Origin of the sequence: Pseudoalteromonas obscura (assembly GCF_030135505.1) — a bacterium.
In the GTDB taxonomy this organism is placed as follows: domain Bacteria; phylum Pseudomonadota; class Gammaproteobacteria; order Enterobacterales; family Alteromonadaceae; genus Pseudoalteromonas; species Pseudoalteromonas obscura.
Genome location: NZ_JASJUT010000006.1, coordinates 1 through 115343, shown reverse-complemented (window position 1 = coordinate 115343; position 115343 = coordinate 1). Strand labels below are relative to the sequence as shown.

Annotated in this window: 89 protein-coding genes and 1 tRNA gene (1 of these 90 running past the window's edge); 43 read left to right on the top strand and 47 right to left on the bottom strand. The window is 42.4% G+C overall.

Annotation, left to right across the window (positions count from 1 at the left end):
* The 8 genes from rodA to leuS form a co-directional block, all read right to left on the bottom strand.
* Nucleotides 1-121, bottom strand: partial view of a rod shape-determining protein RodA gene (rodA, locus tag QNM18_RS15040; protein ID WP_211012376.1) — the start only. 986 nt of this gene lie to the left of the window's left edge; the window shows 121 of its 1107 coding nt (coding positions 1-121); the start codon lies at nt 119-121; the stop codon falls past the left edge of the window.
* On the bottom strand, nt 118-1989 hold the full coding sequence (mrdA, locus tag QNM18_RS15035; RefSeq protein WP_211012377.1) for a penicillin-binding protein 2: 1872 nt from the start codon (nt 1987-1989) through the stop codon (nt 118-120). The genes rodA and mrdA overlap by 4 nt, the downstream gene beginning before the upstream one ends.
* 7 nt (nt 1990-1996) lie before the next feature.
* Nucleotides 1997-2467, bottom strand: coding sequence for a 23S rRNA (pseudouridine(1915)-N(3))-methyltransferase RlmH (rlmH, locus tag QNM18_RS15030; RefSeq protein ID WP_036975605.1), 471 nt, complete (start codon nt 2465-2467; stop codon nt 1997-1999).
* A gap of 1 nt (nt 2468) precedes the next feature.
* A complete protein-coding gene (gene rsfS / locus QNM18_RS15025) occupies nt 2469-2786 on the bottom strand; it encodes a ribosome silencing factor (protein WP_023398560.1) in 318 nt (105 codons plus the stop codon).
* An 87-nt stretch (nt 2787-2873) separates the two neighbouring features.
* The gene (gene nadD / locus QNM18_RS15020) at nt 2874-3503 is read right to left on the bottom strand and encodes a nicotinate-nucleotide adenylyltransferase (RefSeq protein WP_284137693.1); all 630 of its coding nucleotides are present in this window, start codon (nt 3501-3503) and stop codon (nt 2874-2876) included.
* Entirely contained in the window at nt 3503-4561 is a 1059-nt protein-coding gene (gene holA / locus QNM18_RS15015) for a DNA polymerase III subunit delta (RefSeq protein ID WP_284137692.1), read from the bottom strand. Before holA ends, nadD begins: the two co-directional genes overlap by 1 nt.
* A complete protein-coding gene (locus QNM18_RS15010) occupies nt 4561-5067 on the bottom strand; it encodes an LPS-assembly lipoprotein LptE (protein WP_211012508.1) in 507 nt (168 codons plus the stop codon). The genes holA and QNM18_RS15010 overlap by 1 nt, the downstream gene beginning before the upstream one ends.
* Before the next feature lie 56 nt (nt 5068-5123).
* Entirely contained in the window at nt 5124-7712 is a 2589-nt protein-coding gene (leuS, locus tag QNM18_RS15005; RefSeq protein WP_284137691.1) for a leucine--tRNA ligase, read from the bottom strand.
* Nucleotides 7713-8068: 356 nt separating this feature from the next.
* Between leuS and QNM18_RS15000 the strand changes: the two genes are divergently transcribed.
* From QNM18_RS15000 to QNM18_RS14985, 4 genes are all read left to right on the top strand, one after another.
* Complete coding sequence (locus QNM18_RS15000) at nt 8069-8527, top strand: zinc ribbon-containing protein (protein ID WP_211012381.1); 459 nt, start codon at nt 8069-8071, stop codon at nt 8525-8527.
* A gap of 47 nt (nt 8528-8574) precedes the next feature.
* Nucleotides 8575-10986, top strand: a complete 2412-nt coding sequence (locus tag QNM18_RS14995; RefSeq protein ID WP_211012382.1) for a Lon protease family protein — start codon at nt 8575-8577, stop codon at nt 10984-10986.
* A gap of 8 nt (nt 10987-10994) precedes the next feature.
* Nucleotides 10995-11474, top strand: a complete 480-nt coding sequence (locus QNM18_RS14990) for an FKBP-type peptidyl-prolyl cis-trans isomerase (RefSeq protein ID WP_284137690.1) — start codon at nt 10995-10997, stop codon at nt 11472-11474.
* Nucleotides 11475-11580: 106 nt separating this feature from the next.
* Nucleotides 11581-11910: a hypothetical protein gene (locus tag QNM18_RS14985; RefSeq protein ID WP_284137689.1), complete on the top strand. Its 330-nt coding sequence runs from the start codon at nt 11581-11583 to the stop codon at nt 11908-11910.
* A gap of 46 nt (nt 11911-11956) precedes the next feature.
* On the opposite strand, the gene QNM18_RS14980 is transcribed toward QNM18_RS14985, so the two are convergent.
* On the bottom strand, nt 11957-12580 hold the full coding sequence (locus QNM18_RS14980; protein WP_211012385.1) for a TIGR04211 family SH3 domain-containing protein: 624 nt from the start codon (nt 12578-12580) through the stop codon (nt 11957-11959).
* Nucleotides 12581-12920: 340 nt separating this feature from the next.
* Here QNM18_RS14980 and QNM18_RS14975 point away from each other — a divergent pair, with 340 nt between their 5' ends.
* Nucleotides 12921-14438 (top strand): CYTH and CHAD domain-containing protein, encoded by a 1518-nt coding sequence (locus QNM18_RS14975; protein ID WP_284137769.1) that lies wholly within the window; start codon nt 12921-12923, stop codon nt 14436-14438.
* A gap of 326 nt (nt 14439-14764) precedes the next feature.
* Nucleotides 14765-15610 (top strand): HDOD domain-containing protein, encoded by an 846-nt coding sequence (locus QNM18_RS14970; RefSeq protein ID WP_211012386.1) that lies wholly within the window; start codon nt 14765-14767, stop codon nt 15608-15610.
* Nucleotides 15611-15663: 53 nt separating this feature from the next.
* Here QNM18_RS14970 and metK read toward each other — a convergent pair whose 3' ends face one another.
* Nucleotides 15664-16815, bottom strand: a complete 1152-nt coding sequence (gene metK / locus QNM18_RS14965) for a methionine adenosyltransferase (RefSeq protein WP_211012387.1) — start codon at nt 16813-16815, stop codon at nt 15664-15666.
* 262 nt (nt 16816-17077) lie between these two features.
* On the opposite strand from metK, the gene tkt reads away from it, so the two are divergent.
* Nucleotides 17078-19069, top strand: a complete 1992-nt coding sequence (tkt, locus tag QNM18_RS14960; protein WP_211012388.1) for a transketolase — start codon at nt 17078-17080, stop codon at nt 19067-19069.
* A gap of 95 nt (nt 19070-19164) precedes the next feature.
* Here tkt and QNM18_RS14955 read toward each other — a convergent pair whose 3' ends face one another.
* The 7 genes from QNM18_RS14955 to lptD form a co-directional block, all read right to left on the bottom strand.
* Entirely contained in the window at nt 19165-21180 is a 2016-nt protein-coding gene (locus tag QNM18_RS14955; RefSeq protein ID WP_211012389.1) for a methyl-accepting chemotaxis protein, read from the bottom strand.
* 115 nt (nt 21181-21295) lie between these two features.
* Nucleotides 21296-22096, bottom strand: a complete 801-nt coding sequence (locus tag QNM18_RS14950) for a symmetrical bis(5'-nucleosyl)-tetraphosphatase (protein WP_284137688.1) — start codon at nt 22094-22096, stop codon at nt 21296-21298.
* Nucleotides 22097-22101: 5 nt separating this feature from the next.
* Complete coding sequence (apaG, locus tag QNM18_RS14945; RefSeq protein ID WP_211012391.1) at nt 22102-22491, bottom strand: Co2+/Mg2+ efflux protein ApaG; 390 nt, start codon at nt 22489-22491, stop codon at nt 22102-22104.
* Nucleotides 22475-23281 (bottom strand): 16S rRNA (adenine(1518)-N(6)/adenine(1519)-N(6))-dimethyltransferase RsmA, encoded by an 807-nt coding sequence (rsmA, locus tag QNM18_RS14940; protein ID WP_211012392.1) that lies wholly within the window; start codon nt 23279-23281, stop codon nt 22475-22477. The genes apaG and rsmA overlap by 17 nt, the downstream gene beginning before the upstream one ends.
* Nucleotides 23278-24270, bottom strand: coding sequence for a 4-hydroxythreonine-4-phosphate dehydrogenase PdxA (gene pdxA / locus QNM18_RS14935; RefSeq protein WP_211012393.1), 993 nt, complete (start codon nt 24268-24270; stop codon nt 23278-23280). Before pdxA ends, rsmA begins: the two co-directional genes overlap by 4 nt.
* 11 nt (nt 24271-24281) lie before the next feature.
* Nucleotides 24282-25574 (bottom strand): peptidylprolyl isomerase SurA, encoded by a 1293-nt coding sequence (gene surA, locus QNM18_RS14930; protein ID WP_211012394.1) that lies wholly within the window; start codon nt 25572-25574, stop codon nt 24282-24284.
* Between the two features lie 14 nt (nt 25575-25588).
* Entirely contained in the window at nt 25589-27844 is a 2256-nt protein-coding gene (gene lptD / locus QNM18_RS14925; protein WP_284137687.1) for an LPS assembly protein LptD, read from the bottom strand.
* Nucleotides 27845-27940: 96 nt separating this feature from the next.
* Between lptD and QNM18_RS14920 the strand changes: the two genes are divergently transcribed.
* From QNM18_RS14920 to djlA, 3 genes are read left to right on the top strand one after another with little or no spacing between them, the layout of a single operon-like run.
* A complete protein-coding gene (locus QNM18_RS14920; RefSeq protein ID WP_284137686.1) occupies nt 27941-28978 on the top strand; it encodes an aminoglycoside phosphotransferase family protein in 1038 nt (345 codons plus the stop codon).
* Nucleotides 28978-29655: an N-acetylmuramate alpha-1-phosphate uridylyltransferase MurU gene (murU, locus tag QNM18_RS14915; RefSeq protein ID WP_284137685.1), complete on the top strand. Its 678-nt coding sequence runs from the start codon at nt 28978-28980 to the stop codon at nt 29653-29655. Before QNM18_RS14920 ends, murU begins: the two co-directional genes overlap by 1 nt.
* Nucleotides 29645-30523, top strand: a complete 879-nt coding sequence (gene djlA / locus QNM18_RS14910; RefSeq protein WP_211012398.1) for a co-chaperone DjlA — start codon at nt 29645-29647, stop codon at nt 30521-30523. Before murU ends, djlA begins: the two co-directional genes overlap by 11 nt.
* 5 nt (nt 30524-30528) lie before the next feature.
* Here the strand turns inward: djlA and QNM18_RS14905 are convergent, their stop codons facing one another.
* The gene (locus tag QNM18_RS14905) at nt 30529-31401 is read right to left on the bottom strand and encodes a DUF3530 family protein (protein WP_211012399.1); all 873 of its coding nucleotides are present in this window, start codon (nt 31399-31401) and stop codon (nt 30529-30531) included.
* A 119-nt stretch (nt 31402-31520) separates the two neighbouring features.
* On the opposite strand from QNM18_RS14905, the gene QNM18_RS14900 reads away from it, so the two are divergent.
* Both QNM18_RS14900 and nhaD read left to right on the top strand, forming a co-directional pair.
* Nucleotides 31521-32459, top strand: a complete 939-nt coding sequence (locus QNM18_RS14900) for a polyprenyl-phosphate transporter (protein WP_284137684.1) — start codon at nt 31521-31523, stop codon at nt 32457-32459.
* A 265-nt stretch (nt 32460-32724) separates the two neighbouring features.
* Nucleotides 32725-34170 carry a sodium:proton antiporter NhaD gene (nhaD, locus tag QNM18_RS14895; RefSeq protein ID WP_284137683.1) on the top strand — a complete coding sequence of 482 codons (1446 nt, stop codon included), beginning with the start codon at nt 32725-32727 and terminating at the stop codon, nt 34168-34170.
* A 30-nt stretch (nt 34171-34200) separates the two neighbouring features.
* Here the strand turns inward: nhaD and QNM18_RS14890 are convergent, their stop codons facing one another.
* The 5 genes from QNM18_RS14890 to QNM18_RS14870 all read right to left on the bottom strand — a co-directional run bounded on the left by QNM18_RS14890 (nt 34201) and on the right by QNM18_RS14870 (nt 43526).
* Nucleotides 34201-35190, bottom strand: a complete 990-nt coding sequence (locus QNM18_RS14890) for a 6-phosphofructokinase (protein WP_284137682.1) — start codon at nt 35188-35190, stop codon at nt 34201-34203.
* Between the two features lie 70 nt (nt 35191-35260).
* Nucleotides 35261-37087 carry a choice-of-anchor I family protein gene (locus QNM18_RS14885; protein ID WP_284137681.1) on the bottom strand — a complete coding sequence of 609 codons (1827 nt, stop codon included), beginning with the start codon at nt 37085-37087 and terminating at the stop codon, nt 35261-35263.
* Between the two features lie 166 nt (nt 37088-37253).
* A complete protein-coding gene (locus QNM18_RS14880; RefSeq protein WP_211012454.1) occupies nt 37254-37652 on the bottom strand; it encodes an MmcQ/YjbR family DNA-binding protein in 399 nt (132 codons plus the stop codon).
* 760 nt (nt 37653-38412) lie between these two features.
* Complete coding sequence (locus QNM18_RS14875) at nt 38413-40497, bottom strand: bifunctional diguanylate cyclase/phosphodiesterase (protein ID WP_417714819.1); 2085 nt, start codon at nt 40495-40497, stop codon at nt 38413-38415.
* A 338-nt stretch (nt 40498-40835) separates the two neighbouring features.
* Nucleotides 40836-43526, bottom strand: coding sequence for an insulinase family protein (locus tag QNM18_RS14870; RefSeq protein WP_284137680.1), 2691 nt, complete (start codon nt 43524-43526; stop codon nt 40836-40838).
* 144 nt (nt 43527-43670) lie between these two features.
* Here QNM18_RS14870 and sixA point away from each other — a divergent pair, with 144 nt between their 5' ends.
* The 6 genes from sixA (at nt 43671) to yegD (ending at nt 50603) form a co-directional block, all read left to right on the top strand.
* On the top strand, nt 43671-44138 hold the full coding sequence (gene sixA, locus QNM18_RS14865; RefSeq protein ID WP_211012456.1) for a phosphohistidine phosphatase SixA: 468 nt from the start codon (nt 43671-43673) through the stop codon (nt 44136-44138).
* Between the two features lie 670 nt (nt 44139-44808).
* The gene (locus QNM18_RS14860) at nt 44809-47097 is read left to right on the top strand and encodes a TonB-dependent receptor (RefSeq protein ID WP_211012457.1); all 2289 of its coding nucleotides are present in this window, start codon (nt 44809-44811) and stop codon (nt 47095-47097) included.
* A gap of 135 nt (nt 47098-47232) precedes the next feature.
* Complete coding sequence (locus QNM18_RS14855; RefSeq protein WP_211012458.1) at nt 47233-47532, top strand: hypothetical protein; 300 nt, start codon at nt 47233-47235, stop codon at nt 47530-47532.
* A gap of 24 nt (nt 47533-47556) precedes the next feature.
* The gene (locus tag QNM18_RS14850; protein WP_211012459.1) at nt 47557-48210 is read left to right on the top strand and encodes an HAD family hydrolase; all 654 of its coding nucleotides are present in this window, start codon (nt 47557-47559) and stop codon (nt 48208-48210) included.
* A 114-nt stretch (nt 48211-48324) separates the two neighbouring features.
* Nucleotides 48325-49167, top strand: a complete 843-nt coding sequence (locus QNM18_RS14845; protein ID WP_211012460.1) for a DNA ligase — start codon at nt 48325-48327, stop codon at nt 49165-49167.
* 74 nt (nt 49168-49241) lie between these two features.
* Nucleotides 49242-50603, top strand: a complete 1362-nt coding sequence (yegD, locus tag QNM18_RS14840) for a molecular chaperone (protein WP_284137679.1) — start codon at nt 49242-49244, stop codon at nt 50601-50603.
* On the opposite strand, the gene QNM18_RS14835 is transcribed toward yegD, so the two are convergent.
* The 3 genes from QNM18_RS14835 to QNM18_RS14825 form a co-directional block, all read right to left on the bottom strand.
* Entirely contained in the window at nt 50600-51058 is a 459-nt protein-coding gene (locus QNM18_RS14835; RefSeq protein ID WP_284137678.1) for a methylglyoxal synthase, read from the bottom strand. The genes yegD and QNM18_RS14835 overlap by 4 nt on opposite strands.
* An 8-nt stretch (nt 51059-51066) precedes the next feature.
* Nucleotides 51067-51702, bottom strand: coding sequence for a LysE family translocator (locus QNM18_RS14830; RefSeq protein ID WP_284137677.1), 636 nt, complete (start codon nt 51700-51702; stop codon nt 51067-51069).
* Between the two features lie 249 nt (nt 51703-51951).
* Nucleotides 51952-53130, bottom strand: a complete 1179-nt coding sequence (locus QNM18_RS14825; RefSeq protein WP_284137676.1) for a multidrug effflux MFS transporter — start codon at nt 53128-53130, stop codon at nt 51952-51954.
* A gap of 285 nt (nt 53131-53415) precedes the next feature.
* On the opposite strand from QNM18_RS14825, the gene QNM18_RS14820 reads away from it, so the two are divergent.
* On the top strand, nt 53416-53883 hold the full coding sequence (locus QNM18_RS14820; RefSeq protein ID WP_211012465.1) for a hotdog fold domain-containing protein: 468 nt from the start codon (nt 53416-53418) through the stop codon (nt 53881-53883).
* On the opposite strand, the gene QNM18_RS14815 is transcribed toward QNM18_RS14820, so the two are convergent.
* From QNM18_RS14815 to QNM18_RS14755, 13 genes are all read right to left on the bottom strand, one after another.
* Nucleotides 53880-54266: a bactofilin family protein gene (locus QNM18_RS14815; protein WP_284137675.1), complete on the bottom strand. Its 387-nt coding sequence runs from the start codon at nt 54264-54266 to the stop codon at nt 53880-53882. The two genes, QNM18_RS14820 and QNM18_RS14815, sit on opposite strands and share 4 nt — an antisense overlap.
* A complete protein-coding gene (locus tag QNM18_RS14810; protein ID WP_284137674.1) occupies nt 54256-55371 on the bottom strand; it encodes a peptidoglycan DD-metalloendopeptidase family protein in 1116 nt (371 codons plus the stop codon). The genes QNM18_RS14815 and QNM18_RS14810 overlap by 11 nt, the downstream gene beginning before the upstream one ends.
* A 122-nt stretch (nt 55372-55493) precedes the next feature.
* Nucleotides 55494-56807, bottom strand: coding sequence for a fumarylacetoacetase (gene fahA / locus QNM18_RS14805; RefSeq protein WP_211012467.1), 1314 nt, complete (start codon nt 56805-56807; stop codon nt 55494-55496).
* A gap of 133 nt (nt 56808-56940) precedes the next feature.
* Complete coding sequence (gene hppD / locus QNM18_RS14800) at nt 56941-57987, bottom strand: 4-hydroxyphenylpyruvate dioxygenase (protein ID WP_211012468.1); 1047 nt, start codon at nt 57985-57987, stop codon at nt 56941-56943.
* A gap of 430 nt (nt 57988-58417) precedes the next feature.
* Nucleotides 58418-59854, bottom strand: a complete 1437-nt coding sequence (locus QNM18_RS14795; protein WP_023397641.1) for a peptide MFS transporter — start codon at nt 59852-59854, stop codon at nt 58418-58420.
* Nucleotides 59855-60125: 271 nt separating this feature from the next.
* Nucleotides 60126-61334 carry a DUF642 domain-containing protein gene (locus tag QNM18_RS14790; protein WP_284137673.1) on the bottom strand — a complete coding sequence of 403 codons (1209 nt, stop codon included), beginning with the start codon at nt 61332-61334 and terminating at the stop codon, nt 60126-60128.
* A 174-nt stretch (nt 61335-61508) separates the two neighbouring features.
* Complete coding sequence (locus tag QNM18_RS14785) at nt 61509-65609, bottom strand: poly-gamma-glutamate synthase PgsB (protein WP_284137672.1); 4101 nt, start codon at nt 65607-65609, stop codon at nt 61509-61511.
* Entirely contained in the window at nt 65599-69882 is a 4284-nt protein-coding gene (locus QNM18_RS14780; RefSeq protein WP_284137671.1) for a hypothetical protein, read from the bottom strand. Before QNM18_RS14780 ends, QNM18_RS14785 begins: the two co-directional genes overlap by 11 nt.
* Nucleotides 69861-70625, bottom strand: coding sequence for a hypothetical protein (locus tag QNM18_RS14775; RefSeq protein ID WP_211012472.1), 765 nt, complete (start codon nt 70623-70625; stop codon nt 69861-69863). Before QNM18_RS14775 ends, QNM18_RS14780 begins: the two co-directional genes overlap by 22 nt.
* Nucleotides 70612-72903, bottom strand: coding sequence for a hypothetical protein (locus QNM18_RS14770; protein WP_284137670.1), 2292 nt, complete (start codon nt 72901-72903; stop codon nt 70612-70614). The genes QNM18_RS14775 and QNM18_RS14770 overlap by 14 nt, the downstream gene beginning before the upstream one ends.
* On the bottom strand, nt 72890-76006 hold the full coding sequence (locus QNM18_RS14765; protein WP_284137669.1) for a poly-gamma-glutamate biosynthesis protein PgsC/CapC: 3117 nt from the start codon (nt 76004-76006) through the stop codon (nt 72890-72892). Before QNM18_RS14765 ends, QNM18_RS14770 begins: the two co-directional genes overlap by 14 nt.
* Nucleotides 76006-77979, bottom strand: a complete 1974-nt coding sequence (locus tag QNM18_RS14760; protein ID WP_211012475.1) for a hypothetical protein — start codon at nt 77977-77979, stop codon at nt 76006-76008. Before QNM18_RS14760 ends, QNM18_RS14765 begins: the two co-directional genes overlap by 1 nt.
* A 10-nt stretch (nt 77980-77989) precedes the next feature.
* Nucleotides 77990-80197 carry a CapA family protein gene (locus QNM18_RS14755; protein WP_284137668.1) on the bottom strand — a complete coding sequence of 736 codons (2208 nt, stop codon included), beginning with the start codon at nt 80195-80197 and terminating at the stop codon, nt 77990-77992.
* A 240-nt stretch (nt 80198-80437) separates the two neighbouring features.
* On the opposite strand from QNM18_RS14755, the gene tyrR reads away from it, so the two are divergent.
* The gene (gene tyrR / locus QNM18_RS14750; protein WP_023397650.1) at nt 80438-81994 is read left to right on the top strand and encodes a transcriptional regulator TyrR; all 1557 of its coding nucleotides are present in this window, start codon (nt 80438-80440) and stop codon (nt 81992-81994) included.
* 16 nt (nt 81995-82010) lie between these two features.
* Here tyrR and QNM18_RS14745 read toward each other — a convergent pair whose 3' ends face one another.
* The gene (locus QNM18_RS14745) at nt 82011-82505 is read right to left on the bottom strand and encodes a hypothetical protein (RefSeq protein ID WP_211012477.1); all 495 of its coding nucleotides are present in this window, start codon (nt 82503-82505) and stop codon (nt 82011-82013) included.
* 165 nt (nt 82506-82670) lie between these two features.
* Between QNM18_RS14745 and QNM18_RS14740 the strand changes: the two genes are divergently transcribed.
* Nucleotides 82671-83210, top strand: coding sequence for a thioesterase family protein (locus tag QNM18_RS14740; RefSeq protein WP_284137667.1), 540 nt, complete (start codon nt 82671-82673; stop codon nt 83208-83210).
* A gap of 36 nt (nt 83211-83246) precedes the next feature.
* On the opposite strand, the gene QNM18_RS14735 is transcribed toward QNM18_RS14740, so the two are convergent.
* The gene (locus QNM18_RS14735; RefSeq protein ID WP_417714815.1) at nt 83247-83897 is read right to left on the bottom strand and encodes an OmpW/AlkL family protein; all 651 of its coding nucleotides are present in this window, start codon (nt 83895-83897) and stop codon (nt 83247-83249) included.
* A gap of 300 nt (nt 83898-84197) precedes the next feature.
* On the opposite strand from QNM18_RS14735, the gene dapE reads away from it, so the two are divergent.
* Complete coding sequence (dapE, locus tag QNM18_RS14730; RefSeq protein ID WP_211012480.1) at nt 84198-85409, top strand: succinyl-diaminopimelate desuccinylase; 1212 nt, start codon at nt 84198-84200, stop codon at nt 85407-85409.
* Here dapE and QNM18_RS14725 read toward each other — a convergent pair.
* From QNM18_RS14725 to QNM18_RS14715, 3 genes are read right to left on the bottom strand one after another with little or no spacing between them, the layout of a single operon-like run.
* Nucleotides 85383-85940, bottom strand: coding sequence for a hypothetical protein (locus tag QNM18_RS14725; protein ID WP_284137666.1), 558 nt, complete (start codon nt 85938-85940; stop codon nt 85383-85385). The two genes, dapE and QNM18_RS14725, sit on opposite strands and share 27 nt — an antisense overlap.
* Nucleotides 85937-87130, bottom strand: a complete 1194-nt coding sequence (locus tag QNM18_RS14720; RefSeq protein ID WP_284137665.1) for a peptidylprolyl isomerase — start codon at nt 87128-87130, stop codon at nt 85937-85939. Before QNM18_RS14720 ends, QNM18_RS14725 begins: the two co-directional genes overlap by 4 nt.
* Nucleotides 87130-88140: a phospholipase C/P1 nuclease family protein gene (locus tag QNM18_RS14715; RefSeq protein WP_284137664.1), complete on the bottom strand. Its 1011-nt coding sequence runs from the start codon at nt 88138-88140 to the stop codon at nt 87130-87132. Before QNM18_RS14715 ends, QNM18_RS14720 begins: the two co-directional genes overlap by 1 nt.
* Nucleotides 88141-88322: 182 nt before the next feature.
* Between QNM18_RS14715 and QNM18_RS14710 the strand changes: the two genes are divergently transcribed.
* Together QNM18_RS14710 and QNM18_RS14705 are read left to right on the top strand one after the other, a co-directional pair.
* The gene (locus tag QNM18_RS14710; protein WP_247687496.1) at nt 88323-89144 is read left to right on the top strand and encodes a MipA/OmpV family protein; all 822 of its coding nucleotides are present in this window, start codon (nt 88323-88325) and stop codon (nt 89142-89144) included.
* The gene (locus tag QNM18_RS14705) at nt 89134-89526 is read left to right on the top strand and encodes a DUF3019 domain-containing protein (protein WP_211012484.1); all 393 of its coding nucleotides are present in this window, start codon (nt 89134-89136) and stop codon (nt 89524-89526) included. Before QNM18_RS14710 ends, QNM18_RS14705 begins: the two co-directional genes overlap by 11 nt.
* A 47-nt stretch (nt 89527-89573) precedes the next feature.
* Here the strand turns inward: QNM18_RS14705 and QNM18_RS14700 are convergent, their stop codons facing one another.
* The 3 genes from QNM18_RS14700 to QNM18_RS14690 all read right to left on the bottom strand — a co-directional run bounded on the left by QNM18_RS14700 (nt 89574) and on the right by QNM18_RS14690 (nt 91652).
* Complete coding sequence (locus tag QNM18_RS14700) at nt 89574-90080, bottom strand: hypothetical protein (protein ID WP_211012485.1); 507 nt, start codon at nt 90078-90080, stop codon at nt 89574-89576.
* 66 nt (nt 90081-90146) lie between these two features.
* Nucleotides 90147-90620 (bottom strand): globin, encoded by a 474-nt coding sequence (locus tag QNM18_RS14695; RefSeq protein WP_211012486.1) that lies wholly within the window; start codon nt 90618-90620, stop codon nt 90147-90149.
* A 246-nt stretch (nt 90621-90866) separates the two neighbouring features.
* The gene (locus QNM18_RS14690) at nt 90867-91652 is read right to left on the bottom strand and encodes a delta-class carbonic anhydrase (protein ID WP_284137663.1); all 786 of its coding nucleotides are present in this window, start codon (nt 91650-91652) and stop codon (nt 90867-90869) included.
* Between the two features lie 204 nt (nt 91653-91856).
* Here QNM18_RS14690 and QNM18_RS14685 point away from each other — a divergent pair.
* The 19 genes from QNM18_RS14685 (at nt 91857) to QNM18_RS14595 (ending at nt 114715) form a co-directional block, all read left to right on the top strand.
* Nucleotides 91857-91933 (top strand) — tRNA-Met (locus tag QNM18_RS14685).
* A gap of 261 nt (nt 91934-92194) precedes the next feature.
* Entirely contained in the window at nt 92195-92650 is a 456-nt protein-coding gene (rimP, locus tag QNM18_RS14680) for a ribosome maturation factor RimP (protein WP_023397663.1), read from the top strand.
* A 39-nt stretch (nt 92651-92689) separates the two neighbouring features.
* Nucleotides 92690-94189: a transcription termination factor NusA gene (nusA, locus tag QNM18_RS14675; protein ID WP_211012488.1), complete on the top strand. Its 1500-nt coding sequence runs from the start codon at nt 92690-92692 to the stop codon at nt 94187-94189.
* A 26-nt stretch (nt 94190-94215) separates the two neighbouring features.
* Complete coding sequence (infB, locus tag QNM18_RS14670; RefSeq protein ID WP_211012489.1) at nt 94216-96897, top strand: translation initiation factor IF-2; 2682 nt, start codon at nt 94216-94218, stop codon at nt 96895-96897.
* 107 nt (nt 96898-97004) lie between these two features.
* Nucleotides 97005-97409 (top strand): 30S ribosome-binding factor RbfA, encoded by a 405-nt coding sequence (rbfA, locus tag QNM18_RS14665; protein ID WP_211012490.1) that lies wholly within the window; start codon nt 97005-97007, stop codon nt 97407-97409.
* Nucleotides 97409-98344, top strand: coding sequence for a tRNA pseudouridine(55) synthase TruB (gene truB / locus QNM18_RS14660; protein WP_284137662.1), 936 nt, complete (start codon nt 97409-97411; stop codon nt 98342-98344). The genes rbfA and truB overlap by 1 nt, the downstream gene beginning before the upstream one ends.
* A 103-nt stretch (nt 98345-98447) precedes the next feature.
* A complete protein-coding gene (gene rpsO / locus QNM18_RS14655) occupies nt 98448-98717 on the top strand; it encodes a 30S ribosomal protein S15 (protein ID WP_036975065.1) in 270 nt (89 codons plus the stop codon).
* A gap of 244 nt (nt 98718-98961) precedes the next feature.
* Nucleotides 98962-101091 carry a polyribonucleotide nucleotidyltransferase gene (pnp, locus tag QNM18_RS14650; RefSeq protein WP_211012492.1) on the top strand — a complete coding sequence of 710 codons (2130 nt, stop codon included), beginning with the start codon at nt 98962-98964 and terminating at the stop codon, nt 101089-101091.
* A gap of 107 nt (nt 101092-101198) precedes the next feature.
* A complete protein-coding gene (nlpI, locus tag QNM18_RS14645) occupies nt 101199-102092 on the top strand; it encodes a lipoprotein NlpI (protein ID WP_211012493.1) in 894 nt (297 codons plus the stop codon).
* Complete coding sequence (locus QNM18_RS14640; protein ID WP_284137661.1) at nt 102093-103265, top strand: hypothetical protein; 1173 nt, start codon at nt 102093-102095, stop codon at nt 103263-103265.
* Nucleotides 103266-103503: 238 nt separating this feature from the next.
* The gene (locus QNM18_RS14635) at nt 103504-106296 is read left to right on the top strand and encodes a monovalent cation/H+ antiporter subunit A (protein ID WP_211012495.1); all 2793 of its coding nucleotides are present in this window, start codon (nt 103504-103506) and stop codon (nt 106294-106296) included.
* Nucleotides 106296-106667 carry a Na+/H+ antiporter subunit C gene (locus QNM18_RS14630; RefSeq protein ID WP_023397672.1) on the top strand — a complete coding sequence of 124 codons (372 nt, stop codon included), beginning with the start codon at nt 106296-106298 and terminating at the stop codon, nt 106665-106667. Before QNM18_RS14635 ends, QNM18_RS14630 begins: the two co-directional genes overlap by 1 nt.
* Complete coding sequence (locus QNM18_RS14625) at nt 106664-108175, top strand: monovalent cation/H+ antiporter subunit D (protein WP_211012496.1); 1512 nt, start codon at nt 106664-106666, stop codon at nt 108173-108175. The genes QNM18_RS14630 and QNM18_RS14625 overlap by 4 nt, the downstream gene beginning before the upstream one ends.
* On the top strand, nt 108176-108712 hold the full coding sequence (locus QNM18_RS14620; protein WP_211012497.1) for a Na+/H+ antiporter subunit E: 537 nt from the start codon (nt 108176-108178) through the stop codon (nt 108710-108712).
* On the top strand, nt 108706-108975 hold the full coding sequence (locus QNM18_RS14615; protein ID WP_023397675.1) for a K+/H+ antiporter subunit F: 270 nt from the start codon (nt 108706-108708) through the stop codon (nt 108973-108975). Before QNM18_RS14620 ends, QNM18_RS14615 begins: the two co-directional genes overlap by 7 nt.
* A gap of 11 nt (nt 108976-108986) precedes the next feature.
* On the top strand, nt 108987-109313 hold the full coding sequence (locus tag QNM18_RS14610; protein WP_023397676.1) for a Na+/H+ antiporter subunit G: 327 nt from the start codon (nt 108987-108989) through the stop codon (nt 109311-109313).
* A gap of 281 nt (nt 109314-109594) precedes the next feature.
* Nucleotides 109595-111709 carry a methyl-accepting chemotaxis protein gene (locus QNM18_RS14605; RefSeq protein WP_284137660.1) on the top strand — a complete coding sequence of 705 codons (2115 nt, stop codon included), beginning with the start codon at nt 109595-109597 and terminating at the stop codon, nt 111707-111709.
* Nucleotides 111710-111847: 138 nt separating this feature from the next.
* Nucleotides 111848-113782 (top strand): DNA topoisomerase III, encoded by a 1935-nt coding sequence (locus tag QNM18_RS14600; protein WP_284137659.1) that lies wholly within the window; start codon nt 111848-111850, stop codon nt 113780-113782.
* A gap of 75 nt (nt 113783-113857) precedes the next feature.
* Nucleotides 113858-114715: a tetratricopeptide repeat protein gene (locus QNM18_RS14595; protein ID WP_211012500.1), complete on the top strand. Its 858-nt coding sequence runs from the start codon at nt 113858-113860 to the stop codon at nt 114713-114715.
* The last annotated feature ends 628 nt before the right edge of the window (nt 114716-115343 follow it).

Genomic DNA, 115343 nt, shown 5'->3' with positions numbered 1-115343 from the left:
GACCGCTGGCACTGTAAACGACGGCTAAACTACCGATCATCATGACAAGCAGCGCTGCCAGCAGAGGAAAATCAATGTGAATTCGTTGCCAAAATGAACGGCGCTTTCTCAATTGGTTCATTTACCCTCCGTGTCACTTGGATAAGACTCAAAATAATAATCCATAAGCTTGCGTGCGATTGGGGCTGCGATAGTTGAACCGCCCCCTTGGTTTTCGACAATAACTGTGACGACAATCCTGGGGTCATTGAAAGGCGCAAACCCTACATAAATGCCATTATCTCGATGTTTTTCTTTTAAGCTTTCTGCATCATACTTTTCACCTTGCGCAATACTCACTATCTGTGCAGTACCTGTTTTACCAGCAGGATCATAGTTTGCCCCTTTAAATGCTTTGTGTGCTGTACCGGTCGCTTTTTTTACGGTGTTATGCATGGCATCGAGTGCAATTTGCCAATTACGGGGATCTTTTAACACAACAGGCGGCTTTTCCTCTGTATACATTTGCTCCACGTTGTTATTTTGTTTTGCAACTTGCACGAGGTGAGGTGGGCGATGAATGCCTTTATTTACCAAAATAGAGACTGCATTGGTTATCTGCATCGGTGTCGCAGTCCAATATCCCTGACCGATACCGACAGAGATAGTATCTCCGGGCCACCAAGACTCTTTGAAGCGCTGTCTCTTCCATTCAGTAGTCGGCATGATTGCTGGGGTTTCTTCGTGTATATCAATCCCCGATAAATCACCAAATCCAAACTGGCTCATAAAATTGCTGATTTTAGTGATGCCAAGTTTGTAGGCTGTTTCATAGAAATATGTGTCACATGACTGCTCTATGGCTTCGTAGACATCCACATGACCATGCCCCCATCGTAACCAGTCTCGCCAGCGATGTTCAACATTGGGGATCTGGAAAAATCCGGGATCCCAAACTTTGGTATTCTCTTTGACCACTCCTTCCTCTAAAGCCAAAATAGCAAGGTGAGGTTTGACGGTTGAAGCGGGTGCATATCGCCCCTGAGTTGCACGATTGATAAGTGGTCTGTCTGGGTTAAGCAGCGCGCGATAATCTTTGCTACTTATACCATGAACAAATAGATTTGGGTCGTAACTTGGATTTGAGTAGAGTGCGAGGATCCCACCATCTTTAGGATCCATAACGACAATGGCTCCACGCACGCCATCAAGCACTTCTTGGGCAATTTTCTGTAACCCAATGTCTAACGTCAATACCAAGTCTTCACCAGGTTTGGGATGCTCAATGCTTAGTGAACGAATAATTCGGCCACGATTATTGACTTCTACACGCTGAGAGCCTACTTGGCCATGGAGGCGCTGCTCATAAAATTTCTCGATCCCGAGTTTACCAAAGTCATGGGTGGCGCGGTAATTTTTGGCAAGGCCTTGAGATTCTAGTTCGCTGAGCTCTTTTTTGTTGAGTCGAGATACATAGCCTAAAGCGTGGGTCAGTGCGTCGCCATAGGGGTAATGTCGTGCTAATCTCGCTTCAATGCTAAAACCGGGGAAGCGGTGTTGATTGACCGCGAAAATAGCGACCTCTTGTTCGTCTAGACGTGCCTTAAGAATTTGGCTTTTAAAGCGCCGAGAACGTCGGTTACTTTTTATTACTGCTTCTTTTTGTGCATCTGTAATGCTGATAATTTCGCTGAGTTGCTGCAGCGATAATGCCAGATCGTCAACTTGCTCAGGAATAACTTCTAGGTTATAAACAGGCCTATTTTCGGCCAACAATACGCCATTTCTATCGTAAATTAACCCGCGATTGGGGGCGATAGGAATAACTTTAATGCGATTATCATTGGAGCGGGTTTGATAAGTTTCGTGCTTTTCAACTTGCAGTGTATAGATGTTGTTAAGCAGAACTCCAATAAGGATAACGACAAAAACGAAGCCAACAAAAGCGCGTCGCGCAAACAAATTGGCTTCAGCGCTATGGTCGCGGATCGTTGGCCGGTTTTTTATCATGGATGGCTTATTCTCTGTGATACGGGTGGTTGTTATTTAAGCTCCAGCCTCGGTATAGACTTTCAGCAACGACAATTCTTACCAGTGGATGGGGCAATGTTAGATTGGACAGAGACCATTTTTGCTCCGATGCGGCAATACATTCTGGTGCAAGCCCTTCAGGCCCACCTATCAGTAAGCTGACGTCACGACCATCGAGCTGCCATTTTTCCATGTTAGTTGCTAGTTGGTGTGTATCCCAAGGTTTGCCAGTTACTTCTAATGTAACGATGCGGTTTCCTTTCGGAATAGCCGCCAGCGTTTTTTCGCCTTCCTGTTGTAAAATGCGTTTAATATCTGCATTTTTACCGCGCTTACCCGCGCTGATCTCGATCAAGTCTAAAGGCATATCTTTTGGAAAACGACGTTGATACTCTTTAAAACCAGTTTCCACCCATGCCGGCATTTTTGTGCCAACAGCAATTAACTGAATTTTCACGCTAGCCCCAAAGCTTTTCTAGATCATAAAAATCACGAGTTTGGTCTTGCATGACATGTACCACAACATCTCCCAAGTCAACAAGTACCCACTCACCGACATCTTGGCCTTCGTGGCCTAGTGGTGTTTCGCCGGCATGACGCGCTTCTTTTGCTACATGGTCTGCAATTGATTGAACGTGGCGTTTCGAGTTGCCTGAACAAATGACTAAATAATCAGTGATTGAGGACGTTTCTCTGACATCTAACTTCACAATGTCACGGGCTTTCATATCATCGACTTTATCTAAAGCAAAGTCTAAAAGTTGTTTTGAATCCAAATCAGAATCTCTATGCTATGTACACTACTAATAAGGGCGCAATTCTAACATGTTTTCCAGTAGAATTATCAAGTCGATCAGCGGCAGTTACTGTGCGTACAGTTTATTTTTATTAATATAAGTTATGACCGACTCTGGCAGCCAAGGTTCAACGGACTGGCCGGATTTTATTACTGTGCGAATTTCGCTCGATGCTGCGGAAAAAGGCTCGCCAGTCATAAAGTAACATTTCCCTGCTTGAACTTGGTGCAATGTATCTGGATGGGTTACCTTGGCATGTGCTAGGTAATGGGTTAGCTGCAAGCATGGTGCAAATTTATCGCCCGGCCTTGCATATACTACGATATGGCATAGTTGAGTGATTGTTTGCCATTGATACCAACTGCTAAGGCTATTAAAAGAGTCCATACCCATCAAAAAAGCGATGGGAGTATTGGGGTGTTCAGCCCTTAATTCTTGTAAGGTTAATACAGTATACGAGGGCTCAGTGCGTGTAATCTCCCTAGTATCTATGTTAAATCTTGATTCTTCGTTAGTAGCCAATTGTAACATCGCCAAGCGGTGCTCTGTGGCTATACTTGGGCCTTTTTTATGCACAGGTGTTGCATTGGGCATAAATGATAAAGAAGTGAGAGATAATTCCTTTAAACACTGTTTGGCCATATTGATATGCCCTAAGTGGATCGGGTCAAAGGTACCGCCAAAAAGTGCAATCATCAGTGCTGAGCTCCTAGCTGGTTTGAACTGTCAGCAAAAGGCATTGGGAAATTTATTGGCTGACAAAAACTTAAAGCGATATGTGCAAGGCCTTGGAATGGCGCACTAATTCCATTGCTTTTGAAGGCAGAATCAAACTGCGCGAGCAGAGATATAATATGTTCTAGTTGGGCGATTGTGAGCCTATCTAAAGCTTGTTGTGTCGACTGCTGCTGGTTTTTCCAAATATTATGTTGCTTGAACAGTGGCGCAATAGCTAGGCCTTGTACCAGTGCACGCTTCATAGCGAGTAAAGTCTGCGCTTGATTTTGTATTGTCCAAGCAACACTGGTCGGTTCAACATTGTCAGTAGCTAACTTATTGAGTATTTTCACGATATACTTTGCATTGCCTTTCAACAAACCATCATTTAGATCGAAGATGTCGAACTTGGCTTGATTGAGTAGGCCACTCATAAGTTGCTGTTGATCAATCAAAGCATCTTTATATAGTAGTGACAGCTTTTCAAGTTCTTGATACGTGGCAAGTAAGTTACCTTCCGTTGCCAGCAGTAAGCTGCGCTTGGCGTCGCTTTTTAAATTGACTTTTAAACGTTTACATTCGTCATCCAACCACCTTTCTAAGTGATAACCTGTGAGGGCATAACAAGGTACAAATAAGCCTTGTTTGTCGAGAGCTTTAAACCAAGCTGAGCGCTGAATATCTTGGCCCGCTTTTGCACCCTTTATAATTAATATGACATCTGGGTTTATATTGGCAGCCAGCTCTTTTAGGATGTTAACGCCTTGCGTAGGTGGCTTCTGTTGGTTTAAATCAAGTTCGATAATTGTACGTGCACTAAAAAGCGACATGCTGTTGTACTGGGCAATGAGTTCTTGCCAATCGAAGCCGGGCAGCAGGGCAAACTTGATGACTTCATCAAACCCTTGCTTTTTAGCTACTTGACGGATATTTAAAACACAATTTCCCTCTTGGAAAGGCTCTTCACCAAAAACAAGGTAGAAAGGATGCAGGCCTTTACTTAACTGGCCTGCTAGTTGATTTGCATAACAGCGCATTAGAGTTGTGACAGTTCGCGAATAATTCGTTTAGTGGCTAACTTGCGCATCTCAGATAGGATGATTTCCATTTCTTTGGATTTGGCAAGTGAGTTCGTTGGATCGTCTTGATAGTTGCGATAAAGCTCGAAACTTTGTTCAAAAGGCTCTTGATCCGGGCGAGATAGGCGGTAGGAAACTTTATATGCAAGCTCATACTGAGCAACTTGGCCATTTTGAAAAAGGCTCAATGGCTGCCTGCTCAGCGCATCTCTGTACAAGTGAAGCTCTGCTGCATTTTTACTATTTTTACCCGTAATCTCATCGTTAATTTTGACTTGGGAGCGCTGCAACTCGTATTTCAGTTGCTCGTATAAAGCTGACTTTTGGTCTTCTCCTGTTAGATGCAATACTCTTAGATCTTCAGGGATATACGACGCTTGTTTTAGATGAAAGCCACAGCCTGTGACAGTCAAACAGACTAGCAAAACTGCTAGTCCATTCTTTATGCCAGCAAGCGCGCGCATAGCAGCCAAGCCAGTAAGGCTTGCTGCTAAAATGACTCGCTTAACTAAGCCAATCATTAGTTGGCAACCACATTAAGTAGCTTGCCCGGCACATAAATTACTTTACGAATGGTTTTACCATCAGTGAATTTAGTGACGTTTTCTTCTGCGAAGGCTTTTGCTTCAACTTGCTCTTTTGTTGCGTCGGCGGCAACAGTCAATTTTGCACGCAGTTTACCGTTTACTTGAACAACAATCAGTTTTTCATCTTCAACCAAAGCGCTTTGATCTACTGTTGGCCAAGCGGCATCCAATACATCGCCTTGGTGACCAAGTTGTTCCCACAACTCATGACACATATGTGGTGTAATTGGCGCTAGCATAATGATAATTGCATTTAGCGCTTCATTTGCAAGTGCAATGTCTTGGTCGTTTTCTAGTGGTGCTTTTGTCAGTTTATTGGACAATTCCATAACTGCTGCAATCGCTGTGTTGAATGTTTGACGACGTTCAACATCATCAGTGACTTTAGCAATGGCTTTGTGGATTTCACGACGCAGCGTCTTTTGATTACTAGACAGCTTACTTAGATCTAGATCTGCAGTACCTGCATTTTTAACATCAACAGCATATTTCCAAACACGACGTAGGAACCTTTGAGCACCTTCAACACCAGAATCAGACCACTCAAGTGTTTGCTCTGGTGGAGCAGTGAACATCATGAATAAGCGCACTGTGTCGGCACCGTACTGTTTAATAACCGTTTGCGGGTCAATACCATTGTTTTTAGACTTGGACATTTTCCCCATACCCGCTGACATAACTGGCTCACCGTCGTCTTTATGCCAAGCTTTGATGATACGGCCTTTGTCGTCTTTTTCTGTTTCAACATCCAGTGGAGAGATCCAAATATCACCGCCTTTTTCATCTTTACGATAATAAGTATCAGCAAGGACCATACCTTGACAAAGCAAACGCTCAAACGGCTCGTCTGAATTAACTAAACCGAAATCTCTCAATAGCTTGTGGAAGAAGCGAGAGTATAGTAAGTGCAAGATAGCGTGTTCAATACCACCGATATATTGGTTTACAGGCAACCAATAGTTTGCAGCACCGGGCTCTAGTATGCCTTCATCGTAGCGCGGGCTACAGTAACGAGCGTAGTACCAAGATGACTCCATAAAGGTGTCAAAAGTATCTGTTTCGTGGAATGCTGGTTCGCCATTTACGGTGGCTTTGGCCCATTCAGGGTCTGCTTTAATCGGAGATGTTACACCATCCATTACAACGTCTTCAGGTAAACGCACTGGCAACATTTCTTCAGTCGCAGCGAGTTCTGAGCCATCTTCTTTGCTTAGCATTGGAATTGGTGAACCCCAATAACGTTGACGGCTAACACCCCAGTCGCGAAGGCGGAAGTTTACTTTGCGTTTGCCAGCACCCAGACTTTCTAACTTATCAGCAATAGCGTTGAAAGCGGCTTCAAAATCAAGGCCATCGAACTCACCTGAGTTGATAAGCACACCTTTTTCAGTGAAAGCTTCAGCAGCTAGATCAGCTTGTTGCTCAGCATCCGCCGCAGGGCTAATTACTTGCTTGATCTCTAGGCCATAAGCTGTCGCAAACTCATAGTCACGTTGATCATGACCAGGTACCGCCATGACGGCACCAGAACCGTAGTCCATTAAAACAAAGTTAGCGATCCAAATTGGGACTTCTTTACCTGTTAATGGGTGGATTGCGCTCAGGCCTGTTGCAATGCCTTTTTTGTCCATAGTAGCTAAATCAGCCTCTGCTACTTTGGTGTTTTTGCATTCTTCGACAAATGCAGCCACGTCTTCATTGCTTTTCGCCGCTTCTAAGGCAATTGGGTGGCCCGCTGCGACAGCAACATAAGTGACACCCATAAATGTGTCTGGGCGAGTCGTATAGACAGTAAAGCTTTCATTGTTGTCTGCGCGTTTGAAGTCGATCTCTAAACCTTCCGAGCGGCCAATCCAGTTGCGCTGCATGGTTTTAACCTGTTCTGGCCAGTGATCTAACTTGTCTAAGTCATCAAGTAGTTCTTGAGCATAGTCTGTGATTTTGATGAACCACTGTGGAATTTCTTTTTGTTCGACAAGTGCACCTGAACGCCAGCCACGACCGTCGATAACCTGCTCATTAGCAAGTACAGTTTGGTCGACTGGGTCCCAGTTTACGGTTGACATTTTCTTATACACTAAGCCCTTTTCATATAGCTTAGTGAAGAACCATTGTTCCCATTTATAGTATTCTGGGTGACACGTTGCGATTTCGCGATCCCAGTCATAACCAAAGCCCAGTTGCTTCAGCTGACCACGCATGTAGTCAATGTTTTCGTAGGTCCATTTTGCAGGCGCAGTATTATTTTTGATTGCTGCATTTTCAGCTGGTAGACCGAACGCATCCCAGCCCATTGGCTGCATGACATTTTTTCCTTGCAAGCGCTGGAAGCGCGAAACAACGTCACCGATTGTGTAATTACGGACATGTCCCATATGGAGCTTACCACTTGGGTAAGGGAACATAGACAAGCAATAGTATTTTTCTTTGCTTTCGTCTTCGACTACTTTAAATGTGTTATTTTCTTCCCAATAGGATTGAACCTTGGGTTCGATTTCTTGTGGGTTGTATTGCTCTTGCATTGACGTTTCCAGACTTCTTGCAAACTGATTGTAAAATTGGTCAATAGCATACCCGAAAACTTAGCCTGATCACAGCATATGATGGGCAATTTGCATGGAATAATCATATTTATGTCAATTTCAATTGCCCAACAATAAAAGACGTTGAAAATGTCTTTTATTGTTGGGCTCATGGCCCTTTTTGAGGAGTGCTCTATACTCTGAATATGCAATGTGAATGTGTTCAACAGGTGTTGTATCAACTTCGGCAACCATGGGTGACGTTTACGTGTTTGGCTGGGCATGATAAGTCAAATATGTAATGTGTGGCGTTGGGGTTTACCACTGTGACTAGATGTAGATGAACAGGAGGCAACATGGCAGATTATAAACATTGGCTTGATGATTTTTCTAAATGGTTTAAAGATGTGAAAGAGCATGAGCTGAAAAAAATGGTCGATGAATTTATTAAGGAAGAGCAGAGGTGGCGGGAGTTTGGCAAAAACAAGCTCAATGACTACAAGCATTACTTCAAACGTGATCTACAGCATATTTCACAACACCACGATCATTACCAAGGTGTTGCGTGGGAAGAGTTTAAAGAATCAATATTATACGAGTTAGCTTATTTAGAGGACAGGACGCAGCTTGAGTGGCAAGCTTTGATGTCTGATTTTGCACATGATGGCGTTTATAAAGAAGGTGAATGGATAGCTTTGGGGCAATTAGTGTGTAAGAATTGCGGCAATAAAACCGATGTTTATCACACTCTTGAGATAAAGGCTTGTAGTGAATGCGGGCATGATACTTTTTTGCGCAAGGCGCTGACACCCTAAACGACACAATGTTGTATTTCGAAGTGTGAACAATAAAGAAACCAGGAATGACTAAAACAATTAAGCCACTGTGTTCGGATCAGCTGACACCGACTGTTTCATTGCAACATATTCGATCATGTATGCAAAACCCTTATCCCGAGTCTTTACCTTTCATAGGACAACAACGCGCTCAGAGCGCGCTCGATTTTGCCCTTGGTATGGAATTACCTGGATACAACGTATTTGTCATGGGCGAAGCAGCTACAGGCCGCTTTACCATGGTCAAGGACAAATTAGAAGCGCATAGCAAAACGCGACCAACTCCCAAAGAGTGGCTTTATGTCAATAATTATGACGACCACAGAGAGCCTATCACTATGTTCATGCAGCCTGGTGAAAGCCGGCAGCTTGCAGATGACATTGATGCGTTTTTGGACGAAGTTGTGGACACCTTTCCTGCTGCATTTGACAACCCGGGCTATCAGCGCAAGAAAAAGTCAATTGATAGAGACTTTGACAATAAGTACAACGCAGCATTGACAGCGGTTGAGCAGCTGGCGATGAATAAAAGCGTGATCATGCTAGAGGAGAATGGGGCTGTCAGTTTTGTGCCAGTAGTCAATGGTAAACAGCTAGATGAAAATGAGTTTGCTGTACTTGATGAGCAAGTCCAGACTCAGTTTTACGAAGCCATTGACGAGTTGGAAGATGGCTTAATCGAAGCGCTTATCGAGCTACCTCGATGGAAGCGAGAGTCGTCAGAAAAGCTCAGAAAATTGAAAAAAACGACGATTGAGCTTGCAACTAAGCCATTGCTTAAAGCGCTTGAACACAAGTATGCCAGTCATATTGGGGTGATCCGTTACTTAAAAGATCTTCGCGTTGAAATAGTTGAAGCGGTTTTAGATTGGCTGGATGATGACTCTGCAGGTTCTGACGAGCAAAAAGAAGATTTCGATGCTAAAGGCATGTTGACAGACTTTTTTGCGCCAAATATTTTAATCGAATACAAAGAAGGGGCGCCTGCTCCGGTGGTGTATGAACCCAACCCAACGTTTGGAAATATATTTGGTAAGATTGAATACGAAAGCGCACAGGGGTCGCTGATCACTAGCTATCGCTCTATTCAAGCCGGAGCACTACATCGTGCAAACGGCGGGTACTTAATCATGGATGCGGATAAAGTACTCGCGTCTCCGCAAGTGTGGGACGGGCTTAAACTGTCATTAAAAACACATCAGATTAAAAATGATTTGCCATTTCAAGATAGCTCTGTGGGGAGTAGCTTTACCCTAAAGCCTCAGCTGATCCCCATGGATGTTAAAATTATTTTGCTGGGTTCTCGAGATTTGTATTACACCATTAGTGAGTATGATGAAGAGTTTGGAGAACTTTTCAGAGTCCTTGCTGACTTTGATTATTACTTGCCCTCCAGCGATAGGTTGCAGTACCAGTTTGTCACTAAAGTCCAAGAGTATTGCGAGCAAACTTTAAATTGTGGCCTGACGGCAGAAGCGTTAGTTCGACTTTTGAAGTTTAGCTATCGCCAAGCAGAACACCGCAGCAAATTGTCTGCACGTTTTGCTGATGTACTTGAGCTGGTGGCAGAGGCAAGCTATTACGCTAAACAAGATGGTGAAGAGATGATCGACGATCATCATATTACTGAGGCTTTACTTGGCAAACAATACCGCACCGGCCAACTAAGCGAAAATATGTTAAGTGACATAGAGGAAGGGCACACATTAATCGCCACACAAGGCCAAGCGGTGGGCAAAGTAAATGGACTGACTGTACTGCACATAGGCGACACAGCGTTTGGTACACCTGCACGGATCACGGCAACGGTCTATGCTGGTTCAGATGGTGTCATTGATGTTGAGCGAGAAGCCGAGCTTGGTAAGTCAATCCATTCGAAGGGAGTGATGTTGCTTACTGGCTATCTCGGTAACAAGTATGCGCAGCAGTTTAGTTTAACTTTGAGTGCAAATATAGCGATTGAGCAAAGCTACGGATATATAGATGGGGACAGTGCGTCACTGGCTGAATTATGTGGTTTAATCTCTGCCATCACTCAATTACCTATTGAGCAGTCTTTGGCATTGACAGGCTCTATAAATCAGCATGGTGAAGTGCAGGCGGTCGGCGGCGTTAATGAAAAAGTAGAAGGCTTTTTTAAACTCTGTAAGATGCGGGGTCTAACGGGTAGCCAAGGGGTGATCATTCCACATTCCAATTTAATTAACTTAGTGTTAGAAGACGAAGTGGTTGAGGCAATTGCAAGCAACAAGTTTAATTTGTTTGCAGTGAAAAGTGTTGACGAGGCGCTAGAGATTCTAATGAATGTGCCTGCTGGGAAGGTCAACCAAGGTAAGTATCCAAAAGGGACCATCAATCAATTAGCATTAGCTAGACTTGAGCAAATAGCACAAGTAGTTAATGGCGAAGAAAAAGAACCATCTGAAGACACTGAGTAGGAGTAGTTATGTCTGTAACCGGTATTTTGGTCACCATTTTAGTCTTTGGGCTAGCATGGTTTATTTTCAATAATAGTCAAAAACAGATGCAAATTGCGCAAATGAATCGATTGGATGCTGAGGAGTTTCTTGTATCGAATGCAAAAAAAGAAGGTGTGATTACAACAGAGAGCGGTTTGCAATATGAAATAATAGAGAAGGGAGACGGAAATACTTTCCCGACAATCAATGACAGCGTACGAGTTCATTATCATGGAACTTTAATCAATGGTATGGTTTTTGACAGCTCTGTAGATCGAGGGCAAGCCATCACTTTTAGCCCTAAGCAAGTAATCGCAGGCTGGACTGAGGCACTACAGCTGATGGCAGAGGGTGATAAGTTTCGACTCTATATTCATCCGGATTTAGCCTATGGGAATAGAGCGACGGGAAATATTAGTGCGGGTTCGCTATTGATTTTTGAAGTTGAACTAATTGCAATTAACTAGCACGTAAAGGTTTAAGATTTGTGTAAGTTGTATTATTTTTAGCTTGCATTTTATCTATATTGTTATTTAAATGGGAACAGGTATCGTCATGGCAAGGAGGTGGTACTTGGCATATCTGTTTCTAATAGTATGTAGTTTTGCAGGGGCATTGTTTTGTAGAAGGGTGAGTAACAATAAACATATGAGAATAGAAAGTTACGTCTCTTCTACCAACCCTGGATTTTATCAACAATTTTCATCTGATCGATTTGATATCGAAAGACAAGCGGCGTTTGTCAAAAATTTAGCTGCAGTTTCGTCGTTAGGTGAATTGACTAAGTTAGAGGAGGTAACATTAAGAGAGCTTCTATATGATCGGTTTTTAGCTGATATGGGAGTTATTTTCTTCTCTTTGGGTACCGTGATTTTTTCGACTCTAATTGTATTCGTAATTTAACTAAAACCCACTTTGTCGAGCAAAGTGGGTTTTTTTACAGATGAGATTAGCTCCAGCCGTCATATCTTTTTCTACGCGACAAAAATAATGTCAGGAGTACACCCAGTATCAGCCCTGACAGCGCAATAATGCCGCCATAAGATAGTAGGGTATGTTGCTCAGCTTTAATTTGATTTTGACTTTCTTGCGCTTGCTGCGTTAGTTGAGCATTGAGATCTGCAATTGTTTTTTGTAATTCAGTATTTTGGGCTTCCAGTAAATCGTAGTCATTTTGCAGTTGAGGGACCGACTCTTTTAAGGTATTAAGCTGTTGTTCAGCTTGGTTTAAAGAGCTACTCAAATCGCCAACTTGTTGTTTGAGTCCAGCTTCAGCAGTGACAAACTTTGACTCAACCCAACCACTTCTATTTTTATTATCTATTATACGGACAAAGTCGTTCTCTTGTTCGTTGGTAATTTGCACTGCAGTACCGGCTTCTATGGAGCCTAAAATGCGGTAATTTTTGCCAGGGCCTGAGTGTATAAATAAGTAAAGGTTATCAACAATAAAGCCATTTGGCGTGTTCTGCTGTGCCGTTTGTTCTTGGGGTGCTGCATCATCGGCTTCCTGTGCACAAAGCGTAAATGGTGCAAAAACAAACAAAAGTGGCAGTGCGAGGTGTTTTATCATTCGCGAGCCCTTATTTTTTTAAGGTTTATATGAATTTATCAAAATAGTATGGCTTTCAAAAGCGCTTGGCAAGAGCTTAAAGGACAATCACGATTTTTTATTTGTTAGCATTCGTTACTACTGATCTTTCAGCCCCAAATAACGTATTCTCAGAAGTGGGGGTTTGTCTTAATCGAATGGGGTCAAATAATGAACCAATTGACAGCTCGATGAAAAGAAAAGGTTGAAGTATGTGATCAAATCAGCGGAGTTTGCGCTTATTGGAGGTAAAAAGATTGCAAAATTAGGTGTCATTGTATATTTTGAACGTTCTCATTTTATAAAGGTAACCTACCCCCTAATGGACACTGAAATAGAACTGAAGTTTTTGGTTTCAGATAATGAAGTTCCGCTTATTCCAGCATTGATCACACAGTTTGCGAAGCGGGTTAATAATAAGCCGGCAAAAAATCTTGAAAATGCATATTACGATACGCCCAACAGAGAGCTAAGAGCGCTTGATATTGGTTTGCGTACGCGATGTGTCAATGACGAGTGTGAGCAAACAATCAAACTTTCGGGAGAAGTGTTGGGTGGTCTTCATCAGCGTCCAGAATACAACCTTCCGCTCAAAGGTAGAAAGCCAGACATTTTTGCGTTCGACACAGCTATTTGGCCTATGGGAATGCGTTTGGAGCCTATTGCAGAAAACCTCTTTCCTATTTTTACAACCAATTTTATTCGTCGAACGTGGCTAATTGAAACAGATGCTGGCAGCTTGATAGAAGTGGTACTCGACAAGGGCGAAGTATCTGCAAGTGGTAAGTCAGAGCCTATTTCTGAACTTGAAATCGAGTTGGTTGAAGGTGAACGTACAGATCTATTTTTGTTGGCGGAACAGCTTGTTTCACAAATTGGTGTGCGATTAGGCTTTTATTCTAAAGCGGCAAGGGGCTATAGGTTAGCAGATGATATGCCACTGCAACCAAATAGTGAAATTGGGTTTGTCCCTTTATCTGCCGAAATGAATCAAGAACAGGCATTCATCAAGACAGTTAACTATGCCATTGAACTTGTGCAAAAGCATGAGCAATGCTACGTCAATGAGCCGAGTTTAAAAACGCTGAAGCGCATTATTGATGGTGTGCGTTTAGTCAGGCATGCGTTTTGGCTTTTTGAGGAGTTTGTCGCAAGGGAAACCACAGATAATCTCCGTAAGGAATTAAAGTGGCTATTGGGTGAACTTGAGTGGGTTGAGAGTGCTATTTATTTAAAAACATACACCTCAAAGCGTCACGCATACTATAAACGCATCCACAATGCGCCTGAATTGTCACAAATAATTGATGATTTAAAGAGTGTGCAACCAACAAAAACGGATCTAGAAGATTTGTTCCATTGCTCGCGTTACAACAAGTTGTTGCTGTCTCTAACTCGATGGCTGATAGAGAAAAGTTGGCGTCAAAACTGGGATCAAAATGCCATTAAGGCAGCCCAGAGTAGTGTTCGTGGCATGGCCAAAAAAACATTTGACCAAGAGTGGAAGAAGCTTAGGGGCATGTTTCCTGACAAACAAGCGATGGCGGTCGAACAATATGTGCAAACAAGACCGAACATTGAAGAAATGTTGCTAAGTGGCAATTGTTTTGGTGCACTTTTTGAAGAAGGGGAGAGGCACAGCTTTAGAGCTCCTTGGATGGATATTCTTGCGGGTATCTACGAACTAGAAACGCTGCATTATTTAAAGCGTTTGTGTGAGGGCCAAGACGCTCAGTCGTTCTCGGAAATTCTTACTTGGCTTCAGCAAAAATCAGATTTTTTGATAAGCGCAATGGAACAAAGCAGACAAGCCTCAATCAATTGCGAACCATATTGGTAGGCTACTAGCTACATGATAAAGGTAGAGTGTTTACAGGCACTCTACTGTTAAAAATTTTAAATTTACCTGCCAATAAACTCGAAATCGCTTTTGTGTTTTTCTCGTCTGATATGGACTCCTTTCTAAAAAAACACTATTTTTCAAACCAATAGATAGTAATTTTAATTTTATCCCTGTGTATAAATACTGACTCAATGGCTGGCTAATTGACTTACAGCAAAGTGAATAGCGGTTGTTTAATTGAGATTGTTAGAGATTACGAAATAGTCGCGACAGGTCAAATTTCATCTACTACACTAAAATCAATGCCACCACATAGGTGACCTATGATAGATATTGATGACAAAGTCTTAGCTGACTTGCGGTCTGGTTTCAATTTGCCTGCCAAACCGGAAATATTGCAAAGTTTACAAAACGAGCTGAATCAAGATGAACCAGAGTTAAGTCGTGTAGCGGAGATCATTACAGAAGACGTTGCGACTTCTGCTGCTGTATTGAAAGTCATTAATTCTCCAGCGTATGGCATGTCGCGAACAATAACAGATATAAAGCAGGCGGTGATGTTTTTAGGCATGAATTGCATTACACAAGTCGTGACAGGGCATCTACTCAAGAGTGCATTTGAGCAAGATGATTGCTGTATATCTCTGCAACGCTTTTGGGATAGTGCGTCCGACATATCACAAGTGGCCATGCTCATTGGAAAACAGACTAAAACACCAGTTCCGATTGAAGACTTACAGTTGCTAGGACTATTTCACGATGCGGGGATCCCTGCAATGGCCATGCGGTTTCAGGATTACAATGATGTTTTGATGCGCGCAACACAGCGGCCGGAACACTCATTGGTTGAATATGAGTCGCAACAATACCCTACAAATCATACCGTTGTAGGGTATTACTTGGCAAGTTCATGGCACCTTCCCAAAAGAGTGTGTCAAATTATACTGCGTCATCATGATGCGCACTTCTTTCAGGATAACGACTCTGATCTTGAAAAGAAAATCCTTGCAACACTGAAACTTGCAGAAAACTTCTCTTTTGAAATTAAACACTTTAGAAGTTGTGCAGATTGGCATGCCTTTAAAGATGACGTGATGTTGGCATTGGATTTGAGTGACGATGATTACACGGATATGAAAGAGGATGTTGAAGAGTTTTTAATTGGCTGAGATATATAAAAGGCGCTTTGAAAAGCGCCTTTCTGCTAACATAATTTAGACTATTAAAGTCCGGCAGCTGCTTTAAGTGCTTCTGCTTTATCTGTTTTTTCCCAAGGGAACTCTTCACGACCAAAGTGACCATATGCAGCAGTAGGCTGATAAATTGGACGCTCTAGGTCGAGCATAGTGATTAAGCCATATGGACGAAGATCGAAGTGCTCACGAACTAGCTCAATTAGGCGTGTTTCTTCAAGCTTACCAGTACCAAAAGTATCAATGCTGATAGAAGTAGGCTCAGCTACACCAATAGCATAAGAAACTTGGATTTCACACTTGTCAGCAAGACCTGCTGCTACAATGTTCTTAGCAACATAGCGACCAGCATATGCAGCTGAACGGTCTACTTTTGATGGATCTTTACCTGAGAAAGCACCACCACCGTGTCTTGCCATACCACCGTATGTATCTACGATGATTTTACGACCTGTTAGACCACAGTCACCCATTGGACCACCGATAACAAAACGTCCAGTTGGGTTGATGAAGAATTTTGTTGCTTCGGTAATTAGTTCTTTAGGTAGCGTAGGCTTAATGATTGTTTCCATTACAGCTTCAACTAGCTCATCTTGTGATACTGAGTCACAGTGCTGAGTTGAAAGTACAACTGCGTCGATGCCAACTGGCTGACCATTTTCGTATGCAAAAGTTACTTGTGATTTTGCATCTGGACGTAACCATGGCAGAGTGCCATCTTTACGCACTGCAGCTTGACGCTGTACAAGACGGTGAGAATAAGTGATTGGTGCAGGCATTAAAACGTCAGTTTCATTACATGCATATCCAAACATTAAACCTTGGTCACCAGCGCCTTGATCTTCTGGACGAGAGCGATCTACACCTTGGTTGATGTCTGGAGACTGTTTACCAATGGTGTTCAAAATTGCGCAAGAGTCAGCATCAAAGCCCATATCAGAATGGGTGTAACCAATTTCACGAACTGTTTTACGTGTTAATTCTTCAATGTCTACCCAAGCGCTTGTGGTTACTTCACCACCAACCATGACCATACCAGTTTTAACGTAGGTCTCACACGCTACGCGTGCCTTTGGGTCTTGCTCAAGAATTGCATCTAATACTGCATCTGAAATCTGATCCGCAATTTTATCCGGATGGCCTTCAGAAACTGACTCTGAAGTAAATAAGTGTTTCGCCATTATTTATACTCACAAAAAAAGCGCTTCGCGAACATGCGTAAAACAGCGCGAGAAAATTTTAGAAGAGATATTCTAACGAAAACAATTTTATATGCATAGTTTTTTTACGCCTAGACGTCTATTTTTAGATACTTGCAATTTACGCATTAAAAACAAAGTGAATTTATAACTTTTCTTGTGATTTTAATTGCAGTGGTAATTTTATTAGGTAAAAATGGGCCTTTAAAAACACTCGTGCAAACACTTAAAGGTAGGAGAATCCATGCCATCTCGCAAAGAACTTGCAAACGCAATTCGCGTTCTATCCATGGACGCTGTACAAAAGGCTAAATCAGGCCACCCAGGGGCACCAATGGGCATGGCAGACATCGCAGAGGTACTTTGGCGCGATTATTTAAAGCACAACCCAAACAATCCGGAATGGGTAGATAGAGATAGATTTGTATTATCAAATGGTCACGGCTCAATGTTAATTTATTCGTTATTACATTTGAGTGGCTATGACTTGTCTATTGACGATTTAAAGAACTTTCGTCAAATGCACTCTAAGACACCAGGTCACCCAGAGTATGGGTATGCGCCTGGTATTGAAACGACTACTGGTCCATTAGGCCAAGGCATAACTAATGCAGTAGGTATGGCAATTGCAGAGAAGGCATTAGCGGCGCAATTCAACCGCGACGAATATGACATTGTTAATCACTACACTTATGCGTTTTTAGGTGACGGCTGTCTTATGGAAGGCATCTCTCATGAGGCGTGCTCTTTAGCTGGTACATTAGGGCTGGGCAAGCTAATCGCATTTTGGGATGACAACGGCATTTCAATTGACGGTGAAGTGGAAGGCTGGTTTAGCGATGATACACCACAGCGCTTTGAAGCATACGGCTGGCACGTAATTCCAGCGGTCGACGGTCATGATAGTGAAGCAATTAAAGCTGCGATTGAAGCGGCGCGTGCAGAGACGGGTAAACCAACATTAATTTGTTGTAAAACTGTGATTGGCTATGGTTCACCAAATAAATCTGGTAGCCATGATTGTCACGGCGCACCTTTAGGTGATGAAGAGATCAAAGCAGCTCGTGAATTCCTTGGTTGGGAGCATGGCGCTTTTGAGATCCCTGAAGGCGTTTATGCTAAATGGGATGGTTCGGCACACGGCCAGCAAATCCAAAGCGAATGGTTGGTTAAATTTACTGAATATCAAATGCATTACCCTGAATTGGCAGCCGAGTTTGAGCGTCGTACAAAGGGTGAATTGCCAACAAACTGGACTGAGCAAACTGAAGCTTATATTGCTGAATTACAAGCAAACCCAGCAAACCCAGCAACACGTAAAGCGTCACAAAATGCATTAAACGCATTTGGTCCAATTTTACCTGAGTTTATGGGTGGTTCAGCAGACCTTGCAGGTTCAAACTTGACGTTGTGGGAAGGTTCAAAAGGCCTGACAGCAGATGATGCATCAGGTAACTATATCTTCTACGGCGTGCGTGAATTTGGCATGTCAGCGATTATGAATGGTATTGCTTTACACAAAGGCTTTATCCCATACGGCGCGACTTTCCTGATGTTCATGGAGTATGCACGTAACGCAGTACGCATGGCCGCGCTAATGAAGCAGCCTAGTATTTTCGTTTACACTCATGACTCTATTGGTCTAGGTGAAGATGGTCCTACGCACCAACCTGTAGAACAGCTTGCAAATATGCGCATGACACCAAACCTTGTCAGCTGGCGTCCATGTGATCAGGTTGAGTCAGCTGTTTCTTGGCAACAAGCAATTGAGCGTAAAGACGGTCCTACGTCTTTGGTTTTCACTCGTCAAGGTCTAGCACAACAGGCTCGTACAGAAGAGCAAGTAGCGGCGATTAAACGCGGTGGCTACGTGCTTAGCTGTGATTCAAACCCTGATGTGATTTTGATTGCGACAGGCTCAGAAGTGCAGCTTGCGGTGGAAGCGGCAGAACAACTTCGTCAGGACGGTAAGAAGGTCAGAGTGGTGTCTATGCCATCTACTGATGTATTCGATGCACAATCTGCAGAGTACAAAGCATCTGTTCTACCAGCTTCAGTAACACGCCGTGTGGCAATTGAAGCGGGTATTGAAGACTTCTGGTACAAATATGTTGGCTTAAATGGTGCGATTGTAGGTATGAGCACATTTGGTGAGTCAGCACCAGCAGGTGAGCTATTTAAACACTTTGGTTTTACAGTTGATAACGTGGTAGCGAAAGCTAATTCACTATTTTAATTGACTGATAACAGTTATAAAAAATCGCCCATAAGGGCGATTTTTTTTGCCTGAAGATAAAGTGTCAACAGGCAATTATCGTTAAACGTAGAGCATTAAACTCTAAATTGAGACACTGACTGTCTTAGCTCCTCAGCGAGCTTAGCAACTTCAGAGCTTGAAGTTGACGTTTGGTTTGCGCCCTCTGCAGTTTGTTCTGCAATTGCGACAATAGACTCTAGTCGTTCGCTGATCTCTTGAGAAACTTGCTGCTGCTCATTGGCAGCTGTAGCTATTTCTTCACTCACATCATGGGCTCTTGATACTGCATCGGTAATGCAGTTCAATGCTTCATTGGCTATATCACTTTGTGACACACAAGACTCCGCTTGTTGTTGACCTTTGGACATCGCCGTTACCGCTTCTTCTGCACCAGCTTGTAATGATTCGATCATTGATTGGATTTCTTGCGTCGACTCTTGTGTTTTGCTTGCAAGAGACCTTACCTCATCAGCAACAACAGCAAAGCCTCGGCCTTGTTCACCTGCGCGAGCTGCTTCTATGGCCGCGTTGAGTGCAAGCAAGTTAGTTTGTTCCGCAATACCGCGAATAACATCTAGGATACCACCAATGGCAGAGCTGTCTTGGTGAAGCTTGTTGATCACAGTAGACACTTCTTCTACTTCGTGTGCTAGCTGCTCGATGGTGCGTTTGTTGTCATGAGAAATCCCTTTGACGCGCTCAGCTTCTTGATCGGCATTTTTAATTTCTTCAAGAGCCTGATGGGCACTATTGCTCACACCATGTGCCGTGCTACTCATTTCTGTAGTCGCAGTTGCCGCCTGTTCAACTTGAGACTGTTGGCTTTTAATAGCTTGGCTTGACTCAGCAGTGATAGCTGATGTTTGTTCTGAAGCCGCCGCTAATTGAGTCGAGCGAGAAACAATGCCTGTAATAAGTTCTTTCAGGCTAGTTATAAGCGTATTACAACTTTGTGCCAATTCACCAAACTCATCTTTTGCAGACGCATCTAACGAGTGTGTCATGTCGCCTTTTGCAACGATATCTAGTACACGGTTTACTTCGGCCAGAGGCTTGGTGATTCGACTGACAGTAAAATACGCAATACCGATGGCTAATAAGGTCGCTGCAATCATACCAGTCCATGTAGCGATGTTGGCTGATGACACGTCCTCAGTTACTTCATTTTGAATTTCAAAGGCCAATTGCTTGGACTGAGCAACCAGCGCACCGAGTTGATCGAGCGCTTTTTTTGTCGCCTGCTCAGCGTTGTTAAGCTCATTTTGAGTACTAATACGAGCTGTAATTAATTTTTGACGGTTGTTGGCAATACTGTCACTGCCCTGAAGTTGCTCTTTCAGCGCGTTGTAGTAAGAATCCAAGTCATTGAGCAAGTCTTCATCTAATTGGGCCACAGTACTGCGCATTAAATCTAGGTTGCGGTCAATGTCTTCAAATACATAGCTTTGTTCTTTTTTAACAATATCTAATGTACTGGATTCATTAATTGTCAGTATATCTGCACTACTCGTAGCCAGAGAGCTAAACGAGTTTTCCAGTTTATTTGCCGCTTGATATGCGCGCGCATTTAATGACTCAAAGCCTTCTAAATCAAGAATATCGACAACGACTGTCGCGGCATCATCTGCGGCAATCTCAGCTTCTTCAAGTTGAGCAATAAGCTGCTTATTGAGGCTAAGTTCTAGAGATTTATCGGCAAACAAGGCGGTAACCGATTTGGAAAATGACCCAAAGCTTGCAGATACATCTTTGCTACTACCATAGAGAGTAGGCTCGTCTCTGACAACTTGATTGAGCGCAGAGTAGCTTTTTTCAAAAGTACTTTGACGAGTATTAAAAGTTGTCTTTAAGTTGTTTAGGTCACTGCTAGATTGTGTGAAGTAACTCGCCTGAGCGATTTTGCTCATCTGCGTAAACTCGATTTGCAAAGCTGCACTTCGGTCTAACGCTGGCAGTGATAAGTTGTTGACCAATTGAGTAGAACTATCAATATTTGCGATCCTAAGCAGTGAGTTCACTCCAATTAACAATAAAAGCAGGGTAATTATTATAAAGCCACCCCAAATACGTTGGCTAACGGTTAAATTCATACAGACATACCATCAAGTTAAAGCAGTACAACCACTTATCGGATTTATTGCGCATTAGTTAAGTATTTTATAGCAGATGTGAATATAAAATTCAGTAAAAACGGATGGTTTTTGACTATTTGCTGTAAATTTGTTCATTTGTGGACAGATTTATCATAGTCATTGGACCACCCCATACACATCCTGTATCCAAAGCGACTACATTTCTCACAGATGTTTTCCCTTCGAGCGCTGCCCAGTGACCAAAGATGAAACGTGTGCTGCTTGTTTTAAATCTTGAGTGATTAAACCAAGGTTGTAAATGTTCAACATCGTTTTGGCTGCCTTTACTATCGAAATCTAGTTGCCAATCTTTAGTTAAAAATCGCATTCTAGAAAACACATTGACTATAGTGTTGAATTTAGTTTGCGGATTGTCGTGAGTAATTTCTATCGCTGGGCTTTTGCCATACATACCCGACAAAAAGCCCGCCGCATGTGGGCCTTGGTAACAAGATTGTGCCCACTTTGACAGCGCTAGTGCTTGTTCTATATCCCAAAATGGATGTATTCCAGCATGAGAAATAAAACTATCAAATTCAGGTAAATAGGTGCAAAGGGGCTGAGACTGTAAAAAACACAGGTAAGCTGGTAATTCGCTACTTGCTAAAAGAGGCTCTAATTTGTCTTTGGGGTTGGGCGATCTATTGTTTAATACTGTCGACAACAGGTGCAAATCGTGGTTACCAAGCGTTACAGTGACAGAGTTTTGCAAAGAGGTGACGTGTTGCAGACAAGCAAGGGAGTCCGGTCCTCGGGCAACCAGATCACCAACCAAATACAAATGATCTTGACTTGGGTTAAAGTCTACGGCTTCAAGTAGCTGTTTGAAAGGGGTGTAGCACCCCTGTAAATCACCTATAGCGTAACTTGCCATTGTTATCAGTGCAAAATATCAGGTCGGTTGAGTCTAAAGACTTTTATCGGGGCTTTGAACTCTGAACCAAACTCATTACGCATTAAATAGTAGCCTTCCATTGTACCTACAGGAGTATCTAATACAGCACCACTGGTGTATTGATAACTCTCGCCAGGTCGGATCGTTGGCTGTTCGCCCACCACACCTTCGCCTTCGACTTCTGTCTCTTTACCATTGGCGTCGGTGATCAACCAATAGCGACTTTCCAGTTTTGCACTACACAAGCTATGATTCTTTATCGTAATAGTATAAGCAAAAACGTATTTATCTTTTTCTGGTTGAGATTGAGCTTCAACATAAAATGTCTCAACAGATACCTTTATCGGCGATCCTAATTCACTGTTTGTTGTCATAAATCCAGTTGGCAATTTCGATAAATTGAGAAAGAGAGATATTTTCCGCACGAAGAGACGGGTCTATCCCAAGTTGAGTTATTTCTTCTACCGTAAGTAAATTTGATAGGCTGTTACGCAGAGTTTTACGGCGCTGATTGAAAGCCTCTAAACAGACGGTATTAAGTATTTTAGTGCTTTTAGCGCTGCGTTGACTGGCATCCTTCGGGATTAATCTAACAACGGCTGAGTCCACTTTAGGAGCGGGTTTAAAGCAAGTTGGCGGTACTTCAATGACAGGCATCGCGTGGCAGTAGTATTGTGTCATCACACTTAGTCTGCCATATGCTTTAGAGCCAGGTCCTGCGACCATACGGTTAACTACCTCTTTTTGAAGCATAAAGTGCATGTGCTCAACTTGATCTGCAAACTCAAATAAATGAAAGAGTAGTGGAGTAGAGACATTATATGGCAGGTTACCAAATATTTTTAGCTTGGCGGTTTCACTGACGAGGCTAGCAAAGTCAAATTTCATTGCATCGCCCTGATGAACGGTTAACTTGCTGCCCATCGTAGGATGCGCAATTAAGCGCTCGGCAAGGTCTCTGTCCAACTCTACAACTGTGAGTTTGCCACTTAGCTCAACTACGGGTTCTGTAATTGCACCTAAACCTGGTCCAATTTCCACTAAGTTGTCATTTGGAGTTGGGTCAATCGCTGTGACAATTTTATCGATGATACTATCGTCATTTAAAAAGTTTTGACCAAATCTTTTGCGGGCGCGGTGGCCCAAATGTACTTTATCTGTCATGAATTCTGTATTTTCTTGCTTGCAAGCTTGATTGCTTCGTGAATTGCTAATTCAAAGCTACCTACTTCCACATCACCTGATGCAGCGAGATCAAGTGCAGTGCCATGATCTACGGAGGTTCTTATAAACGGCAGTCCCAAAGTAATATTAACTGAGTTACCAAATCCTTTATATTTTAACACAGGTAATCCTTGATCGTGATACATTGCCAGTACCGCATCCGCATTATCTAGGTATTTAGCTTGAAAAAGTGTATCGGCAGGAAGAGGACCAATGAAGTTTTTGCCTTCATTGTTAAGTTTTTCAAGTACTGGAGAAATCGTATCTATCTCTTCATTCCCTAAATGTCCGCCTTCTCCAGCGTGAGGGTTTAGTCCACACACTAAGATCCTGGGGTCTTCAACACCAAATTTCGTTTGCAAGTCATGGTAGAGAATGTTTGCAACTTTAGTCAGGCGTTCTTGTGTTATTGCCTTTGAGACATAGGCCAGTGGTATGTGGGTGGTGGCTAAAGCAACTCTTAACCCTGTGGTGGCGAGCATCATTACCACATCTGGTGTGTTAGATTGATGGGCAAAATATTCGGTATGACCACTAAATGAGATACCTGCTCTATTAATTATTCCTTTGTGTACCGGCCCTGTGACAACGGCGTCAAAGGTGCCATCCATATTCTTCTCAGAAGCTATGCGTAGCGTATCTAGTACATATTGACCATTTTGTTCATCTAGCTGTCCAGGAACAACGTCACATCCTTTGTCTACTTGAAGGTAGTAAAGTTGCTTCGGTCCCGCGGGCTTTACATCTTTCTGTTGATCAAATGGAAGTAACTCAATCTCTAAGCCTAGCTCGCGGGCTCTTTGCTCCAGTATGGTACGGTCTACGACGGCAACAAGCTGGGCAGGCCAGCTCTGTTGCGCTAACTTAATCACTAAATCAGGACCAATACCAGCAGGTTCCCCAGGAGTAATAGCTATTCTCAAGCTCATATACACTCTTCTTATTTGTTCTCTAGTACTTCAACGTGAGCTTGCTCTCGCATTTCTCTCATCCATTTGAAGCTTTCTTCTTTGAATTTTCTTCTAAATAATAGTTGGTGCGCTCTATTCATTTTTGCTTGTTCAGTTTTATCTGCAACGCGCTTATCTAGAAGCTGTACAATATGCCAACCAAAATTACTGCGAAATGGTTCACTGATCTCATCTTGCTCAAGGCTCAATAGAGTGTCTCTAAATGCTGGCACATAGGTAGTTGGATCTGTCCAATCGTATTCACCGCCTTTGAGTGCTGAACCTGGATCTTGAGAATGCTCTTTTGCTAGTTCGGCAAAATCCGCCTTACCAGCTCTTAAATCTTTGACAAAACCAGCCAGCATATCACGGGCTTTTTCTTCGCTAAGAATAATAGATGGTTCTAACAGAATGTGTCTTGAGCGAACTTCGACAGTTTCGACAATCTCTCGGCCTCTAACATCCTGAACCTTAACGATGTGGAAACCAGCGCCTGAGCGTAATGGTCCGACTAATTCGTCTTTCTTTTTGCCTTTGATGGCTTCGGCAAATAGCGTTGGCATCTCATTGATACCCATCCAGCCCAGCTGACCACCGTCAAGCGCGTTGGCACCACCTGATGAGGCAATTGCAATACGCTTAAACTCTTTTCCCTCGTTTAAGAATTTGATGACGTTTTCTGCGCGCTCTCTGGCTTCTTCAATTTCTTCAGGGTTTGCTTTGCTTTCTATCTTTATTAGGATATGGCCGATATTGTACTCTTCGCTTTGGCCAGTTTGCTGTGCAAGGATTTTATTTAAGTTCTCAATTTCTTGTGGGCTTATGTAAACCCTTCTATCCACCGCGCTGCGTTTAACCTGCCCGACAGTGATCTCTTTTCGAACTTCTTCTCGGTAAGCTTGGAAGCTGTCACCAGCTGCTTCAATCGAGTTGCGAAGGTCAACAATGGTTCCACCTTGCTCTTTTGCGATATTTGCTAAAGTTTGATCTAAATGGGCATCAGAAATAGTTAGGCCCATTCTATTTGCTAGCTGCAAAATCAAAGTTTCATCGATCAATTTATCGGTTGCTTGAATGCGCAATACTTTATCCGATGGTAGCTCTGTACCTTGTTGATTTGCTTGTTCTTTGACTCGATTTACGATTTGATCTACTTCACTTTGAAGTACAACACCATCATTAACAGTGGCAACTACTTTGTCTATTTGTATGCGTTCAGCTAGTGCCGGCTGACATAGTGCGGCACTTAGTACGGGAATGAGTAACAGCTTTTTGAAATTCATAAGAGTCTTTGTTGTTAATTATTTAAAAAATAAGGTCTTCTATAACCAAATATACCTTGTTTCAGTAATTGGCTTGCATCGTATCTCGACTTGCTCCCCAACCCTTTTAACACAAAATTAAAATTTATGCTCGAGTCGAAAACCGGGTCTTGAAAATTTGTAGACTGATTCAAGTCTGTTTCTATGGTCCGGTTGCCAGTAATTTGAACAGCCCAGCAGCAAGATTCGTATTGCACACCGGCAAATACCTCAATACTGCGCTTACTTGTCAAATCACGGTGATAACTTGCTACCACTTGCCAATTTTCGTCAATGGGTAAGCTGGTGAAGATACCGACTTGATCTATCTCATTACCTGAGACATCGTTAGCATAGTGATGGTTCAACTGTACCAGCTTTTTATTGTTGCCTCGATAGTCAATTGTCATATGTGAACGGATCAGGTCCTTTTCGTCGGCATCATACTGTATACCGCCCGAAAAGTACCACCTAGGATGCCAGTGTATTTTGGTCTCCGCTGCAAAAAGTGCATTGTAGTTATTATCACCAAAACGTCCATCAAGCGTATTTTTTGTTGGTTTGACCGAGTCACTTAGATAAATGATTTGGCCCATACTAAAGCTGAATCGCTCAATATTTTTACTATCAAGCAAGCGAGTAGTTGCACCTAGAGTAAATTGATTTGCTTCAGAGATATAGTCGACGCCCGAAAAGCGACGCTCCCTAAACAAACCAAAAAAATCATCTTGCATCTTTACTGTATCGTACTGGCCGATTTTGCTTTGATCCTTTTTAGGTGTGTATAAATATTGGAGCTGAGGTTCTAATGTTTGCGTACCATCGGTGAGTAAGAAGTGTGTGCTTCGCTCCAAATTTAATTGTCCATGCAAGCGGACCTTCGGCAATGTACGTGAAGTCGATTCTGCGTACTCGCTTTCACTAAAATGACCATTTTGCTCGTAGTGCGTATGTAAAAGCGCAAACTTTGAGTCGAATGACCAGGCGTAATCACTGAGGTTGTAGGTTACACTTGGCTCAAGGTGAATTCGGGTTGCATCCGTTATTTGAGCATCACTGTTTTTAAAGTGACTCATTTGTCCAGTGAAACGCCAGTCAGCGCCAAGGTATTCTTCTGGTGTACGGTTTTTAATCGTGATCTCTGGAAACGCTGAGTAGGATTCTACATGGTTACCCAAAACTTCAAAATTTTGTACCTGCAAGTCGACTAGCCAATCTTCTCCAAGATAGCTTAGTTGACCTTTTCGAGCTAAATGAGTATCTGTTTGATTCGCGTAGTTTGAGCCTAGGTCCGTTAAGTAATTGTCATCACTAACATTTGTTACATCAACATTTGCACGCCAAAAGTCGTTAAAATAACTTTTTTGCTGCCAATGAACTAAATAACGTTCATCTAAATTTGCTTCTGATTTATCGTTGCTCAATACCTCAGCTGCGATAGTTCCGGTATGTTGTTCTGTTAGATAGCGGAATTCGCCCTGTAATTGCAGTCCTTTGTTTGACATATACCTAGGAGTCAGTAACGCGTCATAATTTTCAGCAAGGTTAAAGTAATAAGGCGTGACGATTTCTAGACCATATCTGTTTGAGCTTGATAGCGTCGGAGTGAGTAGTCCAGATTTTCTTTTATCATCAATTGGAAATGTGAAATAAGGGATATAAACAACAGGTGTATCGAGTATCTTTAAGACAGAGTTGTATGTTTCTCCCCAACCTTTTTCTTTATCTAGGGAAATTGTGCTGGCTTCGAGTTCCCAAAAAGGGTTATCGCTTGGGCAAGTTGTAAAGCTTGAATTGAACAGGTCAACTTGGGTTGATGTTGCACGAAGCTTTTCAGCTTTCCCTTTACCTTGTTGTTGAGTCAATTGATACTGGGCGCCGAGTAAGCTAAATTCACTTTGGCCAAGATCAGCATACATACCTGAGCTATTGACCATGGTGTAGTCATCTTGAAAGAGCAAGGGGCCCGAAGCATGCAGAAGCCCTTTTTGTTTATCTATTAGTGCGCTCTCGGCTGTGACGGTCATGGTGTCGGTATTAACAGCAACATCCCCCGAAAACTCAGCACTTTCTTTACCCTGCAGTTCGACTTTATTGGCTTGAATATCGATGGTGTCGGGTAGCAAACCTGTCATAGGCTGCCAGTTTTTTGGCTGAAGATAGTCTTTACAGAGCCCGCTAACAGTGTTCGAATTAGCTATAGCCTGTGTACTAATAAGGGGTAGGACTAAAATGCCCCAGTTTTTGTTCATTTATCGACCTTGTCTACCTAGCACCACGATTCAGCCAGACATGATAAATGAAAACAGTGTTAAATACAGTAATTAAGATCAGTAATTGGTGAAAATATGGCGAGCTTAACTCCAACACTTGCATTGCAACGAAAAGAACAAAGAATACGCTTTGTCGAGACACATATTAAACAACTTAATCAAGCTGATGATGAATTGACCATCTCTGCTATTACAGGAGATGCAAGCTTTAGATTGTATTTTCGCGTTCGCGCGACACAGTCACAGTATGTATTAATGGATGTACCGCCAGATAAAGGCTCCATTGAGGCGTTTATTCACCTCAATCATGTCTTTTCTCAAGGTGGGTTGGCTGTACCAGAGATATTTGCTTTCGATACCGAGCTTGGCTTTGTGCTGTTGGAAGATTTGGGGTCGGTCCATCTTGCAGATATTATTGCTCAGCAGGGGGATTACCGTTATTACAGTGAGTTACTTGCTTGGCTGCCTCAAATTGCAACGCTTGAAGTATCTAAATGGATGAACACTTATGATGCACCGTTTATCGAGCAGGAAATAAACATTTTTAAATCTTGGCTACTGGAGTCCTGGCTGGGTTATCGGTGTTCCCCTGAAGTAACCCGTAATTGGCAGTTACTAGTTTCCCGTCTTAGCGAGTCTATGATAACACAACCTCAAGTTGTAATGCATCGAGACTTCCACAGCCGGAATATTATGTATAGCCAAGCTGGTGGGCGTCTTATTGACTATCAAGACGCAGTAGTAGGCCCTGTTTGTTATGATGCTGTTTCGCTGCTAAAGGATTGTTATCTTAAATTGCCGTCACAACAATTTGAGCAATTGAAAAGGGAAAGTTATCAGCACCTTGCAGATGCTGGGTTACTCCCTGATATGTCTTTTGCACAATATGTTGAATCTTTTAATTTAACAGGGCTTCAAAGGCATTTAAAAGCGGCAGGTATTTTTGCTCGGTTACATTTGCGAGACGGTAAACCTGGGTACTTACCAAGCATATTGCCAACTTTAAATTACATAGTGGAAACTGCGGAGATGTTTACAGAGTTTCAATGGCTTGCAACTTGGTTACAATCCGAGATAATACCTATGATAGAAAAGAAATTAACAGAATCATAATGAAAGCAATGATCTTAGCCGCTGGCCGTGGGCAGCGTATGATGCCCTTGACCGCAGATATGCCAAAACCATTATTAGAAGTTGGCAATAAGCCATTAATAGAATACCACCTCGAAAGATTAAAGTTGGCAGGTATTACGCAAGTGGTGATCAACCTAGCGTGGCAAGGCGAAAAAATAGAGCGCTATTTTGGTGATGGCAAGCATCTGGGTTTGCAGATTGATTACAGTTACGAGCCTGATGGGGGGTTGGAAACAGCGGGTGGTATTGTTAAAGCAATGCCGATGTTATGCGAAGATCACGATACTTTTATTGTGATTAATGGTGATATCTTTACCGATTATGATGTACATGCGTTAAGTCAGCTAAAACTTATGCCCGCAGAAGCACACCTAGTTTTGGTGGAAAACCCATCCCATAATCCCGCTGGAGACTTTCGTTTAAGTCATCAACCAGCCAACGAGCAAACTTATACATTTTCGGGTATCGGGCTGTATCATAGGGCATTTTTTGACAACCTTTCGGTAGAAAAAATACCACTTGGACCAATGTTAAGATCTGGAATAGAGGAAGGGATGGTGTCTTGTGAATTGTACGTCGGGGCATGGCATGATATAGGCACACCAGAGCGACTTGCAGAGATCAACGCAGCCTTGGAGGCGACTAATGTGGGGTAAAATTCTAGGTACAGGGTTTGGTTTTTTGTTTGGGAAATGGCTTGGAGCCGTCCTAGGGTTCTATTTGGGTCATTTATTTGATAAAAGCTTGAAGCAGGACTTTGACAAGGCTGGTGGCTTTCAAGGTTTTTTTAGTGGCGATGATCTAAATGAGCGTCAAGCACTGTTCTTTTCTAGTTGTTTTGCGGTAATGGGCCATATCGCGAAATCTAACGGCAGAGTTAGCGAGGTGCATATTCGAGCCGCTTCAGCGTTTATGGATGAAATGGCTTTACATGGTGACGACCGCAAAGAAGCACAAAGTGCCTTCAACTCGGGTAAGCACAGTGATTTTTCTATTAAAGAAGCTGTCGGGGATTTTAAAGAGGCATTTGCACGACGCTATGATTTATTGCAGCTGTTTTTAGAGATCCAAATTCAAATGGCGTTTTCAGATGGCCACCTTTCCAGCAAGGAGTTGGAGCTGCTTAAGTTGGTCAGTAAATTTTTAGGTATTGGCAATAAACACTTTAATTTCGTATTAAAACGCTATCAAGCAGAATTCAAGTTCAGGCAGCAGCGGGCTCAATGGCAGTCGCAGCAGCAAAGCCGTCATTCACAAAGCAGTTTCAGGCAAGAACGTGAGCAATCGAATAACTATCGCCAAAACACAGCCGCTAGCACTGATGTATCTAAGGAACATGCATTAGCCGTGTTAGGACTTGAGCAAGGTGCAAGTGATAAAGAGATTAAGCGCGCATATCGCAAATTGATGGCACAGCACCATCCAGATAAGTTGGTATCCCAAGGGTTACCTGAACATATGATGGAAGTTGCAAAAGCCAAATCGCAAAGTATTCAGGCAGCCTACGAAGTGCTTAAAAAATAACGAGTTTAGAGCTGCCTTAAAAAACCAGAAAGTTCTTTTCGCAATCTATAATGTTGGTTTTGTTGGGAGTTTTGGCCGAAAAGCTCCCTTTGACGATAATCGTATTTACTATTTCTTTTTGCCCATCGGCGCCTATCTTTGATCGTATGAAGCACGGCTGGGTTGTCGTAAGAATAGAAAACGTCTAGCAGTGCAGGGCTTACCAGCGATAAACTTGCAGCGAGATGCTTGTTCCTGTTGGGGTTTGCAAGTTGAGCGCTGACAGTGACCAACGCGTCCACCCGTATTTTAGGCAGCGTAGCTAGATACTCGGCAAATAACCCTGCACTGTTTCCAAATGCAACAATGGCAATGTGCTCATGTTCACGTAGTGCCAAAGTTTTGTAAAGTGCATCAAAGCGAGCTACAAGTTCAGTTTTGTAGTCATTTAGGGCTGATTCGCTTATCGCAGAGATAGCCGTTTGTCGCGTTGCGCTTGATTCACTTTTTGCTGTATTTGCAATAGCGTCTTGCATTAAGTCTGCGTTGGCATTGAAACCTGGAGAGGGGATCACATAGGTGTCGTAGCCGTCATCATTGAGTGCCTCGCGCAAATAACTCAAACCGTTTCCTTGTAAAGGCGATTGCTCTATGCCAGGCAGCATGACAATAATGCCTCGCTTGTTGCCACTCATATATTCAGAGAAAAGCACAGGGATCTCTCTGTCGTCGTCTTTGATGGTAATGAATGAGTCACTGGGCAACCAATAACTCAAATCGGATTCTATGACTTCGACTTTGGCTACAGGCGCAATGTGCTCTATTGCTAAACAATGGTTATTGAATGCGGCGATAGTGCATAAAAAAATAATAAAATGTGAAATTATCGTATGTTTCATCGAGTATTCGTCAAATTCGCTGCGGCTACCTTAAGTATCGACTAAAAACCAGCGAGCTTTAGTATTTTAATTCGGGAATTTGATACACTGTGCGGGTATCAAATTATGGAGGTTTAAAAGTGTCTAAAGTGGCAGATAGCAAACGTGATTATATTTGGCTGTTTTTCAAAGGTGCGGGTATGGGCGCTGCGGATGTTGTTCCAGGTGTTTCCGGCGGGACAATTGCTTTTATCACCGGTATCTATGCACGTCTTTTAGCTGCAATTAAAAATGTCAATGTGGCCGCTTTACAGATGGTTTTGAAGGGAAAGATAAAAGATGCTTGGGCACATGTTGACGGAAACTTTTTGCTAGCTGTATTTGGTGGATTATTTACCAGCGCTTTATCGCTGGCAAAAATAATTACCTATTTGCTAGACAATCATCAGCAGCTGGTTTGGTCATTCTTTTTTGGGTTGATCATCGCCTCATTTGTGTACATTGCAAAACAGGTGGAACGCTGGCAGCTTAAGCACATTGCGAGTTGTGTGATTGGAGCGCTGATAGCACTGGTGATTACGTCAATGAGCCCAGCAGAAGCGCAAGCGCAACCTTGGTTTTATTTCGTTGCCGGAAGCATTGCCATTTGCGCGATGATTTTGCCCGGTATTTCCGGGAGTTTTATTTTGCTGCTGTTGGGAATGTATGGGCATGTATTAAACGCGGTGAATGATCGTGACTTTGCGTTGGTTGGCTTGTTCTTGATTGGTTGTGTGTGTGGACTAATGATGTTTTCAAGGTTTTTATCATGGCTCTTGGCACGCTTTGAACAAGTTACATTTGCCCTGTTGTCTGGTTTTCTCATCGGCTCATTAAATATGTTGTGGCCATGGAAAAAAGTCGTGACAACCTATGTCAATTCGAGCGGTATTGAAAAACCTCTGATGCAAAAAAATATTTCCCCGATGGAGTTTACGCAAGTCACGGGTCAAGATGCCCAGTTACTGCTTTGCTCAGTACTGGCAGTTGTTGGACTGATGCTAATTTTAGCGTTAGACAAGCTCAGTCATAAGGACTAACCTAATTGCCAAATCGAGCCACTTTCTATGTGGCTCATTTTTTTGTCGTTTGACCTTCTCATTATTCTATATCTTAGTCAGCAAAGTCAGATTAACGAAATAATCATAATTTCCCAGTATTATAAGGTTCATCATGTTATTCATGCTTTCACCTGTTTTTTCGTAAACCAGCTGTAAAAATTAGACTAGAGTACAATGCCATAAGTGTAAAAAGTGTGTTACTTTCTGGCGAAGATGTACTCACTAAACAAGGAAACACCTTGAAATGAAACTTGTAGGGATAAGTTGCCTGCTGTTGTTCTGTTTGCTGGGGATCAATTTTTCAGCGTTTGCTTCTACTACTCAACTCGATTTGACCGCTAATACATTGGGTTTTATATGCATAGCCATTTTTGTGGTTGCCTATACCCTCGTAATGCTCGAAGAAAAATTACATATGCGAAAGTCAAAACCTGTTTTGGTTGCCGCTGGGTTAATCTGGATTTTAATTGGTGCCTATTACATTGAACAAGGTATGCCGGATGCAACAGAGTATGCTTTTCGCCATAACCTACTCGAGTTTGCAGAACTCATGCTGTTTTTATTAGTTGCCATGACGTATATCAATGCACTGGAAGAGCGCAGGTTATTCGACTCGCTGCGCGCATGGATGGTAAGAAAAGAGTTCAACTATAAAACCCTGTTTTGGCTAACGGGCTTTTTATCATTTTTTATTTCGCCTATTGCCGATAACTTAACAACAGCATTGTTAATGTGTGCTGTGATCATGAAAGTAGCGGAAGGAGACAAAAAGTTTATCAACCTAAGTTGTATAAATATCGTTGTTGCTGCAAACGCAGGTGGCGCCTTTAGCCCATTTGGTGATATTACCACACTGATGGTGTGGCAGGCTGGTATGGTTAAGTTCAATGAATTTTTTGTCTTGCTCATTCCGTCAATTGCAAATTACGTAGTACCAGCGGCGATAATGAGCCTGTTTGTACCTAATAAAAAGCCATCTGCGAGCTGCGAAAGTGTAGAGCTCAAACGTGGTGCGCTGCGAATTTTAACTTTGTTCTTGTTGACCGTTGCTACGGCCGTTATGTGTCATAGTTTACTGCATTTGCCACCTGTGCTTGGCATGATGATGGGATTGGGCTATTTGCAATTTTTTGGTTATTTCTTGCGAGTCACATTGCCTGGATCTTTAGCGCGCAAAATGGCGATGGCAGAACGTGAAGGGGACAAAGAACGGCTCAAGAAGCTGGGTAGTGTGGTGCCATTTGACGTTTTTAGTAAAGTGTCTCGTGCAGAGTGGGATACTCTGTTGTTCTTTTACGGTATCGTTATGTGCGTTGGCGGACTCGGCTTTCTAGGGTATCTCAATTTAATGTCTCATATTTTATATGGTGGTTGGTCTGCAACTGGGGCAAACGTATTCTTAGGGGTGATATCAGCGGTGATTGATAATATCCCAGTGATGTTCGCTGTTTTGTCTATGCAGCCTGAGATGTCTCATGGACAATGGCTACTGATCACGTTAACAGCAGGTGTTGGCGGCAGTTTATTGTCTATTGGATCCGCAGCAGGTGTTGCCTTAATGGGACAAGCAAGAGGAAACTATACATTTTTTGGGCACTTGAAGTGGACACCTGTCATTGCTTTGGGATATGCCGCCAGTATTGTGGTTCATCTTTGGTTAAATGCAGATCTTTTTGAAATTTATGGCTAAATCATCTTCTCTAAACAGCGAACTAGCGAGTTAAGTTAGTTGGCAGATCTGATTGTAGGCCAGGCGCAACGCTTGGTCTACGGGCTTACTTTGCTCTGTTGCTCTGATAATGCAGTTTATTGAGATTTGTCCATGTACTTTGCCAACCATGACACCCGATCTATTTTTAGCTGCTCTTACCGCTTCAATACCTAGCTCCGTTGCTAGGATCCGATCTTCGGGACATGGATTACCGCCTCGTTGAATGTAACCTAAAACGCATACAGCGCTTTCAATATGTGCGGTTTCTCGCAATGCAGCTTGTAAGCCATGTGGCCCGCCAGGCCATAAGTTTTCTGCCAGAACAATAACAAATCCACTGTGATTATGTTGTCGCTGAGACTGGATTTGGTTTATTAAATCAGCTTGGACTTGCTCTAAATTTTTACTGTCGCAATTTTCAAACGACAATATGGCTTCTGCCCCTGTTGCTAGCCCGACATTGAAAGCGATATGGCCACTGTGGCGCCCCATGACTTCAACAATAAAAACGCGTTCAAAGGCATTTGCTGTGTCACGAATTTTGTCGATTGCATGCGTTGCCGTGCTTACAGCAGTCGCAAATCCAATGGTTTTGTCGGTACATGCTAAGTCATTATCTATGGTGGCTGGTATGCCAATAAGATGCCCTTGCCAATAGGGCTGCAATGCCATCATTCCCCGAAAAGAACCATCTCCACCAACCACAATCAGTGCATCAATACTGTGTCGCGTAAGTGTACTTGCAACTTGCTCAACGCCACTATTTTGATGCATTTCTTTACAGCGTGCACTTTTTAAAATGGTGCCTCCAAATTGAATGATTGGCGCCACCAAATCAACGGTTAGTTCTTTGAATTCATCATGCATTAGGCCGTTGTATCCATGAAAGAAGCCCAGGCATTGAATGTCTTGTTCGTGACAGGCCAGTACAATCGAACGAATGGCAGCATTCATGCCCGGCGCATCGCCGCCACTGGTGATAAGTGCTATGCGTTTCATAAAACCCCCTCAGTATTTAAGGTGCGATGCTAGCTTTATCCTAGACAGCGATGCTCAAATGTCAAAAATGTTACTGACTCGACAATGACCAAATAGAAATGCTGCCAGAGATCTCGTTACCTACAACTAACAAAGCTTCACCTGTCGGGCTTTGCGCTTGGTCAATAAAAACCATTCCTTCGGGTGCAAGATCGCCACTTATCTCCGCACCGGCTTCCAAGCCTCGGTTTATCATGTAAGTATTCATGGTGACATTGAAAGGGTTTGTAACATCATAAATAAGAATGCCACCCATGCGCTCAAGGCCAATAAATGCGTAAGTACGGTCATTTATCTGTCCGATGGCAAGCGCTTCGGGTTCAGCCCCTTTGGCATCTGAGCGAGTATCTCCCTTATTTTCATCTTCATCATTATTGAATGCAGAGCCGTGGATTGCAGCTGTAATTTTGCCGATCTCATCCCCCGAGTCGTAGACTCTATAGCCGTTGTGATCCCAAATAGAGAAAGATCGTGCGCCGTAAGTATAGAGTGCTTCGTATTGGCTATCTTTGTCTGCATCACCTAATACGGTACTGACCTTGAGTCTGCCAATATCTTGGTCGTCATTGTTCACATAATCAAAGTTGTTACCTAGCGTTAAATCTTCAGCTCTGATCTCATCAGTGTACGCTAAGCAGCCATCGTCTTTATCGTATTCAAGGCCGCCTTCAGCTAAGCAAGTGCTTTCGTCAGGAGAATCAAAAAAGTACTCTCTGCCATCTCCTTCGTTGGCGGAAATGATAAAGTTAGCACCTTGCCATTGATAAGCAGAAATCGAGTCTGGCTGATACATGCCATAGAGTCCAGAGTATGACGAAAAATTAATTGCGTTGTCTTTATCTGAGGCGTCTAACGTCCATTTCCCCCAGTCTTTAAAGCCGAGACCATGAACAGATAGGCTATTGTCTTTGAGGTCAACTTTTGCGATGGCATTATTTTCTTGCAATGAAATATAGGCATAGCGACTATCTTTGCTGACAGTGACATATTCAGGCTCAAGATCCATAGAAACAGTGGTATTTATTTCTTTGCCTTTAATGGTTCTACCTGTCGGGTTGGCAAATACAACCCCTTGCTTGGACAGAGCAGCCATTTGGTCATCAAACTGGTTGAAGTTGATGAGCGTCGCGTTATCTGCAATTTGACCACTATTGATCGTGATTATGGCTATGCTGCCCTCGGGGTCAATGCTGTAATCTCCTTTGGGCTCGCCTTCATTGGCGACGATGACTTTGCTGCCATCCGGTGTAAAAGTTACCATATCTGGTAAATAACCAACGACAACAGATTTGATGAATGCAGGCTTAGAAGCTGAAACGTCGAAAAACGCGATTTTACCAGCTTGACCTGTTTCTTTGGCTATCGCAACAGCAAGCAAATTCCCGTGAATTGCTAAGCTATTAGCATCACCACTTTCATGCTCGTTTAGGTTTAAAGTCTCTTTGCTTTGCAGGTTTGTGCCAGTGACAACCCCGTGCGCATTTTTGGTGAGCGAGTCAGGGTCCAATTGCCCAATCTCGATAATTTCAACTGTCGCAGGGGTGGCAGAGCTATTTAGTGCAAAGATACGTTGACTTGGGGCATGATAGCCGACAATCTCAGCAGCCCCTTCAGGGCTTTGTGCGTTGAGAACAGCACGACCAACTAGCACAGGGGTTAATTGCGTATGTGCATTAACTCCAGGCTGTCCTGCTGAGCCAGGCGTACCTTGCTCACCTTTTTCTCCTGCAGGTCCGGTCTTGCCAATTTGCCCTTCAGCCCCATCAATGCCATTTGTACCATTATTTCCATCGTCACCATCAAGTGAACAACCAGTAAAGAGGGCTGAAAGGACAAAGGGAAGTAAGATTTTTTTCATAGTCGTCTGTTCCTAAAACATCTGTATTTTGATGCGCATAATTAAACACAACAAATTTACAACAGGGTGACAGATCAATAAGAAAGGAGAAAAGTAGTGCTAGAAGGTAGGAGTTTAAGCTTGGAGGAGGTTAAATGGCCCTCGCACACAGTGCGAGGGAGGCCAATTAATTACCACCAGAAGTGATACGGTTTAACTCTTCACGCTGCGCTGTAGGCAGGTTATCTACAACGATGTTATATGAGTCATCAATTAACTTTTTTAATTCGTCTTCAGGAATACTGCCATCAAGTACGATGGTATTCCAAAGACGTTTATTCATATGGTATCCAGGTACAATCGACGAATATTTGTCACGAAGTAACAAGGCTTCATCAGGGTCGCATTTTAAGTTTAGCCACCACACTGGTTCACCATTTTCATTTGTTTGGCCTTCTTTACCTTCATAAAGCGTTGCAAACATTTTATGTTGCACTTTATACACATCTACTTCTTGTGCAAACGGCTTGGTAATAAAGGTCCCAGGCTTTGCCTGTAAATAATTATGTACACTCTTCTGATCCATAGCCCGTGTCCTTGAAAAAACTATATTAATTAAAACAACATGGGGCTAATTTTAGCAGCTATTGAGAGAATTCTGTAATGAGTAAGGCCTGTTATGCAAAATGTCATGAAATAACAAACATACTTGACATATTCAAGCTGAACAGTATTCGTCTAATTACATAAATTAAATTTACAATCCATTGAAATTTATTAAATTAGATTAGATAAGTTCAAAAAATATGCCTATTCGGTCTTTCTCACTCTAAAACCATCTCAAGTAGTGCTTAATAAGCACTACTGTGGAGTAGCTGCAAACTACACCATGACCAAATGATCTATCAAGTACCGCCTAAACTACTTAATACTAACTTTAGCCTAGTATTCGTAAATTCACTATTACGTTTTACCAAACTCGATAATACGCTACGTAAGAATCCCAAATTAACATCATTTTCCTCACCTTAAAGGAGCCGATCATGTAGCAAAATCCACATTTACAGCTTGCAAACGGAGAGAACTTATCAGCTAAATTCAATAATAATTTGTTTATTAAAGAGTTTTTCCACTTACGTTAGCAAATTACCTATTTTTAGTACTAAAGAATTGGCAATCACTTGTATCTTCAAGGCTGGTATTAAATTAAATAATGCAATATTTTGCAACAATTTTGTGTTTTTGATTGGTTTTTATCCGTAAAAAGAGGGGATAGGGGGCTTTAAGCGGTGATTGTAGGTTTGTTTACTAACAAGAATTTATGAATTCATGACACTAGAAAAGTGTTAGTTTACAAGTTGCAGATTTGGTTTTTCACCAGTCTCCGCTTGTAAAAATCGTTCGAACTCTTCGCTAGATAGGGGTTTTGAGTAGTAATACCCTTGGATTGTTTGGCATTCAAGCTGTTTCAAGAGCGTTAATTGCTCTTCTTCCTCAACACCTTCGGCGACCACGTGCAAGTCGAGGTTATGGGCAATGGTGACGATAGAGTCAACCATATTTCGACCCCGTTCACTTTCCATATCGTCGATAAATGCTTTGTCCACTTTCAGCGTATTAAGTGGAAATTGCTTTAAGTAAGCTAAAGATGAATAACCTGTACCAAAATCATCCATTGCAAGGTGGATCCCACGAGAGCTCAGTGAGCGCATAATTGAAATCGCTTCTTGTGGATCGTCCATGACCGTACCTTCAGTGATTTCAAGCTCTAGAAAATACGAAGGAAGTTGATTTTTTTGCAAGATAATATCTATGCGGGCTGTTAAATCAGGTAGGCTAAATTGCTTTGCTGATAAATTGACTGCAACTCGGCCATTAAACAGGCCTTGGTCGACCCATCGCTTAACATCTTTACACGCTTTATCGAGCACCACCTCACCGATTTCAATAATTTGGCCTGTTTCCTCGGCAATAGGGATAAATACGCCTGGACTAATAATGCCTTTTTTAGGTGTGATAAATCGCACCAATGCCTCCATTCCAACCAACTTGCCTGTGCGTATATCCATTTTAGGTTGGTAATAAACAATAAAATGGTCTTCTTTTAAGCCGAAGCGCATTAAGTTTTCTATTTGTAACCTTTTTACTGCTTGCTCATTCATTGAATCATTAAAAAATAGGTAATGGTTACCTTTTTGTTTTGCATGATACATCGCCGTATCAGCATTTTTTAACAGGATCTCAGGGGTATTACCGTCTTCAGGAAATAAGACAATACCCACTGAAGAGGTAATGACCAGCTCGTGATTTGCCATCTTAAATGGGGTGGCAATGGCTGCTAAGAATTGTTTTGCGACTTTTGTGATGGTATGTATGTCGTTGGTACCAGACATAACCAGTGCAAATTCATCACCACCTAAACGATAAAAGGTATCCTGCTGTCGGCATAGTTTGTTAAGTCTCATAGCCAGTTTCGAAAGCAAGCTATCACCTAGCTGGTGGCCAAGTGAATCATTGATCTTTTTAAAGTTATCAAGATCAAACACCAAAAGGGCATGATGCGTACCCTGTTGCGACAGCTTTTTTAAATTAGTAAAGAATAAATTTCTGTTTGGCAGGCCTGTTATTCGATCTCGGTTGGAAAGGTTATGCAATTGCGATTCTGCTTTCTTTCTCTCTGTTAAATCTGAAAAAACAACAACATAGTTTGTGACATGACCATGGCTATTTTTAATTTCGTCGATGGTTACTTCGATTGGTAACATATTGCCTTTTTGGTCGTATATCTTTAGTTCTTCCTGCCAGTGCTCAGTCTCTTTCAAGGCGGACTTTATTTGTCTTATAAAACGACTGTCATAGCCTGGCAGTTGAAAGTCTGATTCAATGTACTGCGCGCGCTTGCCGCCAAACACCCTGAGGTAGCTTGGGTTTAAATCTACCAGCTTAAAATTATGATCATAGATGGCGATGGCATCAGTTAGGGACTCAACACACTTTGCGAATAAGTTGAGACGCTCTTCAGTACTCTTTAAGTGGTTGATATCACGTACAGTACCAGTCATTCTCAACGGGTTAAGGTTATCGTCTTTACTGATAACTTTGCCCTTGTCTAGGACCCAGTGGTACTGATTTAAATTATCTCTTAATCGATAAGAAGCTTCGAAAAAGGCGGTCTTCTCTGCAAAGTGTAGTTTAAGCTGTTTTTCAACAAGTGGAATGTCTTGTGGGTGAATTCGCTTGGCGTTAGGTATGAAGTGATTGCTTTTTTCTTCATTTAACGCGTATTTGTCATTGATACGAATGATATCGCCAGACTGAATATTCCAGTCCCACAGAGTATCGCCACTTCCTTCTACGGTACTCTTTAACCATTTTTCCGACATACGCAAGTTATCGAGATTTTTTGCTGCTCTGCGGTTAATAATGAGCATCACGAAAAATGGCGTCAAGCACAGCATGACAACAGCCAAAAAAAGCAAAGGGTTGTTCGACAGCGGCTCTAAAATGACATGTGCGTGTACAGGGGTACTCAGAGCTAAAAGATAAATAAGAGCCAATAAGTTTCTTATATTGTTTTTATATACCATAGTGTACAAGATTAATACATTCATCGTTAATCTAATCGAAACAGCTATCCTGAGTCAAAGCATAATTGATGAAATGTGGAAAGAGTCGGTTAGAATTTAGGATTTTTGTACCTTTTTAACCAAAATGTCAAATATGAAGCCCGCTGGCAAGGTATGTAACTACCTTGATGAGCGAGCATTCACTAATTTATACGCAGTGTAATACTGGGGAAGGATTTGGCGGTAACAGTCGAAATAAAATGCTTTATTTCTGCAAATGACAATTGGTTCAGCGCATCTAACAACTTCGACTGCATAGAAAAAGTATGATCTTCGTTGCCAATAGCAATCCAAAAGCGCTGCGAGCGCAAACGCAAATTTTTGTCTTTTTCAGCAATTTGTGATTTCAAGCTGGACTTAACATCTGACCATTGTAAATGCTCTAAACTGTCGATATTGTCTACAAACTCTTGTAAAAATAGTTGGTGATAGTTGAGTAACTCTGAACTTTCATAATTTGGGGATTGAATGTAAAAGGCAATACCTGCTCGAGTATTGAATGGTGCGTAGCCTGCGCCAACTAAGTAACCTAGTTGCTGTTCTGTACGTAGCTTTTCAAAATAATGTTGGCTAATTAACTGGTTGAACGCCATGATTTTTATTTTATCTTGCACGCTATTGCTGGGTGCTTGAATATAGTGAACAAAAGCGTGTTCACTGTGTTCATTGGCAATTGTCTCTGTAAGGTGTTTGTCAATTGTATTAAGTGGTTTCTTTAAGTCATCCAAGATTTCACTCTTAGCAAAATTACACAAAAGCTGTTGTTGTATTGCAATCGCGTGCTTAGTCTGCCAATTGCCATGCAGGAATGCCTTGGCATGAATAGAGGTAAAGAAAGAGTCACGAAAAGCATTGAACTCATTGAAGCACACATTTTTTAATGCTGCAGCAAGTTCGTTCGGTGTCGGGTTCCAAGGCATTAACTTGGCACCTAAGATACTAAATAGCTCACTTACTGGCTTATTTTTATTGTGATTTTGCCAATGTCTGATGAGTTGCTTTTTGTACTCTGCGAATCGGGTCGCGCTAATCGGTTGCTTTTGAAGTGCTTCAACAAGTTGAGATACTAATTTTAGCTGACAAGATGAAAGCCCCGCAGTATGTAGTGTCAACCCACCTTGGTGTGAAGTAAGGTGGTAGCTAAGCCCCGCCAGTTCAGCTGAATAAAACTGTTCTGCGACACTGTCCATAAATAAATCAGCAAATAGTCTTGTTAGTGCCATTGCTTTATGGCTTGAGATTGAGGCTTCGGAATCTAATTCAAGATAGAAATGCCCTTTAGTGACTCTAAACGTGGCATCTTGTTTAAACCAAAAAGCAAACCCTGGTCTTTCTTTGAGCTGAACAGGGGTGTGTGTCGTTGACTCAATATCATAGAGAATGTTTTCTTGGCTGAGGTATGGGTTGACGTTCGGTAGTCGCATTTCAGGCAACGGCTGATCAACTCGGGCAAGGGCATTAAGCCACTCTTTATTGAGTTGGGCGATTTGGTAGGGTGTGTTATACCACTGAGCAATTTTATTGATTGCACCGGGTTCATCGGTGGTCTCTGGGTGGATCAGTACCAGTCGCATATTATGTGGCGACAAGTAACTTAGCAGTTCGGTATGAAGTGTTTGATTAAAGCGCTCCATACAGTAATCACCATACAGTGTGTTTTCTTCACTGTAATGATGCATATTGACGCTAACATTGCTCACCCAGTCTATCAGCTTGTTGACTTCTTGGTTGTCAAACGCCAGCTCCATTAAACGTTTTTTGTCGGCGTATAATGCGGGTAGAATATGGTGTTGTTCCTTGATCAAACTGATATATTCGAACAACATCTCAACAATGTCTTCGTAAAATTCAATACCAATATCTGTCAGTGCGAAACTGACATTAAAATCTTTGAAGTTACTGCCGTTGACGCCTCCACCGGCCGAAAGGGCATTTATCCAACCGTTCTTCTTTAATATTGCGTACAGTGAACCTTCGCCTTCGTAGCCTAATAGGTGGGCAATAAAACTCAAGCTTTTATATCGGTATAGTTCATCGATATTAGGCATTGCAAAGCTGACAATTAGCTTTTGTAAATGCTTGCGAGGTTTTATATGAAGCTTTAAACCAAGGTCTTCATCACGATAAAAAGGCACGTCAACTTTTGGCTTTTGATGCGATTTGTCGCCTTTAATCCCGTGAAAGTGACCTGTGGCCATTTGCTGCAGTTCATCAAGTTGTTGCGGACCAGCCAGCACTAAGGTCATCCATTGGGCTTTGTAATTTTTATTAAAAAAGTTGATGATTTCTCGATGAATATCGCCATGACCATCACCTAGGGTATCGTGATTGCCCACAGAAAACTTAGTAAAGGGGTGAGCTGGGTTTGCAGTCTCTTTGTGCGCTTGAATGATCCGTCTGTTATCGTCTTTCACTTTAAGGTTAAATTCGGCATCGATGGCGTTGCGCTCATCATTCAAAGCACTGTGCTCAAAAAGAGGTGCAATGAAAAAGTCAGAGAAGCGAGATAGTAAAGACTCAAATTTATTAGCTAGGCAATCGAAGAAGTAACAAGTGTGTTCTGTACCTGTCCACGCGTTGCTGTTTCCACCACTTTGGCTTACTACCTGGGAAAACTCTCCTTTAATTGGGTATTGCTCTGTACCCAAAAACAGCATATGCTCAATAAAGTGAGCCATACCTTGGCGGCCTACGGGGTCGTCAAAGTGTCCAATGTTAATAGCTAAAGAGGCCGCAGACTTCTCACTACTCGAGTCGGTAATTAGTAAAACTCTTAGACCATTGTCCAGTGTTATGTGCTTATATTGTTTATTATCATTGTTGCTTAATTTCAAGTTTACGCCGCCGATATAATAAGTGAGACAGTCTTAAAAGTAGTAAATCACTTACCAGTTCTAAGTATTTTGTTTTAATATAGCGGACATGCAACTAGGTTTACTACTGAATAGAGATAAAAATACGATACTTTTCGGAGAGCTATGAAAACCATATTGATCATGCGCCATGGTGAAGCCGGTCCAATGCAGGCAAATGATGCTGCTCGTTTATTGACAAACAGAGGCCAATTACAGGCTTTGGAAATGGGGCTGTGGGTCTCTCAATCCTACCAACCTAGTGCATTACTTGTGAGTCCTTATTCTCGAGCGCAACAAACAGCGGACGCTGTAAAGCAGAGTAACCAGTTTACTTTTGAGGAAACGTGCGCAGATATAATCCCCAGTGGAAGCGCTTCATTTGCAGTGGATTACTTAGAAACTCTGATTAGTATGAACGAAGCCATAAGTACATGGTTGATTGTAGCGCATATGCCAATAGTTAGTTATATGGTCGATCAGTTTGTTCCAGGTGAAATGCCAATATTTCCAACAGCCGGCATTGCAGTGATAGAGTACTGCCCAAAAACCCACAAAGCACAATACAAAGGGCTACACGCCCCAAAAGTGTAATCCAAGGCGTTGCCAACTTCCTCAATGACCATCATATTAGATGGCTTATAACTTAGTTCATAAATCTTTCTCCAAAAAAAGTGCAATAATTTTTAGTGCGCTGCGGAACTATAGTCAGATCACATGTTCTTATAATTGTGTTTCGCAATGTAACTAATGAGGTCTAATGTCCTCTTATCTCGTTTTACATTTCGATAGGATACGCACGCTTTCATGACACCGGTTACCATTTTGGGCGATGGTATCCAGTGTAACTTAATAGTGTTTCGGTTTATTGACCAAAGTATTAATCATTCTGATTTTGCTTTATCAATGAAAGATTGATGTTTTGTATATCAAATGGGTAAAAAGTTATTTCTTGAACATAGTATTGATCAGTTTATAAGGACAAATGTCCGCTTTTTGTAGCTAAAAGTTGTTAAATTTGACCTAACGTCGTCGAACGTTGTAAAAATGTGTGTAATTTATGTGTTTATTAGAAGCATTTTAAAAATATGCTGCTATAATTACGCCCGTTGCGTTCAGCCTCGTTTTGTCGTTTTGCACTCTCGAATTCGAGGTCCGCGTTGTTTGTCATTGACGCGCAAAATTGAACGCCATAGCCAATGTGATACGGCGCCCAATTAAACCGTTGAACTCAAAGAGTGCATTAAAAAGGTCAAAAACCAACATGAAAGCAATGAAAAGATCTACGTTAGCAACTCTAATTAATGCGACGTTGTTCTCTGCTGTGGCAGGTACTTCATTCACTACACTTGCTGAAGAAGAGCAAGCAAAAAGCAATCAACTGGAAGTGATTCAGATCACCGCACGTAAACGTGTTGAAAATGCACAAGAAGTGCCAGTTTCAGTTTCTGCCTTACAAGGTGACAATTTAGACGCCTATAGTTCTGCTGGTATGGATATCCGCTTTATGAACGCTAAGATCCCGAGCTTGTCGGTTGAATCTTCGTTTGGACGTACATTCCCGCGCTTTTATGTCCGCGGTCTTGGTAACACCGATTTCGATTTGAACGCATCTCAACCTGTTTCATTGGTCGTTGATGAAGTTGTTCAAGAAAACCCTATCCTAAAAGGTTTCCCTGTATTCGATATTGAGCGTATCGAAGTATTACGTGGTCCACAGGGCACTTTATTTGGCCGTAATACGCCAGCTGGCCTAGTTAAATTTGACTCTGTAAAGCCAAGTCAAGAATTTGATGGCTACGCATCAGTTGCATATGGTAGCCGCGAGTCGGTTGACTTTGAAGGTGCTGTAGGTACAGGTTTAACTGACAAAATTTCTACTCGTGTATCAGTATTGTGGCAAGAGCAGCCAGACTACATTGATGTTCGCTCACCTGAAGGCGTTACTAATCAGTTTGCTAAAGATGACTCATTAGGCGGCTACAGCGAAAAAGCGGCTCGTATCCAGTTTTTATACGAAGGTGATGACTTCACTGGTCTATTAAACTATCACGTTCGTGACTTAGACGGTCGTCCAATTCCTTTCCGCGCAAACTTAATTGAGAAAGGTTCTAACAACATTAATCCTATTTATGATAACGATGTTGTTTTTCATGATGCGTCATCTCGCGCAACACAGCAGGTTGAAACACAAGGCCTTAGCTTGAAATTAGAGTGGGATCTAGCTGAGCATACAGTGACCTCTATTTCAGCATGGGAAAGTGCTGAAATTTACTCGCGTGCAGATGTAGATGGTGGTTATGGCGCTGCTTTCTTGCCTGTGCAAGGACCTGGTGTGATCTTCTTCCCTTCAGAAACAGCAGATGCATTACCTGATCACGATCAGTACACGCAAGAGCTGCGTTTATCAAGCAACTACTCTGGTGACTTTAATTACCAGGTTGGTGTGTTCTTGTTTGACGAAGAAATGACCATTGAAAGCTTTAGTTATGACACGTTAGCATTTGACGCAGCAGCTGGTAATTATGGCTTGCAAAATGGTTATGCGGTTCAAAATCAAGAGACATCTGCGTGGGCTGTGTTCGGTTCTTTCGACTACACAGTATCAGATAAATTGGATGTCACTTTAGGTCTTCGTTACTCAGATGATGAGAAAGAGTTCCGCGCTGAGCGTACTAAGAGCCCTGTGGGTGCAGCGGACTCAATTGTAGGCACTGCTAACCCAAGTGATAGCCACGTAAGCTGGGATTTAAGTGCAACTTACAAATTGACTGACGACGTTAATCTATTTGGTCGTCTAGCAAATGGCTTCCGTGCACCAAGTGTTCAGGGCCGTATCTTATTTGGTGATGAAGTAACAGTAGCAGAGTCAGAAACAACCAATTCAATTGAATTTGGTGTTAAGTCAGACGTGCTTGATGGTCAAGGTCGTGTAAATGGTACCGTGTTCTACTACCAAATGAATGATCAGCAGCTTACAGCTGTAGGTGGTGGTGCAAACTTCAACCGTCTAGTTAACGCAGACAAGACCACTGGTTATGGTTTTGAGCTAGACACTGAATGGGTGCTAACTGATGAACTAAATGCAACCTTTAACTTGAGTTATAACAAGACAGAAATCGACGATCCAAGTCTTGCTATCCAAGGTTGTGCACAGTGTACTATCACAAATACAAAGAACGCAGCTGGTTTGTATCAGCTAGATGGCAACAGCCTACCTCACGCTCCGGAGTGGATTGCAAATGCAACACTTCGTTATACGAAAGAGCTTGAAGGCGGTGACTTCTTTGTATACGCAGACACGTCATACCGTAGCAAAATCAACTTCTTCTTGTATGAGTCGGTTGAATTTGAAGGTGAAGCATTATTCGAAACAGGTGTAAGAGCAGGCTATGCTTGGGCATCTGGTGACTATGAATATGAAACGTCAGTATTTGTACGTAACTTATTCGATGAACAGGTTGTGATTGGTGGTGTAGACTTCAACAACAATACTGGTATGTTGAATGAAGAGCGTTTCATCGGTGCTGAGTTCAAGGTTCGTTTCTTTTAATTATTAATTGATGTGAATCATTCGCTTTTTAAACCCGTGTTATTGCAAAAGTAACACGGGTTTTTTATTTCTTTAATGCAACTGTATGAATTAGCTGATACAGTCGCATCGTAGTTTAAGTAAGAGGAGTCAAACATGTCTGGATTTTGGAACTATCGCGTGATTTTTTGCGAAGGTAAAGATAGTGAATCACCGCTATACCAAATTCATGAAGTTGAATACAATATCAATGGTAAGGTGACCAACTGGTCAGAGACAGGGGCCGCTCCTTTTGGTCATACGGTTGAAGACTTACAGGCTGATGCTGACAGATTAAAGTCTGCCTTTGAAAAGCCGGTATTGAAAGTTGTGCGCAAGCAGCGTGGCTACGAGTTAGTAGAAGTTGAGACGGGTGAAGAAGCCTACGCGGAGCCGCCAGCAGCACTTAAAGGTTAATTATCTAAATAATAGGGAGTGTTTATGAGTTTAAAGGCAATATTATTCGATTTTGATGGTACGTTAGTAGACTCAGAGGCACTCCATTATACTAGCTGGTGTGAAGTATTGGCGCCTTTGGGGGTGTCTATCAGCGAGGCTGTGTTTTGTGATGAGTTCTCGGGTGTCCCAACCGTAAAAACTGGCCATATTTTGCAGCAGCGTTACAACTTACCTCATACCGGCGATGCGCTAGCCCACCAGAAAAACACACAATTTGTTAAAACCGCTTCGCGACAAAAACCTAAGCTGATGCCCCACGCAATTGATGTGCTCACGCTATGTGCAAAACATTACAAGTTGGCTTTAGTGACAGGTAGTACACGTGATGAGGCGTTGCCTGTTTTGGCACATTATCAATTGCTCGAATACTTTGACTGTATCGTCTGTAAAAACGATGTAGCTAATCCAAAGCCACACCCTGAGCCATATTGCATGGCGATGGCCAAGTTAGATGTATGTGCTCAACAGGTCATTGCTGTGGAAGATTCCCAAACGGGTTTGACTTCAGCCGTAGCTGCAGGAATAAATACAGCTGTGATCCCACATCAGCATTCCGTTGATCAAGATTTTTCAAAAGCGACGTGGCATTGTGAGAGTTTGGATGCCATGTGGCGGCAAATTGTAAAGCCGAGATAGACTGTACAAGTCTAGTAGAAGTGCTACTTTAAATAAGTGTCATTGAAGTTGTAAACATGAAGTTTGCGCTCTAAAGACATTTATTAAGCGTTTTTATCTGCAAAGGAAAGTAGCATGAAACAAGTTGTCTTACGGCTTCTAACAGCCGCTATTATTATTTTTAGCCCCATCACTTTTTCAAAGTATAGTCCCGAGGTTCAACTGGCGAAGGTGTATACAGAGCAAAAGCCTGTTGATCATTATCTTGTGAGTGAAAAATATGATGGGGTTCGCGCCATTTGGGATGGAGAATCGCTTAAAACGCGGTCGGGAAATATTATACATGCGCCTAAGTGGTTTACTGCGGTGCTGCCAAATCGTTGGTTGGATGGTGAATTGTGGGCGGGCTACAATAACTTTTCTTTTGTCAGCAGCTTAGTACGTAGAAAAGTACCAAACCATGAAAATTGGCAACAAGTACACTACCTCATTTTTGATGCGCCTGATCCGCAACTGAGTTTTGAACAGCGTTTCAGCAAGTATCAACGTCTTGTCAATGGACTCCACAGTATTCATATTAAGCCAATTCCTCAGTATCAGTTTTCGACCAAGACAGAGCTAGACGCCTTTTTTAATCAAGTATTAGCACGTGGTGGAGAAGGGGTTATTTTGCATGAAAAAAATGCCAACCATCGTGCTGGCCGCACTGCTCAAGTATTGAAATATAAACCTATATTTGATGCGGAAGCCATTGTGATTGCCCATGTTCCAGGCAAGGGAAAATATCAAGGTATGATGGGCTCGATCACCGTCAAAACCATGGAAGGCGTGACATTTAATATTGGCACTGGGTTTAGTGATGAACAAAGGCAGTCACCTCCTCCAATAGGAAGCACTATTACTTTTCAATATCAGGGTTTTACTAAATATGGTAAGCCGAGGTTTGCAAGCTTTTTAAGAATTAGATCGCAAATCTAGCAAGCAAACGCACTTTAAAATCAATTTGAGCTATGGTAAATTTCGTCCTTTTTTCTATTGGATGTGAGGTAAAAATGGTCGTCGGGTTTGATTACGGTAGCTCAAATTGTGCGATGGGTATAATGCAAGATGGCTTGGTAAACTTAGTGCCTTTAGAAAACGGAAAACATTATTTACCTTCAACGCTATATGCATTGCACAACTCTCTAATCTCAGACTATGTAGCGAAAGGGCTTCATCAAGATGAGCAGATTGATTACAAGAGTCAAAGAAATGGTATTTTGAAGAGTGCGCAGTTTGCTCGCAATGACTTGGACCTTTTATCGCAAGAAACTGGGGTGTTTGTTGGTCAATCCGCGATAGAAGAATACATTTCTATGCCTGAGGAAGGTTATTTCGTTAAATCTCCCAAATCTTTTTTCGGCGCAATTGGCTTAAAAGCGGAGCAAATTGCTTTTTTTGAAGACATCGCGACAGCGATGATTATGGAGTTGAAAAAACGCGCTGAGCAGCATCTGGGCACTTCATTGACCCACACAGTTATTGGCCGTCCAGTGAATTTTCAAGCTGTAGGTGGAACTGAAAGTAATCGTCAAGCTTTGTCAATTTTAACTACGGCCGCAAAAAGAGCTGGATTTACCGAAGTAGAGTTTTTATTTGAGCCCCTAGCCGCGGGGATCGATTTTGAGTCTGGCTTGCAAAATGACCGAAAAGTATTGGTTGTTGATATTGGCGGTGGTACCAGCGACTGTTCATTCGTACAAATGGGGCCAAGCTACAGAGACTGTGCTGACCGTAGTTCTCACTTTTTATCTCATACCGGGAAACGAATAGGTGGAAATGATTTAGATATTGCACTGGCGTTTCACAAGTTGATGCCCGTATGTGGATTGGGAGGTGAGTTCAAATCAGGGTTACCGCTACCAAAACAGATATTTTGGCAGGCCTGTAAAATCAATGATATCCAATTGCAAAGTGATTTTTATAGCAATGCATTTGGTAGAGAGCTAAGTACCATGCTGCGTGATGTTTGCGAACCAGATAAGCTTAAGCGTCTGCAAGTGCTGCAAGAAAATAAGATGACACACCAATTTGTGAGGCAGGCAGAGCTTGCGAAAATAGCATTAAGTGAGTGCGATGCACATCAGTCGGATCTGTCCTTTATTGAGCCTGAGCTTGTGCAAAGTATCAACCTCGCTCAATTAACGGAATCGGTGCACAACAGTCTACAGCAAGTTGTTACGCTTGCAGAGCAAGCTATTGCAGAGGCCGGTACCAAACCTGATACGATTTATCTAACTGGCGGCAGTGCTCAATCTCCACTACTTAAAAATGCATTGCAAACCGCACTTGGGGATATCCCAATGCTCAATGGTGACAACTTTGGTAGTGTCACCGCTGGGTTGACTAAATGGGCTCAGCGTATCTATCGTTAAGGTAGCCGAGTTGCAAGATAGTCAGGATAATCGGGCTGCATTCTAGGTAGCTCAATATCCATAAACTTAGAAGTCAGTAGCATATCTGCGCTGGCTTCATTACACGCCACAGGTATGTTCCACACCGCAGCGAGGCGCAATAGCGCTTTTACATCAGGATCATGGGGTTGTGAAGACAAGGGATCCCAAAAAAATATCAACATATCAATTTTTTGTTCGGCAATTTGAGCACCAATTTGCTGATCTCCTCCCATAGGGCCGCTGAGTAGCTTTTGCACCTCTAAGCTTGTATCTCGCTCAATCAGGTTTCCCGTTGTACCTGTTGCGCTTAGTGAGTGCTTACATAGTTGGGTTTTGTGCGCCTTACACCAGGCTACTAATTCAGACTTTTTTCCATCGTGTGCAACCAATGCAATGTGTTTATTGGCTGGAATATTAACGCGAGTATACTTCATATCTATCCTTACAAGAGGAGGTTAACCGCAAGGGCGACAAAAATGGCTGCTGAAACTCTATCTATCCAAATCGGGGCTTGTGGATGAGCACGAAAGTAGCTCGCTATTTTGTCCCCGCCATATACGTAAACGCAATCAACTGGAAACGCCAATATTGGGTAGAGTAATCCAAATAGAGCCAATTGAACTGTAGTGGAAGTATCTAGACTGGTGTCAACAAACTGTGGAATAAAAGCGATGAAAAACAATGCCACTTTTGGGTTGAGCACTTCTGTCATCATGGCTTGAATGGTGACATTTTTATTCGGTTGGCTCAGGTCATCAGTGCCTTGCTGGGTGTCCTGATTTGTTTTACTTAGGGTTGCTTTGAATGTCATTACGCCCAAATAGGCTAAGTAGCCAGCACCGAGGTACTGAACTGTGGTATAGGCTGTTTCTGAGGCTTTTAAAATGGCAGACAAACCAATAACAGCAAAGATGGTGTGGACGATACCACCTAATGCAAAACCAAATGCGCTTTGCATACCCGCAGTTTTACCATGGGTGAAAGTCTGTGCCATTAAAAATGCATTTGAGGGGCCTGGGGCGATTGCGATGATAAAGCTGGCAAATAAAAATGAGAGCAAAAATTCAGGATTAAGCATAATCAAATAATTGTAATTAAGTTAGCGGTTAGTTTAATCATTCGGAAAATGATTGGAAATGGTTTATTGCAATTTTTGAAAACTATGCGGGTATAAAAAAACCCGCATAAAAAGGTTGGGGGATATTGATCAAATATAAATGCTAAAAAGAAGTCGTGAGTCTTCCTAAACAACAGCCTGTGTAGCTATTAGGTAAATTATGCCTTGCTCATATGACAGTTTTACGACTTCTACACAATTTCCTGCATATTAACTGGCACTGTGTAAAGCTTGTCTATGTTTTGTGAATAGCAAAGCTAAAAATGGTGTTGCCAAGCATAAGTGCAGTGCCAATTGCCATGGTGCGAGAAGTTCCAGAGGTTGTGTCATGGCCATTAATAGCCCTGCACCACTCATTTGCATTAGTCCAATCAATGCTGAAGCTGTTCCCGCTTGCCTTGGGAACTCAGCCAGTGCGTTACCAGCGGCCGCACCGAGTGTAAAAGCAAAGCCAATCGATGCCAGATACATTGGTAGCATATAATTGATAAGACTGCTCTGAGGTAATAATAGCGTGATGAAACCAGCGCCACAAAATAGACTCAGGCCAAATTGCAGTGCGCGACGGCTATGACGTTTTATGAATTGGGGGGCAATAAAACTAGATACGATACTAATGGCGGCATTGATGGCAAACCACAAGGTAAAGTCGGCCATTGGCAAGCTTAGGTGAGACATAATCCATCCAGGAGCACCGACGACAAACACCAGCATGGCTGACATACAGACCATAGTGATAGCCGCATTGAACATAAATTTTGTACTGCTCAACATAGGTGAAAAACGACGTAGATCTAAAATATGGCCTTGATATATAGAGTCTTCAGGCTTGGTTTCTTTGAAAATGACGCATAGTAAAGCAAGACCAGCAACGGCAAACACAAATAGAAAAGCAAAGTTGCTTCGCCAGCCAAATTCAACGGTGAGCCATGCGCCCAGAATAGGTGCTAGCGCGGGAATAAAGCACACAATACCATTTAGGTAAGTGATCATTTGACCACTGCCTTTGTGCCCAAAGCTATCCCGGACAATGGCAAACGCGGCAACAAAAGTAGCACATGCGCCAAGGCCTTGTAAGACTCTGGCTAACATCACTGCTCCCCAAGTATCAGACAAAGTGGCCACAGCTGCGCCGATCATAAATAGTGCTACACCGGACAATGCGATTGGCTTTCGCCCATACTTGTCTGCAAGTGGCCCCGCAATTAACTGCCCAAGCCCAACAGCAAGCATATAAATGCTGACAGTTTGTTGAATCTTTGCCTCGCTTACGGCGAGCGCATTTTGCATGTCTACAAAAGCGGGTAAATACAAATCGATGCCAAGAGGGCAAAAAACAACCAATAGGGCAAGGATAAAAATAAGTGATTTGCTGGTTCGGTGTTGCATGGTGTCTCCTTTTCGTCGCTATTGTATTGCGCGGTGAGAAAAAAGACAGGACAAATCGCCGCCATCGTGAAATATTTTATTAAATTAAAGGAATAAATAAGAAATATGCATACCAATTAAGCGCTAAGACAATTTAATGAGACAATTTTATATTGCAGTCCAATTACTCTGGTCATAGCAAGTAGTTGCGCGGTTGCTCGATCAGATACAAATGGTGCTTGTTTAACACTAGAGATAACTGGTCTGATGTGTTAGTTTGGGTCAAAACAATCTGCGGAATAGAATATGGCCAGTTCACTACTAAAAATATATAAACGAATCAAATGGCTGCCATTTGGCAATTGGCTTTTCAGTAAGGCTGTTTGTAGAAGGGCACCGTACTTTGCGACAATCAAACCCAAGATCACGCATTTAAGTAGCGGGAGAATATGCGCACAGATGCCAAATCGACGTGCAGTTCACAATCACATAGGCACTGTTCACGCCATTGCCCAGTGCAACCTAGCTGAGTTGTGTGCCGGCGTGGTCACAGATGCGACTGTTCCTGTGCAGACTCATAGGTGGATCCCTAAAGGAATGACAGTTCAATATTTGAAAAAAGCGGATACAGACCTAAAAGCAGAAGCGGTTATTCCATTGCCTCATGATTGGCAAGACAAAGAAGATATCATTGTGCCTGTTGAAGTATTTAATACCGAAGGCGTGAAAGTCTTTCACGCCGATGTCACTATGTATATTACAGCGAAAAGTTAAGCCTGATCTTGCTTTTCGATTGGAGTGACATTGGATAGGTCTGTTTTATGCGTGAGCTTGCCTTCAATGTGTGCTCCAGCTTCGATGCTCAGAGTGTCATGAATGATATCTCCATGAACTTTTGCTGTAGGCTCTAAACGAACTTGCTGCGCTGAAATACAGCCATTGACCGTACCTTTTACATGAACTTGAGTCGCTTTGATATTGCCTTCTATTGTGCCTTGTTCTCCGATGACCAAATGTTCGACCTCAAGGTTACCAGATACAATACCATCAACTTGAATTTCACCGTCACATTGGATATCTCCAATGACTTTGGTATTAGGCGATATCATGGCGACATAGAGCGTATGGGGTTTATTATTCTTTAGTTTATTGAACACGTTCGAGTACTCTTGCAAGTTTAACAGGGTTAATATGCTTTTTATCCTGTAATACTTCGTAGTGCAAGTGCGTACTGGTACTTCTTCCTGTGCTGCCCATCAAAGCAATGACATCAGATTGACGAACTTGCTGCCCTTTTTTCACTTTAATTGTATGTAAATGACCGTATCGCGTCGTAACACCATTCGCGTGCTGGATTTCCACAAATTTACCATAGCCACCATATTTACCCGCTCGGACAACCTGTCCATCTGCAGGCGCTAAAATTTCTGTTTTGTGCCATCCCGCTAGATCGACCCCTTTATGGTATGCGCGTCGGCCTGTGATAGGATCCTTACGGTAACCAAATGCACTGGAAATATAGTATTTATCTTCTTTAACGGGCATGCTCGCAGGTAGGTTTTGTACTAAGCTCTCGAGTTGGTTGAGTCTCACCGAGCTGTCTATTGCTTGTAAGTATGCAGCTGGCAATTTGTCACTTTGCACCTGATGGTATGGACCACCTTGTGCTTGGCTTGAGGTATTGGCTTCAATCCCCGCTTCTTGCATACTAGCCAACAGCACGTCATTTCGATTAGCAATTAGATGGTGAAGTCGCTTGAGCAACTGAGTTTGTGCATCGTTAAGCTCAGTGGCATGGTGGTGAAAAGCGTCACTGTGCTCCTGATGTAGTTCAATATTATTTAAGTGTTCGTCTGACTTTGGCTCTACATCTGAGCTGCCTTTCTCTGCTGAGTTAGCTTCGCCTTCGGTGATAGTATGAGGCAACGACGCCATCAACTCATTGAGCACGGCGTGCTGTGCGTCAAGCTGTGCAATACGTGTTTGCTGTTGAGCCAGCTTTGCTTGCAGCGCCTCGTGTTTATCAAGCCAAGCTTCTTCTTTATGGGAAACTTCACTGGTCAGTTGCGATAGATGTATTTTTTGCGAGAAATATTGTGATGTTGAAAACCCAAGCCAAGCTAAAATCGTCATTACACTTATTACAAGCACTATTTGTAACCAAGAAGGTACTGTCAACAGACTTACTTCGCCATTTTGACGCAACATCAATTGTTTTGGTTGAAATAGCTTAAAAACTAGGCTTTTGATAACGCTTAACATAACACTCAAAAATTTAGATAACGCCTAACTCTAACAATTTTTATACAAAAAGCCAGTATAAAAATACAAAAAAAAGGCGTGTTTATGCACGCCTTTGATTTGAATGAAATTATTTTATTCAATTACTTTGCTGGAAGTACAGTGCCTTCTACAGAGCCAAAGCCAATGCGGTTGAAGCCATCTGCTTCACACCAACCACGCATGATTACCTTGTCACCATCTTCAAGGAATTTGCGCTCTTCGCCGTTGCTCAGTGTAATAGACTCTTTACCACCACGAGAAAGTTCAAGTAGTGAACCTGCTTCTTCGTGCTCAGGGCCTGACTGAGTACCAGAACCTAGCATGTCGCCAGGTAGGAAGTTACAGCCATTTACTGTGTGGTGTGTAACCATTTGCGCAACAGTCCAGTAGCTGTGCTTAAAGCTTGACTCAGACACCTTGCTTGGCGCTTCATTCGCGCTGCGCATCTTGTCTGTTTCGATCAATACATCCATTTGAATGTCAAACGCACCGGCTTCACGGTTTTGTGCAGACTCAAGGTAGCTCATTGGTTGCGGGTCGTTCTCGTCGCGATGCCATGCAGTACGATACGGTGCTAATGCTTCAGTTGTTACAACCCAAGGTGAAACAGTTGATGCGAAGTTTTTCGCAAGGAATGGACCCAGTGGCTGGTATTCCCACGCTTGTAAATCACGTGCAGACCAGTCATTGAATAGGCAGAAACCAAATACGTGGTCTTCCGCATCAGCAATGCTAATTGCGTCACCAAGCTCATTGCCTTTGCCTAGGTAGATACCAAGCTCTAGCTCATAGTCAAGACGTTTACATGGACCGAATGAAGGCGCATCTGCATCAGGTGCTTTCGTTTGTCCTTTAGGACGTGGGAAAGTTTGACCCGATACGTCGATTGATGATGCACGACCATGGTAACCGATCGGTACCCACTTATAGTTAGGTAAAAGAGGGTTATCTGGGCGGAATAAGCTACCTACAGCTGTAGCGTGATAGATAGACGTGTAAAAGTCAGTGTAGTCACCGATATGACATGGTAGGGCGTATTCAACGTCATCTTGAGCAACTAGCGCGCCTTCAAGCGTGCTTTGGTGCTCAGAACCTTCGCGTAAAGCACGTGAAAGTGCAAGGCGCAAGCCTGACCAATGTGCTTTACCAAGACCCATAAATTCATTTAGCGCTTGTGCGTTTGCTGCTTCAACAGCTTCTTGTGCCACACCGTCAAAAATGTTTGCTGCTGCAACAGCTGCTAGGTCCAATACTTGGTTACCTATTGCTACACCGCCGCGAAACTCTTCGTTGCTGCCTTTACGACGAAATGAGGCAAATGGTAAGTTTTGAATTGGGAAGTCAGTACCTGCTTGGTTTGCACTTGCAACCCAGCTCTTTAAATTAATATCGTGTGTTTCATTGATAAAAGACATGGTCTTTCCTTTTTTATACAAGCTGCATATGACTATGCATTTTAATTTGTGCTTTCGCCAGAATATGGCCAAGTTTAAATAGCAAAAGCAGCTTAGAAAAGCTGCTTTTTAATTTGTCTTTGCTGGTGGATGATTAAATCACACCACGACGCTCTTGGTCACGTTCAATTGACTCGAATAGAGCCTGGAAGTTACCTTCACCGAAACCACCGTCATCAACACGTTGGATCATCTCAATGAAGATAGGACCGAATAGGTTTTTAGTGAAAATCTGTAGTAGGTAGCAGTTTTCGCTCTGGCTATCTACTAGGATCTGGTGTTCTTTGATCTTTTGCTTATCTTCAGCAACCCAAGGAACACGGTCGAAAATTGTATCGTAGTAGTGATCAACAATATCTAAAGTCGCGATGTTTGTTTTGTCTAGCTTATCTAGAGAGCCAACAAGGTCGTTCGTTAAGAACGCAAGGTGCTGTACGCCCGGACCATTGTACTCGTCTAGGTACTCATCGATCTGGTTGTTGTTGTCATCTTTACCTTCGTTGATTGGAATCGAGAAAGTACCACAAGGTGACTTAAGTGCGTAAGAAAGTAGTGCAGTCTTCTGGCCTTTGATGTCGAAGTAACGAACTTCTTCAAAACCAAATACGCCTTTATAGAAGTTTGCCCATGTTTCCATTGTACCTTTGTAAACATTGTTAGTTAAATGGTCGATACGAATGAAACCTTTGTCTTCTACAATGTTTTGCTCAGCTAGATCTTCAAAATCATTTTCGAAGATAGAGCCTTTATCACCGAATACATCGATGAAGTAAATTAGGCTGTCACCAATACCGTAAATTGCAGGGTATGGTAGGTCTTTGTTTGCAGAGTCAGTTGCTGGTTTTGCACCGCGCTCTACGGCAACTTCAAACGCTTTTTGTGCGTCTTCTACACGCCAGCCCATTGAACAAATAGCTGGACCGTGTGACTTAGCAAACTCAGCAGAGAAACCGCCACGCTCGTTGTTTAGTAAGAAATGGATCTCGTTCTGGTTGTAATGAACGATGTCTTTACCTTTAAACTTTTTAAGTTTAGAGAAACCAAAATCCGAAAAGATTTTGTCCATGTAATCTGCGTCTGGGGTTGCGTATTCGGTAAATTCGATACCTACAAGGCCAAGAGGATTATTTACTTCACTCATTGTCATTCTCCTGCATTAAGCACTGGATTGCTTGTTGTAATTTATGCAGTGGATAATTAATCAAAATGACCTAAAGTGAAAGGTTTTCACCGCAATTCACTGTTAGCCGTTTTGTAAATTTGACTGCACATTTGGTGCTGTTTTAAGACAAAATGGAAATCGACAATTTTTTTAGATTGAAAAGCAGTAATTGAACAGAAAATCGGGTTAGTGTTTTGTCTGGTTTGTGGGTTTGATTTTCTATAAATGCATGTTTTGTTTGTGGTTTATTTTTTTTAACACATTTATTAATACATGAACCTATTGTTGCTGGTCATGGCCGTGTGTGCTGTATACTGCAAAACTGTGTAAATTTACCTTTACGTTTTGAGGTTTGGAAATGAAAAAGCCGCACTATAAAGTACGGCTTTTAGTAAATTTTATTTGCGGTTTATTGTCTTTCACCGCTCACTTCAAGCTCTTTTTCAAGGTAGTGTGCTTGCGTATGAGGTTCGTTGTCACCTTCGGCGCCATGCATCCAATCAACCAGCTTATTACTTAAAAGGTACATTGCTAGGGCTGAGATCAGCGCGGTTGCACCTAGACCGATGAAAATACCCATTGCATTATTCATAGCCTCTTGGCCTTCACCAATGAATGAACCGACGAATCCAGCGATTTTGTTAGCCACGGCGGTGCACAGGAACCAAATACCCATCAGTAAAGATGCAAGGCGAAGTGGCGCAAGCTTGCTTACCATAGATAAACCGATAGGAGACAAGCACAATTCACCGAGGGTGTGGAATAAATAGAAAAGCACTAACCACATCATGCTGATCTGCAGAGTTCCACCTGGCGCTGCGCTTTCTGTCATCAATGCAAACATCATGGTTAGGAAGCCCAGTGCTAAAAACACCAAACCTATGGCAAACTTAACTGGCGAGTTGGGCTCGCGTTTATCTAGCTTTAACCAGATCATTGCCACAATTGGAGCAAAGATGATAATGAAAATGGAGTTCAAAGACTGGAACCAAGACGCTGGGATTTCAAAGCCCATTAACACTCGGTTAGTGTAATCATTGGCGAATAGGTTCATTAGACCACCGGCTTGTTCAAAGCCCATCCAAAAGATGATACTAAATACAGACATAGTAAAGATCACGCGGATACGGTCTTTCTCAATTTTTGTTAGGGGCTCTTTAGTACCAGACTCTGATTGTTGCTGAGATAATTTAGCGGATGGTACAACGCCGATGTCGCCTAAGTACTTTTTGCTAAGTAACATTTGCATTACTACAGAAATGACCATACCGACACCTGCCGCGACAAAGCCTGCTTGCCAGTTTATCTCTGATGCAACATAACCAGCAACGATAGGGCCCAATGCACCCCCTAAGTTGATACCCATATAGAAGATGGTGAATGCGCCATCACGACGTTTGTCGCCTTCTTCGTATAAATCGCCGACCATGGTGGAGATATTTGGCTTGAATAAACCATTACCGATACATAGTAGTGTTAAGCCAATATAAAAGACGTTTTCCTCTTGACCAGCCACAACACTGTGAGGAATACCCATAATAAAGTGGCCCGCGGCCATTAAGATGCCGCCAATGATGATGGCTTTGCGTTGTCCAAGTACGTTATCTGCTAGCCAGCCACCAAACAGCGGGGTTAAGTAAACGGCCATTGTAAATGTACCGTATAGACTTAATGCATCGGCATTGGTCCAACCAAAACCACCGTTTTGTACCTGAGCTACTAGATAAAGTACTAAAATTGCACGCATACCGTAGTAGCCAAATCGCTCCCACATTTCCGTGCCGAACAGTAAGAATAGGCCCTTAGGATGGCCTAAAAACTCACCGCGATTAGGTAATGAATTCATGTTTTGTTCCCAAACTTAGTCATAATGTGTTATTTGGCCTTTAATTATTAGTGGTCATTTATCGTTAATTCCAAGAAAAAATCACACTTGCTTTGAAGGGGAGGCCAGTACCCAAAAGCTTTACATGCATAGTCAGTAGTGACTAACTATGCAATAAAAACGCGTCAGTATACCCAGCGCAATGGCATTGGGGAAGCCTTACCAGATGGCTTTAGTAGACTTCAAGCATAAAAAAACCAGCCAATAGGCTGGTTTTAAGCACTGATAAATATTAGCGGCAGTAATTATCAACAAAGGTCAAGTCATTAATATGAGCAGGGCCTTCCATAAGCTCTGTGGCAACTGCTGTGTTTGGATTGAGCGAGTAAATTTTCGCATTTTGTCCACTTTGTCGTCCTGCAATATACAAGGTACCGTCGTCAGAAATTGCTAGACCAGATGCCCAGTTTACGCCATGTTCGCCGATTTTACTTAAGCTCATATCAGCGGTATCAAGGGTATATAGTGCTTTACCTGTTAATACATACAAAATGTTGTTGTCAGCAGAATAAGCAATATCACCGTGGCTGAAGTCATCACCTGCATATTTCAATTTACCTAGCACTGTTTTTGCGCCTGTTTCCAAGTTGTAATCATACATGTAGGTTTTGCTGGTCGCGCGAAGGTGCAATCCATCATCGCTGACCGCTGAGCGGTATATAGGCCATGAAGTCGCATTGGCAACGGCAGTCTCTACATTGCCGTCTAGGTCAAGCGACCATAATGTGGAAGCTTTGGTTTGTTTGTCATTTTGTTCCATGAAATACAGCACGCCATCTTTGCTGGCGATATTAGATGCTGTGTGTGAAACGCCAGCTACTTTACTATAAGTCATAGAATCTAAATTGAAGTTGAAAATGTAACCATCGCCTGCGTTGCCATAGTTGTTTATGCCAAATAAACCTGTGACACAATCGGCGGTTACAGACACATTATCAATCAATGCACCATATGAGTCAGATGTACCATTACCAGAAAATGCCAACACACTTTGAGCACTGTTTGCAGAAACTGTGACAGTCACATGCTGCCAGCCGCGACTAGTGCCGTTTAAGCTTGCAACAACTTGTCCATCCCAAGAAACAGTTGCTTGGTTTGTTTGGCTATTGTTGCTCACGCGAGGAGAGTAGTAAAAGCTCACAACATAGCGTTTTCCTGCTTCTGTCGCGATGGACTGGTATGCAGTATAGTTACTCGTTGAGTCTAGCTCGAGGTACTGTGAGCCGTTTTGTGGTGCAATTAACCCGAGGCGATCAGTTTGGATCTCAAAGCGTGCACCAGTACGTTGCCAGCCTGGGAGGTTATTAAAGAGTTTCCAAGTCCCTGAAATATTTCCTGATTGTTCAAAAGAACCATTGGCAATTAAATTCGTGTCAGCCAGCGCGCTCTGGCTTGATGTCAATGCAGCAATAAATAATACAGATGACGTGGATAGCTTCATACTTTACTCCCAACTTACTTACCAAACATCCGTTGTTAGTAAAATGTTAAATTAGATTCGTTTCTTCTAATCTTATTTTCTTAGTTTTGTAAGCTCAGGTCAATTAAAATACAAAAAATGACTGGAATTTATTATTCCTTAAATTTAATTTTAGTCTAATTTAGTAGAAAAGTATTAATTTTTACTCCCGGTAAACTTTTTCCGTTTCTGTTGCAGGGCCAACCATCCCGGTTTTTGGCTACGGTTAAGTGCCGCTAAAACTGCAATGGCTTTTTCCAAGGTAATTCGTTGTGAAGCAATATCTTTATATACCTGCTGTGCAGTTTTCTTGCGCTTTACCGCTGCGCCTGCATCTAAAAACGATTCTACAACTTGCAAGACAAATCGGGTCACTCTATTTTGCTTAATATCTTCGACTTCTTTATTTGACTGTGTGTCCTTTGTTTGTAGTCGCTCTTTGAGGTGCGCTATTTCGGCCTGACTGAATTCATTTTGTGCGTGAGGTAACTTACTAAGCTTGGCCAGAAAAGCATTGAAATAATCGTGCTCAATAACACCTATGCGCGATGTCTGAGATAATTTAAGCAGCCCTTGGCGAAATTGAGCTTGGCTAATGTGATGGCTGAGCAATTGGTCGCAAGTTTGGTGTAGATGATGCCACTTTTGCCAAGCGTATACATAATTTAGTCCAGCACCTTTGATATTTTGCATGCCTACGATGAGCTGGTGTTGACCATCTATTCCAAGCTTTGCAATTTTTTGTGTGAGTTCATCTGCGCTGATGTAGGGATTTTCAATTAAATGTGTACGTTGTAAGAGTAATTGAATTAGCTTATCGCTAAAGGCTTTTTCATTTTGACTCAAATCTTCTATGGCAATTAACTCTTGAGCCATGTACCAGTTGTCTATGAGATCTATAAAGTGCTGACGCTGACGCTCGCAGCTCACATGTTGTTCCAAAAAAGCGATAATATATGCTTTATCTTGCAATGCTTGGATTGTGGTTTGGCTGTTGGGTAGCAGTGCAGCGAGTTTTTCACACAGTACTTGTTCTGATAGTAAGCACTTAAACTGCTCTAAAAGCTTAGCTAAATCTTCTTTGTCATTGTTTGTGATAATGCGCGTGATGCGTGAGTGTACAGCTTGTTTGAAGTATGCGAGAAAACCATCAACATTTGTGCCAATCACAACAATATGGTCGAAAGTTAAATCTTCAATCAGTATTTGAGCAAAGACTTTGGTGCGTGCGATGCGATCATTTCGGTTATTGATCAACGCAACGGTTTGTACGGTTGGCTGTTGACTCAGGGTAAACAAGTTAAGACGTCGCCAGTTTTCTATGGTCGCAAGTCGCTCGTTGGCAGACATACTATTGACGAAGGATTGCCTGATGTTGCCTATTGGTGCCTGTTCAAAGTGTTGTAAAACGCCAATGTCTGGAACGATTCTTTCCGCAGTTTCTTTAAACACATAATCCTTATTGATACCAATATATTGGGCCATTTTGCAGACCAATGCTATGTTATCGGGGTGCTCTTCATAGGGGTATAAAGCGCGAATATCATCGGTAATTTGAAAACCATCTCCCCAATGAACTTGAATTAGTGTGGAGTTTTTTTGTTCCGCGGATTTGTTTAGCACTGGAAACATGCACTGCTCGGCAGTAAATACTTGTGTATTTGAGCCGATAAATGCAGACATTTCATTGGCTACGTCAATACCAGTGGGGCCCAAAATATCTTCGTGGTCAGGGTAGGCATTGGTTATTGTGGCAAAATTATCATTCATCCAGCGCCTTAAAATTCTGACGTATCTTGGCGTAAGTCCCATGCATTCCCATAAAAACACATCGGCTTTGACTGATTTGGCAAATGCTAATACATCGCTTTGCTCCCAAATACTGGCTTTATCGAATGGTCTAAATAGTGGCAGTTCGTGTTGTTCTCCGTTACTGGTGGTATAAATCATCATGGCTTCACAGCCCGTGGTTTTGGTGATCACCTTTAGAGCTATACTACTAAATAACGCAGATTTCAGGCGCTCAGTTCCTGATTTTCCTCGGGTTCCCCAGCCACCAATTGAAATGGGAATGTGTTTTCGATTGCGCTGAATATCTTGGCTTACCTTTATATGCCGAGACCAAAAATAGGCCATAAACGCACAGACAAAAAACACCAGTTGGCCAATACTATTTTGGTAAATTGAGTACAAGTACTCCTTAAAGCCTAAGCTAATATTAATCAGCGCAGTGGTGATTGAGGAGCGCGCAAATAGCTGACGAATACCGCTTTCAACAGGAAATTCAGCATTGAGTGTGGAGCCATATTCATTAAACTCAATTTTAAACCCAAGCTGCCGAATGGTTTCGATGTAATTTTGCTGTTCAATCTCTCCGCCTTTTCTCAGCTGATCGAATGACGCGAATTTGAGTGAAATATGCCAGTATGCACGCAGTCTTTTGAGCAAAGAATCTGGACGAGTGATCGTCAAAATACCATCTGGTGTGTAACTTTTTGCTTGCGTAGGCAAGTGATCTTGGCTCAGTATCGAGAGCAAGTAGTCAGGCAGTGGTAAGTACGGGCGCGCTGAGTGTTCGTTTAGATGGTAGAGCGCTTCCCCTGGCACATTGGTTTCACTGATCTCAGCTGTGGTGCAACTAGGAACATGTAACTCAGCCGAGGGCTTTTTAGCTTTAGTATGACTATAGCTTTGTCGTTTGTCCGTGCTCGGGGTAAAAAACTCATGCCATATTCGCCATAACCTGCGGCCCTTCACCGTACCTTCATGGATTTGCCACGATTGGCCTTGTTTGTGACCATTAAACCCAAGCTCTGACTGCGCTATAAAACTCAATGCGCGGCCAATCTCATCTAATCCGGCGTCACTATGCAGCGAGATAGTTTGTTTGGCTGTTAATTGATCCTCAATATCTACGATCAGTTCTTGAATATAAAAACTGTTGAGTTGCTCGCGCGTCCTAGAAATAAAACGCCTTACCGCGAGATTCGGCTCCTGCGCCAGTTGCGTGTTAAGCACATTGACAAACTGCTCAAATATTACATCAGGTTGTTCGGTCTCAAGTTGCATATTGAGCATGAGTCGAGCGCTTTGCTCCAGTATAATCCGTTTGATCTCAAAGCTCTCTTCGCCTTGCAAGCAGCGCTTCCATTGGGTAAACGCAAAGTCGTTTTCGCTAAACCGCGCAGCGGTCAATTGTTTGATTAGCGTGAATCGAATGGCGTCAGCGGTTTCATCGGCAAACCTTTGCTCTAACAATTGAATTGCAAAATTGTCTTCATAATAGGGGATGAATTCGATTGTTGCTTGTCTTACTCTAGGGTAAGGGTGGGTAGCGAGTTGCTGCAAAAGCTTCAAGTCTGAATTTGTTAAAGTGCGTTGCTGAACTAGCACTTTTGGCAGGGCTATCAGAATGAATAGTTGATCATTACATTTGGGCTTTTCTGGAAAGTCATTGACAGACTCAGCCACTTTAGACCACATAAAACTGCGAATAAATGTAGGGCGCTGGTGTATAAGAATTTCTAAAATATCTATTACAGCTAGGTAAGGTGTGTTTTCTGCCTCTAATAACTCTATGAGTTGCGCGACCAAATCTGCATCCAACTCTGGATCTGCACTAAATTCGTGGATCAGGGAAACTTGATTCACCAGAGCACGGATCATGCCGTGACGAATATGGAAGCTGTTGCTATGAGCGAGCAAATGAATAAAAAATGGCTGTAAATCTAATTTCTGCCAAGCTGTGCTTAAATCATCTTTACTTGAACGGAGGTAACGGTTCGTAAGTGCCCCTAACTTGGCTATCAAAAACTTCAAATCCTGCTCAATTTCTGAAACTTTGGATTGATATCGCGAAATGACTGCCCCCTCATCGAACCAGCGAGCGAAGGCTAGCTTATCTTTTTGCAATTGTAAGCGTGTTGCCCCTAGCTGTTCCGCATACTTTAAAATATGCAGTTCTTTCTCCGCTTTTAATTCCGCTTTATTAAGTCTTTCTATAAAACTTTTGTAATCGGCATCAATTGCCTGAAGCTTACCGTGATAATTTTCAATTTTATGGCGTAAAAAAGCGATGGTCTGTAACAGCTGCCAATAAGATGTTTGTTCTTGTTCCGGTTTGTTTTTAACCAGTTCCCACTCAGCTAGTTCATCGACAAGAGTTTGGTATTTATGCTGATACAGGTTGAGCCAAAACCGCTCAGTCTCGGCAAATAAAAGGTCTTGTAATTGTCGTTTTAAGGTTTTATCTGCCATTAATGTCTTGCTCTAGGAAATGGGTCAGTTGCAGAGATTCAAATATAATTTCGTCGTGAGCAAACGGCGCGAAACCGGTGTTTTGTAAATTACCTAAGGTGACTTCAAAGCGCACGTTGTGATTGTTTCTAAACCAGTCCTGCGTCCAGTTTAAACTTATCCACCCCGCTGTTTCTTCGCTAAAATCGAAAAGCGTTTGCCAACTGATTGAGGTTAAGTACTGCCATGTTGCATTGGGACGATGTTGATCGGCAAAGACATAACTGCTACTTAATCCAACGCTGAAAATATGGCCTTCATAATATTGTTGCCAGTTGCCACTGAGTGTAGCGGTATCTAAACTTGTCCAGTCTTCGTTAGAAACGGTACTGATTTGGGCACTGAATTGGCTATCAACCCAAGGCTGATATCGGATACGGTAGCCCCCTTGCCAGCCATGCATGTGCTGCGCACGATAAAAGTTATACATATCTTGGCTAATAAATGGATCATCCAAGTATTCTTGTTTATCAATACTGGTGTAATAAAAGTAGGGTTGCCACCACCACTGATGGCGAACTGAAACGTCATCTCGCCAAATTTGACCAATAGTTGCATCAATATGTGAAGTTAGGTGGCTTTCATTATTGAGCTTAGCTTCCTGCCAGCGGTTGTACATGCCAGCTTCGACGTACCACGGGGTATCGTCATCCAGCCAATTATAAATCCCGTTTAGAGCGAAAGACTCATAGCGTAAATTGTTAAGGCGATATGCGCCTTCTAGTCTGTACCAATTCTGCCTATAACGATTGCGCAATCGGATCCCAAAATCGAGACGGTGTGCTGTGTCTATTGGCTCACTTGTTTGAAAAATGCCGTCTCTGTCATAACTCATAAAACCTTCAATGTGGGTTTTATTACCATTGGCACTGATCAATGGTGTATTGAAATGTTTTGCTAGTTGTTCAAAGCGCAAAGTTGGCCGAGTCAATTTCAGTGGTGTAACAGGAGGGGCCACCGCAAGCTTCTGGCGATTTGCATTAAGTTGCCATGCAAACAGGCGGGCAAGATTTGCATAGTGGTGGGGGATCTCAATGGTGCCCGCAGGATAAAATTCTATTTCCTCTTGTCGCTGCAAGTCTTTGAATTGCTCTATTTTGACCAAAGCATCTTGGTCCAGTTTGGCAATTATTGGTTGCTCGCTGGTGGCATAGTAAAAAAGTTGTCTTTGATCCAGTTCAACACTCTGCCACCGCGTTCCTTGCAATACTTGAACTTCAACTTGTAGAACCTGTGATAAATAAGGGTTAAGCCAACGGATTTTTACTATCCCATTGCGCAGTTCTGTTTGTTCTAGACCAAATGGAGTTTGAGTGTTTGAAACAGGCCATACAGTATTGTCATTGGCAGTTTCTATAGCGACTAACGTAGCGGCATTAGAAATTAACTCGGCATCAGAAAAATAGAACATTAATCTAATTTGCATTGCTGATAATGCATTGAAGTCTAGAGAAAGCGTGTGATACGGGCGAATGGTGATCCCCTTCGTTTCTGCATTGGTAGCAGTGTGACGACTCAATTGCTCCGCAATGCTACGTGTTTCAATGGGCGACAGGTCAACAAGCTGTGTGCCGGCATAATTGAGATACTTTTGCATCGGTACCCAGTGACCATAACTCTGCACCCGATCATGAAGTTGAGAGAGTGAAGGTGGTACATTAAGTTTGTTTAGTTTGGAAAATAGGGCAGTAAACTCGTGATCTTTTAACGAGTATTGCTCTAGCCGATACAAACTATTATTGAGTAGCTTGGTAAACGCTGCCGAATTGTAAGTGTTAGTAGTGTGCAATAGTTCCAAAAAGGGCGTACTTAATGCAAATTCACTGAGCTGTTGTGATGAATACGGATTAAAGTAAGTTGAGTCAAATATTTGCAATTGAACAAAGGCTATTTCTTTGCTGCTCAATGTCAGGGTTTCGCCTGCATGCAAGGAAATTACACTATTTGATGCCACAGACAACGGCGCTTCTAGAGGTGTATGGACGTATGTCGTTGATAACACATCACTGTATATCGGCATAAAGTGCAAATTGGTACCTTTATCTGCGTGCAGCCAGCCAATAGCGTGCTCACCTGACTTTAATCCATAAGTACGTGCGCTTATTTGTATATTAATATCGGAATGAGCCGTGATGGTTAGTGGTTGTTTTTCCAAGCGGTACGCTTTGTATTCCGCTGTTTCGGCAGTTAATTGCACTTGTTGAGCGTGTGTAATGTCATACCTAGGCTGTATATCCAACAATTGTCCTCCATATGATGCATAACCGAGTCGATCATAGAGAGTGCTATCGTTTGGGTTAGTTTGACGTTTATCGTGATCCAGCCACAATGTTTCCAACAGCTTGCCCTGCGCCAACAACGTGCTTGTGACCAGTTTTGCACAGCCTTTAAGCTTTTGCTTTAATGCACATAAGCCCTGAATATTAAATATTTGGTTGGTTTGTTGATATCGGCTTAGAAGTTTTTTCGCGGCAAAATCACTTAACGCGGCATTGTCTTGTTGCAGCAGTGCCGCTAAATAACGCAATACTGCGTTTTGGCGGTTTAGGCTGGTGAGAATATCCAACCTCAGTTGCCAGGCACGTAGTTGCACACTGGGGAAAGGACTATCTAATAACGCTCGTAACTTTGGAAGTGCCTTTGTTGGGGATTGTGTCGCAAGATATTCAACTTCTCCTAGTTGATACATCCAGTGGCCTCGGCTTTGTGCAAGTGCGAGCAAAGGAGGGTCTTGTGGTGTTGTTTGCAACTGAAAGTTAGATAGACTGTTTAGAAAGCTCTTTGCTTTGTCTGCTTGAATATGCTGCATGAGTGCTGCAATTGAGGGACTTTTAAGTGCCAAAGGGGTTGGTTGAGCGTAAAGGAGCTCGTTGTTTGGCAAAGGGAGTAAGGTACGCACTTGCATGGCGATATCAACCTTCGCGTCACTGGCAGAAAATACAGTGACTTCTTCTGCGTTCATATCAATATGTAGATTAAGCGGTACAAAGCCTTGCTTAGGGAGAACTTTAATCTTATGACGTACTTTTTTTATATCAACGACAAGCTCAGTTGGTCGGTTTGACCTGACGTACAAAATAGCATTTTCGCTGACGCGCTGCTCATCGCGAATGTTATACTTTAGGGATTCTACAAGGCGGTTATATTGCAGCATACCTGTTGTGTGACTAAGCATTAAATGCTGTTTTGCTTCGCGTGGCGCCTGATAAATGGCAACGAGCCTTCGGTGGGTGGTCAATGGTTTATTTGCGCTGCTGTCAGGTGTCAAAAACGAGCCAGTAGAGATAGTACTAATGAAATCTTGGTGACGTCTGATCGCCAAAGCGCTTGCGTGTTCAGGGTTAAATTGCGTGATACTCGAAATGTCATGGTCAAAATAAACTTGGCGCAGCGCACTATCTAAATTATTGACCCAGTATGGGTTAAGCAATTTTTCTCGCTGTTTTATGCCTGCACCTTGATCATATATCCCACGGTGCATTTGTTCGAGCTTGACCCAGGTACTCGTGCTACTTTGTAAAGTTAAATAGCTATTTGCGGGGACTGCGATATAGTCCACATTCGCGACCCCCAATTTATGGTGGGTAAACTCCAGAGCCTGTGCTTCAGAAACATTTATGATGCTTGCAGGTATCCCATTGATCAAAGCTTGCACTTTACCTCCCTGACTCAAGTCATAGAGGTTGCGGTGTACTGTCAGTTTTAGCTTTTTTGCTTGTTTAAAATAGACCTTAATACTTTGCGATTTATTCAATGGGTAAATAGTCGTATGCTCCTGCGCTAATGCGATGGTTTTTCCTGGTAAAGGCAGAGCCACAGCACGACGAAAGGGATCTCTATGAGCATGTTGAAACCCACGCCATAATTCAAACTGACCATCCTGTTGTTGGTTGATGACTTTTATCACTCGTGGTCGTAAAGAGGCATTTAGCTGGCACATGTTTTGTTGACAGATCCACTGTTGCTTTTTGACTTGCATAAGCGCACTGAAGGTTTGCCCTTGCCAAAAAGACAAAGAATTCAACGTGTCTAGCGTGGTTGAAAGCCATTGTCCAGCAGGCAGAAATAGGTATTTGGCCTGTTCATGATTAAGGCTTATATCAGCTGCGCTTCGTGTCAGCTGATAGGTTTCAGCGTCATACCATCGCACATCGCTTTGCAAGTTTGCATTTTGTCCGAATGCCTGAGTGATAAATAACCCGCAAACTAATATCAGCGTGAGTAAGAGAGGCATAAATTAAATTGCTCCATACTGGCTGATTGAGAGATGAGTTTTGAGCGCATGGGTTTGCTTATTTCAATATGGATAAATCGGTGCGGAGCCAGCCCTATTTTGTGTAATACATTTTTGGTTCCACCGAGTTCAAAGACGTCTTTTTGATAAACAAAAGTATGTTCACTCAGTCCCAATAAACATGTTTGTAATTTAGCGAGTTTTGCATTGTAGCTTCTGCCTTGACTCAATATAAAGTCGGCTTTTTTTCCTTGTGCTGATTTACGCTTATTTTGATTAAATCCATGCAATTGAAATATAGAAGCATTGGGGTGAATAGAGTGAAAAGCTCGAACTGCTGCAACATGAAGTCCTCGCAGTCGCTTAGAGTAGTCCATGGGCTGGCTGTCCAAGCTTTCGCTATATCTGTGATAGGTATTGTAAACCATCATATTGCAGGTGGATGTAAATAGTGCCTGACCAATTTGAAGGGTGTGTTTGTCGTGAAACTGATGAGGAATAGAAACAAAACAGGGTTTGCCCTTGGGCAGGTATACCAGTGCTCCCCCCCCATTGACTGCTGTTGGCGATATTAGTGCATGTACAGGGCGTTGTTGCGACCCCTGTTGATGATATTCCCAAGGCGCGATTGTATGGGGCTGAGAGAGCCAATTGTTTATTTGTTGCCACTGTATCTCTACCGTGGCAAAACAATGCCAACTGGCGCTGAAAAGTAGTATTGTGACGATTTTATGTATTTTCATTCTGCCACCATTGGGGGGTAAGTGGTTGTGCGCTATGTTCTTCTAAAATACTAATCCACACCTCATCTTCAGCCGATATCACAAATTTTTCAAGTGTTTGCATATCTGTTCCGATTTTAATTGTAATGGAAGGGTAGCTGACAATATCGGTCGATTGCGGGTGAAGCATAAAGGCCTGTTTGTTTGTGGGGATTAGTGCATACCTTTTTGTCGCGACCGTGTACTCACTGGTGATCCCTGCATGGTATTGCCCACGGAGTTGTGTACTGATAACTAAAGGAGCGCGTTCGACTATATCAGCAGGGTATGTGAACGGTTTAATAACAATCGAAAGTGGTTTATTTTTGCCCTGATAGTTCATAGAAAAGGTATCACCACGATTAACTTTATATAGGCGTGATTTGATAAAATGTCGGTTACTGCCCTGATTTGAAAATAGCATGGTAGTTTTATTCGCTTTAGAGACTAACTCATTGCTAATCGCACTGGCAGTGGCATCAAACTCAACATATTTGGGTTTGCGTTCGGTAAGGGCAATCACCTTGGGTGTTTTTAACTGCGTATTGCTGCTGAGATCTATGTCATCAATGTCGCTAATTTGACTAAAATGCACAGGGGTTGGCTCGCTGCGAGGTTCAAAATAGTTTGGTGGGCTGAAAATGAGTGCAGTGTTTGAAATAGGGTGTCGGTCAAACAGTGCTTCTGAAGCGTAGTCTGTATCTTTAACAACAGGCAGAGGCGGTGCTTCAAATAAACGCACTTTTAAGATCTGCTGTAATTCAGTGAATACGAATTCATTGCTGGCTTTTTGAGCGAACCAAGCGCCGATTTCGGTAAAGTTGCTCAATGGGTTTTCACACAGTTGTTCACATACAACATTTTGATAATGAAATTCTCGGCGTCGGCTTTGCAGTTTAACCGCTAAACTCCCTTGGCTTGATATACTTAGTTTTGCGGTGTTTTCAGGCAGTCGCAGATAGTATTTTTCACTTTCGTTGACGGTTTGTCGCAAGGTCTCTGGTGTGATCAAACGGTCAAATTGAGAAACTCGGGACTCCAAATCAATTTTATGGCGCGCAAATACGAGACCTTTAGCGTCATACAAAGAGAGCAAGGCTTGTGCGCCTTCGGAATTTAATGCACGTATATCCATCACCACATCGCTGCCTCCAGCCACTGTATAATTGGCGGGGGTGTCTGGTGTCAATATGTAATAATAGCTATGCAAAGCGACAATGGATTGCTCTGATTGATACCAATGTGTTAGCGCTGGTAAACTGGACTGAATGGTTATCAAGCCGGGGCGGATGTCGTTAATTTGATAGGTGTGCTCAGAAGTTACCGTTGGTTGTAATTCATAAGGGGCGACTTGCTGGCTTAAGTCGTGCCAAGTAAGACGGAGCGTGCTCAGTGGTACGGTACTATTAAATTGCAGTGGTTCGCTGCTTTTCACGCGAAATGTTGCGGTTAAATTGGGGGCAGAATAAAAGCTATCTAGATCCCATTGCTGTGCGGAAAAGTCATAGGTAATCACATTATAAGGCAGTGTTTCGTACAAGATGTCACTGACAAAATCAATATTGGGGATCCCTTGCGGTGCAAGTTTCATCCAGTCATAACTTACCGCATTGGTAAGTTCATGTGCGGTGAGTGCATTGCCACCCAGAGTGTGGTAATTCAACATCCGTTCACGCCAATCCAAAGGCAGCTTCAGCCATATTTGCTGACTGTCATCTATATCGGTGAGTGTTTGTGCATGCAACCTAACTACGACACCTCGCAATGTATCTTCTTCAGGAAGCAGTTTTAATTTGATTTGGCTGGCATCAGGGTAATTTGATACATCGATATAGAATGATTGTCCCGACGCTACAGATAAAGCTTTACGATCTTCAATGATTTGCTTGACTTGCTGCTCTTGTGCTGCCAACACCAGTTTAGATGCATGGTGGTAAGTGTGTTCTTCTAGTAATGCTCCTTGGCTGTTAAACAATTGATATTCGATGGCGTAATTGACGGGTTCGTCAAAAGCTTGTTGACCATCAAAAATAGCGTTGGAAAGCAACCTAATGGAGCGGGTCCTAGATGAAGAAAAGTTAAATGAAATATATTTATCTTCTGGTAACCAGTGAACCACGGAGCGTGTTTCGTCTTCGCTGCGCTCCTCCAGTTGTTCTGCAGAGGTTAACCACAATACCCCATTAAAGCTGACCCATAACATAATAGTCAGGAATATTAAGGTCATGACTATGTGAAGTATTTTTTTAATCCAATACATGCTGTACCCTCCCTGATGCATAGTTAAAGTCATTGATAGTCAGAACTTTATTGCTTGTAGGGGTGTATATCGCAAGTAGCTTATTGCGCAACTTAATGGTGAGTGCGAGTTGCTGTGTTTGCTCTATACGAACGGCTTGCAAGTGACAGTCTGAGTATCTTTTGCAAAACTCAAACAGCAGTGGTAGGTGCTGATCCTGTGAGTATTGCTCAGCAAGTGTACGAATATCTTGAGTGATAGAAAGCGCATTCTCTAACAGCCAGTCATTTGGGCTCAGTACGACCGTATTGAGTGGCTTAATATAAGGCTGTGCGGATACCGCGAGCAAACGTTGCAGTAGCGCTTGTTCAGAAATCGCGAAATGTTGCTTAAAATCAGATGCTAACCAGAGTGTGGCAAGCTCACTGACAGGGCTAAATAGCCGATACCCTGATTGTGGTGAAGTACCTATTTCAAGTCCGCGAGTTTCTATTTGTCCAGCAACAATTTGGGTGTTGACACCCAAATTTTTCAAAGTGTGTTGCAAGTCCTTGAGAGTACTTTCTTGTTGCTCGTCGGGGTGAGTAAATTGGAACGCGATTGCGCTGGGTCTGATGTACGAGGGGGCGCTATGGCTACGCACTTGCAGACTAAGAATTGGGTGGGTGGAAAAATAGCGAAGCGTACCTTGATGGATCACATTGAATAAGCTTCTGACATTTGCTGGTGCCATTACATTAGCTTGTTCATTGGCATAAGGGTGAGCACCTGCGATCAACAGGGATTTGGCATTGGTGCTGGCAAATAACTTACCAGAAAACTTGAGAGTGTTGCTTTCAAACAAGGGTCTAGGTACTTGAATATTTAACATTGCATTTGGGTGCATGTTAATGACATAAAGTCCTTGTCCTTGTTGGTAGCTTTGTTGTGTATTTAAAGGCGTAAGCACAATATATTGTGCTTGCTCATTGTCAAGAATTTGGATTTGATAGCCCATCATATTGGCAATATGATTGATGCGAGCTAAGCGATTCAACTCGTTTTGGTCAAATTCTCTATCTGTCTGCTGCTCAACAAGGTCATATATGGGGCCGAGGATTTCAAATTCCCAAAGGGCTGCTTCATTGTTAGTCAATTCTTGATATTGGTTACTGCCTTTGGCACTAATGTGAGGGGCAAAAGCATCGATGAGTTCGTCGAGCTCCGAGTTAATAAATGTGACGGCGACATCAGAGCCTGTGCTGGCACTTAACACTACTTCAGACAAGAGGTTTGAGTAGCTCGGGCCATCTATATAGGCTTCGACCATTTTACCGTTAAAATCGGGGGTGGGCAGGCTGCTACTGTGCAACATCCCAAACTGGCCACGTTCAAAGCCCATCAAGTTAGTTAGCTGACGCTGAGAGAGTGATGTTGGCAGTTGATTAAAAATCCAAAACTGGCTTTGCACACCAAATGGGCTTAATTGTAAATGAGTTCGAGTATATTGATTGACTGATCGAATTTGCAATACTTCAGGGTCGTCAAACACCGAAAAGAAAGCATTATAAAATGGGCTTTGTTGAGACACTTGTTGTGTTGCAATGGAAGGGGTGAATTGTGTACCTAATACTAGAGCGTTACTTTCTAACAATTGAAACAACAGGCCTGCGGCGTCGCTGGCTACGCGCTCACTTGATGGATATGGCACACTGACAACATGGGATTTGCTTGGTGTTTTTGAGAGGACATAAAAGCCTCTAACCATGTTTGTATTGGTGTCTCTGATATATAAATATTGGTCATCTTCAAAAAGAGAAAATTGGGCCTGTGAGAGCAGGCGCCTCGCGAGGCGAATATTTTCTTTATCTTGCCTGTCGCGATTAAGCACCCGAATAGCGCTAATGAAGTGTTGAATCGACTGCGCTTGTTGGTATTGGCTAATTGAAACATGTTCGCTTTGCTGTGTGTATAAGTAGCTTTTATAAGCACTAATTTGTTGGCTCAAAGCGACTTCAGTATTGTCATTGGTATTTAGTTGCTCTGCTGGAGTCGTAAAAATAGCAGGGATAAACATAATTAAAAAGCCGGTCGTAATAGCAACTAGCCCACCGACAATCGATGTTTGAAAGGTGGCGCGTATAACTAAACCTAGGGCATTTTTTTGGTATATTTTTAATGCAAGTAAGGTTGAAAGCATGTAGCCAAACGCAAATGTGTCGGTGACTTTTAGCGTCGGATAATAATTTACCACAACATAATTTAAGATGATTTTGTATAAGAAGCCGATATTGAAAAAGAACAGTAATAGCCTTGCACCTTCGAAGTTAGCATGGCGCAGTTTTGTGAAGGTTAATATTGACCCACCCAATATCAAGATTACGGCTGTTTCAGCAAATGAAGTGAGTAATTTAGTCGGTTGCATCAATTGCAGAGCAAGCAGTGCTGGTAGCATGATACCGTTAAATTCCCAGCCATATTTAATATTGGCTCGGGATGCAATAAAAGCGGTGATCACCAAAATAATATAGGCTTTGGGTGCTGCCACGATGGATGCTGCGACTGCTTCGTACATAATAGCAAGGTTGGCAATACTAAAGTTTGTAAATGGCATCAATAGAAAACGCACAAGCAAGTAGGTTACAAAGAGCTGGATCAAGGTAACTCGCATGCCATATTTGAACCCGCCATTCCACATGACGTTGGCGGTCAAAGCGATGATGACTAAGCCGAGGCTGTATAGCTGGCTAGAGTAATCAAAGGTGATATCCCACTGAGCCAGATACATTGCAACCAGTGGCCACAGTAATGTATCCATAACCACCCTAACTAAAATGCTAATCAGAATGATGGCGAAAAAACGATCTCGACCAAACATTTCACCAAAACCAAATCTTTCCATTAAAGTTTTGGCACTAAAAAGCATCACGGCGTAAACCACTATGGCCTCAATAATGATGACAACGGCAGATACAGGTGTAACTATGAATAAGGGGACGAGATAACCCGGTACAACAAGCCCGGTAAGAGGAAAACCAAAACGCAAATTAAGCATGCAAACTACAGCAATACCAACCCACACAGTAGTAATGACGGACTGCCCTAAACCACTACCATTGGGAAATAACTGTAGTACCCAATCCATTAAGGTTGCGCCTTGATATCGTGGCTTTCTAGCTCACTGATCGGCTGGATCATTTCGAGCTGTTTTATAAGTTGAGCAGGATCTTCCAGTTGTTTAATTAAAAAAGAAATATCGATAAACTCAAACAATATACCACCAACTTCGAAGGGCTCGCCAATACTGCTGGTGGTACGTGCTGCGCGTAGAGAACGTATACTCAAGATGAAAGTTGCCTGACCAAGTTGTGCGGGCATGTATAGCTCACCTTGTTGCAAAGTGATGTAGCGTAGCTTGCCTTTGGCTTTTTCACTGTCTAGATGAGTAACTCGCTCGAGTAAGTCTAGTGCGGTCATTTCAAATAGTGACATTTCATTGTGTTTAGCAATTTCCTCAATTCTTTGATTTGTTTGTACAACTTGGCCAAAGAGATTAAACATGATAGCCGCTGTATGAATTTGATTGAAAACGTGCTCAAGTGTCGAGAGTTTTTGCTCCATATCACCGATAGATGATTTTACTTGCTGGCTTAACGGTTTTTGTAGTGCTAACGTGAGCGCTTTTGTGAGTGCGCTGGTATTGGCTTTTTGTTGATTTTCAAAAATGCGAAAGTGGAAAAGCAACTCCCCGATTTGATTAGCAAACCGATTAACGTTTTGAATAAATCGCTCTTCATCAAAATACTCATTGGGTTCTACCGTCATAGCCCAAAAACCACGTATATCTCCAGCATACATCAATGGCACCACATACTGCGCTTCAGACTCAGTTAACTCATTGAAAAAGGGTCGTGTAATGTGCAATGCACCAAAAGCTTTAATAGCATCAGAGTATGGAGGGCGCTCATAATCCCGACGCATTTCGTGAATATCAGATAAACTACAATTGATCGCACGGATTTCATGAAGCCTATGATCTCCTTCGGTACGCGCTAGAAAAATTGAGCGTTTCAATGCCAGCTGTTGGTTTACTAATGTGATAATGGCATCCCAGGGGCTGCTTTGTGCACTGAATGCCTGCGGCAGATACCTGCCCATCATACGCTGTTGAACATTGCCAATAATGTCGTTTAACTCGATTTCTTCAGCCCATTTTCGAGAGAAAAATACCCAGAGCAAAGTCACTAAATTGGTGAAAATAATTTGCCCGCTCGGTAAAAAGTAGTTAAAGAATCTGACACAGATATAGGCAGATAGAATACAGCACAAGATCACTGCGCAGGCGATAGCCAGCCCTGTACTAAAGCTGCACCTTTGATAGGTGATGAGCAAGATGGCCAAAATGAGCAACTGCAAAGCGGCTGCGTATGTGGTCGGTGTTAGCGTGACCAGTGTTTGCTCTAAAAAGTTATCTGCAATATAGGCGTGAAGATAAACCGGATCTCTGAACGTATTAATTTTTGGCGCCCTAACTGGCAGCGCAAAATTCAACTGGTTCTGAGAAACTAAAACGACTTTATCTTTAAGTTGGGTTAAGAAAACATCATCTGATAGCAGTCTATCAGAGCTGAATTTGGTCAATGCTTGTGGAGCAAGTGAAAAATCAAGCAGCTGGCCTTGTGCCTGATATTGGTCGCCAAGTATAGCTTGCCAAACGCTTTTACAATGGCTGGGAGCTTGCTGAATGATAATTTCATATCCTAGCCAAGATTCCAGTATTGGGAGGCAGTATCTTGGATCTGCGTAAGGAAAATAGACATTGTCAAAGGACAGCTGTTGGTTTCCACCGACGTGACTAAATATAACGATTGCTTTTGCTTGTTGATCCCTGAGCTTAGAAATGAGCGCCGTTTGCTCTGCCAGCAAGTTATTGGACTCGATCACCACAACTTGTGTATTTTGTCTGTTTAAGTTTTGGCTAAACTCAAGATAAATAAGCGCATTTAATTTGTCTAAAGTACCAGTAAAAGTGATTAGTAACGTCAGTGCGCACAGCAGCATAGTAGACCAAAAAGTCTTTTGTCGTTTGATTATAAAAAACTGCTGTTTTATCGACATATTGAGCAACCTAGTCAAGCGTCGAAAATTCGAGAGATAACGTGACTTCTTGTTGCGTTGATACTCGTAAAAAGTCTAGACCATGTATCTCATTGGCCTGCCAGACATTATTATCTAAAAGGAGATCTTTTTGCCATGAGATGAGAGCTAGATCGTCTAAAATGAGGGTGGCTTCTCCGTTTTGTGGTGGTGTGTGCAAAAGCGCAAGTTTTACGGCACGTGCTGGGAGCTGTTCGGGTCCTAAAGTATTATTATCGCTCGGTAAGGAAAAGCTGTGCTCAAACATTTGCCAGTTGTATTCTCCCGGTTCCGATATGCGAATAGTTTGCTCTGAGAATAATAAATTGTCTTCTGATGTGGTAATGGACACCTCAACATCAAAAGCGCCTGCATTGAGCCCCTTGTTGTAACCTATCAATGTCATGTCGTGATAGGCTTCAAGAGTTGTCTCACTCGGGGTAATCGGCATAGTTCTAATGGTGTGCTTAAACGGCATACGCAAAGGACGATTGTCAAATTGAGTTCGTACCATACACATACCTTGTTTGCCATTACGCGCACCAGTCAGACAAGGTGTGATACTTTCGCTGTCATTTTCCCAGCGTGATACTTCACCAAATGTTTCATCATTATCCCAGTCTTCAAAGTCCCCAAATAACATTAAATCCCTGCCTAGCTTGAGCGTTGCAGCTCCTGAAGAGGATACCTTAGTTAAAAAGGCTTTACTCGGTACAAACTCTCTCAAATCAATGGTATGCAGTCCCGGCTCAAGAGTGATTTGGGCTGTTTCAGACGGCTTCGGCGCAACACGATTATAGAAGTCGATATCAGCATAGCCTTGTCGAGGTATGACAGAAACCCCACCTTGTGAAAACTCGCCTAATCTTCTCATTAGGTAATCACTTAAAAAGCCAGTAACTAACTTGGGCTGGTAGTCTTCGAGATAAATGGCATAAGCTCGAGCTCTGGTGGTTTTTGGTTGTGTATCAGGGCTTACTTCTAACATGACGGCAACACCAAGTAAGGTTTCAATACGATTTTGCTCAAACACAAAATTACCTAGGCCGAGTAATACAGGAGTGTTATTGAGTAAACTAAAGCCTTGGGCAACATGGGGGTGGTGAGCGATTAACAGGTCCGGTTGAGCTTCGCTAAGTAAATTGAATCGGTTGGTGATATATCGTGTGGGCGCATAGGAGTATTCGTCACCGCCATGCAATTGCGCAATGGAAAAATCACTTTTTTCAATGGCTTGCTCGACAGCGGCAACGGCTTGACTACTGTCAGTGAGATCAGCTGCGCCTCCTTTTTGTGCTTCAGCAATATAATTAATTGGATTATCATCACCTGTGATTGAAGTGGCAGAAACGAGCCCCAATGACATGCCTTTCACTGATGTGATAAGCGGCGCAAATGCCTCAGTAGTGTTGTTACCCACGCCGCTGAATAGCAAGCCAGCTTGTGAAACATATTCTATGGTATCTTCAAGGCCAGGTTGCAAATAGTCGTATACGTGGTTATTACCCAGTGCGACATAATCTACACCGATTTCAGTTAACCCCTGCAGTGTCTCTGGTAAGGAGAAAAATGCAAATTCTTTGGTTGGGTGTACGCTTACTGGTGTGCTCAATATTGGGGTTTCTAGATTGACTGATGAAAAGTCTGCTTGTTCAACTAGAGGCTTAATATACTTTGTGATTTCTACGGCGTCTTGAGCGGCTGTCTGCGCCCTAATTAGTGCACCTTCTACGTCAGGAAGAGAGTTTCCCATCGTTATCAAGGATGGATCCATATATCGCCTACCAAACATGGTATCACCAGCAAAAAACAATGTGATGGCTTGCGTAGATTTGGTTTTTAGCTGTAATGTGAGCTGTTGTTCTGACGCTAAGAGCTGCTGAGTGATTAGTAAAGGCTCGAAGCCAGCCTTGGTAACTGCGATACTGTAATTGCCTGGTTTAAATGTGGGCAGGGAAACACGGCCATTGTTATCACTCTGGTAGGACACACCTGCAACAACAATTGATGCATTTTTCACAGCAACCCCGTTAGCGTCTGAAATAGTGATTTGCCATTGCGCTGTCTGGCTTTCTTGTTTGTCTTGTTCTTCTTGTTCGGCCTGCTGTGATTCAGTCGGTCCAGTTTCGTATGGGTCTTCAACAGAGCAGGCGCTAATGAAAATGGCTGTTAGAACTAAGGCTATTATTTTTGCTGTCATTGCTTCTCCCACCATTTAATTTAACATTGTGTAGTTATTTAGTATTATAAAATGTAAGGCAAACGGCATGCAATCATTTATCATTAATTAAATGCTATGTTTATCATGTAGTTATTATAGGTCATTATTATTAATCCTGATCGGGAAAATATCTGTCCAAAAATGTTTACAATTTGCTAGGCTGATGACTATTCTTAGAGTATGATCCGCTCAGAGGTAAAAAACCGTTTTGAGGAACAGATGCGTTTAGAGATTCATTGCGCCGACCGTATTGGTATTGCACAAGAAATACTCAATATATTGGTGAACTATCGAGTAGATTTAAAGGGGATTGAAGTCGACTCGGTAAATTGCCGTATGTATGTTAGCTTTCCACCCATTGAATTTGAGCAATTTCAGAAAATAATGCCTGAAATTAGATTGATCGATGGTGTTGAAGATGTGCGAACAACGGCATTTTTGCCGTCTGAGCGTGAACATAATGAGCTAAATACGCTACTGAGTGCGTTGCCTGATGGAGTTATTTCAATCGACGCTAAAGGCGGTGTGAGGCATTGTAATGATGCGGCTTGTAGAGACTTAAACTTATCACTCGATGAAGTGATTGGCAGTAGTATAAATGTGCTATTGAAAGGGTTTAATTTTACAAGGTGGCTGGAAGGCAATGAAGTACTCGGTCAGACGACACGCGTTGAAGTTGCCGGAGAAGATTACATAGCGGATATTTTACCTATTTCTGTTCCCCAAGGCACAGAGAGCGATGTACTTGCTGGTGCTGTGATCAATATCAAATCTCAAAGTCGCCTAGGTCAACAAGTTAGTGCTTTTAGGCGATATGGACAAGAGAGCTTTGCGACCATTCACAATCAAAGCACAGCGATGAGACGAGTCGTGCGAGAAGCCAGAAAGATGGCGCAATTGGAAGCGCCTATTTTGATCACTGGTGAAACTGGCACAGGCAAAGAGCTGCTAGCAAGAGCCTGCCACTATGCTTCAAACCGTTCGTTAAAGCCATTCATTGCGCTATCTTGTGCGTCATTGCCAGACGATGTTGCAGAGTCAGAACTATTTGGTTTTGCCAGTTTTGACGATCAGGTACCCTCTAAACGGGGTGTGTTAGAGCAGGCTGATGGCGGAACTGTATTTCTTGACGAAGTTGGAGAAATGTCTGAGCAGTTGCAAACTAAATTGCTCCGCTTCTTACAAGACGGCACGTTTAGAAAGGTTGGTGATGAAAATGAAGTTAAAGTGAATGTTCGGATCATTGCAGCAACCCAGAAAGATTTACCAGCCATGGTGCAAGAAGGTGGTTTTAGAGAGGATCTCTATTATCGTATCAACGTATTAACGCTGGAGATTGCGCCATTAAGAGATCGTAAAGCGGACGTTAAGCCTCTGGCTGAGCACTTTATTCAAAAATACGCGCAGCAAAATGGTCAAGCAGTACCTTCTTTACACCCTGAGTGCTTAGAGTTTTTAGAGCAATACCCTTGGCCGGGCAATGTACGTCAACTCGAAAATGCCATATATCGTGCCGTATCTTTATTGGATGACAAAGAGTTACGCATTGAAAATATGCAACTGCCGACATTTACACATGATTTAGGATATTTGGAGTCTGATTTTGAAGGAACGTTAGAGCAGGCGGTAAAACGCTTTGAAGCAACCTTGCTGAGAAAGTTGTATCCTGCTTACCCGAGTTCTAGACAGTTAGCCAAAAGATTAGGACTTAGCCATACCGCAGTTGCCAACAAACTGCGAGAGTATGGCATTAATCGAAAAACGGTGAAGGTATAATATTGTATATGGGTACTTACTTTTTAGTACCCATATTTCTGGTTACACCGTCCAGTCTGACATATTTAACACCAGATTCTTCAAAATATACATCAATGCTCACATTGTTTCGGCTTAAAAAGTAATCCACTTTATTGAGCGTCAAAATATAATTCCCTTTTACTGGGGAGTTGAAAGATCTCTTTGCTAACTTAAGAGTATTATTTCCGATCTTCCATTCAAATGACTCGATGTAACCCGCATTGAATTCTTGTATCCAAACTCTTGTTTCATCTTTGCTGAGAGTGAGTGCAATCGAATAGGACTCTGGCAGTTGAGACATTGAATAGGCTTTTTTCCCAATGCGAAACTTTTTGTTCGTTGCTTGCCAGCCGAAACCGAAATCAAAGTTTTTTGATATGCCAGTGGGGTACGTGACAACACCTTTTCCTGCCAAATCAAAGTTAGCTAACACACTGCTGCTAAAGCTTAATGTAGTTAAAAAGAGACCAAGTTTGAATATATTATTCATAAATAAATACTTATCTTAAAGATAATTAAAACTTAATTCAGTTTGTTAAATATAGCAAATTGCTTTGAATTTAACATATTGTCGAAAATATCACTGAACACGCTTGTTGCTAATAAGGGCTATGATACACTGGCGCTACAAATTACTGGTTAGACCAATTGAAGCATGAATTTATATTTTCGGTTACTCCTATTGTTTTGGAAGATTAGACAAAACAAAAGCTACGAAGGCATGTTAGAGCCTACAACAATTGATTTTAGGGCTTTGCCTAGTGACTGTGACATCAATTTACACCTGACTAACTCGCGATATTTAGCGATGATGGATCTTGCTCGGACTTGGATGACAGAGCGATTAGGTTTGCTGGGAAAACTACTAAAAAGAAAGTGGTTTCCAATTGTGAATGCCACTGCAATTACCTATATTCGAGATATAAAACCGCTGCAAAAATTTTCAGTAACGACACAAGTTGTTGGTTGGGATCACAAATACTTTTATATAGAGCAAAAGTTTCACTCGGAAAGAGGGTTGCATGCTATCGCATACGTTCGGGGTGTATTTAAGAGTAAAAAAGGCATCGTCTCTGTTGAGGATTTACTTGAAGTCGCTGAATTCAAAGGAGAGCAGCCTCAGCTTCCCAATGAAATCGTGCACTGGAAAGAAATGTTAGAGCAAAAAAAAGTAAACAATAAAAAGGCCACTTAAGTGGCCCAAGATTGAGAATATATATCTACTTTACAATTAAAATTTGTACTTTGCGCCAATCATTGCGACAAATGGGTCAATTTCGACATCGGATGTCAACGCTTGTTTGCCATCAGCATAGACAGTTGCATCTGTGTCTATGTCCATTTTCGATACCATGACATGCAAGCCCCACTTGTCATTGATTTCGTAGTTTAAGCCAAGCTGTAATGCCAATCCGAAAGAATTGTCTAAGTCTACTTTTACATTGTCAGTACCAAGTGTCTGTTTTAACGCTGCCGTTGGTTCTTCGTCAAAAAAGACCGTGTAGTTTAAGCCAGCGCCAATGAATGGGCGCAGTTTCGCGCTGCTGTCAAAAAAGTGATACTGGGCTAGCAATGTTGGCGGCAAATGTTTAATTGTTGCAATGTCATTCCCAGCTAAGCCGCCAGCACCTTCGACAGTATGAGAAAATGGCGTAGCAGCAACTAACTCAATAACAATATTGTCGTTATAGTGATAGTCGAAAGTAATGCCTAACTGAGTATCTGAATCCGCTGCAAGTCCAAGCGCTCTGTTTTCATTGATAGCTGATGCTGAGTCAATAGGGTTAACATGAATAGCACCAACGTTGACGCTAAATTGAGCGTGAGCTAAAGGTGCTGTTACTAATAAAGTTGAAATCAAAGCAGCTGTTAGTTTATTCATTTTCATCTCCTGAACCTATACAAGGTGGCTCTTTTTTAATGACTTCATAGTAAGGATTTTGGAGGAAAAAAAGCTGTTCTAGATCAAGTTTGACTTTTCATATTTCAGAAGGTTTTGAAAGTTTGATTTGGATTAAGTTTTCTAGCTGATTTACCTTGAAAATTCGCAACAATGTATCGCCCTATGGACTATGAGCGCCAGCTTTACTCGGTTTTTAGTAATAAATATGCAATTAACTCGACATAATCTAGACACTTTGAGCACGTTTAATGAAGCAAACAGTTAGATGGGTTATTCAACATGCCTCAAGTTCTACAAGACGATCAGCAAGCTCATTTTACCGTTGTAGATATATTGCAACAATTGATCCGAGCCCGCTCAGTAACCCCAAACGATGCGGGGACCTTGGCTTACCTTTCAAAACAGTTGTCAAAGCTGGGCTTTGAGGTCGTTGATATTGAATCCAATGGCGTTAAAAACTTGATTGCGCATAGACGTTTTGGCGAGGGTCCTGTACTAGCGTATTCTGGCCATGTTGATGTTGTCCCTGCAACTACTGAAGGATGGATTGTCGACCCATTTTCTGGGGAGATTGTCGACGGTATTGTATATGGTCGCGGCGCGGCCGATATGAAAGGCTCGATTGCTGCGATGCTCAATGCGACGAGGTCTTTATGTGAGTCGGAACTAAATCGCTGCGGCACATTGTATTGGCTGATTACATCCGACGAAGAAGGCGAAGCGACGGATGGTTCTGCGATAATTGCAGAGTACTTAAGAGAGCAAGATATCGCACTGGATGCTTGCTTGGTTGGTGAGCCTACATCTCATAAGCTAGTCGGTGATACCATTAAAAATGGCAGGCGCGGTGCTATTTCAGGCAGGTTTATAGTGAAAGGGAAGGCCGGGCATGTGGCTTATCCCGAATTGGCCAAAAATGCGGCGCATATTGCGGGAGATTTGGTGACGAAATTGGCCCAATTGAGTTGGCCAAAAGATGTTGCTGGCTCAAAAACGACACTGCAAGTCACCGGACTTACCGTACCAAATATTGTCGATAACTTGGTCCCCGCAAGTTGTGAAATAACATTCAATGTCCGTTATAGCCACGGTTATAAAAGTGATGAGATTTGCCAAAGGCTGGCTGCTTTAAGCGACACTGTGGATGCAGAAGTCAATGTTGTTTGGGAGCGTCCATGTGAGTCATTTTATACGGGTAAACAAGCGCACAATTGCTTTTTGTCTTTAATCGAAAGAGTCATTTCGGATGAGTTGGGTTACTACCCGACATTGAGTACAGCTGGTGGCACATCCGATGGTCGTTTTTTTGCCAATGAAAATACTCAGGTGGTTGAGTGTGGCGTAAAAAATGAATCAATCCACCAAGTAAATGAACATGTTCCCATTACAGATCTTGTGACGATTGAGCGGATCTATGAGCGAATATTGGCTGCATATCTGACCGAAGGTCAGAGTGATAGTGAGTTAGTTGCCGACTGTAGCAGATTCTAACTCTTCAATCAGTTGTGCTTTCATTGTCTTAAGAGCGGCTATTTTATCTCTGGCTTCTTGTAGCTGCTCCTCAGGCAGGTTTGCTCGAATTCCTCGCTCAAGCAAGTTATTAATCCTCGTAACTTTTTTATCTACAGCTGCGATGAACTCGTGTTTTAGTGCGTGCTCTTTTTCCAATAAATATGCGTTGTAACTTTGATGATCATCTAAGTCACCACTGTAGGAGGTATTATTCTGTGATGGTGATTGAACAATGGGTGGTATATATACATCGCTTTCAGCAAAGTCAGACAGGGCAGCCTTTTCATGGGGCTTATTAACAGATGAGTCGAATCCGCTTAAGTGACTTGAGTGTGTTTGGTAAATAATAGGTGTTGGTGTTTCAGTTTGAACAGAGTGCTCAACTTGTGCGGCCTTCTTTAAGGGGGAGCTGGCAATCGTGGTAACTTGAAGCGCTGACATCAGCGCCCAAATTCCGATCACGATTACGCTCAGCAAACCCCCACATAATATCCATTGTATCTGTTTCATGTTTTCGTATTCGCTGAGAGTAACCATTGATTGAAAAGGTGTGCATATGCGGTTTTGGCTTTACGCCGAGTGATATGTTGCAATGCACGGTAGCGGACAGTTTCACTATTTTTTGCATGATATGCGTAGCTTGGTTTATCGGTATATATCAAAACCCACTGGCCTTGAGGTGTGCGAATTGGTCTAGATAATTCCTCTAACTGATTATTAAATGCCACTTGTGCCAACCATTTTTCTGGGTGGTGGCGACTGATCTGTACAAGCTGCTGAGTGTTATCAGATGTACTAAAGTGATTGCGTAGGCCTCGTTTTAAAAACATCTGTTGAATTTTGTTTTTATTGGCATTGTCGTATATCGCAATAGCATCTTTTTGATTTTCAAAAATTGCTGCGAATGCTGAAATATGCTGTAAGTATTTAAACTCATTTTTATGAGTGGCGTAGAACTGGGCGATTTCCTGATCAGAAACATGTGACCTAATGTTGTCAACGTAGTCGCTTCGCTCGCCGTGTAGTTGAGATTTAACGCCTAAATAAGCCTGAATCGACGGTCTAAGCAATTCACCAAGTGCGAGCAGGTTGAGTCGAGTTAGAGATAATTTTTGCTTGGCAAGCAGTGGAGCAGCTTTATTCTTCAATTGATGAAAGCTGACAAAATCTTCAACGTCTTTATTTAGCTGCCTAGTATCCCCTTCATGCAATGAAAATCTACCTTGCATCGATTGACTTGCCAATATGTCATCAAGAGTGAGCTTAGGTTGTTTACTCAATGATACCTGACGCCACTTTTGTCTTTGCTGCTCAGTATATTGTCCATTATTAGGGTATGGTCCTAATAGCGATTTCAATTCCTCACCAGATAATGACACTGGCAGTGGTTTTTGTGATGTATGTGTAAGCTGTGGAAACTTATGAAGTAACATCGAGCGTATATATCGGCGCACATGATATGCATTGTCAAAACCCACGGGCGCGTGCCTATCTAACAATGATAAGTTAAGTTTGCGTGCGTGTGATAGGAGGAACTGGTTCTCTAATAGCCGAGCTTTAAGGTTTGTTTTAGATATTTGTCTATCTTGGGCTTGGTACAAGCTGTGCATTAGTGCAAGCTCAGCTTCGGTAATGTGGTCGAGTGCAGAGAAGCTGGGTAAGCTAAAAAAGCTTACCCATAAAAAGATAACAAAACGCATTAGCGTGCCACCATCGCGTGATTGAGTAGGTGTACTACCATAGCGATTGAATGTGGGATTACCATTTTGGCAGTATTTAACCTATCGTGATGATCTTTTGAATTGAGCACGATACCACCCTGTGCGTATGAAAAAGCACCGCCTTCAGTCAGTAGTGGGCGAATATCAGTATCTGTTGCATTTAATGCAGTGAAACTTTGCATCGCTTGCTTTACTAATGCCATATCATTCAAACTTTCTTGGTCGTAATAGTCTTTGACCCATGATTCCCAATCTGAGTGATTGAGATCCGAGGTAGTCCATGTGTGGTGAGGCTGTAGTAGATCTGTTGTGTGAAAAACGAATCCCAAAATTTGCGGGTTGCCAGTTTTTAGGTAGCTTTGATACCAATATTGCCCAAGGTTATCGATAGGTTGAAAAGGCATTTCCTCAAAGTCGTCATACATGTTGTAATGTGAGTGTCCGTCGATACGGTAGTTTTTTTCAGTGATCCCGTAGCTGTTGTATTCACTGTCGTCGGCGCTGAACCACCCTGTTTCTCCGCCAGGGCCGTCATCTAGGTAATCACCCTTCAGCCAAGTTGCCGCCATGTTATCGATCGCCCCCCATACTGTGAGCTTGTCGTAGTTATAGCCACCAAAGTCATTGCCATGTTGGTCAGCGCCTTGGGTGTGATTTTGAAAGTGCCAGTAACTGGTGTATTTGACGATACTTTCTGCCACCCCCCAGACCGGAGCTTGAACACAGTCACCTGTGATCGCGCCACATAAAAACGTATCTTCAAAGTCATCAACGTCATAGGCTGCTTGTCCCATCAGCTCGCCAAGTTGAGTAATACTCATCCCTTTTGATTGGGCGAATGATAGCAGCTTGCGATATTCTGTCGTTTGTGGATTTTGTGCCATATAATTAACAGCATCTATAACAATCCGTTTATGTGTTTCTTGGCTAAATCCATAAGCATTTCCGGCACTAGCCATAACTAAAGAAACTAAAAGGAGTTTTTTCATTTTATTTCCGTATTGAATAATTACTCGATTGTGAGAAAGCGCATTTAAAAATGTAAAGATGACAATATGATTAAAAAAATGTTAATTGCTGAGTTTTGAATTGTTTTCTTGTTGTATGAGAAGTGCTCAGGTATGATCTGGTACTGAATTTAGGCACAAATGCTAAATAAAGATAATAAGTAATGAATAATATAATTTCTGTGTTCCTTGCACTTTGCATGGTGATTATGGGGAAAGCACATGCTGAGCCTTGGTATGATGAAGATGACTTTGAATGGCAATTGAGTTTAGGTGCATTCTATGTCAACACGAAGCTACCAAAGCTAATTGGTTCCAAGCATGAATTCTCTTCTCTTGCACCGTTAATCGATGCCAAGCTTCAATATAAAAAGTTTTACTTGAATACACATTCAGGTGATTTTTTTGGCGGCTCTGATCTGGGATATCAATTAATTCAGGAGGAGGAGTGGGGACTAGATGCTATATTTGGTAACTATCAAATCCCATTCTCCGAAACCGGCTATTACTCCAACGAAGATGATGTTGTTGAAGAGTTAAGGGGTGTAAAACCACGTAAAGTCGATCAGTCTATTGGTCTTGCGTATTATCGAAATATTGGCGATTTTTTGGCTGTCGCAGAGCTGGTCTACGATGTACTTGGTGAATCCAATGGGTGGGTCTTTCATGTTGAGGCGACGCGTAACTTTGAGTTAAGAAACTGGGACTTGTGGCTGAATTTTGGTGCTAACTATTACTCACAGAACTTCAATAACTATTTTTATGGCGTATCACCTTCGGAAGTAAATGATTACCTACATGGGTTTACGGCTGGCGACGGCGCAACAGTGTTTGTTCAGACGCAAATTAACTACCCAATTGCGCAAGACTGGGTCTACAGCGCAGGGGCATCTGTATTAGTGGGCTCTGGCGGGGTAAAAAGCAGCCCCTTGGTAGACTCAAACTATGCGCGGGTTTTCTTTACTGGAGTGAAGTATGTATTTTAGACTCACTTGGGTAATTTGGGCTTCGCTGGCTGCATTGACGACGGAGTCAATGGCCAACGATAAACGTAAAGGAATATTACATGCTTCACCAACAAAATGTGTTGCACTAAACCAAGGACGTACCTGTTATGCCGATGTTGTATTTGATATATCGGCACCTGAAGCAGGGGATTATTGCCTTAGAGAGAGTGAATCTAAACGCATTTTGCAGTGTTGGGCCAATACGGATAGTTTCAGCTATACACTTAATTTTGGATCTGTTGAAAGTGTCAGTTATGAACTCATTGCCAAAGCACAAAGAGATGTGCTAGCGGTAACTACCATTGAGGTAAATTGGGTTCATAAAGTGCGTACTAAAAAGCGTCGATGGCGTTTGTTCTAGGCAGGTATAACAAGGTCATGCTATAGAGAAAGCATGACCTGAGTAAACTAATTGCACTGCTCAATTAAGCCACGTAAGTGTGTACCAATGTCTTCGCTTTTGGTCTGACCTTGCTCTAACAATGCACTGAATTGAGTTTGTAGTTCAGCTAAATCGTAAGTTTCTAACAGTGTTTTCAGGTATGTCACTGTTTCTGCGCCTGCTTTTAATAATTCAGGGATACTTTCTAAGCTAATTTCTTGCTCGGTTAAACTCGCGATAGAATTTGCGAGTTCCGCCACACTTGCGCCATCTTGCAATGCGCCCTCTACTTCCACAAGTGCGCCCATTGGATCGCCATCTAGTTTGCTGGCAACGCAGCTTGCCATTGTTCCTGCTTGGGCACTGTGTGCCATCGCTTCTAACCCATGTTCACGAATTTGCTCAATAACCGCCTGTAACTCTTGGTTTTCTGCTAAGTATTGCGCTTCAATTTGGGCTTTAGAGTCTTCAAATACATCACAGCCTGTGGTTAACAATGCACTCAAACCCAATAAAATAGCGATACGTTTCATAAACTCACCTAATTAACCTAAATTAGGGTCAGTCTACTTATTCCAAGTTTGATTGTCACCTTTACATTAAGAATGACCAATCTGTCTTTTTTGCCGAACTTGATCTAAGTAAACAATATTTGACATACCAAATAATTCTGACTTGAGTACATTGGCGATAATATGCAGAGCTCGCTTCCACGCATTTCTCACAGCAAGGGTAAACTGTTTGCCTAAATGCACCTTTAAGGTGTCTAAAAAGCAATTACATAGAATTCGAATATCGCAGGCCGATGGATGTAGGGACTTAATAGAAGCGATGTTACCGACAATGTAGCTACAGAGTTCTTTTTGGTTCGCCATACGGATCAGGCTTTGCTGGATAAACGCCCTCAGTTGATATTCAATGGCTAGTATTTGTGACTCAGCACTAGGAATAACCATTGACATTGGATGCATTTTTAAACGGTGATTAAAGCTCACACAAAAACAGTGAAAATTTGGCTTGATAGTCGCAAACGACTGACTTAAAAGCTGATATTGATAAGGTGAAATACTCATAATCGCTCCAATTACGATTAGAGCGGATCCGTGCTCAAGTTTTTAATCAACTCTGTTTCGCTATCACTTAAACTGATACAACAAACAAAACAAAATAAACTTGGGTGACTACCTATAATGCGTGTTATGTGTTGTATGAAAAACTCGCATTTGTTCTGAGTATAGCTAGTAGACTTTTATGATTGCAAACTTATTTATCAATAATGCAGAAATACAAATACTGTAGTTCTGCATATCATTAAATGCTTATTTGATAGTTGATAGTAACTTAGGGTCGGTTACGAGCTGCCTGACACCGTGTGCATGATCTTCTTCAAAGACGTTTTCTTCACACCACTGGGCAAGACTATTGATGTCGATTTTTGCACAAGCTGGGCGAACGCTCCAAGTAACTTGCAATGGAGAGCACTGTTTATCGTTGTAACTTGGCCCTGTAGTAGACCCTAAAAACTCAACAGGCTTACCAGTTGTATTTGGGATATGTTTAGGCTGGTGATAACCATTAACAACATTTCCATCGTAGCTCAAGTCATTGAAGTCAAGTGCATCTTCATCATTCACAACGAGGAAAACTTGCGTTTCAACGCGTAGGTCAGGGTTCGCACATTGATCATTAAGGCAAGCGCCCAACCCCTTACCTGGTTTGACATCACAAGAGCTGTGAACCCAATGCACTTCGATGGTATCCCCAGGTTTTACGTTTTTACAAACCTTACCTTTTGGCGCTTTTAACTCTGCGGCTGTTAGGCTTGATGTGGCGTTACACTGGTAACCACCATATTTACCGTCGCCTGCAAATACAGAGAAGTCTTTTGCTTTATGCTCTGCATTTTTGTGAAAATGAATATTACATAGGTTCATTTGTGAAGAAGGAGGCGCAAGGCTAAAGATACGCTTGTTTTCCCCGTGAAGGTTGTCGATGTCCCGTGGTGTTTGCGGACCAGCGCTGGCGCATGAGTTTGCAGTTGCAATACCACTGAAAAACAAAGTTGATAACGCTGTCAATGTTATCTGGAATGACCTTTTATTCATTTAATTGTCTCCGGATTGTAAGAAAAGTGAAGTATAGAGCAAACTAAAACGGGTACAAGTGATGTATGTTAATGATTGTTAAAGAAGTACTTAATCAATTCTGAAGATGTTTAGGTGTGTCTAATTTATCTAGTTAGTGGTTGCGTATTAATGGAACAATCTCTATAATACACGCCAATTGAGCAGCATATCGCTGCATGTGGACGCGGGATGGAGCAGCTTGGTAGCTCGTCGGGCTCATAACCCGAAGGTCGTCGGTTCAAATCCGGCTCCCGCAACCAATATTAAGAAATTTGATTATTTCTTATTAGGTCGCGCATTCATGGTAATGCGCGTTTTGCGTTTAAGCGCAGCTTAATTTAGGCTGGTACAGCCCGCAACCAAGCACGGCCTTTGGCCACACAGTTTGTTTTTGGTGTGACGCCCCGCTTGGTTCGGGGCGTTGTTGTGTCTAGTGCTAGATAATAGCAATTTAGGCCCAAGAGCATGCAGCTGAATTGATGGGGCCATGAGCCCTTTTTTTGTTTGTATGGAGGTAATTTGTGTCAAAACTCGAGCAAGATTTAACCGTTATGCTAGAGCCTGCTGTTGAAGCGTGTGGTTTTGAGCTACTCGGTCTAGAGTTTGTGCAAGCTGGTCGTCATTCTACACTGAGAGTGTACATCGAACATGAGAATGGTATTAATGTTGACGATTGTGCAGAAGTAAGTCGCCAGATTAGTGCGATTATGGATGTAGAAGATCCCATTACAAATGAATACAACTTAGAAGTGTCTTCACCGGGTGTGGATAGACCATTATTCAAACAAGCTCATTATGAGGACGCGCAAGGTGAAGAAGTGCGTTTGCGCACTAAACTTCCACAAGATGGTCGCCGCAATTTTAAAGGCGATCTTATAGCAGTTAAAGGCGATATGATCACGCTGACTGTCGACGGGCAAGAGCACCACATTATGCTAAGCAATGTCGAAAGAGCTAATATCATAGCCAAATTTTAAGATTAAGTGCGAAGGACCAGGGCAAGCGAGGCAAAACCTATGGCAAAAGAGATCTTGTTGGTTGCAGAAGCTGTATCCAATGAAAAAGCAGTCCCAAGAGAGAAAATTTTTGAGGCGTTAGAGTTCGCACTGGCGACTGCTACAAAGAAAAAACATGACGGTGAAATTGAAGTACGTGTTTCTATCGATAGAAAAACGGGTGAATATGACACATTCCGTCGTTGGCAAGTAGCTGAGCCGTTAGAAGATGGTTCACTAGAGCACCCTTATTCTGAAATCACCCTTGAAGCTGCTCAGGTCGAAGAGCCAGAGTTGCAACTAGGTGACTACGTAGAAGAGCAAATTGAGTCAATTCAATTTGACCGAATTACAACCCAAATGGCTAAACAGGTTATCGTGCAAAAAGTACGTGAAGCTGAGCGTGCATTAGTTGTTGATGCATATAAAGACCAAAAGGGTGAGTTGGTAACTGGTGTTGTGAAAAAAGCATCGCGTGATACCGTTGTAATTGATTTAGGTAATAATGCTGAAGCGGTAATTTACCGTGAAGATATGCTACCTCGCGAAAGCTTCCGTCCTGGTGACCGCGTTCGCGGATTACTATATGAAGTGAAGCCTGAAGCACGCGGCGCGCAGTTGTTTGTAACACGCTCTAAACCAGAGATGCTAATGGAGTTATTCCGCATCGAGGTACCAGAAATTGGTGAAGAGATGATCGAGCTCAAAGGTGCAGCTCGTGATCCTGGTTCACGCGCCAAAATTGCGGTTAAATCAAATGACAAACGCATTGACCCAGTAGGTGCATGTGTTGGTATGCGTGGAGCACGTGTACAAGCTGTTTCGACAGAATTAGGCGGCGAGCGTGTTGATATAGTATTATATGATGACAATCCAGCTCAGTTCGTTATTAATGCAATGGCACCTGCAGAAGTTGCGTCAATTGTGATGGATGAAGATTCACGCACTATGGAAATCGCGGTTGAAGCAGATAACCTAGCACAAGCAATTGGTCGTAATGGGCAGAACGTGCGTTTAGCTAGCCAACTAACAGGTTGGGAACTAAACGTAATGACAGTTGAAGATATGGAGCGTAAAAACGCCGAAGAATCTGATAAACTTATTAGCCTATTTACAGACAACCTAGATATCGATGATGACTTTGCAGAGTTTTTGATTAACGAAGGTTTCTCGACTCTTGAAGAAGTGGCATACGTACCTGTTGCTGAGTTCTTAGAGATTCAAGGGCTAGACGAAGAAACTGTCGAAGAGTTACGTAAACGTGCAAAAGATGCATTGACGACTAAAGCACTTCGTGATGAAGAGTCTTTAGAAGGTGCTGAACCTGCTCAAGACTTACTAGAGCTTGAAGGTCTTGACCGTCACTTAGCGTTTGTGATGGCGAGCAAAGGCGTAATCACCCTAGAAGATTTAGCAGAGCAAGGTATCGACGAATTAGTTGAGATCACTGAATTATCTGAACAGCAAGCGGGCGACTTTATTATGGCTGCACGCAACATTTGCTGGTTTAGTGAAGAGTAGTTTATTAACGGGAGGTAACGCATAACATGGCAGAAGTGAGCATAGAGAAACTAGCCGAGAACATTGGTACAACTGTTGATAAATTACTGCAGCAGTTAACAGATGCAGGGATCACCAAAGCCAAAGGCGATCAGGTAAGTGAATCTGAAAAAGCCAAGTTGCTAGACCATTTGAGTAAGCAGCATGGCGGTACAGGTTCAGATGGCCCTGAGCGTATGACTCTTCAGCGTAAAAGCAAGAGTACCTTAAGTGTTACTGGTTCTACTGGTAAAGCTAAATCGGTTCAGGTAGAAGTACGTAAAAAGCGCACTTACGTTAAAAAGAGCGCAATCGAGCAGCAAAAAGAGCAAGAACGCTTAGCTGCAGAGGAAGCTGCGCGCAAAGAAGCAGAATTGAAAGCTCAACAAGAAGCTGAGCAACAAGCGAAAGAAGAAGCTGAACGCAACGCCCAACAGGAGGCAGAGCGAAAAGCCAAAGAGGAAGCTGAGCGCAAAGCTAAAGAAGAAGCCAAACGTAAAGCAGAAGCAGAACGTCAAGCGAAAGAACAGCAGAGTAAAGAAGTGGATAGCGCCCAACAAGAGCAAGAGAAAATCGAAGCAGAACGTCTTCGTACTGAAGCAGAAGCAGCAGCTGTAAAAAAAGCTGAAGAAGAAGCAAAACGTCAAGCTGAAGAAGCTCGTCGTCTAGCAGAAGAGAATGAAGCACGCTGGAAAGCTGAAGAAGAAGAGCGCAAACGTCGCGAAGCTTCTGCAGATCACCATATGACTACTTCTACATATGCACGTGAAGCAGAAGATGAGTCTGATGCACGTGAAGAGAAAAGTGCACGTCGTAAGAAAAAGAAAAAGCCACAGGCGAAAGGCGAGACTAACGCACAACAGTCACGTGGTAAGAAAGGCAAGCTTAAAGCGCCTACATCTCTTCAACATGGCTTCCAAAAGCCTGCGGCGGAAGTTAAACAAGAAGTACGCATTAGTGAAACAATTACAGTATCTGAGCTTGCATCACGCATGGCTGTGAAAGGTGCAGAAGTTGTTAAAACACTAATGAAGCTTGGTGAAATGGTAACAATCAACCAAGTTATTGACCAAGAAACTGCTCAGTATGTTGCAGAAGAAATGGGTCATAAAGTTGTTCTTGTTAAAGAGAATGAACTTGAAGAGAAAGTATTGAGTGACCGTAGCGACAACGAGAGCGTTGGTCCACGTGCGCCAGTTGTTACTGTAATGGGTCACGTTGACCACGGTAAGACGTCAACGCTTGACTACATTCGTAAAGCGAAAGTAGCAGACGGCGAAGCCGGTGGTATTACACAGCACATTGGTGCATACCATGTTGAAACAGATGGCAACATGATCACGTTCCTTGATACTCCGGGACACGCGGCGTTTACATCAATGCGTGCACGTGGTGCAAAAGCGACAGATATCGTTGTACTAGTTGTAGCTGCTGATGATGGTGTAATGCCACAGACGAAAGAAGCTGTACAGCACGCAAAAGCTGCTGAAGTACCGCTTATCATCGCTGTAAACAAGATGGATAAAGAGGGTATCGACCCTGATCGCGTTAAAAACGAACTTGCTCAATTGGATGTTATTCCAGAAGAGTGGGGTGGTGACACGCAGTTTGTTCATATCTCAGCGAAAACAGGCCTAGGTATCGACGACTTACTTGAAGCTATCTTGATGCAAGCTGAGCTACTAGAGCTAACCGCTCCTCAAGAAGGTATGGCACAAGGTGTTGTTATTGAATCTCGTCTAGATAAAGGCCGCGGTCCAGTTGCAACTGTACTTGTACAAGGCGGTACACTTGAGCAGGGTAATATCGTTCTTTGTGGTCTTGAGTACGGTCGTGTCCGTGCAATGAGAGACGAAAACGGTAAAGAAATTTCACAAGCTGGCCCGTCAATTCCTGTAGAGATCTTAGGTCTTTCTGGTGTACCAGCAGCTGGTGATGAAGCAACGGTTGTTAAAGATGAGCGTAAAGCGCGTGAAGTTGCACTATACCGTCAAGGTAAGTTCCGTGAAGTGAAGCTTGCTCGTCAGCAGAAAGCGAAACTTGAGAACATGTTTACAAACATGACTGAAGGCGATATCTCTGAAGTTAATGTTGTTCTTAAAGCTGATGTACAAGGTTCAATTGAAGCAATCTCAGATTCACTAACTAAGCTTTCGACTGACGAAGTTAAAGTGAAGATTGTAGGTAGTGGTGTAGGTGGTATCACTGAAACAGATGCAACACTTGCAGCAGCTTCAAATGCAATCATCGTTGGTTTCAACGTTCGTGCGGATGCGTCTGCGCGTAAAGTGATTGAAGCAGAAAACCTAGACCTACGTTACTACAGCGTTATTTATGACCTAATCGAAGAAGTGAAACAAGCAATGGCTGGTATGCTTGCGCCTGAGTTCAAACAAGAGATTATTGGTCTTGCTGAAGTTCGTGACGTGTTCAAGTCGCCTAAGATCGGTGCAGTAGCAGGTTGTATGGTAACTGAAGGTATCGTGAAGCGCAGCGCGCCAATTCGTGTACTACGTGAAAACGTGGTTATTTACGAAGGTGAGCTTGAATCACTTCGTCGCTTTAAAGATGACGTACAAGAAGTTCGTAACGGTATGGAATGTGGTATCGGTGTTAAGAACTACAATGACGTTAAAGTTGGCGATCAGATTGAGGTATTCGAAACTGTTGAAGTACAGCGTTCACTGTAATTCTAACAGGGTCTAAACCTTGAAATGGGGGCGTTAGCCCCCATTTGTGTTTGTGTTTTTTAGATTTTTATAACATAAAAATCAATAGCTTATTAAAAGTGGTGACAATGAGAGAATTTTCTCGTACGGATCGTGTTGCACAGCAAATTCAAAAAGAAATTGCGGTTATTTTGCAACGAGAAATAAAAGATCCAAGACTTGGTATGGTAACTGTATCCGCAGTTGAAGTATCTCGTGATTTATCTTATGCAAAGATCTTCGTAACTGTATTAAACAGTAAGAGCGATGAAGATACAAAACAAAACCTCGCTATCATGAATGATGCGACTGGATACATTCGCTCGATCTTAGGCAAGCGTATTCGTGCGCGCATTATGCCAGAGCTAAAGTTTGTCCTAGATAATTCACTGATGGAAGGTATGCGTATTTCCAATTTAGTTGATGAAGTGATCCGTTCTGATAAAGAAAAGCGTGGCGAAGATACTGATTCAGTAGAAGGTGGTGAAGAGTAATGGCCCGTCGTAGTAAAGGTCGCCCGGTTGATGGCATTGTACTTTTACACAAGCCTCAAGGGATCTCATCTAATAAAGCTCTACAGCAGGCCAAAGGCATCTACTTTGCTCAAAAAGCAGGGCACACAGGTGCTTTGGACCCGCTTGCAACGGGTATGTTGCCAATCTGTTTTGGTGAAGCGACAAAGTTTACGCAGTTTCTATTAGATACAGATAAAACTTATGTTGTGCGTGCACAATTAGGTGAACGAACTACTACATCAGACTCAGATGGGGAAATCGTTGAAACACGCCTTGTTGACATTACGCAACAGCAATTAGAGCAGGAAGTTGCTAGCTTTTTAGGTGAGTCTGATCAATACCCTTCGATGTATTCTGCGCTTAAATATCAAGGCCAGCCATTATACAAGTATGCTCGTGAAGGGATTGAAGTACCTCGTAAATGTCGAAAAATAAACGTTTATAGCATCACGCTTGATGAATATGATGTTGAAAGCCAGCAAATTCAAATGACAGTGCATGTATCAAAAGGTACTTATATTCGCACTATCGTTGATGATTTAGGCGAGAAGCTGGGATGTGGTGCGCACGTTATTATGCTACACCGTAGTGGTGTCGGTCATTATCCAGCTGAAAAGATGATCACCATTGAAGCTTTAGAAGAAAAGTTACAACAAGCTAAAGATGATGAGGTTGAGCCATCTACCTATATTGATGAGCTATTACTGCCGATGGATACAGCACTTGTTGATCTTCCTACGATCACTTTAACTAAAGAGCAAGGTGTTGCATTTAGTCATGGTCAAACAGTTGTTGTAGGTGAAGTCCCTGAAGGGGTAATCAAGGTTATGGCAGAAGATACCTTTATTGGTATCGGTGAGCGTAACAAACACGGTCATCTTAAAGCAAAAAGAGCGCTATCGAGTGCACAATAATTTTGTCAGCGGCGTGAATTACTGATACAATGCCGCCGCTTTGTCGCTTTGGCTGAATTAGTGATCGGCTAAAGCATTAAATTTATTTAAATTGGAGTTTATTATGTCACTAAGCAACAAAGAAAAAGCAGAAATCGTAGCAAAATTCGCTCGCGCAGAAGGCGACACAGGTTCACCTGAAGTTCAAGTAGCGCTTCTAACTGCTGATATCAACAAACTACAAGGCCACTTTGCTGACCACAAACACGACTTCCACTCTCGTCGTGGTCTACTACGTAAAGTTAGCCAACGTCGTAACCTTCTTGATTACCTAAAAGGTAAGAACGTTGAGCGTTACGCTGCGTTGATCAAAGAGCTTGGCCTACGTCGCTAAGAATTTGATGAATTGTTGGATTTTTATCCGACAATAAAAAAGGGGCGACTTCGCCCCTTTTTTTGTGCGTGTACTAGCAGTATACTTACCCTCGCTCAAGCATAGTGCTGAGCAAGCGCCGATACTTCTGCCAATTGTAGTGCTTAAGTAGATCTATATGAGTACCAAAGCTTTTTGGGTGTTCTATTTAAGACTGTAATTGGTTGTTGTTGGCGTTTTAATATATTTTTTAAGGAATATTTTTGTGCAAGCAATAATTAAAGAATTCCAATTAGGTCAACATACAGTGACCCTGGAAACTGGTGCAATCGCGCGTCAAGCTGACGGAGCGGTTTTAGCAAGCATTGGTGATACTTCAGTACTTGTTACTGTTGTTGGTAAGCGTGAAGCTGCGCCTGGTCAGGACTTCTTCCCTCTTACTGTAAACTATCAAGAAAAAATGTACGCAGCTGGCCGCATTCCAGGTGGTTTCTTGAAGCGTGAAGGTCGTCCTTCTGACTCAGAAACACTGACTGCGCGTCTAATTGACCGTCCAATTCGTCCACTATTCCCAGACGGTTTCGTGAACGAAGTTCAAGTTATCGCGACAGTAGTTTCTTCAGATCCTGAAATTCAGCCTGACATGGTTGCGTTGATCGGTACTTCTGCAGCACTTGCTATTTCTGGTGTGCCATTCAATGGTCCTATCGGTGCGGCTCGTGTTGGTTACATCGATGGCCAATATGTACTTAACCCAACTGTAAAAGAGCTTTCTGAAAGTAAGCTTGATCTAGTTGTAGCGGGCACTGAAAATGCGGTATTGATGGTTGAATCAGAAGCCGAAATCTTAACTGAAGAAGAGATGTTAGGTGCGGTTGTTTATGGTCACGACCAGTCTCAAGCTATCATCAAAGCAATTGAAGAGTTTAAAGCTGAAGCTGGCAAACCAGCTTGGGAATGGACTGCGCCTGAGAAAAACGTTGCTCTAGCAGACAAAGTAGCTGCAATTGCAGAAGAGAAAGTTGGTTCGGCTTACCTTATTACTGACAAAGTAGCACGTAAAGAGTCTCTGTCTGAAGCAAAAGCAGAAGTAATCGAAAAGCTAACTGCTGAACTTGCTGAAGGCGAAGAGCTGGACGAGCAAGAAGTTGGTAAACTATTCAGCTCACTTGAGAAGAAAATTGTACGTGGTCGCATCATCGCTGGTGAGAAACGTATTGATGGCCGTGAACCAGACATGGTTCGTGCGCTTGACGTGATGACTGGTGTACTTCCGCGTACTCACGGTTCTTCAATCTTCACTCGTGGTGAAACTCAGGCACTAGTAACTGCTACTCTAGGTACTGAGCGTGATGCACAAATGATGGATGATCTTGTTGGCACTCACAAGCATCACTTCATGCTTCACTACAACTTCCCTCCATTCTGTGTGGGTGAAACAGGCTTCATTGGCTCTCCAAAGCGTCGTGAAATCGGCCACGGTAACCTTGCAAAGCGTGGTGTTCAAGCGGTAATGCCGAGTTTAGAAGAATTCCCGTACTCAGTACGTGTTGTATCTGAAATCACAGAATCTAATGGTTCATCTTCAATGGCATCTGTATGTGGTACTTCACTCGCTCTTATGGATGCAGGTGTACCTGTTAAAGCATCTGTTGCTGGTATTGCAATGGGTCTAGTTAAAGAAGGCGATGATTTCGTTGTTCTTTCAGATATCCTGGGTGATGAAGATCACCTTGGTGATATGGACTTCAAAGTTGCCGGTAGCAGCGCGGGTGTTACTGCACTTCAGATGGATATCAAGATTGAAGGTATCACTAAAGAAATTATGCAGATTGCTTTACGTCAAGCGAAAGCAGCTCGTATGCACATCCTAAGCGTAATGGACCAAGCTATTGCTGCACCTTCACAAGAGCTTTCTGAATTTGCTCCACGTATTTACACGATGAATATTCCACCGAAGAAGATTGCTGATGTAATCGGTAAAGGTGGTGCTACAATTCGTCAGCTAACTGAAGAAACAGATACGACGATCGAAATCGAAGATGACGGTACAGTTAAAATCGCTGCAACTAACGGTAACAGCGCAAAAGAAGCGATTGCTCGCATCGAAGCGTTAACTGCTGAATTAGAAGTTGGTACTATCTACAATGGTAAAGTAAACCGCATCGTAGATTTCGGTGCGTTTGTAAATGTTTTACCTGGTAAAGATGGCCTAGTACACATTTCTCAAATCAGCAAAGAGCGCGTTAACAACGTTTCTGACCACCTAAAAGTTGGTCAAGAAGTTAAAGTTAAAGTGCTAGAAGTTGATCGTCAGGGCCGTGTTCGCTTAAGCATCAAAGAAGCGCTTGAGCCATCAGAGCCTGCAGCAGAGCAAGCTCCAAAAGGTGAGTAATTTTCTGTAAAGAAACAATAAGTTTCGTTAAAAGGGGCTGAATGGCCCCTTTTTTTGTGCTTTAATGGCTGACATCATCAATTATCTGGCCCATAGAGGGAAGTACCTTGAGATTTTTATTAATACCATTGTTAGGATTAAGCTTATTGGGCTGTCAGAGCACGCAAAAAGCGGGTGATCATAATGCCATGCTACCTGTATTGCCAATCCCATTCACAGAGCCTTTGCAACCAGACCCACGTGCGCAAATTGAAGTGGCTAGGTACAGTGAGTTACTCAATAGTCCAGAGTTGACCCGAACCCAAAGAGCAGAGTTATATCACATACGTGGTAAACTATACGATAGTCTGGGCTTACCCCAGTTGGCACAAATTGACTTCAATCGAGCTTTGAAGCTTAAGCCAGATCTAGCCGAAACGTATAACTTTCTAGGAATACATCACACTTTAAGGCAAGAATTTACCCAAGCATATGAGCGTTTTGACTCAGTATTAGAGTTAGACGAAAGTTATGAATATGCATATTTAAACCGAGGTATTGCGCTGTATTACGGGGATAGGGCCGAACTTGCAGTAGAGGATCTTACGCGGTTTTTGGCAAGTGCAGACGATGATGCCTACAGAGTATTATGGTTGTTTTTAGCTCAAAATGACGTTGATCCGATTGTTGCTAAAGAGCAATTGGCAATTAATAGCCAAAAGTTGAACCCGTCTGCGTGGTCGACGCAAATTGTTCAATTGTACTTAAATCAGCTGAGTGAAGAACAGTTTCTGGCAGGTGTTACCCTTGGGGTTCAGTCACAGAAAGAATATGCAGAGCGACTTTGTGAGGCCTATTTCTATATAGCTAAACGTCACCTTCGAGCTGGCAACGACCTGAAAGCAGCGGAGTATTTTAGGTTGACGCTGGCAACGAATGTTTATGAGTTTGTAGAACACAAGTATGCAAAACTAGAGTTGCAGCTAATCAGGCAAGCGCTTTTACAAAAAAGCGCCGGTTAAATGATGTTTCGTCAGTATATTGCTGGCATCATTTTCATCCTGTTGGCTGTCCCTAGTAGCAGCCAACAATTTACTTATGTTAAAGACCTTACCCCGCAGAAAATTGCCGCCTTTGTCGAGCAGGCCGAATCAGACCTCAATCCAGACACTGTTGCTTACAAGCTAATAAAACAGACACCCGAGCGATTGAGTAATGACCAAGTATTGACTCTTCGGCGCTCTGGGTATCATTTTTTTGCGTTTGAATGGGCAATTCGGCTCATCGACCAAGGACAACATCAACAGGCCCTGCTGCTACTTGAGCGACACTGGTATAGTGCTCCGAGGTCATCCCATATACGCTTGTTAGAACTGCTACGGCAGCAACAGCAGTTTTATTATATGAACCGTGTACTCAAGCGATTTGGCGAGATAGAGCCATATTCGACACTGAACGCAATGGATAAAAGTAAGTCAATTGACGAAATTGATATTGATAGCGCGGGTTCATTGGGCTTTTCTATATTTGGTCGAAATGAGCAAAGTATACCGTGTGAGCACAAGGTTGTTTTAGTTGCGGAGTCTTTGCGAAGTGTTAAACAGCTCGCATTTCTAAAGGCTAAGTATATGGATAGTTCATTTTCCACAGAGCTACCATACTGTTTCTCAGAGCCCTATTATGTTGGCGATCTGACACAGTGCAGAGGAAAAGGTACTGAGTTTATTCGTTGTGACATACATCATTTAATTGAGCAACCAGTAACAAAACAAGCGCGGCACCTAGTGATCATGACTGATAAACCCGGTCTTGCGAATGTCCGCCATGGTGTTATGGCACTGAATAGTAAAAGTGGTTTTGAGTTATTTATTCATGAGCTGATGCATTTTACCTATTTTGAAGACGAATACCCAGTATCAGCAAATAGAGCAAAATGGCTCTGTGCGACAGAGGGCTTGAAAGCACCCAATTTATACGTGGGGGAAAACGCACCAAAAGGTTGGTATCAGAGTGAAACATGTAAGTTTGGTAAGTTGCCATCATATAAACCCCAGCGTGCTGTATCAAAGATGGAATATCACGAAATCCACTTGTCAAACCAATATTTAGGATTATGGTTAAAGTCATTGGATAAAACTTTATTAGCACCTAGCGATTATCAAAACTATTTGAATGCGCTATCTGCAAACGAGTAGTTAGGGTTAAATGGCGGCACCTTTTATGAACAGGATCTGAATTGTTTGTTAATCTTGCCTATAAATTGAACAGCCAGTATGTGAAACCCTAGACAAGTCAAACACTAATAAAGTATAACTGGTAGACGTTATGTGTGATAAAAATGCACGTAAAAAATAAACAGAACACGATCGCCATGACGTAATCATAACGTGCATTTAATAGTAATGAACGGCATCGAAGATATAAGGCTTCTTTATGACTTTGCTTTGGATACCCTTGATATCCTTGTTAGGCAGTTTACTCTCTTCATTTACAGGTAAACTCTCTCGCAATCAGTCGACTGCAATCACTTTGATTGCACCCACTGTGGCCCTTTTGTTGGCCATTGATTTAGCTCCCGCAGTGTTTGCTGGGGAAGCTGTCCGCGCAACGCTAGATTGGGTGCCTATACTCGATCTTGATGTGTCTTTCAGATTGGACGGATTGGCACTTTTATTCGTATTTATGATCTTAGGTATCGGTATATTAGTGATTTTCTATGCTCGCTACTACCTAAGTGAAAATGACTCCATGCCCAAGCTATACGCGTACTTAATGCTGTTTATGACGGCTATGTTGGGTATTGTGATGTCAAATAACGTACTTCAATTATGGGTGTTCTGGGAATTAACCAGTATTAGCTCATTTTTATTGATCAGTTATTGGTGGCATAAGTCAGAAGCACGTAAAGGTGCAAAAATGGCGTTAGCTATCACTGGAGGCGGTGGTCTAGCACTACTAGCCGGCTTGCTTCTCATTGGTAATATTGTTGGTAGCTATGACCTAGATATCATACTTGCTAGCCGAGAGCTTATTCAAGCTCATGATTTATATGAAGTTGCTCTAGTGCTTGTGCTTTTAGGTGCCTTTACTAAGTCTGCTCAATTTCCGTTCCACTTTTGGCTACCTCACGCAATGGCTGCGCCTACACCTGTGAGTGCTTACTTGCACTCTGCAACCATGGTAAAAGCAGGCATATTCCTACTGGCGCGCTTTTACCCGGCGTTAGCTGGCACCGAAATTTGGTTTATTTTGGTTGGATTAACCGGATTAATAACCTTACTTGTTGGCGCGTATATCGCATTGTTCAAGCATGATTTGAAAGGGTTATTGGCATTTTCGACGATCAGTCATCTCGGTCTCATTACACTGTTGCTTGGACTAGATACTGAATTGGCAACTGTAGCAGCTATTTTCCATATCATTAATCATGCAACCTTCAAGGCCTCGCTGTTTATGGCAACGGGGATCATAGATCACGAGACTGGTACCCGTGATATGCGAAGATTAAACGGTATGTGGCGTTTTATGCCTTATACAGCTACTTTGGCTATGGTTGCAGCGGCTTCTATGGCGGGTGTGCCTCTGCTTAATGGTTTCTTATCTAAAGAGATGTTTTTTGCAGAAACGTTACATCAGCAACTGCTTGGTTCTATGTCTTGGCTAATACCTATCTTGGCAACTATTGCCGCTGCTTTTTCTGTGGCTTACTCAGCTAGATTCATCCATGACGTATTCTTTAATGGTGATCCGGTAGATTTACCAAAAGAGCCACATGAAGCGCCGCGCTATATGCGTGTACCGATTGAAATCTTAGTGGCGCTTTGTTTGATTGTAGGTATGTTCCCGAACTTTGTCGTAGACGGTATCTTAAGACTGGCCTCTGGCGCGGTATTGGGTGATGAAGCCCCTGAGTTTTATATCGCCATTTGGCATGGACTGAATTTGCCGTTGTTAATGAGTGCCATTGCCGTATGTGGTGGTCTACTGATTTACACTCAGCGTAAGTATCTATTCCAATTTCAAGCATCTTTGCCACCAATCAACGCCAAAAAAGGTTTTGAAAAAACGATGTATTCAGTGGTTACTTGGAGTCAAAACAAAATCAGCGCCATCGAAAATGGCTCACTGCAACGCTATTTGATGTTGATGCTGTTGGTTGTGCTCTTGAGTGCCGGTTGGCCGTTGTTTGAAATGAGTCAACTTGTTGGTGAAAATGCGCTAACACCTGTAGACATCCACAATGGGATCGGTGCTGGCCTTCTAATGATTGGTGCAATTGGTACGGTTATTTGGCATCGTACACGTATGGTGGCACTGCTGATGATCTCAGTGGTTGGTTTGATGGTATCAGTGGCCTTTACACGTTTTTCAGCGCCAGATTTAGCCTTGACCCAGCTTACTGTTGAAGTAGTAACCATTATCTTGCTGATGTTAGCGTTATTCTTCCTGCCTCAAAAAACACCTAAGGAATCGAGCTCGATTAGAACATTAAGAGACCTAGGAGTTGCTTCTGCAATTGGTGTGATTGTTGGTAGTATTTGTTACGCACTCATTACAAGACCATTGTCATCTATTTCAGACTTCTTTGTGGCAAATGCTAAAACAGGTGGTGGTGGCACAAATGTCGTAAACGTTATCTTAGTAGATTTCAGGGGCTTTGATACTTTGGGTGAAATAGTCGTATTGGGTATTGCTGCTCTGGGTATCTATAAACTAATCATTCATCTTCCTTTGTTCATGCCGGGCAGCGATTCAGAAGGTCGTCCGTGGGCTAAAGAACGCTATCCACTGTTGTTAGCGTCAATTTCGCAAAGCCTATTGCCGCTGGCGTTATTAGTGTCTTTCTATATTTTCTTAAGAGGTCACAATCTGCCGGGAGGAGGCTTTATCGCAGGTCTTGTTACTGCAATTGCGTTTATCTTGCAGTACATCGCTCATGGCTCAAACTGGATAGCAGAGCGATTCACTTTGAATTACCGTAAAATCATTGCCTCGGGTATCGCTATAGCAATGTTATCAGGATTGGGCAGCTGGGCCTTTGGCCGTCCATTCTTAACAACTTGGTTTGACTATTTTGATATTCCATTGATTGGTGAAATTGAGCTGGCCAGTGCGTTAGTATTTGATTTAGGCGTATATGTAACCGTTGTTGGAGCAACGTTAATGATATTGGCAAGCCTTGGTAAAGTGACTGCGAATGCGCCCAAAGAAGAGGTGAATATTTAATGGAGCTTTTGTATTCTTCATGCGTAGGCCTACTAGTGGCCTGCGGAGTGTTTTTAATTTTGCGAGCAAGGACCTTTCCTGTGGTCCTTGGTTTGACCATGCTTTCGTATGCAGTGAACCTGTTTTTGTTTGCATCAGGCCGGCTGTCAATGAACCAGGCCGCAGTACTAGGTTACAGTGAAACATATGCGGATCCACTGCCGCAAGCATTGGTGCTTACGGCAATTGTTATCGGTTTTGCGATGACAGCTTTTGTGGTTATCTTAGCGATCCGTGGGCGTGCAGACTTAGGTAACGACCACGTAAATGGTGTAGTACCTGACAAAACCAAAACTAAAGGTCGTCAGGTCAAGGAGCAAGGTAAGGCATGAGTCAACATTTAACCTCTTTACCTGTATTACTACCTATGTTGGCGGCAATTTTAATGTTAATGCCGCCGTGTGGGAAAAACTTAAAAATTAGACGTTATGTTTCAGTTTTTATGGGGTTGCTCACAACCGCCGTATCTGTTTCATTGCTAGCATTTGTCAAAGGCAATAGTACTCAAGTATATGCGATAGGTGATTGGTCGGCCCCGTTTGGTATTGTCCTAGTAGCTGATCCACTTTCTACCTTATTGGTTTCTTTGACATCATTTTTGGGGCTTGTCTGTGCGTTGTATAGCTGTGCCGGGGATGATGAGCAAGGTAGCTTTTTCCACCCGCTATTACATTTCCTTGTGTTGGGTGTAAACGGTGCGTTTTTAACTGGCGACGCTTTTAACCTCTTTGTATTTTTTGAAGTCCTGTTGATTGCTTCATATTCGCTACTTATGCATGGAGGCGACAAGCGCAATACGCGAGCAGCACTGCAATATGTGATATTAAACCTAGTGGGTTCATCTGTATTTCTAATTGCGTTGGGTATTCTTTACGGTACTTTAGGTACGTTAAATATGGCCGATATGGCAACGCGCGTTATGGAGTTGCAAGGTGATGATGTTTATTTGGCGAAAATAGGTGGTCTACTGCTATTGGTTGTCTTTGCGTTAAAAGGCGCTTTGTTGCCATTACATTTATGGTTACCGAATACATACTCAACAGCCATGCCTGTTGTGGCCGCTCTGTTTGCAATCATGACTAAAGTTGGCGTTTATTCAATGATGCGTGTGTATACGTTAATTTTTGGCGAACAGGCGGGTGAGTTAAGTCATATGGCGCAGCATTGGCTTTGGTGGCTGGCATTGGCTACGATTGTTATGGGTGCCATAGGGGTGCTAGCGAGCCAAGATTTACGAAAAATGGTTGCGAATCTTGTTGTGGTTTCGGTGGGTACTCTTGTAGCTTTAGTTGCTGCGCAAACAGTAGATAGCAGTGCAGCAGCAATTTATTACCTAGTGCATTCCACACTGGTATCCGCAGCGCTGTTTTTAATCGCAGATTTAGTGGGCAAACAAAGGGGCAAAGTCAGTGATCGTATTACTGCTGGTCGCCCAGTCGCACAGCCTCTATTTTTAGGTGGTGCGTTTATTTTTGCGGCGGTTACTGTGATTGGTATGCCCCCACTTTCAGGGTTTATCGGTAAAGTATGGATTTTAGAGTCAACACTAGAATCTGCCCATGGTCACTGGTTTTGGCCAATATACCTAATTGCGAGCCTAGCAGTATTGGTCTCAGTTTCAAAAGCGGGAAGCACCGTGTTTTGGCACCATACCGGTAAAGGTGAGGCAAATACTGAAGAAAAGGCACATCCAGTGCAAATTGTTGCAGTATTAATGCTTGTTGCGGCTTCACCATTGATGGTGATATTTGCTGGACCGGTCACTGATTACGCGCAATTTGCAGCGGTAGAATTGCATAATTTTTACGGCCTTATCCAACATGTATTAGGGGGCAGGTAAATGAGACTTGAAGCAAAATATAAATGGCTACCAACGCCTTTTAGAAGCTTATTATTATTTTCAGTTTGGTTACTGCTTAACAATACTGTGGCGCTAGGGCATGTTATTTTGGGAATAGTTTTGGCGATTATAATACCGCTTATAACTCACCCTTTTAGAACTAAACAGCCATTGGTAGTGAAGCCATTTAGGGCATTAAGGCATTTGATGTTAGTTCTTTACGATATTTTGACTGCAAATATTGAGGTTGCGATCAAAATTCTTGGACCAACTAAAAAATTAAAGCCTGGTTTTGTAAAAGTTCCCTTAGACCTACATGAGGCAATGCCAATCACCATTTTGGCAAGCACAGTTTCACTAACACCTGGTACAGTGAGCGCCGAAGTGTATCCGTGGCCAGAAACGCTCGAAGGTGAACAAGCGGATTGCCAAAAGTACTTGTTGATCCATGTCTTAGATCTGGATGATGAGCAGACCTTGATTGAAACAATAAAATCCCGTTATGAAGCGCCACTAAAGGAGATCTTTGAATGTTAGATACGATCATCTTAATTGTTTTTGCCATGATTGGCTTGGCGTTGTTACTGAATTTATGGCGTCTAGTTGTTGGCCCATCTGTACCTGATAGAATACTGGCTTTGGATACTATGTACATTAATACCATTGCGCTTATTATCCTATACGGTATGAACATGGGAACATCGTTGTATTTCGAAGCGGCATTATTGATCGCGTTACTCGGCTTTGTGAGTACCGTTGCTGTATGTAAATACTTATTACGCGGCGACATAATTGAATAGGGGCTGAGAAAGTGGATATTGTTATTTCGATTTTACTTTTAATGGGCGGTGTTTTAGTTTTGGTTGGCTCAATCGGGTTGGTAAAAATGCCTGATTTTTTCATGCGTTTGCATGGTCCGACAAAAGCAACGACACTGGGTATGGCTTGTTTATTATTTGCTGCTATGGCGCATTATAGTCAGTACGGTGACGGTTTGAGCTTAAAGGAAATTTTGATTTCTTTGTTTTTACTTATTACTGCTCCAATAAGTGGTTATATGTTAATAAAATCAGCTATTCACCACCGTATTGATTCTACAGACAAAACAACAGGAAAAGACAAAATAGAAGAGGATTAAAACCTACTTCGAGTTGGGTGCCTGTGGCACCCAACTGCCCATTACCCAACAATTGTAATATTTTTACCCAGTTTAAAAATTAGCGCGTTTTTCCTTCCAGTAACTCTATCGCAATTTATTCTTGCAAAATTCAGCTCAAAAACTTACTTTCAATTATTCTTTAATATTTCTGTAGTAAAATAAACTATTATTATTTAGTCAGTTAACTTTAGTTGGTAGTTTTAAAACGTTAATTACTTCTTGCTCCCAACGAAAATAGATGGAATTTCTTAAGGTCGCGTATGCAGCAGGTATCGATAAAAAATAAACTCATGCTCTTTGTAACAACCCTAGTTATTGCGGTTATTGCGATTCTAGTGGTGACGACTTGGTTACATTTGCAAGAGGAAAATAACAGACAAAGTGAAGAGGTCCACTCAGCAATGTTGCAGGAAATAAATGCGAGACTGGCGGCTCAAGGATTATATTACGGACAGAGAATAGCCAGTTTTTTAAATGCAGCTTATAGAATTCCAAACACGCTGGCTGGATCAATTGAATCTACATATACCTCGCCACTGAACAGAAATGAATTGCAATCTTTACTTATGGGGGGGCTCGAAAAAAGCGCCAATGTTTCTTCTATCTATGCGCACTTCGAGCCAAATGGCTACGATAAAAAAGATACAGATTACATACAGGGAGCGTCACACTCCGTTACCGGAAGTGGGGCGCTCGAAATGTACTTTACTAGAGATAGTAGCGGTGTAACGCAGCATAATGTAGCGTCTTCTGACGCAAAATATGCTGAAGCGCGCAACCAATTTGGTATACGTGAAGCTGAGTGGTATCTGTGCGCGAGGGATATAAATGCGCCCTGTATAATGGAACCTTATCTATATGAGATTTCGCCTGGTCGAGAAATGCTGATGACTTCTTTGACTGTACCTATACGTCAGAATGGGCGATTTAAGGGGATTATAGGAGTTGATGTTAATTTGCCTAGCTTGCAAAAATTAGTGGAAGAGCTTTCAAACAACTTATATCAGGGTAAAGGCAAAGTATTTCTGTTGAGTGAGTTAGGACTAATTGCAGGGGCTAGCCATAACGCAAATAATCTGGGTGACCCTTTGAGCGATGTATTACAAGTGTCATTGGCAAATAAGCTTAGTACATTGCACCAAAAAGGTGGCTATGCAGAAACTGAAAGTAAGGTGTTTTTTGCAAAATCAATTGAAATTGAATTAGCAAATAAGACATGGTCATTGGTAATAGAAGTTCCGAAGCAGCAAGTGCTTGCGTCTGCCTATAGGATTGAGCAACAACTGCATCAATCAACCAGTGATTTTGGATTATGGTTGTTAATGCTCGGGTTTATTGTGATTTCAGTGGCTTTAGCCTTAAGCATCTTTTTGATAAACACCATTACGAAACCTCTTTCCCAAATTGAAGCAAGGATTGTTAATCTCGCTTCTAGTGAAGGGGATTTAACGCACAATTTAGAGGTCACACATCATGCCGAGCTTATTTCTTTAGCGAATGGTTTTAATGTTTTCACGAACAAATTGAGAGCCATGATCGCAGACTTAAAAGGGCTTGCTGAGCAGTCATATCAGCAGTCATATGTGACGACAGAAGCAGCAATTAACATCAAAAACAAAGTATCTAATCAGCATATTGAAATAGATAATGTTGTCACCGCTATTAATGAACTCAGTGCAACGGCCAGCGAAGTCGCTAGGGCATCTGAACAGGCAGCAACAACGACCGATGGCGCAGTCGGCACAGTGAGAGAGTGCGAACAGAGTATCGTCACGACAACCAAAACTGTCGAAGAGATAGCCTCTCAGGTATCAACCGCACAAGCTGCATTTCATAAAGTTGCAAAACGCAGCGGCGATATTTCGAAAATACTTGATGTAATTAGATCTATTGCAGAACAAACCAATTTGTTGGCATTGAATGCGGCTATTGAAGCTGCTCGTGCGGGAGAACAAGGAAGAGGATTTGCAGTTGTAGCAGACGAAGTACGTGCACTTGCGTCAAAGACACAAGCTTCAACAGATGATATCAGTACTTTGATCGAAAATTTACAAAGCGAGATCCGTGGTTCTGAACAAATTATCGAGCAAACGGTAGAGCAAGGAAGTGAGGCAACGGTCTTGTGCCGCGATGCTGCGAAAATTATGGCGGGTTTAGTAACTGAGCTCCATGGTATTTCTCATGAAGTAACACAAATAGCCACATCTGCTGAACAACAAAGTATGGTTACGGAAGAGGTGAATGCCAATACCACTAATATTTCCGACGCCGCACGTGAATTAGCTAAGTACGCTGATGATGTAGAGCACGCAGCAAGTGCTATGACACAGCTAGTTGAACAGAAGCATAGTCAGCTGAGTTTATTAAAAACGTAAGCGAGCAAAATTTTGAGTAGCTTGTTCTCAATTTAATTTGCACAAGAAGCTACTCAACCTGATAAATGATAAACACGGCTAGATTTGTTGGATGGAGTTGGCTAGAATAACTGTAAAAATATACAGTTTTTGGCATTTATGAAGCTCTACATTGCAGAAAAACCTTCCCTTGGTCGAGCCATTGCCGACGTCCTTCCAAAACCGCATAAAAAGCAAGATGGTTTTATTGAACTCGGAAATGGCGATTGTGTTACATGGTGCATTGGACATCTATTAGAACAAGCCGAGCCGGAAGACTATGATGAGCGGTATAAGAAATGGTTGATCCAAGATCTACCGATCGTACCCTCAGAGTGGAAGTTTAAAGCCAAACCAAAAACGAAAAAGCAACTAGCGACGGTGAAGCGATTGATAAAAAAAGCTTCAATACTAGTCCATGCTGGAGACCCTGATAGAGAAGGTCAGTTGCTAGTCGATGAAGTTATCCAAGAGGCTAAGCTTTCCAAAACGAAAAAAGCAACTGTTGAACGTGTGTTGATCAGTGACCTGAACCCAAGTGCTGTGAAAAAGGCGCTGAGTCAGACAAAACTGAACGCAGACTTTGTTCCATTGAGTGTTTCAGCTTTGGCACGGGCTAGAGCTGACTGGCTATATGGTATGAATTTAACCCGAGCTTATACTCTGGCTGGACAAAAAGCGGGTATTCAAGGTGTTTTGTCTGTTGGGCGAGTTCAAACTCCAGTGCTTGGTTTGGTGGTACGTCGTGATGAGGAAATAGAACACTTTGTTTCTAAGCCATTTTATGAAGTAACAGCTGTAATTCGCAAAGTAAATGGTGAGCAATTTGACGCTAAATGGGTGCCCAGTGATGCTTGCTTGCCGTATATGGATGAAGAAAAGCGAGTGTTGGTTAAATCGCTAGCTGAAAATGTTGCAGGTCGAATCAAAGACAAACCTGCGGATCTTACGGCGTTGGATCAATTACCTAAAAAGCAAAACCCACCTTTACCCTATAATTTGTCTTCATTACAAATTGATGCAAATAAACGCTATGCTATGTCAGCCAAACAAGTGTTAGATATTTGTCAGGCTTTATATGAAAAGCACAAACTCATTACCTATCCAAGATCTGATAATCGGTATCTTCCAAATGACCACTATGCTGAGCGCAACGATATTCTCGCTGCGATTTTGAACAATCAAGGCGAAGAAAAGCAACATATCGAAAACGCTGATCCAAATATCAAGAGTAAGTGTTGGAATAATAAAAAAGTAGAGGCGCACCATGCCATCATTCCCACCAAAAAAAATCTCAAAACAGCACAGCTTGGGCATCAAGAGCAACAAGTATATGGATTGATTTGTAGGCAGTATCTGGCTCAGTTTTACCCTCCCTATGAATACTCGCAAACCAAGGCTCAATTAAAGATTGCTGGAGGAATGTTTGTTGCCAAAGCTGACACAGTGATCAACCTAGGTTTCAAAGTTCTTTTTAAGTCAAATAAAAAAGAACAGGACGAAAAAAAGCAGTTGCCACAACTTAATGTTGGAGAGCCATTGCATTGTATCGATGGGTTAGTAAAAGAAAAGCACACTCAGCCTCCTCAATTTTATACCGAAGCGACGTTACTTAGTGCGATGACAGGCATAGCTCGATATGTAAAAAATGGTGACATTAAAAAGGTTCTCAAAGAAACAGACGGTCTAGGTACGGAAGCAACAAGAGCTGGGATAATAGAGCTGCTTTTTAAAAGGCGTTTTCTAGCTAGGGAAGGTAAATCAATTAAATCTACGGATCTTGGAAGAGGTCTTATTAATACTATTCCAGTAGACTTATCGCTACCAGATAGAACAGCATTGTGGGAGTCTCAGCTAACTAATATAGCTCAAAAAGCGGCCTCTTATAATCAGTTTATGTTGCCATTGCAGAATGAATTGGCGGAGTTAGTCGATTTATCTCAGACACTGAATACTGAACCACTTAAAGGTATTAAAACAGCAAGCTCCTTCAAAAGGAAAGGTAACTATCGAAAAACAGGTCGCAGGTCGACAAACAAAGGAAAAAGCAAATAGTTCTATATAATTACCTTGTAAACGAAAAACAAGTCACCATATAGCTAATAGAATTGCAACTAAGAATGCCCCATTATGGAAAACAAAATTACATTAACGCCAGAAAACATCCAGCAGGTACTTTCATCTTCATCTGCAGACCATCTAGTGTTGCTAAGCTTTTATAGTGCCCAGCATCCTGACTGCATTGCGCAGGCAGCCATTTTAGATGAATTGGCTGCGCAATATAGTAGCTGCATCACTATTGCTACATTAGATTGCGATCTACAGCAGGCTTTAGCAGGTCAACTTGCACAGCAAGTCGGACTGCAGGCACTTCCAACAGTAGTGGTTTTAAAAGCTGGCTCTCCAGTTGATGTATTAGCGGGTGCTAAAACAAAAGAAGAAATCACTAAAGTACTGACTGAACATTTACCTTCACCAGAACTGATTTTATTGGATCAAGCTAAACAAGCGTTGACTTCCGGAGATCTCAATGGGGCCTATTCTCATGCAAAACAGGCCTATGATATTGCCAAAGGAAATCCGAGAGTGAACTTGGTGTTTGCTGATATTTGTATTCAAATACAGAAAACTGATGATGCGGCAGCTTTGCTTGCAACGATCCCAGAAGATCAACATGATGCTTACTACCACAACTTACAGGCGAAGTTAGTTCAAGCACAGGAAGCGCAAGAATCCCCTGAAGTGAAAAAGTTGATGCAAGCGGTAGAGCAAAACCCAGATGACTTATCGTTATTATGTGAACTTGCACAGGCACAAGTAGATGCTGGTCAAAAAGAAGAGGCGCTAGCGTCTTTGTTTAAGGTTTTGAGCAAAGACTTATCTTTTGGCGAAGCCAAAAAAGGGTTTTTAGATATTATCGCGTCTTTGCCTGATGGCGACGCGGTAGCTGCAACCTTCCGTAGAAAATTATATAGTCTTCTCTACTAAAGTTTTTATTCTCGGCGCAATAAATTCGCGCCGAGAAATTTCTTGCAACTTCTCAAATTTGTACAATACTTAAATTCCTTTTTCGAAAAGTAATGACATTTTGATTAAAAAATGATGACAAAGCTTATAGTTTTGGGTGTTTTAGAGTGATTTTTGCTCATTTAAGTGTTTTTTATAAGTTTTCTCAAAAAAACACTTGATCCAAATTTGGATCTCCCTATAATGCGCACCCACTGACACGGCGGGACGCAAGCAATAACGCAAACCAAGGTGAAGGTCAAAGTTAAACGGAAAGCTTAATTAAGAAAAATTAAATTTTCTAGTTGACTTTAAAAGTGAAGAAGTTAATATGGCGCTCCACTTCGCAGCAACGCTGCGGTAACTAACCAAGGGTTAGTTACACTGTTCTTTAAAAATATGAAGCAATCATCTGTGTGGGCACTCGTACAGATTGAGTTCTAACAGCTCTTGATTCAGGAGCAAAAGAATTAGAGTCTCAATTTCTTATGAGTGACTATATAGTCAATTTATACAGAATTCATTGAGCACGAAACTTCGGTTTCAAAAAACTTTTAATTGAAGAGTTTGATCATGGCTCAGATTGAACGCTGGCGGCAGGCCTAACACA

Bases quoted from the DNA above. Each gene is read 5' to 3' on its own strand.
- mrdA (WP_211012377.1), bottom strand. From the start codon at position 1,989: ATGATAAAAAACCGGCCAACGATCCGCGACCATAGCGCTGAAGCCAAT.
- nadD (WP_284137693.1), bottom strand. From the start codon at position 3,503: ATGATTGCACTTTTTGGCGGTACCTTTGACCCGATCCACTTAGGGCAT.
- holA (WP_284137692.1), bottom strand. From the start codon at position 4,561: ATGCGCTGTTATGCAAATCAACTAGCAGGCCAGTTAAGTAAAGGCCTG.
- QNM18_RS15010 (WP_211012508.1), bottom strand. From the start codon at position 5,067: ATGCGCGCGCTTGCTGGCATAAAGAATGGACTAGCAGTTTTGCTAGTC.
- leuS (WP_284137691.1), bottom strand. From the start codon at position 7,712: ATGCAAGAGCAATACAACCCACAAGAAATCGAACCCAAGGTTCAATCC.
- QNM18_RS15000 (WP_211012381.1), top strand. From the start codon at position 8,069: ATGGCAGATTATAAACATTGGCTTGATGATTTTTCTAAATGGTTTAAA.
- QNM18_RS14995 (WP_211012382.1), top strand. From the start codon at position 8,575: ATGACTAAAACAATTAAGCCACTGTGTTCGGATCAGCTGACACCGACT.
- QNM18_RS14990 (WP_284137690.1), top strand. From the start codon at position 10,995: ATGTCTGTAACCGGTATTTTGGTCACCATTTTAGTCTTTGGGCTAGCA.
- QNM18_RS14980 (WP_211012385.1), bottom strand. From the start codon at position 12,580: ATGATAAAACACCTCGCACTGCCACTTTTGTTTGTTTTTGCACCATTT.
- QNM18_RS14975 (WP_284137769.1), top strand. From the start codon at position 12,921: ATGGACACTGAAATAGAACTGAAGTTTTTGGTTTCAGATAATGAAGTT.
- QNM18_RS14970 (WP_211012386.1), top strand. From the start codon at position 14,765: ATGATAGATATTGATGACAAAGTCTTAGCTGACTTGCGGTCTGGTTTC.
- metK (WP_211012387.1), bottom strand. From the start codon at position 16,815: ATGGCGAAACACTTATTTACTTCAGAGTCAGTTTCTGAAGGCCATCCG.
- tkt (WP_211012388.1), top strand. From the start codon at position 17,078: ATGCCATCTCGCAAAGAACTTGCAAACGCAATTCGCGTTCTATCCATG.
- QNM18_RS14955 (WP_211012389.1), bottom strand. From the start codon at position 21,180: ATGAATTTAACCGTTAGCCAACGTATTTGGGGTGGCTTTATAATAATT.
- QNM18_RS14950 (WP_284137688.1), bottom strand. From the start codon at position 22,096: ATGGCAAGTTACGCTATAGGTGATTTACAGGGGTGCTACACCCCTTTC.
- apaG (WP_211012391.1), bottom strand. From the start codon at position 22,491: ATGACAACAAACAGTGAATTAGGATCGCCGATAAAGGTATCTGTTGAG.
- rsmA (WP_211012392.1), bottom strand. From the start codon at position 23,281: ATGACAGATAAAGTACATTTGGGCCACCGCGCCCGCAAAAGATTTGGT.
- pdxA (WP_211012393.1), bottom strand. From the start codon at position 24,270: ATGAGCTTGAGAATAGCTATTACTCCTGGGGAACCTGCTGGTATTGGT.
- surA (WP_211012394.1), bottom strand. From the start codon at position 25,574: ATGAATTTCAAAAAGCTGTTACTCATTCCCGTACTAAGTGCCGCACTA.
- lptD (WP_284137687.1), bottom strand. From the start codon at position 27,844: ATGAACAAAAACTGGGGCATTTTAGTCCTACCCCTTATTAGTACACAG.
- QNM18_RS14920 (WP_284137686.1), top strand. From the start codon at position 27,941: ATGGCGAGCTTAACTCCAACACTTGCATTGCAACGAAAAGAACAAAGA.
- murU (WP_284137685.1), top strand. From the start codon at position 28,978: ATGAAAGCAATGATCTTAGCCGCTGGCCGTGGGCAGCGTATGATGCCC.
- djlA (WP_211012398.1), top strand. From the start codon at position 29,645: ATGTGGGGTAAAATTCTAGGTACAGGGTTTGGTTTTTTGTTTGGGAAA.
- QNM18_RS14905 (WP_211012399.1), bottom strand. From the start codon at position 31,401: ATGAAACATACGATAATTTCACATTTTATTATTTTTTTATGCACTATC.
- nhaD (WP_284137683.1), top strand. From the start codon at position 32,725: ATGAAACTTGTAGGGATAAGTTGCCTGCTGTTGTTCTGTTTGCTGGGG.
- QNM18_RS14890 (WP_284137682.1), bottom strand. From the start codon at position 35,190: ATGAAACGCATAGCACTTATCACCAGTGGCGGCGATGCGCCGGGCATG.
- QNM18_RS14885 (WP_284137681.1), bottom strand. From the start codon at position 37,087: ATGAAAAAAATCTTACTTCCCTTTGTCCTTTCAGCCCTCTTTACTGGT.
- QNM18_RS14880 (WP_211012454.1), bottom strand. From the start codon at position 37,652: ATGGATCAGAAGAGTGTACATAATTATTTACAGGCAAAGCCTGGGACC.
- QNM18_RS14875 (WP_417714819.1), bottom strand. From the start codon at position 40,497: ATGCTCATTATTAACCGCAGAGCAGCAAAAAATCTCGATAACTTGCGT.
- sixA (WP_211012456.1), top strand. From the start codon at position 43,671: ATGAAAACCATATTGATCATGCGCCATGGTGAAGCCGGTCCAATGCAG.
- QNM18_RS14860 (WP_211012457.1), top strand. From the start codon at position 44,809: ATGAAAGCAATGAAAAGATCTACGTTAGCAACTCTAATTAATGCGACG.
- QNM18_RS14855 (WP_211012458.1), top strand. From the start codon at position 47,233: ATGTCTGGATTTTGGAACTATCGCGTGATTTTTTGCGAAGGTAAAGAT.
- QNM18_RS14850 (WP_211012459.1), top strand. From the start codon at position 47,557: ATGAGTTTAAAGGCAATATTATTCGATTTTGATGGTACGTTAGTAGAC.
- QNM18_RS14845 (WP_211012460.1), top strand. From the start codon at position 48,325: ATGAAACAAGTTGTCTTACGGCTTCTAACAGCCGCTATTATTATTTTT.
- yegD (WP_284137679.1), top strand. From the start codon at position 49,242: ATGGTCGTCGGGTTTGATTACGGTAGCTCAAATTGTGCGATGGGTATA.
- QNM18_RS14835 (WP_284137678.1), bottom strand. From the start codon at position 51,058: ATGAAGTATACTCGCGTTAATATTCCAGCCAATAAACACATTGCATTG.
- QNM18_RS14830 (WP_284137677.1), bottom strand. From the start codon at position 51,702: ATGCTTAATCCTGAATTTTTGCTCTCATTTTTATTTGCCAGCTTTATC.
- QNM18_RS14825 (WP_284137676.1), bottom strand. From the start codon at position 53,130: ATGCAACACCGAACCAGCAAATCACTTATTTTTATCCTTGCCCTATTG.
- QNM18_RS14820 (WP_211012465.1), top strand. From the start codon at position 53,416: ATGGCCAGTTCACTACTAAAAATATATAAACGAATCAAATGGCTGCCA.
- QNM18_RS14810 (WP_284137674.1), bottom strand. From the start codon at position 55,371: ATGTTAAGCGTTATCAAAAGCCTAGTTTTTAAGCTATTTCAACCAAAA.
- fahA (WP_211012467.1), bottom strand. From the start codon at position 56,807: ATGTCTTTTATCAATGAAACACACGATATTAATTTAAAGAGCTGGGTT.
- hppD (WP_211012468.1), bottom strand. From the start codon at position 57,987: ATGAGTGAAGTAAATAATCCTCTTGGCCTTGTAGGTATCGAATTTACC.
- QNM18_RS14795 (WP_023397641.1), bottom strand. From the start codon at position 59,854: ATGAATTCATTACCTAATCGCGGTGAGTTTTTAGGCCATCCTAAGGGC.
- QNM18_RS14790 (WP_284137673.1), bottom strand. From the start codon at position 61,334: ATGAAGCTATCCACGTCATCTGTATTATTTATTGCTGCATTGACATCA.
- QNM18_RS14785 (WP_284137672.1), bottom strand. From the start codon at position 65,609: ATGGCAGATAAAACCTTAAAACGACAATTACAAGACCTTTTATTTGCC.
- QNM18_RS14780 (WP_284137671.1), bottom strand. From the start codon at position 69,882: ATGCCTCTCTTACTCACGCTGATATTAGTTTGCGGGTTATTTATCACT.
- QNM18_RS14775 (WP_211012472.1), bottom strand. From the start codon at position 70,625: ATGAAAATACATAAAATCGTCACAATACTACTTTTCAGCGCCAGTTGG.
- QNM18_RS14770 (WP_284137670.1), bottom strand. From the start codon at position 72,903: ATGTATTGGATTAAAAAAATACTTCACATAGTCATGACCTTAATATTC.
- QNM18_RS14765 (WP_284137669.1), bottom strand. From the start codon at position 76,006: ATGGATTGGGTACTACAGTTATTTCCCAATGGTAGTGGTTTAGGGCAG.
- QNM18_RS14760 (WP_211012475.1), bottom strand. From the start codon at position 77,979: ATGTCGATAAAACAGCAGTTTTTTATAATCAAACGACAAAAGACTTTT.
- QNM18_RS14755 (WP_284137668.1), bottom strand. From the start codon at position 80,197: ATGACAGCAAAAATAATAGCCTTAGTTCTAACAGCCATTTTCATTAGC.
- tyrR (WP_023397650.1), top strand. From the start codon at position 80,438: ATGCGTTTAGAGATTCATTGCGCCGACCGTATTGGTATTGCACAAGAA.
- QNM18_RS14745 (WP_211012477.1), bottom strand. From the start codon at position 82,505: ATGAATAATATATTCAAACTTGGTCTCTTTTTAACTACATTAAGCTTT.
- QNM18_RS14740 (WP_284137667.1), top strand. From the start codon at position 82,671: ATGAATTTATATTTTCGGTTACTCCTATTGTTTTGGAAGATTAGACAA.
- QNM18_RS14735 (WP_417714815.1), bottom strand. From the start codon at position 83,897: ATGAATAAACTAACAGCTGCTTTGATTTCAACTTTATTAGTAACAGCA.
- dapE (WP_211012480.1), top strand. From the start codon at position 84,198: ATGCCTCAAGTTCTACAAGACGATCAGCAAGCTCATTTTACCGTTGTA.
- QNM18_RS14725 (WP_284137666.1), bottom strand. From the start codon at position 85,940: ATGAAACAGATACAATGGATATTATGTGGGGGTTTGCTGAGCGTAATC.
- QNM18_RS14720 (WP_284137665.1), bottom strand. From the start codon at position 87,130: ATGCGTTTTGTTATCTTTTTATGGGTAAGCTTTTTTAGCTTACCCAGC.
- QNM18_RS14715 (WP_284137664.1), bottom strand. From the start codon at position 88,140: ATGAAAAAACTCCTTTTAGTTTCTTTAGTTATGGCTAGTGCCGGAAAT.
- QNM18_RS14710 (WP_247687496.1), top strand. From the start codon at position 88,323: ATGAATAATATAATTTCTGTGTTCCTTGCACTTTGCATGGTGATTATG.
- QNM18_RS14705 (WP_211012484.1), top strand. From the start codon at position 89,134: ATGTATTTTAGACTCACTTGGGTAATTTGGGCTTCGCTGGCTGCATTG.
- QNM18_RS14700 (WP_211012485.1), bottom strand. From the start codon at position 90,080: ATGAAACGTATCGCTATTTTATTGGGTTTGAGTGCATTGTTAACCACA.
- QNM18_RS14695 (WP_211012486.1), bottom strand. From the start codon at position 90,620: ATGAGTATTTCACCTTATCAATATCAGCTTTTAAGTCAGTCGTTTGCG.
- QNM18_RS14690 (WP_284137663.1), bottom strand. From the start codon at position 91,652: ATGAATAAAAGGTCATTCCAGATAACATTGACAGCGTTATCAACTTTG.
- nusA (WP_211012488.1), top strand. From the start codon at position 92,690: ATGGCAAAAGAGATCTTGTTGGTTGCAGAAGCTGTATCCAATGAAAAA.
- infB (WP_211012489.1), top strand. From the start codon at position 94,216: ATGGCAGAAGTGAGCATAGAGAAACTAGCCGAGAACATTGGTACAACT.
- rbfA (WP_211012490.1), top strand. From the start codon at position 97,005: ATGAGAGAATTTTCTCGTACGGATCGTGTTGCACAGCAAATTCAAAAA.
- truB (WP_284137662.1), top strand. From the start codon at position 97,409: ATGGCCCGTCGTAGTAAAGGTCGCCCGGTTGATGGCATTGTACTTTTA.
- rpsO (WP_036975065.1), top strand. From the start codon at position 98,448: ATGTCACTAAGCAACAAAGAAAAAGCAGAAATCGTAGCAAAATTCGCT.
- QNM18_RS14640 (WP_284137661.1), top strand. From the start codon at position 102,093: ATGATGTTTCGTCAGTATATTGCTGGCATCATTTTCATCCTGTTGGCT.
- QNM18_RS14635 (WP_211012495.1), top strand. From the start codon at position 103,504: ATGACTTTGCTTTGGATACCCTTGATATCCTTGTTAGGCAGTTTACTC.
- QNM18_RS14630 (WP_023397672.1), top strand. From the start codon at position 106,296: ATGGAGCTTTTGTATTCTTCATGCGTAGGCCTACTAGTGGCCTGCGGA.
- QNM18_RS14625 (WP_211012496.1), top strand. From the start codon at position 106,664: ATGAGTCAACATTTAACCTCTTTACCTGTATTACTACCTATGTTGGCG.
- QNM18_RS14620 (WP_211012497.1), top strand. From the start codon at position 108,176: ATGAGACTTGAAGCAAAATATAAATGGCTACCAACGCCTTTTAGAAGC.
- QNM18_RS14615 (WP_023397675.1), top strand. From the start codon at position 108,706: ATGTTAGATACGATCATCTTAATTGTTTTTGCCATGATTGGCTTGGCG.
- QNM18_RS14605 (WP_284137660.1), top strand. From the start codon at position 109,595: ATGCAGCAGGTATCGATAAAAAATAAACTCATGCTCTTTGTAACAACC.
- QNM18_RS14600 (WP_284137659.1), top strand. From the start codon at position 111,848: ATGAAGCTCTACATTGCAGAAAAACCTTCCCTTGGTCGAGCCATTGCC.
- QNM18_RS14595 (WP_211012500.1), top strand. From the start codon at position 113,858: ATGGAAAACAAAATTACATTAACGCCAGAAAACATCCAGCAGGTACTT.